The sequence below is a fragment of the Brevibacterium yomogidense genome (assembly GCF_016107685.1).
In the GTDB taxonomy this organism is placed as follows: Bacteria; Actinomycetota; Actinomycetes; order Actinomycetales; family Brevibacteriaceae; genus Brevibacterium; species Brevibacterium yomogidense.
Genome location: NZ_JABASY010000005.1, coordinates 1 through 114872, shown reverse-complemented (window position 1 = coordinate 114872; position 114872 = coordinate 1). Strand labels below are relative to the sequence as shown.

General features: G+C 67.7%; 103 protein-coding genes, 1 other RNA gene and 1 pseudogene (1 of these 105 running past the window's edge). 40 read left to right on the top strand and 65 right to left on the bottom strand.

The window, feature by feature from the left end; genetic code table 11:
* Positions 1-2063, bottom strand: partial view of a type I DNA topoisomerase gene (topA, locus tag JFC09_RS12815; RefSeq protein ID WP_198394427.1) — the 5' portion only. It extends 811 nt beyond the left edge of the window; only the first 2063 of its 2874 coding nucleotides appear in the window; it begins with the start codon at positions 2061-2063; the stop codon falls past the left edge of the window.
* Between the two features lie 152 nt (positions 2064-2215).
* Positions 2216-4006, bottom strand: a complete 1791-nt coding sequence (locus JFC09_RS12810; RefSeq protein WP_198394426.1) for a methyltransferase — start codon at positions 4004-4006, stop codon at positions 2216-2218.
* A 102-nt stretch (positions 4007-4108) separates the two neighbouring features.
* Here JFC09_RS12810 and JFC09_RS12805 point away from each other — a divergent pair, with 102 nt between their 5' ends.
* From JFC09_RS12805 to JFC09_RS12785, 5 genes are all read left to right on the top strand, one after another.
* Positions 4109-4822, top strand: a complete 714-nt coding sequence (locus tag JFC09_RS12805; protein ID WP_198394425.1) for a hypothetical protein — start codon at positions 4109-4111, stop codon at positions 4820-4822.
* Positions 4823-4997: 175 nt separating this feature from the next.
* Positions 4998-5624, top strand: coding sequence for a copper chaperone PCu(A)C (locus JFC09_RS12800; RefSeq protein WP_198394424.1), 627 nt, complete (start codon positions 4998-5000; stop codon positions 5622-5624).
* Positions 5621-6859: a Dyp-type peroxidase gene (locus JFC09_RS12795; RefSeq protein WP_198394423.1), complete on the top strand. Its 1239-nt coding sequence runs from the start codon at positions 5621-5623 to the stop codon at positions 6857-6859. The genes JFC09_RS12800 and JFC09_RS12795 overlap by 4 nt, the downstream gene beginning before the upstream one ends.
* A 173-nt stretch (positions 6860-7032) precedes the next feature.
* Positions 7033-8361, top strand: a complete 1329-nt coding sequence (locus JFC09_RS12790; protein WP_198394422.1) for an MFS transporter — start codon at positions 7033-7035, stop codon at positions 8359-8361.
* A gap of 376 nt (positions 8362-8737) precedes the next feature.
* Positions 8738-11221 carry a DEAD/DEAH box helicase gene (locus JFC09_RS12785; protein ID WP_198394421.1) on the top strand — a complete coding sequence of 828 codons (2484 nt, stop codon included), beginning with the start codon at positions 8738-8740 and terminating at the stop codon, positions 11219-11221.
* Between the two features lie 92 nt (positions 11222-11313).
* Here JFC09_RS12785 and JFC09_RS12780 read toward each other — a convergent pair whose 3' ends face one another.
* The 3 genes from JFC09_RS12780 to JFC09_RS12770 are packed head-to-tail and all read right to left on the bottom strand — an operon-like array spanning position 11314 to position 12399.
* A complete protein-coding gene (locus tag JFC09_RS12780; RefSeq protein WP_198394420.1) occupies positions 11314-11781 on the bottom strand; it encodes an Rv3654c family TadE-like protein in 468 nt (155 codons plus the stop codon).
* Between the two features lie 2 nt (positions 11782-11783).
* Positions 11784-12257, bottom strand: coding sequence for a TadE family protein (locus JFC09_RS16725; protein ID WP_269770523.1), 474 nt, complete (start codon positions 12255-12257; stop codon positions 11784-11786).
* A 1-nt stretch (position 12258) separates the two neighbouring features.
* Positions 12259-12399: a DUF4244 domain-containing protein gene (locus JFC09_RS12770; RefSeq protein ID WP_232483558.1), complete on the bottom strand. Its 141-nt coding sequence runs from the start codon at positions 12397-12399 to the stop codon at positions 12259-12261.
* A gap of 340 nt (positions 12400-12739) precedes the next feature.
* Here JFC09_RS12770 and JFC09_RS12765 point away from each other — a divergent pair, with 340 nt between their 5' ends.
* From JFC09_RS12765 to JFC09_RS12745, 5 genes are all read left to right on the top strand, one after another.
* A complete protein-coding gene (locus JFC09_RS12765) occupies positions 12740-13048 on the top strand; it encodes a DNA-binding protein (protein WP_101601761.1) in 309 nt (102 codons plus the stop codon).
* Between the two features lie 83 nt (positions 13049-13131).
* On the top strand, positions 13132-15189 hold the full coding sequence (locus tag JFC09_RS12760) for a DNA primase family protein (RefSeq protein WP_198394417.1): 2058 nt from the start codon (positions 13132-13134) through the stop codon (positions 15187-15189).
* 48 nt (positions 15190-15237) lie between these two features.
* Entirely contained in the window at positions 15238-15537 is a 300-nt protein-coding gene (locus JFC09_RS12755) for a hypothetical protein (RefSeq protein ID WP_101601758.1), read from the top strand.
* 399 nt (positions 15538-15936) lie between these two features.
* Entirely contained in the window at positions 15937-16440 is a 504-nt protein-coding gene (locus tag JFC09_RS12750) for a hypothetical protein (RefSeq protein WP_198394416.1), read from the top strand.
* 47 nt (positions 16441-16487) lie between these two features.
* Complete coding sequence (locus JFC09_RS12745; protein WP_198394415.1) at positions 16488-17813, top strand: relaxase family protein; 1326 nt, start codon at positions 16488-16490, stop codon at positions 17811-17813.
* Between the two features lie 63 nt (positions 17814-17876).
* Here JFC09_RS12745 and JFC09_RS12740 read toward each other — a convergent pair whose 3' ends face one another.
* Genes JFC09_RS12740 through JFC09_RS12730 form a run of 3 tightly spaced genes read right to left on the bottom strand, consistent with a single transcriptional unit; the run spans position 17877 to position 19774 of the window.
* A complete protein-coding gene (locus JFC09_RS12740) occupies positions 17877-19067 on the bottom strand; it encodes a hypothetical protein (protein WP_198394414.1) in 1191 nt (396 codons plus the stop codon).
* 57 nt (positions 19068-19124) lie between these two features.
* A complete protein-coding gene (locus JFC09_RS12735; RefSeq protein ID WP_101602083.1) occupies positions 19125-19484 on the bottom strand; it encodes a hypothetical protein in 360 nt (119 codons plus the stop codon).
* Positions 19481-19774, bottom strand: coding sequence for a hypothetical protein (locus JFC09_RS12730; RefSeq protein ID WP_198394413.1), 294 nt, complete (start codon positions 19772-19774; stop codon positions 19481-19483). The genes JFC09_RS12735 and JFC09_RS12730 overlap by 4 nt, the downstream gene beginning before the upstream one ends.
* Positions 19775-19925: 151 nt before the next feature.
* On the opposite strand from JFC09_RS12730, the gene JFC09_RS12725 reads away from it, so the two are divergent.
* Positions 19926-20225: a helix-turn-helix domain-containing protein gene (locus JFC09_RS12725; RefSeq protein WP_332839762.1), complete on the top strand. Its 300-nt coding sequence runs from the start codon at positions 19926-19928 to the stop codon at positions 20223-20225.
* Positions 20226-21379: 1154 nt separating this feature from the next.
* On the opposite strand, the gene JFC09_RS12720 is transcribed toward JFC09_RS12725, so the two are convergent.
* From JFC09_RS12720 to JFC09_RS12705, 4 genes are all read right to left on the bottom strand, one after another.
* Complete coding sequence (locus JFC09_RS12720) at positions 21380-21931, bottom strand: antirestriction protein ArdA (protein ID WP_198394412.1); 552 nt, start codon at positions 21929-21931, stop codon at positions 21380-21382.
* Between the two features lie 274 nt (positions 21932-22205).
* Entirely contained in the window at positions 22206-22808 is a 603-nt protein-coding gene (locus JFC09_RS12715) for a cadmium resistance transporter (protein WP_198394411.1), read from the bottom strand.
* Positions 22805-23164, bottom strand: a complete 360-nt coding sequence (gene cmtR, locus JFC09_RS12710; protein ID WP_198394410.1) for a Cd(II)/Pb(II)-sensing metalloregulatory transcriptional regulator CmtR — start codon at positions 23162-23164, stop codon at positions 22805-22807. The genes JFC09_RS12715 and cmtR overlap by 4 nt, the downstream gene beginning before the upstream one ends.
* Positions 23165-23302: 138 nt before the next feature.
* Complete coding sequence (locus JFC09_RS12705) at positions 23303-23737, bottom strand: VOC family protein (RefSeq protein ID WP_101652506.1); 435 nt, start codon at positions 23735-23737, stop codon at positions 23303-23305.
* Positions 23738-23960: 223 nt separating this feature from the next.
* Between JFC09_RS12705 and JFC09_RS12700 the strand changes: the two genes are divergently transcribed.
* The 5 genes from JFC09_RS12700 (at position 23961) to JFC09_RS12680 (ending at position 28928) form a co-directional block, all read left to right on the top strand.
* On the top strand, positions 23961-24557 hold the full coding sequence (locus JFC09_RS12700; protein ID WP_198394409.1) for a recombinase family protein: 597 nt from the start codon (positions 23961-23963) through the stop codon (positions 24555-24557).
* Positions 24558-24564: 7 nt separating this feature from the next.
* A complete protein-coding gene (locus JFC09_RS12695) occupies positions 24565-25935 on the top strand; it encodes a Mu transposase C-terminal domain-containing protein (RefSeq protein WP_332839761.1) in 1371 nt (456 codons plus the stop codon).
* Between the two features lie 22 nt (positions 25936-25957).
* Positions 25958-26776 (top strand): AAA family ATPase, encoded by an 819-nt coding sequence (locus JFC09_RS12690; protein ID WP_198394408.1) that lies wholly within the window; start codon positions 25958-25960, stop codon positions 26774-26776.
* A 146-nt stretch (positions 26777-26922) separates the two neighbouring features.
* On the top strand, positions 26923-27516 hold the full coding sequence (locus JFC09_RS12685; RefSeq protein ID WP_198394407.1) for a recombinase family protein: 594 nt from the start codon (positions 26923-26925) through the stop codon (positions 27514-27516).
* Between the two features lie 275 nt (positions 27517-27791).
* Positions 27792-28928 (top strand): DNA-methyltransferase, encoded by a 1137-nt coding sequence (locus tag JFC09_RS12680; RefSeq protein ID WP_232483557.1) that lies wholly within the window; start codon positions 27792-27794, stop codon positions 28926-28928.
* Here JFC09_RS12680 and JFC09_RS12675 read toward each other — a convergent pair.
* Complete coding sequence (locus JFC09_RS12675; protein WP_198394406.1) at positions 28925-30085, bottom strand: hypothetical protein; 1161 nt, start codon at positions 30083-30085, stop codon at positions 28925-28927. The two genes, JFC09_RS12680 and JFC09_RS12675, sit on opposite strands and share 4 nt — an antisense overlap.
* A 363-nt stretch (positions 30086-30448) precedes the next feature.
* On the opposite strand from JFC09_RS12675, the gene JFC09_RS12670 reads away from it, so the two are divergent.
* A complete protein-coding gene (locus JFC09_RS12670; RefSeq protein WP_198394405.1) occupies positions 30449-30646 on the top strand; it encodes a hypothetical protein in 198 nt (65 codons plus the stop codon).
* Between the two features lie 257 nt (positions 30647-30903).
* Here the strand turns inward: JFC09_RS12670 and JFC09_RS12665 are convergent, their stop codons facing one another.
* From JFC09_RS12665 to JFC09_RS12645, 5 genes and pseudogenes are all read right to left on the bottom strand, one after another.
* Positions 30904-32373, bottom strand: a complete 1470-nt coding sequence (locus JFC09_RS12665; RefSeq protein ID WP_198394404.1) for a recombinase family protein — start codon at positions 32371-32373, stop codon at positions 30904-30906.
* Between the two features lie 31 nt (positions 32374-32404).
* On the bottom strand, positions 32405-32584 hold the full coding sequence (locus tag JFC09_RS12660) for a hypothetical protein (protein WP_198394403.1): 180 nt from the start codon (positions 32582-32584) through the stop codon (positions 32405-32407).
* A gap of 250 nt (positions 32585-32834) precedes the next feature.
* Positions 32835-33548: a type II secretion system F family protein gene (locus JFC09_RS12655; RefSeq protein WP_232483556.1), complete on the bottom strand. Its 714-nt coding sequence runs from the start codon at positions 33546-33548 to the stop codon at positions 32835-32837.
* Complete coding sequence (locus JFC09_RS12650) at positions 33545-34321, bottom strand: type II secretion system F family protein (protein WP_198394402.1); 777 nt, start codon at positions 34319-34321, stop codon at positions 33545-33547. Before JFC09_RS12650 ends, JFC09_RS12655 begins: the two co-directional genes overlap by 4 nt.
* A pseudogene (locus JFC09_RS12645) lies at positions 34318-34737 on the bottom strand (ATPase, T2SS/T4P/T4SS family); the annotation flags it as partial. The pseudogene JFC09_RS12645 and the gene JFC09_RS12650, both read right to left, overlap by 4 nt.
* A 406-nt stretch (positions 34738-35143) precedes the next feature.
* Here JFC09_RS12645 and JFC09_RS12640 point away from each other — a divergent pair.
* Genes JFC09_RS12640 through JFC09_RS12630 form a run of 3 tightly spaced genes read left to right on the top strand, consistent with a single transcriptional unit; the run spans position 35144 to position 36462 of the window.
* Positions 35144-35335 carry a hypothetical protein gene (locus JFC09_RS12640; protein ID WP_198394401.1) on the top strand — a complete coding sequence of 64 codons (192 nt, stop codon included), beginning with the start codon at positions 35144-35146 and terminating at the stop codon, positions 35333-35335.
* Positions 35332-35826, top strand: coding sequence for an ImmA/IrrE family metallo-endopeptidase (locus tag JFC09_RS12635; RefSeq protein WP_198394400.1), 495 nt, complete (start codon positions 35332-35334; stop codon positions 35824-35826). Before JFC09_RS12640 ends, JFC09_RS12635 begins: the two co-directional genes overlap by 4 nt.
* Before the next feature lie 36 nt (positions 35827-35862).
* Positions 35863-36462 carry a hypothetical protein gene (locus tag JFC09_RS12630; protein WP_198394399.1) on the top strand — a complete coding sequence of 200 codons (600 nt, stop codon included), beginning with the start codon at positions 35863-35865 and terminating at the stop codon, positions 36460-36462.
* Positions 36463-37112: 650 nt separating this feature from the next.
* Here JFC09_RS12630 and JFC09_RS12625 read toward each other — a convergent pair.
* From JFC09_RS12625 to JFC09_RS16720, 12 genes are all read right to left on the bottom strand, one after another.
* On the bottom strand, positions 37113-40427 hold the full coding sequence (locus JFC09_RS12625; RefSeq protein WP_198394398.1) for a phage tail protein: 3315 nt from the start codon (positions 40425-40427) through the stop codon (positions 37113-37115).
* A 799-nt stretch (positions 40428-41226) separates the two neighbouring features.
* Positions 41227-42144: a hypothetical protein gene (locus JFC09_RS12620; RefSeq protein ID WP_198394397.1), complete on the bottom strand. Its 918-nt coding sequence runs from the start codon at positions 42142-42144 to the stop codon at positions 41227-41229.
* Positions 42134-42304: a hypothetical protein gene (locus JFC09_RS12615; protein ID WP_198394396.1), complete on the bottom strand. Its 171-nt coding sequence runs from the start codon at positions 42302-42304 to the stop codon at positions 42134-42136. The genes JFC09_RS12620 and JFC09_RS12615 overlap by 11 nt, the downstream gene beginning before the upstream one ends.
* Positions 42305-42938: 634 nt before the next feature.
* Positions 42939-43178 carry a hypothetical protein gene (locus JFC09_RS12610; protein WP_198394395.1) on the bottom strand — a complete coding sequence of 80 codons (240 nt, stop codon included), beginning with the start codon at positions 43176-43178 and terminating at the stop codon, positions 42939-42941.
* On the bottom strand, positions 43178-44182 hold the full coding sequence (locus JFC09_RS12605; RefSeq protein ID WP_198394394.1) for an AAA family ATPase: 1005 nt from the start codon (positions 44180-44182) through the stop codon (positions 43178-43180). Before JFC09_RS12605 ends, JFC09_RS12610 begins: the two co-directional genes overlap by 1 nt.
* Before the next feature lie 88 nt (positions 44183-44270).
* The gene (locus JFC09_RS12600) at positions 44271-44477 is read right to left on the bottom strand and encodes a hypothetical protein (protein WP_198394393.1); all 207 of its coding nucleotides are present in this window, start codon (positions 44475-44477) and stop codon (positions 44271-44273) included.
* 219 nt (positions 44478-44696) lie between these two features.
* The gene (locus tag JFC09_RS12595; RefSeq protein ID WP_198394392.1) at positions 44697-44861 is read right to left on the bottom strand and encodes a helix-turn-helix transcriptional regulator; all 165 of its coding nucleotides are present in this window, start codon (positions 44859-44861) and stop codon (positions 44697-44699) included.
* A gap of 187 nt (positions 44862-45048) precedes the next feature.
* The gene (locus JFC09_RS12590) at positions 45049-45675 is read right to left on the bottom strand and encodes a hypothetical protein (protein WP_198394391.1); all 627 of its coding nucleotides are present in this window, start codon (positions 45673-45675) and stop codon (positions 45049-45051) included.
* Between the two features lie 114 nt (positions 45676-45789).
* Positions 45790-47148 carry a recombinase family protein gene (locus JFC09_RS12585; protein ID WP_198394390.1) on the bottom strand — a complete coding sequence of 453 codons (1359 nt, stop codon included), beginning with the start codon at positions 47146-47148 and terminating at the stop codon, positions 45790-45792.
* A gap of 10 nt (positions 47149-47158) precedes the next feature.
* Positions 47159-48010 (bottom strand): CpaF family protein, encoded by an 852-nt coding sequence (locus JFC09_RS12580; RefSeq protein ID WP_232483555.1) that lies wholly within the window; start codon positions 48008-48010, stop codon positions 47159-47161.
* Positions 48007-49110 carry a septum site-determining protein Ssd gene (ssd, locus tag JFC09_RS12575; RefSeq protein WP_198394389.1) on the bottom strand — a complete coding sequence of 368 codons (1104 nt, stop codon included), beginning with the start codon at positions 49108-49110 and terminating at the stop codon, positions 48007-48009. Before ssd ends, JFC09_RS12580 begins: the two co-directional genes overlap by 4 nt.
* A gap of 231 nt (positions 49111-49341) precedes the next feature.
* On the bottom strand, positions 49342-52146 hold the full coding sequence (locus tag JFC09_RS16720) for a hypothetical protein (RefSeq protein ID WP_198394388.1): 2805 nt from the start codon (positions 52144-52146) through the stop codon (positions 49342-49344).
* A gap of 286 nt (positions 52147-52432) precedes the next feature.
* Here JFC09_RS16720 and acs point away from each other — a divergent pair, with 286 nt between their 5' ends.
* Positions 52433-54364 (top strand): acetate--CoA ligase, encoded by a 1932-nt coding sequence (gene acs / locus JFC09_RS12565; protein ID WP_198394387.1) that lies wholly within the window; start codon positions 52433-52435, stop codon positions 54362-54364.
* Between the two features lie 137 nt (positions 54365-54501).
* Positions 54502-54909: a phage holin family protein gene (locus JFC09_RS12560; RefSeq protein ID WP_198394386.1), complete on the top strand. Its 408-nt coding sequence runs from the start codon at positions 54502-54504 to the stop codon at positions 54907-54909.
* A 100-nt stretch (positions 54910-55009) separates the two neighbouring features.
* Here the strand turns inward: JFC09_RS12560 and JFC09_RS12555 are convergent, their stop codons facing one another.
* Both JFC09_RS12555 and nth read right to left on the bottom strand, forming a co-directional pair.
* Positions 55010-55732, bottom strand: coding sequence for an NUDIX hydrolase (locus JFC09_RS12555; protein ID WP_198394385.1), 723 nt, complete (start codon positions 55730-55732; stop codon positions 55010-55012).
* A complete protein-coding gene (gene nth, locus JFC09_RS12550; RefSeq protein ID WP_198394384.1) occupies positions 55729-56523 on the bottom strand; it encodes an endonuclease III in 795 nt (264 codons plus the stop codon). The genes JFC09_RS12555 and nth overlap by 4 nt, the downstream gene beginning before the upstream one ends.
* A gap of 213 nt (positions 56524-56736) precedes the next feature.
* On the opposite strand from nth, the gene JFC09_RS12545 reads away from it, so the two are divergent.
* The gene (locus JFC09_RS12545) at positions 56737-57414 is read left to right on the top strand and encodes a Crp/Fnr family transcriptional regulator (protein ID WP_198394383.1); all 678 of its coding nucleotides are present in this window, start codon (positions 56737-56739) and stop codon (positions 57412-57414) included.
* Positions 57415-57557: 143 nt separating this feature from the next.
* Positions 57558-58307, top strand: coding sequence for a GH25 family lysozyme (locus JFC09_RS12540; RefSeq protein WP_198394382.1), 750 nt, complete (start codon positions 57558-57560; stop codon positions 58305-58307).
* Positions 58308-58355: 48 nt separating this feature from the next.
* On the opposite strand, the gene JFC09_RS12535 is transcribed toward JFC09_RS12540, so the two are convergent.
* From JFC09_RS12535 to JFC09_RS12470, 14 genes are all read right to left on the bottom strand, one after another.
* Positions 58356-59168: an MBL fold metallo-hydrolase gene (locus JFC09_RS12535; RefSeq protein WP_198394381.1), complete on the bottom strand. Its 813-nt coding sequence runs from the start codon at positions 59166-59168 to the stop codon at positions 58356-58358.
* A complete protein-coding gene (locus JFC09_RS12530; RefSeq protein WP_198394380.1) occupies positions 59165-59635 on the bottom strand; it encodes a RidA family protein in 471 nt (156 codons plus the stop codon). Before JFC09_RS12530 ends, JFC09_RS12535 begins: the two co-directional genes overlap by 4 nt.
* Before the next feature lie 11 nt (positions 59636-59646).
* Positions 59647-59808: a hypothetical protein gene (locus JFC09_RS12525; RefSeq protein ID WP_198394379.1), complete on the bottom strand. Its 162-nt coding sequence runs from the start codon at positions 59806-59808 to the stop codon at positions 59647-59649.
* A 169-nt stretch (positions 59809-59977) separates the two neighbouring features.
* Complete coding sequence (locus JFC09_RS12520) at positions 59978-62248, bottom strand: transglycosylase domain-containing protein (RefSeq protein WP_198394378.1); 2271 nt, start codon at positions 62246-62248, stop codon at positions 59978-59980.
* A gap of 152 nt (positions 62249-62400) precedes the next feature.
* Complete coding sequence (locus JFC09_RS12515; RefSeq protein ID WP_198394377.1) at positions 62401-63315, bottom strand: metallophosphoesterase; 915 nt, start codon at positions 63313-63315, stop codon at positions 62401-62403.
* A gap of 43 nt (positions 63316-63358) precedes the next feature.
* Positions 63359-64258 carry a metal ABC transporter permease gene (locus JFC09_RS12510; protein WP_198394376.1) on the bottom strand — a complete coding sequence of 300 codons (900 nt, stop codon included), beginning with the start codon at positions 64256-64258 and terminating at the stop codon, positions 63359-63361.
* Positions 64258-65091: a metal ABC transporter ATP-binding protein gene (locus JFC09_RS12505; protein WP_198394548.1), complete on the bottom strand. Its 834-nt coding sequence runs from the start codon at positions 65089-65091 to the stop codon at positions 64258-64260. Before JFC09_RS12505 ends, JFC09_RS12510 begins: the two co-directional genes overlap by 1 nt.
* A 143-nt stretch (positions 65092-65234) precedes the next feature.
* Complete coding sequence (locus JFC09_RS12500) at positions 65235-66266, bottom strand: metal ABC transporter solute-binding protein, Zn/Mn family (RefSeq protein WP_198394375.1); 1032 nt, start codon at positions 66264-66266, stop codon at positions 65235-65237.
* A gap of 210 nt (positions 66267-66476) precedes the next feature.
* Complete coding sequence (locus tag JFC09_RS12495) at positions 66477-67520, bottom strand: aspartate-semialdehyde dehydrogenase (RefSeq protein ID WP_198394374.1); 1044 nt, start codon at positions 67518-67520, stop codon at positions 66477-66479.
* Positions 67517-68815 carry an aspartate kinase gene (locus tag JFC09_RS12490; protein ID WP_198394373.1) on the bottom strand — a complete coding sequence of 433 codons (1299 nt, stop codon included), beginning with the start codon at positions 68813-68815 and terminating at the stop codon, positions 67517-67519. The genes JFC09_RS12495 and JFC09_RS12490 overlap by 4 nt, the downstream gene beginning before the upstream one ends.
* Positions 68816-69103: 288 nt before the next feature.
* Positions 69104-69322: a helix-turn-helix domain-containing protein gene (locus JFC09_RS12485; protein ID WP_198394372.1), complete on the bottom strand. Its 219-nt coding sequence runs from the start codon at positions 69320-69322 to the stop codon at positions 69104-69106.
* 1 nt (position 69323) lies between these two features.
* The gene (locus tag JFC09_RS12480) at positions 69324-69995 is read right to left on the bottom strand and encodes a DUF2975 domain-containing protein (RefSeq protein ID WP_198394371.1); all 672 of its coding nucleotides are present in this window, start codon (positions 69993-69995) and stop codon (positions 69324-69326) included.
* A gap of 196 nt (positions 69996-70191) precedes the next feature.
* Positions 70192-70797, bottom strand: a complete 606-nt coding sequence (recR, locus tag JFC09_RS12475; RefSeq protein WP_198394370.1) for a recombination mediator RecR — start codon at positions 70795-70797, stop codon at positions 70192-70194.
* Positions 70794-74516 carry a DNA polymerase III subunit gamma and tau gene (locus JFC09_RS12470; protein ID WP_198394369.1) on the bottom strand — a complete coding sequence of 1241 codons (3723 nt, stop codon included), beginning with the start codon at positions 74514-74516 and terminating at the stop codon, positions 70794-70796. The genes recR and JFC09_RS12470 overlap by 4 nt, the downstream gene beginning before the upstream one ends.
* A gap of 79 nt (positions 74517-74595) precedes the next feature.
* Between JFC09_RS12470 and JFC09_RS12465 the strand changes: the two genes are divergently transcribed.
* The 4 genes from JFC09_RS12465 (at position 74596) to JFC09_RS16920 (ending at position 77517) form a co-directional block, all read left to right on the top strand.
* Positions 74596-75279 carry a DUF1707 SHOCT-like domain-containing protein gene (locus JFC09_RS12465; RefSeq protein ID WP_198394368.1) on the top strand — a complete coding sequence of 228 codons (684 nt, stop codon included), beginning with the start codon at positions 74596-74598 and terminating at the stop codon, positions 75277-75279.
* Positions 75280-75282: 3 nt separating this feature from the next.
* Positions 75283-75573 carry a hypothetical protein gene (locus tag JFC09_RS12460; protein WP_198394367.1) on the top strand — a complete coding sequence of 97 codons (291 nt, stop codon included), beginning with the start codon at positions 75283-75285 and terminating at the stop codon, positions 75571-75573.
* Positions 75566-76663 carry a tartrate dehydrogenase gene (locus JFC09_RS12455; protein WP_198394366.1) on the top strand — a complete coding sequence of 366 codons (1098 nt, stop codon included), beginning with the start codon at positions 75566-75568 and terminating at the stop codon, positions 76661-76663. The genes JFC09_RS12460 and JFC09_RS12455 overlap by 8 nt, the downstream gene beginning before the upstream one ends.
* A 608-nt stretch (positions 76664-77271) precedes the next feature.
* On the top strand, positions 77272-77517 hold the full coding sequence (locus JFC09_RS16920) for a CsbD family protein (protein ID WP_198394365.1): 246 nt from the start codon (positions 77272-77274) through the stop codon (positions 77515-77517).
* A 46-nt stretch (positions 77518-77563) separates the two neighbouring features.
* On the opposite strand, the gene JFC09_RS12445 is transcribed toward JFC09_RS16920, so the two are convergent.
* Together JFC09_RS12445 and JFC09_RS12440 are read right to left on the bottom strand one after the other, a co-directional pair.
* Entirely contained in the window at positions 77564-78202 is a 639-nt protein-coding gene (locus JFC09_RS12445; protein ID WP_198394547.1) for a response regulator, read from the bottom strand.
* Positions 78199-79665, bottom strand: coding sequence for a sensor histidine kinase (locus JFC09_RS12440; protein WP_198394364.1), 1467 nt, complete (start codon positions 79663-79665; stop codon positions 78199-78201). Before JFC09_RS12440 ends, JFC09_RS12445 begins: the two co-directional genes overlap by 4 nt.
* Positions 79666-79964: 299 nt before the next feature.
* Between JFC09_RS12440 and JFC09_RS12435 the strand changes: the two genes are divergently transcribed.
* Positions 79965-81125, top strand: a complete 1161-nt coding sequence (locus JFC09_RS12435) for an ABC transporter permease (RefSeq protein ID WP_198394363.1) — start codon at positions 79965-79967, stop codon at positions 81123-81125.
* 47 nt (positions 81126-81172) lie between these two features.
* Positions 81173-81895: an ABC transporter ATP-binding protein gene (locus tag JFC09_RS12430; protein WP_198394362.1), complete on the top strand. Its 723-nt coding sequence runs from the start codon at positions 81173-81175 to the stop codon at positions 81893-81895.
* Positions 81896-81952: 57 nt separating this feature from the next.
* Here the strand turns inward: JFC09_RS12430 and JFC09_RS12425 are convergent, their stop codons facing one another.
* From JFC09_RS12425 to JFC09_RS12415, 3 genes are all read right to left on the bottom strand, one after another.
* On the bottom strand, positions 81953-82711 hold the full coding sequence (locus JFC09_RS12425; RefSeq protein ID WP_198394361.1) for a TIGR03085 family metal-binding protein: 759 nt from the start codon (positions 82709-82711) through the stop codon (positions 81953-81955).
* A 159-nt stretch (positions 82712-82870) separates the two neighbouring features.
* Positions 82871-83842, bottom strand: a complete 972-nt coding sequence (locus JFC09_RS12420) for a Sir2 family NAD-dependent protein deacetylase (protein ID WP_198394360.1) — start codon at positions 83840-83842, stop codon at positions 82871-82873.
* A gap of 102 nt (positions 83843-83944) precedes the next feature.
* A complete protein-coding gene (locus JFC09_RS12415; RefSeq protein WP_198394359.1) occupies positions 83945-84901 on the bottom strand; it encodes an alpha/beta fold hydrolase in 957 nt (318 codons plus the stop codon).
* A gap of 29 nt (positions 84902-84930) precedes the next feature.
* On the opposite strand from JFC09_RS12415, the gene JFC09_RS12410 reads away from it, so the two are divergent.
* Complete coding sequence (locus tag JFC09_RS12410; RefSeq protein ID WP_198394358.1) at positions 84931-85392, top strand: flavodoxin family protein; 462 nt, start codon at positions 84931-84933, stop codon at positions 85390-85392.
* Positions 85393-85422: 30 nt separating this feature from the next.
* On the opposite strand, the gene purU is transcribed toward JFC09_RS12410, so the two are convergent.
* Entirely contained in the window at positions 85423-86307 is an 885-nt protein-coding gene (gene purU / locus JFC09_RS12405; RefSeq protein ID WP_198394357.1) for a formyltetrahydrofolate deformylase, read from the bottom strand.
* Positions 86308-86364: 57 nt separating this feature from the next.
* Here purU and ffs point away from each other — a divergent pair.
* Both ffs and JFC09_RS12395 read left to right on the top strand, forming a co-directional pair.
* Positions 86365-86460: signal recognition particle sRNA small type (ffs, locus tag JFC09_RS12400), an RNA gene on the top strand.
* Between the two features lie 20 nt (positions 86461-86480).
* Complete coding sequence (locus tag JFC09_RS12395) at positions 86481-86972, top strand: MaoC/PaaZ C-terminal domain-containing protein (RefSeq protein ID WP_198394356.1); 492 nt, start codon at positions 86481-86483, stop codon at positions 86970-86972.
* Between the two features lie 96 nt (positions 86973-87068).
* On the opposite strand, the gene JFC09_RS12390 is transcribed toward JFC09_RS12395, so the two are convergent.
* From JFC09_RS12390 to JFC09_RS12370, 4 genes are all read right to left on the bottom strand, one after another.
* Complete coding sequence (locus JFC09_RS12390) at positions 87069-89672, bottom strand: phosphotransferase (protein WP_198394355.1); 2604 nt, start codon at positions 89670-89672, stop codon at positions 87069-87071.
* Positions 89673-89693: 21 nt separating this feature from the next.
* The gene (locus JFC09_RS12385; RefSeq protein WP_232483554.1) at positions 89694-91772 is read right to left on the bottom strand and encodes an ABC transporter ATP-binding protein; all 2079 of its coding nucleotides are present in this window, start codon (positions 91770-91772) and stop codon (positions 89694-89696) included.
* A 158-nt stretch (positions 91773-91930) separates the two neighbouring features.
* Positions 91931-94696, bottom strand: coding sequence for a glycosyltransferase (locus tag JFC09_RS16490; RefSeq protein ID WP_232483553.1), 2766 nt, complete (start codon positions 94694-94696; stop codon positions 91931-91933).
* Positions 94686-96338: a glycosyltransferase family protein gene (locus JFC09_RS12370; RefSeq protein ID WP_198394354.1), complete on the bottom strand. Its 1653-nt coding sequence runs from the start codon at positions 96336-96338 to the stop codon at positions 94686-94688. The genes JFC09_RS16490 and JFC09_RS12370 overlap by 11 nt, the downstream gene beginning before the upstream one ends.
* 220 nt (positions 96339-96558) lie before the next feature.
* Here JFC09_RS12370 and JFC09_RS12365 point away from each other — a divergent pair, with 220 nt between their 5' ends.
* From JFC09_RS12365 to JFC09_RS12345, 5 genes are all read left to right on the top strand, one after another.
* A complete protein-coding gene (locus JFC09_RS12365) occupies positions 96559-96966 on the top strand; it encodes a DUF808 family protein (protein WP_332839760.1) in 408 nt (135 codons plus the stop codon).
* A gap of 126 nt (positions 96967-97092) precedes the next feature.
* Positions 97093-98007 carry a cation diffusion facilitator family transporter gene (locus tag JFC09_RS12360; RefSeq protein ID WP_332839759.1) on the top strand — a complete coding sequence of 305 codons (915 nt, stop codon included), beginning with the start codon at positions 97093-97095 and terminating at the stop codon, positions 98005-98007.
* 305 nt (positions 98008-98312) lie between these two features.
* Complete coding sequence (locus tag JFC09_RS12355) at positions 98313-98867, top strand: type 1 glutamine amidotransferase domain-containing protein (RefSeq protein WP_198394544.1); 555 nt, start codon at positions 98313-98315, stop codon at positions 98865-98867.
* A gap of 306 nt (positions 98868-99173) precedes the next feature.
* The gene (locus tag JFC09_RS12350) at positions 99174-100610 is read left to right on the top strand and encodes a M20 family metallopeptidase (RefSeq protein WP_198394352.1); all 1437 of its coding nucleotides are present in this window, start codon (positions 99174-99176) and stop codon (positions 100608-100610) included.
* Positions 100611-100912: 302 nt separating this feature from the next.
* Positions 100913-101704: an SDR family oxidoreductase gene (locus tag JFC09_RS12345; RefSeq protein WP_198394351.1), complete on the top strand. Its 792-nt coding sequence runs from the start codon at positions 100913-100915 to the stop codon at positions 101702-101704.
* A 189-nt stretch (positions 101705-101893) separates the two neighbouring features.
* Here the strand turns inward: JFC09_RS12345 and JFC09_RS16715 are convergent, their stop codons facing one another.
* From JFC09_RS16715 to JFC09_RS12310, 7 genes are all read right to left on the bottom strand, one after another.
* Positions 101894-104227, bottom strand: coding sequence for an HNH endonuclease signature motif containing protein (locus JFC09_RS16715; RefSeq protein ID WP_269770522.1), 2334 nt, complete (start codon positions 104225-104227; stop codon positions 101894-101896).
* A gap of 122 nt (positions 104228-104349) precedes the next feature.
* Positions 104350-105060, bottom strand: coding sequence for an MgtC/SapB family protein (locus JFC09_RS12335; RefSeq protein ID WP_198394350.1), 711 nt, complete (start codon positions 105058-105060; stop codon positions 104350-104352).
* Between the two features lie 629 nt (positions 105061-105689).
* Entirely contained in the window at positions 105690-107396 is a 1707-nt protein-coding gene (locus JFC09_RS12330; protein ID WP_198394349.1) for a hypothetical protein, read from the bottom strand.
* 384 nt (positions 107397-107780) lie between these two features.
* On the bottom strand, positions 107781-108506 hold the full coding sequence (locus JFC09_RS12325) for an amino acid ABC transporter ATP-binding protein (RefSeq protein ID WP_232483552.1): 726 nt from the start codon (positions 108504-108506) through the stop codon (positions 107781-107783).
* The gene (locus tag JFC09_RS12320; protein WP_198394348.1) at positions 108503-109174 is read right to left on the bottom strand and encodes an amino acid ABC transporter permease; all 672 of its coding nucleotides are present in this window, start codon (positions 109172-109174) and stop codon (positions 108503-108505) included. The genes JFC09_RS12325 and JFC09_RS12320 overlap by 4 nt, the downstream gene beginning before the upstream one ends.
* A gap of 69 nt (positions 109175-109243) precedes the next feature.
* Positions 109244-110074: a transporter substrate-binding domain-containing protein gene (locus tag JFC09_RS12315; protein ID WP_198394347.1), complete on the bottom strand. Its 831-nt coding sequence runs from the start codon at positions 110072-110074 to the stop codon at positions 109244-109246.
* Between the two features lie 441 nt (positions 110075-110515).
* Entirely contained in the window at positions 110516-111928 is a 1413-nt protein-coding gene (locus tag JFC09_RS12310; protein WP_198394346.1) for a flavin monoamine oxidase family protein, read from the bottom strand.
* A 369-nt stretch (positions 111929-112297) separates the two neighbouring features.
* Between JFC09_RS12310 and JFC09_RS12305 the strand changes: the two genes are divergently transcribed.
* Complete coding sequence (locus tag JFC09_RS12305) at positions 112298-112480, top strand: hypothetical protein (protein ID WP_198394345.1); 183 nt, start codon at positions 112298-112300, stop codon at positions 112478-112480.
* Positions 112481-112622: 142 nt separating this feature from the next.
* Positions 112623-112856 carry a hypothetical protein gene (locus tag JFC09_RS12300; protein WP_198394344.1) on the top strand — a complete coding sequence of 78 codons (234 nt, stop codon included), beginning with the start codon at positions 112623-112625 and terminating at the stop codon, positions 112854-112856.
* A 355-nt stretch (positions 112857-113211) separates the two neighbouring features.
* Here JFC09_RS12300 and JFC09_RS12295 read toward each other — a convergent pair whose 3' ends face one another.
* Together JFC09_RS12295 and JFC09_RS12290 are read right to left on the bottom strand one after the other, a co-directional pair.
* Complete coding sequence (locus JFC09_RS12295) at positions 113212-114054, bottom strand: phage major capsid protein (protein ID WP_198394343.1); 843 nt, start codon at positions 114052-114054, stop codon at positions 113212-113214.
* A 200-nt stretch (positions 114055-114254) separates the two neighbouring features.
* Positions 114255-114686 carry a hypothetical protein gene (locus tag JFC09_RS12290; RefSeq protein WP_198394342.1) on the bottom strand — a complete coding sequence of 144 codons (432 nt, stop codon included), beginning with the start codon at positions 114684-114686 and terminating at the stop codon, positions 114255-114257.
* Between the last annotated feature and the right edge of the window lie 186 nt (positions 114687-114872).

The window sequence follows — 114872 nt, the reverse complement described above, 5'->3', positions numbered from 1 at the left end:
TCGCGCGCCGCTTCTTCGGTGAGCTCGTCGGGGGCGAGGTCGTCCGGCACGGACACGCGGCCCGGGTCGTCCCCCTCCTTCTCCGGCGCGATTTCCAGGTACGGGCCGTAGCGGCCCACGCGCAGGACGATGCCGTCCGCGATGCGCACGGTGTTGATCTCCCGGGCGTCGATGTCGCCCAGGTCTTCGACGACGGCCTTGAGGCCGGGCTTCACACCTTCGCCCTCACCGCCGAAGTAGAAGTCGTGGAGCCACTGTGTGCGGTCCTCACGTCCCCCGGCGATCTGGTCGAGGTCCGCTTCGAGGTCGGCTGTGAACTGGTAGTCGACCAGCCCTTCGAAATGGTCCTCGAGCAGCCGGGTGACGGAGAACGCCACCCAGCTGGGCACCAGCGCGTTGCCGCGGTTCGTCACGTATCCGCGGTCCTGGATCGTGGAGATCGTCGCAGCGTACGTCGACGGGCGGCCGATCCCCAGCTCTTCGAGTCGCTTGACCAGGCTCGCTTCCGTGAAGCGCGGTGGCGGTGCGGTCGTGTGGCCGTCCGCTTCCGCCCGCTCGACGGCGATCGCGTCGCCCTCCTTGACGTTCGGCAGGCGGGATTCGCCGTCCTTGCCGTCCTTGCGGTCGGAGTAGCGGTCGACGTCGCGACCCTCTTCGTAGGCTGCGAGGAAGCCGCGGAACGTGATGACCGTGCCCGAGGTCGTGAATCCGGCCGTCGCAGGCGCCGCCGTCCAGCCCCCGCCGGCCAGCTCCGCCGAGGCCGCAGCGAGGTCCGCTCCGATCCTCATCGTCGCGGTCGAGCCCTTCGCGTCGGCCATCTGCGAGGCGACGGTGCGCTTCCAGATGAGTTCGTAGAGGCGGAACTCGTCGCCGCCGATCGAGGACGACACCTGCGCCGGAGTGCGGAACGAGTCGCCGGACGGGCGGATCGCCTCGTGGGCCTCCTGTGCGGCCTTTGCCTTCGACCCGTACATGCGGGGCTTGCTGGGGACGTACTCCGCTCCGTACAGCTCACCGATCTGACGGCGTGCGGCGGAGATCGCCTGGCCGGACAGCTGGGTGGAGTCCGTACGCATGTACGTGATGTAGCCGTTCTCGTACAGGGACTGTGCGACCCGCATCGCCTGGCGGGCGGACATGCGCAGCTTGCGACCGGCCTCCTGCTGCAGGGTCGACGTGGTGAAGGGTGCGGCGGGGCGCCGGGTGTACGGCTTCGTCTCCAGCGAGCTGACGGAGAGCGCCTGCTGCGCGGGTCCGGTGAGAGCGGCTGCGAGCGACGTGGCCTGCGGCTCGTCCAGCACGACTGCCTTGGACGCCTTCTTCAGCTGTCCGCGGTCGTCGAAGTCGCGGCCGGAGGCGACCTTCGATCCGTCGACGGTGTCGAGGCGGGCCTTGAAGGCGGTGCCGCCGCCGGCCTCGGCCAGTTCGATGTCGAGGTCCCAGTAGTCCGCGGACACGAACGCCATGCGCTCGCGCTCACGCTCGACGACCAGGCGGGTCGCGACGGACTGGACACGGCCGGCGGACAGGCCTGCACGGACCTTGCGCCACAGCACCGGGGAGACCTCGTAGCCGTAGAGGCGGTCGAGGATCCGGCGGGTCTCCTGCGCGTCGACCAGGTCGACGTCCAGTTCGCGGGTGTTCTCCAGGGCGCGTTCGATCGCTTCCCGGGTGATCTCGTGGAACACCATGCGCTTGACGGGGATCTTGGGCTTGAGCACTTCGAGCAGGTGCCACGCGATGGCTTCGCCTTCGCGGTCCTCATCCGTTGCGAGGTAGAGCTCGTCGGCGTCCTTGAGGAGCTTCTTGAGCTCCGTGACCTTCTTCTTCTTGTCCGGGTCGACCCTGTAGTAGGGGGTGAAGTCGGAATCCACGTCGACGGCGAACCGTCCGTATGGGCCCTTCTTCATGTCCGCGGGCAGCTCCGACGGCTGGGGCAGGTCGCGGATGTGACCGACAGAGGCGGTCACGTCATAGCCGTCCCCCAGGTACCCCACAATCGTGCGGGCTTTGGTGGGTGACTCGACGATGACGAGTCGGCGGGGGCTTGTGGTGGCGGCCATGTATTCCTTTCACCTGATGTCATCCGCTCGCTTTCGGGCACGGCGAATCCTGCCGCGGTCGGATGTGTGCACAATGTAGCACCAGCTGACCGCCGGGTATTCCGTGGCGCTCGCTGGGGTGCTCGTTGACGAGCTCATGGTCGGAACCGATCTCAGTCGGCTGCCGGGACGATGACGGCCGCGGGGACGAGTGCGCGCACCTGGTCGGCGAGCTGTGCGGTGAGCGCTGTGTCGTCGACGCCCAGGAGGTGGGCGAGCGCGGCTGCGATCTGCGCGAGGGTGAGGGTGCCGTCGCAGACTCCGAGGAACCCCGCCAGCGCCGGATCGGCCTGGAAGGTCTGCGCGAGTCCGCCGCCCTGTTCGATCGTGATCATGGTGGGGTCTTCAGCACCGGGACGCAGGTGGCGGTGCTCGGTCACGTCCGGTGCCAGCTGGAAGGCGGTGTCCGCGAGTTCCCCGTCGGTGGCCCCTGCGAGCCATTCGAGGAGTGCCATCCGGGTCTCGAGGAACGCGGCGAGCCCGGCCGGGTTCGATCCGGGTCCGGAATCGATCGCGGCGAAGTCCCGCAGGGATGCGGAGGACGTGTCCGTCTGTGCGGCCCCTTCCGCCGTGGCCTCGCCCGACGCACCGTGCCGGTGCAGCAGCACCCAGCCGAATCCGACCTCGTCGACGCCGCGGTCCGCGAAGTCGCTGAGCCACCGGTCGACGTCGGCGTGCCACCGCGCCGAGGCCCGGGCCACTCCCCCGTCCCGGATCCAGGTCCGCGCGTACTCCGCAGGCAGCATCCGCTGCCTCTCGATCACCATCGCCGAGGTCTCCGTCCCCTCCGCGCTCGCGCCCACCCAGTCCGTGGGCGGGGTCCGACCCGTGCCGTACTCCCAGTTGCCCAGCATGACGGCGGTGCCGTCGTCCCGCAGGCGGGCGGGCGCACCGGCGACCATCGTCCGCATGATCGCATCGCCCGCCAGGCCGCCATCCCGATACCCGTAGGCGACCGCACCCGAGCCGGCCACGGCCTCGGCGGCGGTGGTCTTTCCGTCCTCGGTGCGCGGGGTGATGACGAAGGGAGGGTTGGAGACCAGCAGGTCGACGCGTTCGGGGAGGGGTTCGTAGAGGGAGCCTCTGCGGAACTCGACCCGGTCGGCGACCCCGGCGAGCCCGATGGTGAGGCGCGCGATGTCGAGGGCCCGCTGTGACAGGTCGGTGGCGATGACGTGGTCCGCGTGGCGGGCCAGCAGGGCGGCCTGGATGCCGCAGCCGGTGCCGATCTCGGCGGCGAGCGCCACCCGGTCGCGCGGGGTGATGTCGAGCAGGGTGCGGCCGGCGCCGCCGTAGCCCAGCACGTAGTCGCCGTCGAGGACGTCGGGGCGGGTGAGGGTGCCGTGGTCGGCGAAGAGGAGGAGCGTGTCGTCGCCGGGCGCCATGCCGCGGGGCACTCCCACGGGCAGCGGATGCGGGGTGAGGGAGAGGACGGACCGCACGGACGCGGTGCTTTCCGGGGCGTCGTCCTCGGCCGGACGCTCCACCGCCAGCAGTCCCGCGTCGGTGAGTTCGTCCACGAGGGAGGCACCCACCGCCTCGACCACATGCGTCCGATCGACGGGTGCGTCGAGGAGGAAGAGGAGCGCGACCGCAGCAAGGCTCCTGTCGCGGCGGGAGCTGTCGCTGTCGACGGGGGCATTGCCCTCGTCATGGGCGCCAGTGTCACGTGTGGCGCTGTCCCGGGCGAGCACCGCCCGGCAGTGGCGGCGGGCGGGGGCCGGGTCGTTCGCGTCGAGTGCCGCGTCGGCGTCCGTGCCCCACAGCCCTCGCAGACCGGCCGGTGTGCAGCGCGCGGTGTGGAGTGCAGCCGCGAGGGCCTCGAGTGTGCGCGCGGACAGGGTGGGCACGGGCGGGAGCGCGGGGGCGGAGGAATGCGCTGGTGCAGACAGAGGGGAGCTCACCCCGCCATCGTAGAGGCCACGGACTCGTCCAGCCTGTGGTCGGCTCCGTCCGCATCCCGGGCGCGTCCCGAGGAGCGGCCCGGATCTGAGACGATGCGGGCGATGTCGAGGTTCGACGGCCCCACCTTCGACGACGCTCTGCTGGGGTCGCATCACACGCGTCTGATGCGCGGAATCGCCGCCGGTGCTTTCGCGACGTTCGTCGCGCTCTTCTCCCACGTCGCCGCCGGCGGCCACACTCCGACCCTCTTGGGTGTCGGGCTGCCGCTCCTGCTGGCGGTCTTCGTGTGTGTCGCGCTGGGCGGGAGGAAGCCGTCCCTCGTCCGGCTCACGGCGTCCGTGGCGATCAGCCAGTCCGCATTCCACGGGATCTTCGATGCGGCTGCCGCTTCCGCCCCCGGTGCAGGTCGCTCCGTCGCCGAGGCCGCAGCCGCCGCCGACCTCCACGCCCACCACCACGTGGGCGGAGTCCCCGCAGATTTCGCCTCCGCGGTCACCGCGGGGGGTGCCGAGCTGGGCGGTCATGCCGCGCACGGTGGGACGGCGATGCTGTTCGCGCACATCGTGGCGGCGGTCGTGACGATCGCGGTGCTGCACCGGTCAGAGATCGTCATGAGGTCCCTCGCGGGTCTGCTGCGGATGCTCGGCCGCGCGCTCGCGCCGCTGTGCCGCGTGCTGGCTCCTGCCGTCGTCGTCCCCCGCGGCCGCCCGCTGGTGGGCGAGGGCTGCGAAGTCGACACCCCGCCTTCCCTGGGCGTGGTCCGTTCGACCCGTGTGGACCGCGGGCCCCCGGTGCGCCCACTCGCCTTCGCCTGACGGTCAGCCCCTCCCATACCGAGGGACCTCCGGCTTTGAAGGCACACCGGTCCACATTCTTCACCGGGTGTTCGTGCTCATGCCGCGCAGTGCCTCAGCACTGCTGGCCAATCGCGCTCACGCGAGAACAGCACTGCGCGCTCGCACGCACCCGGACACACAGAAAGGCGCACTCATGCGCACTCACAGAACTGCTGTCGTCCTGCCCGCACTCGCCTCCGTCGCGCTCCTCGCTCTCACGGGGTGCAGCGCATCCGGCGCATCGGGTGATCCCGCTGCCGACGCGGCGTCGGTGATCACGGTCGACGACCCGTGGGTCAAGGCGGCCGAGGACGGCATGACGTCGTCGTTCGGGCTGCTGGAGAACACCGGCGAGGAGGACGTCACCCTCGTCGCCGTCGAATCGTCGGTGTCCGAGGACATCGAACTCCACCAGACGTCCGATGACGGCTCCGGCTCCATGTCGATGGAGGAGAAGGAGGGCGGGTTCGACATCGCGGCGGGCGACTCCCTCGAACTGGCCCCCGGAGGCGACCACATCATGTTCATGGACTTCGACGGGCCGCTGAGCGCCGGTGACTCCGTCGACATCACACTGATCTTCTCCGATGACTCGCGGCTGGAGTACGACGCGGCGATCCGCGACTTCGCCGGAGCGGACGAATCGTACAGCGACGACGAGGACCACGACCATGGAGACCACAACGACCATGGGGACCAGGACGACGAGGCAGACCACGACGAGGACGCGCACGCGGGGCGGGAAGGTGACGGCGGCCTCGGCGATGGTGGGCAGTCATGACCGGGCCGAGCAGGCGGCGGATGCTGCTGGGCGGTGCGGCGGCCGGTGCCGGCTTCGCGGCGCTGACGGCATGCACGGCGCGCGGCGATGACCAGGACGCCTCGGCGGAGGCGGCGCTCCTCGCCGTCGGGGCGGACACGGTGCCGTTCCACGGGACGCATCAGGCGGGCGTCACCACCGACCCGCAGGCGTTCGCGACCTTCATCGCGCTGACACTGCGGGACGAGACCGACCGCGAGGCGATCCGCAGGCTGCTGCAGGTGCTCACGGACGACGCCTCCCGACTGACCGCAGGGCGGGGTGCGCTCGCGGACACGGAGCCGGAGCTCGCGGCGACACCCGCCCGCCTCACGGTGACGCTGGGTTTCGGCCCGGAGCTGGTCCGCCGGGTGGCAGGCGAATCGGCCCTGCCGTCGTGGCTGCGTCCACTGCCGGCGTTCGGCATCGACCGGTTGGAGGAGAAGTGGAACGACGGGGACCTGCTGCTGCACATCGCAGCCGACGACCAGGTCACCGTCGCCCACGCCGCCCGGATGCTGCTGAAGACCGCGCGGTCGGCGGCGACGCTCCGGTGGCGGCAGTCGGGCTTCCGCAGATCGCGGGGGTCCGAGAAGTCTGGCACCACGATGCGTAACCTGTTCGGCCAGATCGACGGGACCGTCAACCCGCGGCCCGAGGACGACGACTTCCCCGCACGCGTCTGGGTGGCCGACGGGTGGATGGCCGGCGGCACCTCACTGGTGTTCCGGCGGATCCGGATGGACCTGGACGGGTGGGACCGGCTGGACACACCCGGGCGGGACCAGGCGATGGGCAGGCGCCAGTCGGACGGCGCCCCGCTCACCGGGGAGGGCGAGTTCGACGAACCGGACTTCGAGGCAATCGGACCGCACGGGTTCACCGTCATCCCGGACTTCTCCCACATCGCCCGCGCACGCGGTGACGACGAGCGCCCCACCATGCTGCGTCGCAGCTACAACTACGACGACGACGTGGTGGGGGCGGCGAATGCGGGCGCTGCGGGTGAGGCCGCTGCGGGCGACGCGGAGATATCCGACGCGGGCCTGCTGTTCCTCGCCTATCAGGCGGATGTCGATGAGGGTTTCGTGCCTGTCCAGCGGAGGCTCGACGAACTCGACCTCCTCAATCAGTGGACGACGCCCGTGGGCTCTGCCGTCTTCGCGATCCCACCCGGGTGCGCGGAGGGAGGCTTCATCGGCGAGACGCTGTTCTGACGGTGACTCCGCCGGGACGCTCGCTCTGACCTGATCGCCTACGTCCGCGCACAGGACACTCCACCGCCTACGTCCGCGTACAGGACCGCTCCCGGCAGTGGGCCGGTCCTGTACGCGGACGTAGTTTCCCGCCGGATGCTCGCCTCAGCCTCCTCACCTCCTACGATGCGGACATGAGTCGATTCGACGGGGAGGACCCGAACGGGGCGGGTGTGCGTGTGCCCTTCGTGGCGCTCACGGCGGCCGTCTCCGTCGGGGTCGCCACGTTCTTCACCCTCTATTCACTCATCCCCGTGACCCGGACGGACACTCCCGGCCTGGGCAGCGCGTTCGTGGGCGTCCTCATGACATGCGTCATCGCGGTGCAGGTGGGCACTCCGGCGCTGGTCCGGCGGTTCACATTGCGCGGTGTCGTCACGGGTTCGCTGGTGCTGCTCCTCACCGGCACGCTCGTCGCAGGAATCGCCGGCACGGGGACGGTCCACGGCGCCGGACTGATCGCACTCCTGGCAGGAGGCGCGGTCGCCGGTGCGGGCTTCGGGATCCTCATCGTCGCAGGCTCCCAGGGTGTCGGCCTGTTGGTGACCGGCCCGGGGCTCGGCAGGGCTCTGGGCGTGTACGGCCTGGTCACGGTGCTGGCGACGGCTCTGGGGTCGCCGGCCGGAGTGCAGCTGGGTGTGAGCGCCTCCCCTGCCGTCCTGGGCGTGACCGCTGCGGTCCTGTGCGGGCTGGGCGCTGTCGCCGCCCTGGGGATCCCTTCCAGCGTGGGACGCGCACCCACCCCCAGCACCACTGCCCCTCCCAGTGCGGACGCCTCCCTCGACCCCGCCGCCGAGGCCCCCACCCCTCCCACTGACACCGCGCCCCAGGACACCCCTCCCACCGGCCCCACACCTCATGACCCCACCACTGCACCGCCCGACGAGCCTCCGCACTCGTCGTCACGCGACGGGCAGGCCACCTCGACCGCGGGAGCACTTCGGCTGCTGTCGCTCACACTCGTCTTCCTGCTGCTGGCGGTCCTGTTCCTGTCGCACGGGATCACGAGTCTGCCGGTCCTCGCAACGGACTCCGTGGGCCCCGCAGCGACGATCCTGCTCGTCCAGCTCGGAACCGCGGGCGGCCGCTGGCTGGGCGGATTCGCGGAACCCCGCCTCACACGGTCCGGCACGATCCTCCTCGCAACCGTGCTCATCCTCGCCGGCGGCATCACCGGGGTGCTCGGCAGCGCAATCTCCCTCGTCGCAGTGTCAGCGGTCGTCCTGGGTGTGGGCATCGGCACCGCACAGACGGTCGCCCTGCACACGGCGATGCGCAGAACCGACCCGGGACGCGCCTCGGTCGTGTGGAACCTGTCCGTGGATGCGGGACTGTGGCTGGGTGGCGTCCTGGCGGGCCTCGTCCTCGCCGCCGGCGCCACGACGACCGGTGTCCTCGTCACCGCCGCGGCGCTGGCAGTGACCGGCACTGTTCTCGCCGTGCGCGAACGCGTACGGTTCTGACGCCCGACTTCGAATGGCGCTCCCCCTCGCTCGCTCACGCCCATCACGCGGACGGCGAACGGCTGGCCGCGCGCGTCGCAGACGAGTCGGGCAGCGGATACGAGGTCGAGCACGAGGACGGGCCGTCATGCCGCTTCCGCATCACACGGGAGGGGTCCGGCCTCCCCGCGGCAGCGGCCTTCGACAGGCTGGCGGCGGCCCAACACGCAACGGACGCACTCCTCGCACGGCTCATCGCGGAAGACGGAGGGAAGCCCTCCGGATGGTCGGCTCACGCACCCCTGTCCGGCGACACATTCACTCCGGAGCAGTAAGCCACCCCACGGTGATGCTCGCCCGCGCCTCACCCGGCCCCGCGCCTCTCTACGATGGGCCTATGCCCTCTGAGCTCTTCGACATCCTCACCCGGTTCGGCGATCGTGCCGACCGGGTGACGCACGTCGAGGCGCTGCCCTCCCGTCCCGGCCGCACGGTCGACTGGCCCGGGTGGCTGCTCCCGCCGGTGCGCGACGCGTTCGTCTCCGCCGGGATCGAACTCCCCTACGCCCATCAGGTGGAGACCGCCGATCTCGCCCATGCCGGTGAGAACGTCATCGTCGCGACGGGGACCGCGTCGGGGAAATCGCTGGGCTACCTCATGCCCGTCCTCGACGCGGCGGTCCGCGGGACGTCCGCACCGTCAGGCCGCGGGTCGACGACGCTCTACCTCTCCCCCACGAAGGCCCTGGCCGCGGACCAGCTCACCTCCCTGCACGAGCTGGTCCTCCAGGGGCTGCGCCCCACCACCTACGACGGGGACACACCGCGTGCCGATCGCGATTGGGCCCGCCGTCACGCGAACGTCATCCTCACGAACCCGGACATGCTCCACCGGTCGCTGCTGCCGGGCCACGAGCGGTTCTCCTCCGTCCTCAAGCGGCTGGAGTTCGTCGTCGTCGACGAGGCCCACCGGTATCGCGGTGTGTTCGGCTCCCACGTCTCCCTCATCCTCCGCAGGCTCCTGCGGCTGGCCCGCCACTACGGGGCGTCCCCCGCGGTCATCGGTGCGTCCGCGACGGCGGGTGATCCCGCCGAGGTCTTCTCCCGCCTCATCGGTGCCCCCGCCCGCGCGGTGGTCGACGATGCCTCGCCGCGTGCCGCCGGCGAGTTCCTCCTGTGGGAGCCGCCCCTGCTGCCGGGGCTCGACCCGTTCCGGTCCGGCATATCGCAGGAGACCGCCGCCGAGGCGCCCACCGCTCCCAGCCCCGCTCACGACCCCGGCTCTCCGCTTGCGGTGGCGTCCGTGACCGATGCGTCTCCCGACGACCCGTGGGCGGATTCCGTGCCCGGCACCGCCACCACAGGCACGGCCCCCGTGCCGGAGGTGCCGTCCACCCAGGTGTCGGAGGCCCGCCGGTCGTCCCTCGCCGAGGCCGCGGACCTCCTCACCGACACCACCTGCGCGGGCAGGCGGGCGATCGGTTTCATCGCCTCCCGCCGCGGGGCGGAGGCTCTCGCCTCGATCGTGAAGGACGAGGTGGCCCGCGTGGATGACTCCCTCGTCCGCACGATCGCCGCCTATCGCGGCGGGTACCTCCCGGAGGAGCGCCGGCTGCTGGAGTCGGCGCTGCGCAGCGGCCGTCTGCTCACGGTCGCTTCGACGAACGCCCTGGAACTGGGCATCGACATCTCCGGGCTGGACGCGGTCATCATCGCGGGGTGGCCCGGCACCCTCGCATCGCTGTGGCAGCAGGCCGGGCGTGCGGGACGTGCGGGCCAGGAGTGGATCGCGGTGCTCGTCGCCCGCGACGACCCGCTCGACACGTACCTGGTCCACCACCCGGAGGCGATCTTCGACAAGGCGGTCGACGCGGTCGTCATCGATCCGGGGAACCCGTATGTGCTGGCCGGGCACCTGTGTGCGGCGGCCGCCGAGGTCCCGCTCACCCGCGATGACCTCGCCCTCTTCCCCGACACCGCCCCGCACATCGTCGAACAGCTCACCGCCGCGCGGATGCTGCGCAGCAGGCCGAGCGGGTGGTTCTGGGCGAAGGCGAAGAACCCGGCGGATCTATCGGATATCCGCTCCAGCGGGGGTGGGACGATCCGGCTGGTCGAGGAGGAGACCGGTGCGCTGCTGGGCACGGTCGACGATGCGGGCAGCCACCATCAGAGCCACCCCGGCGCGGTCTACGTCCACCAGGGCCGCACGTTCGTCGTGCTCGACCTGGATCCGGCGGAGCGGGTCGCACTCGTGGAGCAGCGGCACGTCGACTACACGACGGAATCCCAGTCGGTGACGGAGATCGGGATCCTGCACACCCGGGCGACGGTGCCGCTTCCGTCCGGCGCGTCCGTGAGCTGGGGCGATGTCGAGGTGACGTCGCAGGTGACGGGCTATCGCATGCGGCAGTCCGGCAGTGGCACGGTGCTGGGCGAATATCAGCTGGAGCTGCCCTCCCAGGTGCTGCAGACGACGGCTGTGTGGTGGACGGCGCCGGACGCCCTGGTCGAGGACGCGGATGTCACCCCTGCGGATCTTCCGGGTGCCGTCCATGCTGCGGAACACGCCGCGATCGGTCTGCTGCCGCTGTTCGCCGGCTGTGACCGGTGGGACATCGGTGGTGTGTCGACGGCCCGGCACGCCGACACCGGGGTGGCGACGGTCTTCGTCCATGACGGCCAGCCGGGCGGTGCGGGGTTCGCCGAACGCGGCTTCGAGGCGTTCACCGCGTGGCAGATGGCGACCCGTGAGGCCATCGAGGCCTGTGAGTGTGTGACCGGGTGCCCGTCCTGCGTCCAGTCGCCCAAGTGCGGCAACGGCAATGAGCCCTTGGAGAAGGACGCCGCCGCCCGCTTGCTCCGGACGGTCTTGGGCTGACGAGGCTGTCTTGGGCTGACCAGACGGTGTTCGGCTGACACACGCACTCTTCTCTGTCGGATCTCCTCCCCGACCTGTTCGCACCGCACCTGTCACTCGGCACGTCCCGCGACCGCTTTCGCGGACACCTTCAGAGCGTCGGGCTTCCCCGGGACCCGCACTCCTGAAGGCACCTCCACCGTCACCGTCGCCTTGCCCAGATCCGGTCGCGTGATGCACTCCGTGACTGTCGCACCGTTGCGCTTCGCCACCTCCTCTGCGATTCCACACCCGTCGTCTCCTGCCACCTGGGCTGCGGCGAGTGCTGCCAGGTCCGCTGCCGTATCCGCCCGTGACCGGGCACCCAGCCCCTGCCCGATCGTCCCGACCATGAGGGCGAGCGCCACGGCGACGGCGGCGACGCCCACTGCCGGCACCGTGCTGGAGCCTTCATCACGACGACCGACGCCTTCGCTCAATCGACCGGCGCCTGCATTCCATGGACCGACGGCTTCATCCGGTGGGGCGGCACCTTCGCCCCCTGCACCGGAGCCCCCGATGACCGTGCGCTCAGCGTCCACGCTCATCCCTCCTTCCGCGCGGTCGCCTGCGCGGTGACGGATTCCGTGATCGGTGCGAGGACTTCTGGCAGCGGCACTTCGACGGTGACCTCCGCGTACCCGCCGTCCTCGTCGATGAGGACCCGCGCGGATTCTCCTGCCCGCTTCCGCGCCTCTTCGATGACAGTGGTCTGAGGTTCCCCACGGGCTACCTCCCGTGCCGCACCACGCGCTGCATCCATGGCACGCAGCTGGGTCGCACCGATCGCACCGGCCCCCACGACGATCCCGATGACCAGCACCAGGGCAGGCATCACCATCGCGAACTCCGCGGCGGCGGCCCCCTCGTCGTGTCTGGGGAGGGCCCCAGCACGTGAGCGAGCAGACCCAGCACGGGCACGGGTGTCTCCCTCAGGACGGGTTGCCCGCTCACGAGTGGGTACGCCCGCACCATGAGCGCGGGAGCCTTCGCCGCGGGGGCCGGTGCGCGGCACCATGTCAGGCTCCGCCCAGACCCAGCGCGGTGGTGATGACCCCTGTGATCATGTCCTTGAGCGGGTCGCTCTTGAGCACGATGACCAGCAGCGCCGCGAAGCCGCACGCGGCGCTATGTATCGACTTAGAGCATACTTGACTCAACGCGTCATAACGCGCTAAGCTCGATGCAAGCTCGGCCGGCCGGTCGGGCGGACGCAAACAGCGAACCCTTCGACCCGCGGTTCCAGCACGCGGGTCGTCCAAAGCGAACGCGACCTGGATAGGCCCCGACGAGCTCAATCACCCGTGAGTGTCTGAGTCGGAAGCTGAAGCATCAGGCGGGTGGTGGCAGAGAGCGGCCAAATGAGCGCTCTGTGCGGGATGCATGGCAGTAGCGAGCCCCCGCGAGACGGCAAGGTTGGCTAATACCTAGACAGCTCCAGGGATACTGGAGACGTTGCGGTATTAGCGCCGCTGTCAGACCGAAAGGACTGGCAAGCCGATGCCTCGCTACGATCACCCGCAGCTCGACGCCGAGCTGACGCTCCCCGAAGCCGCCGCTACTCGTCGGTACGGCTCGTACTCCACTCTCCGCAATCGCATCCACTGTGGTCAGCTGCCGTACATACGCAAGGATGGCCGCAGCTACCTCGTACGCGTCGCCGATCTCGAAGCCCTCCGCGCACCCGAGTCGAAGGCCGCAGTTGACGCCGCTATCGAGCGGATCGTCGCGGCTGCGCCTCACCTGACCGCGAAGCAGCTCTCTCGCCTGGCGCCCGCCTTCGTCCCCGCGGAGGTGGCGCAGCGATGAACGCAAGGAAAAACCCCGGGCGGGCACCCGGGGTTCCAAAGAACAAGGCAAGCTCTGCCGACAGGTCTACCGCACGCGCCAGTTTGGACGAGATCTCCCAGGGGGTCGACGACTACGTCGATGTGCGCGGCGCGGTGGGCGCGGCGAGGATTACCGATCTGTTGTATCCCGATCTCCTTGACAGGCTGGTCCGCGCGTTCTTCGCTCCCGGCGGTCCTTGGGGAGGTTTGCGGGGTCAGCTCGTCGAGCATCGCTACGCCGTCGCACCGCCTCCGCCTCAGGGCGCGAAGCCTTCGCGTGAACTCATCGAGAAGTCGTATAAGAACACCACGTTCTCGGGCTGCGAGGTCGCCATCGGGCGCGCCCTGTCCCGCTTCGTGAACGCCAACATCGCGCAGTTCCGCAAGCTCTTTATCAAGGAGTTCGACGAGGACGGCACAGAGATGAAGGCCTCAGACGCGCTGCGGCCTTTCAGGCGGCTCACAACCCTGCCGCCCTTGGCAGTGGCGCGCATCATCACCGAGATCCACCACGTGGTCAACATCTACGCCCCCGGCCAGACCGCCGAGCGCGACATGCTCTCGGTCTACTGCACGACCGGGGAGAACGCCGGGCTCTACGAGCTCAACGTCGACCACATCGCCACGCTGGCCCGGGCCTACGCCCCCGACCTCAACGACAGTGCCGTCAAGGAAGTCGAGAACCGCGTGCGCTCCCTGGCCCCGCGCCGTCAGCGCACGATCGACCCCGACCTGCTGCCGCTGGGCAACGGGATCTTCGACTACCGCACCAAGCTGCTCATGCCGTTCTCACCGGAGTACGTCATCACCGGCAAGGCGGCCGTCAACTACAACTCGGACGCCCGCGACGTCGCCATCGACGAACCCCACGTCGACGGCTGCATCCGCGCCGACTGCGTGGAAGGTTCCGTGTGCGGGGGCCAGACCTGGTCGGTCGAGTCCTGGATGCGCTCGCTGTCCGACGACCCCGAGATCGTCGACCTGCTCTGGCAGATCGTCGGCGCGACCCTGCGCCCCTACGTCTCCTGGAACAAGTCGGCGTGGTTCTACTCCACCCGCGGCAACAACGGCAAGGGCACACTCGTGGCGATGATGCGCAACCTCATCGGACTGCGCTCATGTGTATCCCTGCCGCTGGCGAAGATGGGTGAGCAGTTCTCCCTGCAGCAGCTGGCCGGGGCCACAGCCATCCTCACCGACGAGAACGACGTGGGCACCTACGTTGACAAGGCGGCGAATCTCAAGGCGATCACCACCCACGACTACCTCATGGTCGACCGCAAGCACAAGGACCCGATCAGCTTCCAGTTCTGGGGCTTCATGGTCCAGTGTCTCAACGAGAAGCCCCTGGTCTCCGACCGCTCGGAGTCGTTCTACCGCAGGCAGGTGTTCATCCCCTTCGAGAAGTGCTTCACCGGCATCGAGAAGCGCTACATCAAGGACGAGTTCCTCCAGCGCGAGGACGTGCTCCAGTACGTCCTCGTCCGCGTCCTCGGCACGCCGGAGCGGACGTTCATGGACGACTACTACGCACTCGACGTGCCGGCCTCCAGCCAGAAGATGCTCGATGACTACAAGGCTTTCAACGACCCGGTGCGCGCGTTCTGGTTCGAGTTCCGCGAGTCCTTCCAGTGGGACCTGCTGCCGTTCACGTTCCTCTACGACCTGTTCAAGGGCTGGTTCAAGGAGCAGCACCCTTCCGGGCGTCCGATCTCGAACCGACAGTTCATCGAGCACATCGCGAGCGTGATCGAAGCGGATGAGGAGTGGCACGTCGATCCGGATACCAGGCGGCGGTGGCGCACCATGACGAAGTGCCACAGGTGGGAGCCCCTGACGCAGGAGTTCGGCCTCAAAGGTTGGCCCGGGCAGGTGGGACAGCAGCTGCCGCTTGGGGTCCGGTCGAAGCTGGCCGACCAGCCTACAGGAGTCATTCGCATGTCGGCCCTTCATGCGGACGCCGACGACGCAGCTTCGGCCCCGCCGAGCAGCACAGCCGAAGAGTCGGCCGAGGCCCGCGCAGAGCAGTTCGCCGAGGGGCAGGCGACGCTTGCGGCGATCCAGACGCACATCGCCCGGCAGGAGCATCACGTACCTCCGGCGACCGAGCGCGTCTCGTAGTCGTCGGATCACCTAACAGGACCTAATAGCTCTCGGAAGGAGCAGGTTATGGCACAGAACAGCGACGCTCTCGCGAACCAGATCGCGGAGCTGAAGCGTAAGCAGCGCGCGCAGACGAAGCGCGAGTACGAGGCGTTCGGCCGGGAGGTCGCCGACCTCCTCGCCCCGGACGTCACGGGCACCGCGGCGCGTATCGACGCGGCACGGGCCTCACTGCCGAGCAGCGACGCCGCGGGCCACGGAGACACCGAGCTGGTGGCCCACGAGAACGACGAATCCGTGGCCCACAGCCTCGGAGATTCGACGGTCCACGCGGGTCAGGATCATGACGGCGGAGGCCGCCTGTGATCCGCAGGTTGCACGGGCGGCTCAGCCGCCCGTCGGGGCCCCGCTCGCGGGGCGGAGGGTCTCGGGAGGCAGCGCCTCCTGAGCGAGCTGATCGCGTGTGTAACGAGGGGGGACTTTATAAGCCCCCCGCGTTACGCACGTGATCAGCTCGCCGTGAGGCCTTATAAGCCGCCACCGGCCACCAGGCCGGGGGTGGTTTATAAGGCCGAGCCGCGACGGGGTCGATGAGCCGGTGCCCGCACCGGAGTCGGCGGCCGTGGAGCATGCGGAGGAGGGCGGATGGACGACGGAGTAGCAGGGCCGTGCGCGTGAGCGCGCTGGCCCGCACGGAGTGCAGAAACGAGCGCGCCGGAGGGTGCGAGAAGGGAGGGCAGAGCGATGCCGAGGAAGGGGCATTCGATGCCCGATGAGGAGCGCGCGAAGCGGTGCAAGAGCGCGGAAGAGAAGCGCTCGAAAAACGTCATGCTGCGGCTCACGCAGGAGGAGGCGGCCAAGCTCGACGAGCGGCGGGCCGCGAGCGGCCGGCGGCGCACGGAGCAGATCGTCCACGACCTGTTCAGCCGGGCCGATCCTCAGACGACCGACCTCACACCTGAGCAACGCCGGGCGGGCAGCGAGCTGGCCCGGGAGGTCGCTGAGGTGCTGGGCGCGCTCACGCCTGAGGTCGGTCGTGTCGGGGCCAACGTGAACCAGATTTCGAGGCGCACGAACCTTGCGGCGGCGGCTCTCAAAGAAGATCCGCGGACGCGCTCGGACCAGGCACGGGCCGCGCTCGCGAACCTGGCGAAGCACGGCCCCGTCGTGGCCGACGCGGTGCACGAGCTCGGGGCGCTGCGCGACCAGATCGAGAGGCTCGATAAGCAGCTCTCGACGCTCCTCATCCGATTGGGTGCGCGGTGGTAGCGCTCATCCAGTCCACGTCGACGAACGCGAGCAGGCTGTGCACGTACATGCGCGATGAACCGGCCCACGACGACAGCGGTCAGCGCTACCTCTACGACGCCGGGGTCGAGTGCACGCCGGGCGGCTGGCGGCGCGCGGTCAGCCTCGCGCGCTCGGAACACGGCAAGCGGCTCAAGGTCGAAGCGCTGCATACGATCCTGTCGTACAGCCGCGACGAGGCAGACCCCGACGATCCCGACGCAGGACGCATGGTGCTCGACGACGCGCGGGCCTTCGCCGAGCGCGCCTACAGCGGTCATGCCTCGCTCGTCGTCGTGCAGCAGGACGGCCGCGCCGGGCTCTGGCACGCCCACGTCGCCACAGCGAACGTCGGGCATGGCCCCTCGCGGCTGTACGACGGCACGGTGCGGCCCGCCGGCTACGCGCTGCACGAGTCCCAACGGCACGTATTCACGTCGCGCAACATGCTTGACGAGGTGCTGCTCGACCGCCGCGGCTTCGACAACGAAGCGCACATGAAGGCGCACGCCGGCTCGGACCACATGATCCCGAGCGACGAGCGCCGGCGGGACGAGGGTAGGTACGTCTGGCGGGATGACCTCAAGGAGCGGATTGACGAGCACGCGGCGGCGGCCTCAGACTTCGAGGATTTCAAGGAGCGCATGGCCGCCGACGGCGTCGTCGTCACGGAAAAGCACGCCCAGAAGCGCGGGCTCGCCTACGAGTTCGCCGGGCAGGACGGTAAGCCCCACCGTGCCCGTGCGGGCGGCCGTCAGGGCCTCGGCACCGCGTACGGCTACGAGGAGATCGTCGCGCGCCTCGGCCGCCCCGTGGCGGCTCCGCAGAGCGACGAGGAGCAGGATCCGCCGCAGCAGGCGGCTCCCGAGCCCGAGGCAGAGCAGGAGGAGGTGCCCCGGCCCGCTCCGGCGTTTCGCGCACCGGCACCGGAGCCCGAGCCCGTGGTCGAGGAGCCGGCCGCGGTGCCGGAGCCCGACCTCGACGCCGAGGAGCTGGCACGTCGGCAGCGGGTGGTGCGGGGGCACGAGCGTGCGCTGCGCGAGCACAAGGAGCAGCTCGCGCAGTACGATCGCATCGCAACGCGCCGGGAACGCGAGCAGCGCAGGCTGAAGTACCTGCAGCAGCAGCGGCAGTTCATCCTGCACAGGCTGTTCCTCGAATCATTGCGGCCGGCCGCGGCGGACCTGGCTCTGCCGTGGCCGGAGCAGCCGAGCCGGGAGCAGATGAAGGAGGCCGACGACATCGCCGGCCAGCTCGTGCAGAAGTGGGCCGAGTACCTGCTTGAGCCTGCATCGTCGGTCAAGCGCCCCTCTGCCGGGCGCAAGGACTGGCAGGCGCCGAAACCGCCGCAGTGACGGGAAAAGCACAACCCTCGCGCCGTTCTGAGAACAGCGCGAGGGTCGTTGGCGTAGTTCGGGTTACCGCAGCTCGACTCCGACGACGAAGCTGCCCTCTTCGGTGTAGACCTGGAAGACAGCGATCCCGCCGTCCATGACGCCCAGCGGAGCAGCGCCATCGTAGAGAACACCCTCGACACCCGGTGCACCGAAGTCGATCATGATCGCCGACTCCTTGACATCGGGGTCAGCCTCGACTTTCCCGAAGGCGAGACCGGAGTCATCGACGGCACTGAGCTTCGGGGTCCGCTCACCGGAGGATTGGTCGCCGTAGCAATGACCCTCATCGGCCGAGACGACGACGTTGCCGTAGACCGCGTACTCACCGTTGGGACTGCGTGTCCCGAAGCCTCCATCGCCACCACCGGTGAGGTCGTCAACGCACTCGAACGTGTAGCGGACCTCGCCCGTACCCACGTCCGCGGCCGTGATCGGTTCCGGACTGTTGACCGAATGCGACAGGAAGGCGAGATCGAGACCCGGCACACGCATGTGATAGGACAGATCCCTCAGCTTTCCGTCCGGATTCGGCACACCGGCGACGGGAAGCGGATCATCCGGTGTACCGCCAGGGGGCTTGGACATCCCATAGGGGCGCTTCTCACCAGTGTTCTCATCGTAGAAAGCCGACATGTCGTCGTCACCGCCGGAGCCGTCATCGTTTCTCGACATGAGCCAGCCCTTCGAGATGCGCACCTCGTCGAACTCGTCGGCGACGCTGCCGTCGTCGTAGGACAGCAGCTGAACCGTGTCGACCTTCTCGGTCTGGGTGAGCCCCTCGGACTCGGAGCCTCCCTCGTTGAGGACGGCGAAGTGACCACCCAGGAAGTGACCTGAGTCTTCAGCGAAGTCCGTCGTCCAGACCTCCTGGCCGTCCGCGTCGAGGGCCACGAGGACCTTCTCGCCTGCAGCGTCGCCGTTGCGGACCACGAAGGTGCGATCGCCCTGGACCAGACTGACCTCACTGGCCATGAGACCGAGGTCGTGAGCCCAGACGACGTCACCGAAGACGTCGTCGGGCAGGTCACCGAGGTCATCGCGCTCGAACGCGAGCTGTTCCTCGGCGGGCTCCTGCTCCTGGGACTGCTGCTGCTCGTCGGACTCGAGCGCGGGCCCGTCCGCCGCGCCCGAGCATCCGGCGAGGCCGAGTGCGCCGATGGTCAGAAGCGAGGTGAGTGCCAGTGCTCTGCGTGAGGCTCTGTGTGAGGTCAATAGGGTGGTCCTTAATCTTCGATGTGCTATTTCGGTTCGACGGAGTTAGGCTTCCGATTACCAACCTTCGTCGAAGAGGAAATCGCCTGCGCAGCCGTAGTCCGTGCACCAGTAGTACGTGATCACGATGTTGGAATCGGCGTCTGCGGCTTCGCCCGCTTCGAACGTCGACATGCCGTCTAGGGTGATTGCCTCGACGGTGTTCTCGGTGTGGTTGAGGTTGTTGAACCAGAGCTCGGTGCCCTGCTCCAGGTAGATGTTCTCGAACCCGGCCTCCTGTAGCTCTTCGATGACCGCGTTGGCGTCCTGTTCGAGGTAGTCGGACGACGCACGGGGCATCTCGATGGTGCTGCTGCACCCGGCCATCGCCAGCATGAGGGCGGCACCGGAGAGCGCCGCCGCGGCTCGACGGATCATCGGGCGACCTGCTGGGCTGCCCCGCGGCGCTTCGACACCGCGCGGCCGACGAGCCAGGTCAGCACCGCGCCGCCCACGACGGCTCCACCAGCGAGCCAGGGGCCAGCGGGGGCGTTCGGCGTGATCGCCAGGCCGAGGAGGAAGCCGACGAGCAAGCCGCCGATGCCGCCTGCGAGCCCGAGGAGGAGCACGAGACCGACGCCCGGCTTCGGCGCCGGCAGCAGCGTGCGGACGAGGAGTGCGGCGACGAACGGGCCGACGATGGCGATGGCTAGAAGCAGGATCATCATCAGGGGTTATTGCCTCTCATTCGCGGCCGGATGCGCTCCGACCGGGGGTTTGCATGGGTCACAAGTCACAGAACCATATTGGCACATTAACGTGCCACCTAGCACGTCATTGTGCCTGGTACACTGACGTGCCGTTCGCCACGCTTGAATTGTGGGTGATCTCAGGCGGCGGCTAGGCGCGAATCTCAGGCGTCAGCGACGGCACTGGAGCCTCTCCCAGGAGGCGCTCGCCCATCGCGTCGGACTCTCCCCTCGGTACGTTGCGGGCATCGAGCGGGGCGAGCGGAATCTGACTCTCGATACGCTCGACGAAGTCGCGGGGCACCTTGGCCTCGATCCCGTTGAGCTGATCAGCGGCACGTTGCGCGACGAACTGCCGGAGGAGCAGGACGGGCCGGTCATGCGCAAGCCGGTCGGCCGTCGGGTAGTGCCTCGGCCCTACCCCGAGTAGCCACCAGCCGCCGCTTGGACTGGCGACCGTGGTGTAGTCGTAGCCGAGGTCACGAGCGCACGACGCCCAGTTGGAAAGCCAGGGCTTGCCGTCGGCGCTCGTTGAGCAGCAGGCAATCGGGGGCCCTCGCCCGCGGCCCGCTGAGTGCTCCCTGCGGTACGTCGCGGGTATCGAGTAGGGCCTCGACCACGGCCCGCCAGGTACCACGAAGGGGCCAGCAAAGGGCCATGATCTGGGTCTGCGAACGGCCATGAAAGAACGATGATTGCGTACTATCTCCGGGGCATGACTCGATCGCGTGCTGCTCCACGAGGGCCACGACAACCGTGGCACCGCTGTGCAGCGGGCACGGGTCGAGCGCTCAACCGTGGCGTGCGGTCGTGACACCGCCGTGTCGATCAAGGGCCACTCAAGGGCCTCGATCACGGCCCGCCAGGTACCACGAAGGGGCCAGGAAAGGGTCATGATCTGGGTCCGCGAACGGCCATGAAAGAACGATGATTGCGTACTATCTCCGGGGCGTGACTCGATCGCGTGCTGCTCCACGAGGGCCACGACAACCGTGGCACCGCTGTGCAGTGGCACGGGTCGAAGCGCACCGCTGTGGCGTGCGGTCGTGCGCAACGAGTCATTGCACGGTTGCACAGATTTCAGACTCGTTGCACAGGTGGTTGCACAGCGTTTTGCCGTGTGATCTCAACGATCTTGACCTCGAAGAGACAGTACTGTGCAACTGTGCAACGACCCTTCAAGAAAAAATGTAGGGCGATTGAACGTGCTTCACTCTGCGTCTATGTTGATAACTTTCGCGCCTCTGGTTGCACAGTCGCACAAGCCCTCAGCAACACCCCGGAGAACGTTGCAATCACGCGGAAGAGCGCCGTGCAACCACCGGTGCAACGAGCCGATCTGACGTTGCACGGTCGCTGCAGGGTTGCACGACTCGATCGCCTGGGGCTCCACGACGGCCACGACAACGGTGGCACCGCTGTGCAGTGGCACAGGTCGAAGCGCGCAACCGTGGCGCCTCCGGGCGCACGACTCGATCGCGTGGGGCTCCACGACGGCCACGACAACGGTGGCACCGCTGTGCAGTGCCGGCGCAGGTACGTGTCGCCATGTCTGCCCGTTGAAGATCCGCGACTTGTCCGGCATTACTGGTTACGGAAGACGAACACGCCCCCACTGGGGCTGTCGGCGGTGGTGTAGTCGTAGCCGAGGTCACGAGTCCACGAATCCCAGTTGAAGTAGCGCACTACCTCTTCAGGCACGTCGTGCAGTAGTCCGATGCCCTCGGCGAGTTCATGGGCGTAGAACGTGAAGGTCTCGTGCTCGCCGCAGTACCGCTCCTCGAAGTCGGGGATGCTGGGGAGGTCGGAGAAGCCCTCAGCGACGTAGGCGCCGGTCTCGACCCAGGCGCACAGCGCTGGCCGCAGGTGCTCGTCGACGGCGGCCAGGGCTTCAGCCCACTGGGCAGCGTCGTAGGGACTCATCTCGCCGCGGACTGGGATGTTCTCGTGGTCCATGACCCACATCTCCTCGCAGTCGGAGCGGAAGTGCGCAGCGCCTCCGTGCACGTCGGCCAGGGTGATCTCGTCCGCGCCCTCGGCGTCGAACCATTCGCCGACGAGCCGACCGTCGTTGTAGCAGTGCAGGCAGCCGATCCAGGCGCGGGGCGTCGTGTCGATGGTGGTCTCAGCGGTCATGGCAGCTCCTTCTCTCGTGTGACCGGTTCATCGCGGTCCTCGCGAGCGGCTCCGCCGATCGAATGCGTTCCGTTCAATAAACGGTAGGTTGCCGAACGTCGGGACGATCCGCCGACGCAAGAGGTGTGGCTTCGTTCGCTTGGTGGCGGGGTTTTTGTAGCGCTCCGTGGCGGTCTTGTTGCCGCGATCACGCAGGACTGGCTGCAGGTAGGTGTCGCGGTCTGAACCGAAAGGGGTGCGCCCGGTCGGGGCCGTTTGGATCGCTGCCGCTACGTCAGAGTCCGAAGGCTCCGCCGCTGACGAGGATCACGATGCCGAGGCCGATGAGAACAATGGGGAAGAGGATGTGCTCCCAGCGTTCGAGCACTTCGGCGATCGGGGGGCGGGTGGCGACGAACTTTGCCAGGGCCACCAGGACCGCGACGAGCGCGAGGAAGACGATGCAGTAGGCGACTACTGCGAGAGGTTCCACGCTGAGGAAGACAGGGGTGTAGACGCCGATGTTGTCGCCGCCGTTGGCAAGGGTGACGCCTGCGACTGTCCACACGCGGACCTTTTTGCCGGCAACCTTGGCCTCGTCGTCATCGTCGTCATCGTCTCCGCGCCAGGCCTGCCATGCGGCCCAGAGGCCGAGGCCCAGAGGGATGAGACCGAAGTACGGGATGGCTGCCGAGGGCAGGAATGCTCCGGCGCCGATGGTCACCAGGATCGCGGCGCCGAGGATGCCGGCGAATCCGAGGTACTGGCCGGCCAGAATGCGGGCGGTAGTGCCGCGCTGGCCTGCCCCTCGCGCGAAGAAGAGGGAGAGCACGATGATGTCGTCGATGTTGGTCGCTGCGAACAGGCCCATCGCCTGCAAGACCGAGGTGAGGATCATGCGCCCTCCCCAGCTACGTCACATCGGGGAAGCGAGCAGGCGGGATCGATGCACGGGGCGTCTTCGTCCACCGCCAGGGTGGCATCGACCAGTGCCGTCAGCGCCTGCGCCAGGTGCGAATCGGCGATCTCATATCGTGTCCGACGACCCTCGGGCTCGGAGACGACGATCCCGCAATCGCGCAGGCATGCCAGGTGGTTGGACACGTTCGGGCGTGTCAGGTCCAGATCTCGGGCCAGTTCCGCCGGGTAAGCGGGATGGTCGAGCAGGGTCAAGATGATCCGGGATCGAGTGGGGTCGGCCAGTGCACGACCCAGGCGGTTCATCACGTCGAGACGCGAAGCCATAGTCAGCATGCACTGAACTATACAGCGCGTGCTGAACACTCGGTCACAGGCGTCAGCCCAGATCGCATGCCCGTAAGGGGATCCCCTTGCGGCACGAACTGGAGGGTGAAGGAGCCGCGAGTCCACCAACCTTCCGGTCCAAGCGAATCAGCCCCGGATATCGATGGTGCCATCGTCGGCGACCGGAAAGGACGGGGCGAAAGCGGTCTCCCACAGATGTCCGTCGGGGTCGGCAAAGTACCCGGAGTAACCGCCCCAATCGGCACGCTCTGCTGGCTTCACCAATCGTGCACCGGCTTGGACAGCCTCGGCCAGCGCCGTATCGACCTCCTGCTCAGTGCCGAAGTTGAGCGCCAACGTGATTCCGCGATAGGCAGTAGCCGGATCGGCGGGCACACCGACGTCGGCGGCCAGTTCGGCGTAACCGTACAGGCCGATCCATGTGCCCGAGGTGCGGAACCAGGTGATGCCGGCAGACGGGTCCCCTCGTTGCTCCCAGCTGAGTCCGCGGTAGAACGCGATGCTGCGCTCTAAGTCGGCGACGCCGAGGGTGACGATGGTGAAGTTCGGTGAAATGCCCATGCAACCATCTTCGTGGACGCACCGACAGGACGCCAGTATTGGGTGCGCCGCAGTTGCCCACGCGTCCACAGCCACGCCGAAGGCTGGCGTCCCGTAAGCGGAACCCTCACCGGACACCACCGCTGCTGATCGGGAGGAACGACGGCACGCCTGGCGGGCTGTCCCGTAAGACCCGTCCGGTGAACTGTCCGGTGACGGGAGGCTATGTGACACACTGGGGAGCATGTCTCCGTTGAAGGTCGGCTATGCCCGAGTCTCCACCGACGAGCAGGACCTGACCGCGCAGCGTGACGGGCTCGCGGCGTTCGGCGTCGATCCCAAGCGCATCTACGTCGATCACGGGCTCACGGGTCGCAACGCCGACCGTGAGGGCCTGCGGCAGGCGCTGGCAGCGTGTCGGGACGGCGATACGTTCGTGGTCACCAAGCTCGATCGGCTGGCGCGTTCGGTCCGTGATGCCCACCAGATCGCCGACGACCTCGCGGCGCGGGAAGTGAAGCTGAGTATCGCCGGATCGGTGTATGACCCGACCGACCCGATGGGGAAGCTGTTGTTCAACGTGCTGGCGATGGTCGCCGAGTTCGAAGCCGACCTCATCCGTGCCCGCACCCGCGAGGGGATGAAGGTCGCCAAGGCCAAGGGCCGGCTGCGCGGGAAGTCACCGAAGCTGACTGCCCGGCAGGAGGCTCACCTCGTCCAGCTACATGCCGCCGACGAGCACACCGTGGGCGAGCTGGCCGAGCTGTTCAGCGTGGGCCGCTCCACGGTCTACCGCGCCCTTCAGCGCGCCGAGCGCGGGCGCGAGAACGCCTTGCAGTAGGTGCGTGATGGACGCTCGAGCGCGGTGGCGAATCCTCAGGCTCCACGTCGAGGACCAGGTGCCCCTCGCGCGCTTAGCTCGCGAGACCGGGGTTGGGCTGCGCACCCTGGAGCGCTGGCACGCCCGCTACCGCGCCGATGGCTACGCCGGACTGGAGACAGCCTCACGAGCGGACACCGGCTCCCGCCGCCTTCCGCCTGACCTCGTCGACCTGATCGAGGGCCTGGCACTGAGCAAGCCGCGGCCGGCCATCGCCACGATCCATCGCAAAGTTACCGGCATCTGCGCCGCCCGGAGGTGGCCGGTCCCCTCCTACTCGGTGGTGTGGGACATCGTGCGGACCCTGGATCCCGGCATGGTCACCCTCGCCCTGGAGGGCGCAGCGTCCTACCGCGACAAGCACGAGCTGGTGCTACGCCGGCAAGCAGAGCTGCCCAACGCGATGTGGCAATCCGATCACACCATGCTCGACATCCTGGTGGTGGGCACCGACGGCAAGCCCGCACGGCCATGGCTGACAACGATCCTCGACGACTGCTCCCGGGCGGTCTGCGGCTACACAGTCTTCCTGGGCGCACCGTCGGCGATGAACACCGCCCTGGCGCTGCGCCAAGCGATCTGGCACAAGACCGACCCGGCCTGGCCGATGTGCGGCCTGCCCGACGTGCTCTACGTCGACCACGGCAGCGACTTCACCAGTGACCAGCTCGCCCACACCGCCGTCGACCTCCATATCCGACTGATCCACTCCACCGTCGCCCGGCCCCAGGGACGGGGCAAGATCGAGCGGTTCTTCGGCACCATCAACACCGAGCTACTCGCCGCCCTGCCCGGACACATCGCCGAAGGGCAGCCGTGGCCGACACCGAAACTGTCCCTGGCCGCCCTCGATAGCGCCCTGGAGGCGTTCGTGGCCACCTACAACGACCGCACGCACAGCGAGCTCGGAACCTCCCCGCGCAGCGCGTGGATCGCCGATGGCTGGCTGCCCCGAATGCCCGAGAGCCTGGAAGACCTCGACGGACTGCTGTTGACCGTCGCCAAGACCCGCGTCGTGCGCCGCGATGGCATCCGCTTCCAGGGCCTGCGCTACGTCTCGCCAACTTTGGCCGGCTACGTCGGACGCTCGGTCGTGATCCGCTACGACCCCCGCGACATCACCGAGATCCGCGTCTTCGATCACGACGAATTCGTCTGCAAGGCCGTCAACCAAGAGCACCACGATCAAAAGGTCAGCCTCAAGGAGATCCAGGCCGCGCGCAACGCCCGCCGCCGAGCGCTGCGAGCCGGCATCAACGAACGCATCGCCCTCGTGGCCGCACCTACGAGACACCACGGATCACCGAAGTACCGACTCCGGCGCCGAGGTCGGCGTTGAAGATCTACAAGGAGGACCTCAGGTGAGCCAGCGCTTCATCGTCACCAAGGAGCACCGCCGCTTCACCGAGTTCGCCGACGCCGTGCGCCGCGGGCACACCATCGGTTTGTGCTTCGGATCAGCCGGCGTAGGAAAGACGCTCTCCGCGCGCCGCTACGCGCACTACGAGAAGGCTCATGACCTGCTGACCTACTGGGGGCCACGCGCAGAGAGCGACGTCAAGATCTACGCCGCCTTGAATCGGAGCCGCACCGTGCTCTACACCCCCAGCGTGCTGACCACCCCGCGGACCCTGAAGGACGAGCTGACCCAAGCCATCACCCGCACCAACATGTGCATCGAGCAGCACCTCGTACCTCCCGGCACGGTCACTCCCGAGGCCTGGGGATGGCGAGACGGCAGGAACTACGTGGAGCTGATCATCGTCGACGAGGCCGAACGACTGCGTCCTGCCGCGCTGGAACTGCTGCGTGATCGCTACGACCGCGACGACATCGCCCTCATCCTGATCGGCATGCCCGGACTGGAGAAGCAGTTCAGCCACTACCCCCAGTTCTACAGCCGAGTCGGCTTCGCCCACCAGTACCGGCCCCTGGGACAAGACGAACTGCTGTTCGTCCTCGAGCGACACTGGCGATCTCTCGGCAAGACCCTCGACCCCGACGACTTCACCGACGCCCAAGCCATCGCAGCCATCGCACGGATCACCCGCGGCAACTTCCGGCTTCTCGAACGCCTCTTCCCCCAGATCCAGCGGGTCCTGAAGATCAACGAACTCGACACCATCACCAACGACGTCATCGAAGCCGCACAGAGCACCCTGGTCATCGGTGTCACCTGACCCCGCCACGAAGCGACCGAAGAACCCCGCCATTCAGCAGACGAAGTCACACAAGAGGATCCGGACCTCGTGGATGTTCACAAACCCGTTCAACAACCTGTAGTCTCGGAAGTAGCAGTTGAACAGGTTTGATGAACGGAGGGGGCATGGCGCTCGTCGGACTTGTCCGCGTCAGCACCAAGAAGCAGGAAACCGAGCGCCAGCACGACGCGCTCGACCCGATCTGCGTCAAGGTCTTCGAGGAGAAGGTCAGCGGGAAGCTCGCGGTCGACCACCGGCCCGGGCTCCAGGAGGCACTCGACTACATGCGCGATGGGGACATGCTCACCGTGCAGGAGGTCGACCGGCTCGGCAGGAACCTGCTCGAGGGGCTCATTGTCCTCAACGACCTCTTCGAGCGCGGCATCGCGGTGAAGGTGCTCGAGGGCATCGCCGCGGGGGAGCACACCGAACGCAGCTTCGTGCTGGACATGGCACTCGCGCTGGCCGAGGACCGTCGACGCGACATCGTGCGCAAGACGCGGAACGGGCTCGAAGCGGCACGGAAGCGGGGCAGGGTCGGCGGGCGGCCGCGTGTGATCGACGACGACAAGCGCGCGGCGATCCTCTCGAGGCGAGAGCGCGGCGAGTCGATCAGGGTCATCGCAGCAGGGGTCGGCGCCTCCGTGGGTGCCGTACACAAGGCGCTGGCGGAGGTGACAGCCGCCGAGATGGCGGACGACGAGGACCAGGAAGCATGAGCGATGAGTGGATCACAGAGGCGACGAATGCCAAGCCCCGCTCCGGCGTCGCGCTGCCCAGCAACAGTACCTCGCTCGCATCGGGGAGGTCGCCTGGGGTTGTCGGCCACATGGTCCATTCTGTCGAGACCAGTAGCGGCGCTGGCCTGCGCGAATGATAGGTCGCAGAGCCCGTGGCGTAAGATCGAGGAGAGATGGTCGGCGCGACCCTGACCGCCTCTCTTTCGAGATAGTCATCTGACGTCACGACGTCTGTTTCATGCTATATTGACGTCATGACGTCTTTAACTACCTCACGCGAGACTGTGCGATCCGGCGACGTGCGCGATGCGATCATCGCCACGCTCGCTCAGGCTCGGGAGATCGGACTCACCACGGGCGAGATCCAGGAGGGCGTGAACGCGATCCTGGGCCGTGCCATCTCGCCGTCGAGCGTGCGCTCCTCGCTGCGGCTCAACGTGGGTACCACGATCGTTCGTGTCAACCGGGGGATGTATGCACTGGCCTCGCGTGTCGCGAGTCTTGAGGCCCCGGCGTTCACATACGGCAAAGCGACGCTTTTCCACGATGACAGCCTCGAGTGGCTGGCTCGTCGTGAGCCGAACAGCATCCATGCCGTCGTAACCGATCCGCCTTATGGAGCAGCGGAGTACTCGGCTCGTGAGCAGAGCAAGCTTCGCCGCGGCCAGGGTGGCCTCTGGCGGATTCCGCCGACTCTTGACGGCAGCACTCGCTCCCCGCTTCCGCGTTTCACGACGATGACGCCGGAGGACTACCAGACAATCTCGGATTTCTTCACGGAGTGGGCGCAGTTGGTCAATCGTGTACTCGTTCCGGGCGGGAACGTGCTCGTCGCGGCGAATCCTCTGGTCTCTTATGTTGTATCGGCGGCTCTGACGGCGGGTGGGCTCGAGCGCCGAGGGGAGGTCATCAGGCTGGTGCAGACGCTACGGGGCGGTGACCGTCCGAAGGGAGCGCACGAGGAGTTCTCAGACGTGTCGGTGATGCCTCGTTCCCAATGGGAGCCCTGGCTGCTCTACCGCAAACCGATCGAAGGGACGGTCGCCGAGAATCTTCGCAAGTGGGGTACTGGCGGCTTCCGCCGGATCAGCGATGAGCAGCCCTTCGGCGATGTGATCAAGGGTCCCCCCGCACGAGGCAAGGAACGCGCGATCGCGCCTCATCCCTCGCTGAAGCCCCAGGGATTCCTGCGGCGGGTCGTGCGGGCATCCCTGCCGACGGGACAGGGGATCGTGCTGGATCCGTTCGCTGGTTCGGGCTCGACGCTCGCAGCCGCGGAGGCGGTCGGATACTCGTCGATAGGCGTCGAACGCGATCCCGAGTACATCAACATCTCTCGGGAGGCGATCCCGCGGCTTTCCGAGATGACTATCCGACTCGAAGAGGACTAACTCGGGATCGATGCGTCGTCGTCTCTGACCGTCGGCTGGTCAATGACGCCTGTGGAGATGCCCTCCGTCTCGAGGAACTCCGTGAGGCGCTTGACCAGTGCAGTGCTCTTCTGAATGCGACCGAGGTAGTAGAGGGCTCCGCGGAGCGCCTCCTGCTGCTTCGGGAGGTCCCAGGTGATCACCCGAGCACGGAGGTCGTCACGTCCGAGGGCGATGATGTTCGACTCGGAAAGACGGTCACGGCTTTCCTGATCGACCGAGTCGGCCACGACGACAGCGGTCGCGTTCGGCGCATCAGTAAGATCCTCGAGAAAGTCCACGAGGATGTTCTCGACGTCCTCGATCGGGATGCCGTAGTCCTTTACCTCGACAGCCAGTTCCACTTCGCCCCCACGGAAGCCCGCCACGTCGCCTGGCATGTCAGCACGCGAGGAGCCGGTATTGACTGCGTGGGACTCGAGCGTCAGGTTTGGTGAGTCAGCGCGGAAGTAGCCGAATACGAGTCCTTGGAACAGCGCTCCTCCGGGCCTCGCGTTGTGGGTATCGAAATTAGCGAGGACGTACTCGAAGGGTCGCACGATACGCTCTGCCTGCTTTGCCCAGGTGCGCTCTTCGGCGGCGTTCACGCCCGTGTCCCACACATACTCAGCGAAGCGCGCACGAGCAGCAGGAGACATCGCGTAGATCATCTCGATCAACGGTCGATAATCACGCCATGCTTGTGTGGCGTGAGGTGCAGCGGACGGGTGATCACGGCGCATCTCGATGCGAATGGCATCTGCCGCAGGGTTGAAACGGGGCCGAAGGGTAATCTTTGTGCCGTTTACGATGAAGTTCAGCGTGTTGACGGCCCGCCCGGTGCGGCCGGTCCTCTCGATCTCGAATGTGTCGAATACATCGTCGACACTATCTTCGCCCGCTATGCTGAGCGTCTCTTCCGCTTGTGAGAGGAGAGCTAGCGAGAGCGCGGGCCAGAAGTTCTGCTGCTGCGAGCGACCGTTGACGAGCCAGTCCTTGGCCTCTCCGAGCTTCGGATCGTTCTCGCCTGCTACTCGGTCAGAGAAGCCAGCGGGGAAGTTCAGATCCTCTGCAAACGAAGAGAACGGCTGCTTGCCCCCTCGTTTGCGTCGAGGCGTCTGGGGTATGTTCTCGTCCACGTAGATCAGACTACAGGTCGACCGCACCTTAATCAGGTCGGCCGAGGAGACGGGTGCTGTCCATCTCTCGAGTTCGCGCGTGCGTCTTCACTCGTTGACAGTTCAGTCGAGCCGATGGACGACCCGTGTCGCGACCGCAAGGACTGAACCCAAACCCTCCATCTATCCTCCCTTCAGTGACAGGCGGACGAAGGCGCTGAAGGCCAGATGCAAGGCGCTGCTTGGGAAGCGAACAACCCAGCATCCTCCAGGAACCCCCTGATCAGGCGGTACTCTTACACGAAAGCTCCAGTCGGCGCCGACCTCGAACACCTGGCCATCGGGGCCTTCACCTGGGCCTGCTGACCTCATAAGCTTGCGGGTATGGCGCACGATCAGCACGATAACCCGGACGGGCTCGAGGTCCGAGTCTCACAGGACGAGGACTATCGGACGTGCTCTGACTGCGGCGCGGACTGCGAGCCGGAGCCGTTCACGACGGACGCGGGCATCCGGATCGGTTTCGTGTGCCTGGAGCACGGCGTGCACACCGTTGTGGACCCGTTCGAGGGGAGCCGCTGAGAGGTCGCCCCTTGCCGGGGCGATGTGACCCACCTCTGCTTTTAACATAGCCTGGAGCGCCAACTGCGATGGTCACGACGGGTTGTGTTCTAGTGGTGACTTCGAGCGAGGGTTGACCAGTGCCTCGTGGCACGACAGGTTCATCGTCTGGGGTGAATGCACCCCTTATACGGACATTAAACCTGATTGCTATCTTGAACGCCAAAGGGAGCGAAGGATCGAATTCCCTTTTTCGATATGACTAAGCGACCTGCTGGTCAGTCCTGGACCCACTCGATCGCGATGGTGGGAATGACCTTCTCGACGGTCGGGGTACGTTGACCCTTCCGGACCGGTCGGATCACCACGGTCATGAGTTCCTCAACGACGGTACGCCTGCGCCCAAGGCTCGCGGCGTCCCACCATGCCTCCGCGTCGCCGCTGTGGACGGCCTCGGCAAGCGGATCGTGCTGGATGACCTTCTGGAGGCGGGCTTCGAGATCGGCGCGCTCATCGTCGAGGGTCTCGAGAGCGTGCATGGCGTTCCCGGTATTGCCTCGGGTGGCGAGGAGGTTGTAGATGCCCTGCTCGCGCCTGTCGAGGTCTGCCAGCTGCGCGTTGAGCTCACTCGGGCTCTCTCCGTCGTCCGCGGCCTGCGCGAGCAGCGTTGAGGCGTCGGGCTCCTGGAGCCTGCGGATGCAGATCAGCGTGACGGCTTCATCGATGGGGTCGCCTGCGCGGTGGAAGTGATTGTTGCGGCAGCGGTAAGTGTGGTATCGCTTCGAGGCGGCCTTGCCCGATCCGTCGACGCGCTTCGTCGGGTGGCTCTTCCCCGAGGCTGCGTACACGGGCTCTCGGCAGGTCGCGCAGACGGCGAGACCGGAGAGCAGCCAGCGGCGCGCGGTGCCGTTGTGGACGGGTTCGCGCCCGACGAGCTGCGCCCGAGCTGCGCTGACATAGGCGCGGGAAACGATCGGCTCCCACGCGCCGGCCTCGCACTCGTCGAGGTCGATCTTGGCGAGGTCGTAGTGCCCCGCGGCGACCTGCTGCGCGGGCGGCAGGAGCCCAGCGTAGTGAGGGTTCATCAACATCCGACGCACCGTGGTGCGCCTCCACGGCTTCCCCGCTCGTGTGGTCCGTGCGGCACGGTTCAGGTCACGCGCGATCTGGCCGAGAGGCGCGCCCGCGAGAAAGTCTCCGAAGATGCGTCGCACGTCGGCCGCCTCGTCCTCGACGATCTCGAACCGGGTGCCGTTCGCGTCGCGCTGCGAGGCGGGCAGCCAGCGGTACCCGTAGGGCGTGTGGCCGGGGCTTGGGTGGCCCTGCTTGCGCCGTTCGATGGCGTAGCGGCGCGCGCGTCGGGTCTTGACCTGCACCTCGCGCTCAGCGAGGAGGACAAGCTGCTTGAGCATGAAGTCGTCGTCCTGGGTGTCGATAGCGCCGCGTACGGTCACGATCCTGATCTCGCGCTTCTGGCGCAGTTCGAGCACGTCGGCGAGGCGGCGCGTGAGACGGTCCACGTCCACGACGATCAGCACGTCGAACTCGCCCCGGTCATAGGCCGAGAGCATGTCCGCCCAGCCGGTCCCGGCCCCTCGCGCCTTGCTCCCGGAGGTGTCATTGTCCTTGAACTCGTGTAGGATCCGCCAACCACGGCGGCGAGCCTCCTCCCGGCAGTCGGCGAGCTGCTGCGAGATGCCCTGATCCTGGTCGATCGACTGGCGGACGTAGATTGCGGCACAAGTCACGGTTCCATCCTAAGTATGCTCTAGCATAGTATCAACTGGCAAGCGTCGTGATCGCGTATTCTGCCGTGGTCGCTCCTGTGTCATCGGCCAGGCACTCCCGTACCGACCCGGCGCGGACGACCACCCCGTCTGCCGGCGACGCGTCCGGCACCTTCTCGTCGACCGCGGTGGATTCGTGCCCCACGGTGTCGTCGAATGACGTCCTCGTCATGATGTTCCCCTTCCTTCGGACGAGGCACCCCTCGTCCCCCGAACCCGCGGGGCCTTCCCGCGGCGTCGGCTCCCCGAACGGGTGCCGTCCCACGAATGTCGCTGTTCTCCCCTGTTCGGAGAAGAGTGACCCGGGCCCTGTGGAAGACGACCTGCCACTCCACAGCCATCGGTACGCACTCCGCCCTCCTCTGCCATCACCCTGTGACACACAACAGCCGAGCGAAGCATCACCACCACCCGGTGACGCTTCACAGCCCACTGAACGCGGGGGCGAGGTCACCGATCAGCGTGAGCAGGACGGGCACGACCCCCAGCAGGACGAAGGCCGGCAGGACGCACACCCCCAGCGGGAGGACGAGCATGACGCCCAGCCTGGCCGCAGCGATCTGCCGTCGCCGGTGCTCGCTGCGCCGCAACTCGTCCGCGTGCGCCTGCAGCAGCGGTGCGAGAGCCACCCCGGTCCGACCGGAGAAGCGCATCACCGCGACCACGGAGGCGAGGTCCGGCGCCCCGGCTCCCTCACCCCCGTCACGGGTCCCGTCCAGTCGCATGTCGTCCACACCCCACCGCGCCGCACGGGCCAGGTGCCCCAGTCCGGAGCGGTCACCGGACGCACGGACCGTGTGGTCGAGTGCCCGCTCCACCGGCAGTCCCGCCTGGAGGCACACTGCGACCAGGTCCAGATCGAAGGCGAGGTCGTCGACCCGGGACGACCTCGGCGAACGGCTGGCCGCCACTCCCGGCGAAGAGTCCGAGCGGTTGGCCGAATCCGAGCGGTTGGCCGAATCCGAGCGGTTGGCCGAGCCCGGACCGCCGGCCCAAGCCGGACCACCGACCGTGCCCGAGCCGTCGCCCGAAGCCCCACCACGCGTGAGCCGTGCCAGCCTGCCCGTCTGCGGGGATCGCAGGACCAGCATCCACCCGCCCACCACGCACACGACGATGACGAGCGCGGTGATCATGACGCTCCCTCGAGCATCCTCTTCATCCACATGCGTCCGCAGAGCAGGAGGATGATCCCGGAGCCGATCGACGCGAGTCCCACGGGTGAGCCCAGCAGTGCGCGGGGGTCGGCCCCGATGAGCAGCGCGAGCCCCAGCCCGGCGGCGGGCAGCCACGTGAGGACCGTGACGGTGGCCTGCGGTCCGGCGAGCGCGACGGCGCGCTCCCTCTCCGCCTCCGCGATCTCCCGGCGGCTGTGGGCGTAGCGCTCCAGCACGTCCGCGGCCGGTGCGCCGGCGGATTCCGCGACCGCCCAGACGGAGCCCATCCCGATGAGGACGTCCGCCAGCGGGACGGGGAGCTCACCGACGTGGCGTCCGATCGCCGTCTGCGGGTCATCCCCCATGCTCATCGACCGGGAGACTCGTGTGAGGACGGCGGCGAGGTCCGCGTCGCTCACCTCCGCCAGCTGCATCGTCACCGCTGACGGCGGCATCCCGATCCGCAGCAGCGCCGCCGCCCGGTCGATGACCGCGATCGCTCTGTGCGGGTCCTCGGCTGAGTCTCCTCGCGTCGCCGGCAGCTCACCATCCGCCGTGGCCCCCTGCCGGCCGCCCCTCCCGTCACCACCCGCCGAGGTCCCCTGCTGGCCTCTGCCCCCGTCACCACCCGCGGTCCCTCCGATGGCCCGTCCGCTCTGCGCCAGGGTGCGCAGGCGTCTGCCGGCGGGGCTCGCCGTCACGAGCAGCACACCGGCGACGGCGATCCCACACGCCGCGAACAGGACGATCATGAGGGGTCCTTCGTCGCGAAGGTGCGCTGCAGGTGGGAGACACCGTCCGGGTGGAACCCGGCGGCCCGATCCCAGACCAGGCTCGTGCGGACCCGGTCGTCGACGAGCACGGGGACTGCGACCTCGGCGATCCCCCGACTGCCGTGACCGCCGGCGTCACGACGAATGTGCAGCAGCAGGTCGATCGCGGTCGACAGCTGCGCGTGCACAGCGGGCGCGCTCATCCCGGCGAGTGCGCCCAGGGCCTCGAGCCGGCTCGGCACCGCAGCGGTCGTGTTCGCGTGCACGGTCGCGCACCCGCCTTCGTGCCCGGTGTTGAGCGCGGTGAGCATGTCGCGGACCTCCGCGCCGCGGACCTCGCCGACGACGAGGCGGTCGGGGCGCATGCGGAGGGCGTTGCGGACCAGCGTGCGGATAGTGTCATGAGCACACTTAAATATGAAGCCCCCCGCGAGGATTGCAGTCCTCCGGGGGTACGGCAAACGAGTCGGAAGCTCGATTGCAGGCCCAGCATACCAACTGGACCCCTGACGATCTAGGACCGCACTCAATGCCGAGGCGGTCCTTCTTTACGTTCCTACGCCGAAACCAGCGAACGCCGAGTATCCACGTCGAGCACCCGTACTCGGAGGGTGAGCCGCAGCCAGGCCGGGCCGCGACCAGGACGCCTACCAGACACTCGCCTTCACAGCGGGGGTCCGATAGGCGTACCCGATTGTCGGTCGGAGCGTGGTTCGGTCGGCGGGCGCTTGGGGACGGGGCAAAAGCTTCTGCGCCCCTCGGGCGACCGCTTCGCCTACTCACCCACCAACGGAGGACACCATGCAAAACCAACTCACACCCACAGACGCCGCAGACCTCACAGCTCAGCAGCTACGCGACGAGATGAACCACACCGCCTACGTCGTCGCACGACTCCTCGAAACAGGGTCAACCAACGAAGCCCAGGAACGGGTCAAGGCTTTCACGATCCTGCGCGAAGAGATCCGCCTCCGCGAAGGAGCTACCCCGTGACCACCCACTACGACCCCGAGGCGGAACTGCTCGAACGCGGCGTAACCGTCTACGAATGGGAACTCGAATACGCGAACGCCGTCACCGACGTGGAGGCCGCAGTATGGGTAGACCCCCGTCTCCTACAGCGCGAACGCCGCGCCACGCTCGCACACGAACTCGAACACTTCCACATCCACGAAGAGGCTCCCGGGCGACTCGGCCCAGGAGTGGAGTCGTGGTTCAAACCGTCAGTCGAAGCTGAGTGTAACGAGCGTGCCGCTGTGAAACTCATCTCCTTCGAAGCCCTCGTTGATGCGTGCAAGTGGGCCGACAGCATCGAAGAGGCAGCCGAAGAACTCCACGTCAACGATGAGATGGTCCGCGCTCGACTACGCACGTTGACGAAAGCAGAGACACGCACCTTCGACTACCAGGTTGGGCGCGGGTACGCGGCTCGACTCCGAGGCCGACCACTCGAACGTCGCACACCGCTTCGGCGTAAGGCGTAAGCGCACGAACCGGCAGAAGGGGCAACAATGACGAGTATGAAAATCACAGCCGAAGAGATTGAACGCCACAACAAGTGGGTGATGGACGAGTTCAACCGCCTCTCCGAAGAATACGGCGACGACCACATCGGCCTCATGCAGGCAATGAGCGACCTCACCCGCGTCGAGCCGACCGGCGACACATGGGACGAACTCTGCTACATGCAGGGCAGGAACGACCTCCCCCAGATCCTCCACGACAACTGGGACAGGCTCACACCATCCGAGGTCGCCCAAGGACTCTGCGACGCATGGTCCGGCTGCGACTGGCCCGAGGCCCGCGTCGAACCCCGCCACTGGATCGAAATGTTCGAGTCGATCGGATACACCGACAACGGCAAGATGACCGACCCGCCGACACACCCGGTCAGCCTCTACCGAGGCGCACCAGACGATCGGAAACAGGGGATGGCATGGACCACCAGCCTCGCAACCGCGCAGCGGTTCGCGTCCGGCGAGATGCGCGAATCACCCCGCCCAGGAGAAGTGTGGACGACATTTGCGGAACCACACGCAATTCTCGCGAAGATCGATGACCGCAGCGAAGACGAGTACGTCCTGCACCCTGATCGAGTGACGGTAGAGAAGTACGTCTAGAAACGACAAAAGCGCCCCCGCACGGCCTCAGAAAGGCAATGCGGGGGCGCAGTCGATCGACGGAGTCACAGGCGTTTAAAGAGGGGTGCCCTCGGCAGTACAGAGGGCACCGCGAGAAGGGAGTGCGCCAGACGCACACCCCCGTACCCCCCCCCGCTCCGTCGCCCCAAGGCATTGGCGGGAGTTATTCACACGATGCACAGAAAATTGGGCCTCTCACCACCACGCCCCACCCGCCCGTGGCCGATCGACCCGACCAGCCAAATACTCAGCCAACGGCTTCGCACCACGACGCGAATTACACGCACGATGACTCGGTTTCAACACACCAGTCATACTGCCACCCGCACCCACCGCCTCAACATGATCAGCAGTGAACGCACGACGATCCGTATACACCGCCCCATAATCAATCCGCTCACCACACAAATGACACGGAAGATCCTTCTTCATCGCGACCCGCCGCAACGCATCCCGGCGCTGCACGTAACTATGGTCATTCCGATATGTACTCATCGCGTCCTCCTCGACACGCACGGGTAGGCCCAAATGTTCCATGCAGCACGCACACTTAGACGCCAATGCCGCTGGGCGAGGAAGGGCATCCGGGGGAGGGGTACCCTGGTGGGGTACCCCTCCCGGGAGTCTCGTCACACTGTCACACCGCCGTGCAGCATCTCCTTCCGCTTCACCCTCCGCTCCATCTCCCGCATGGCATCCGTCATATCGAACGCCTGCACAGTCATGTGCTCTGCGATCTTGAAGCCGCCCCCGCCGCCGTTCATAAGGTTCTCGGTGACGTGCGCGGGCAAGATGTACTCGGGCTTCCGTGTCTGGTTGGCCACCAGAGACATACCCGGTTGGAGGATGCCGCCTCGGTCGAACAGTGTGGGCTTCACGAGTCCGCCCGTCGCGTAGTAGTTGTTGCGGTCGTGGAAGCGCAGTGCTGCGGCTGGGTTGCCGTACGTGCGCTTGATGTAGTTCAGTCCCCAGATCGCCTGGGTTGCTGCGGTCTTCTCCACTGGCCCATGCAGGCTGGTCATCTTCTGGAACAGGCCGCGTGCGGTGCTATCGGGATTCGCCGCGTCGGTGCGCCACGTTGACTCACGCTGCACAAGCTCCACGATCGCCCTCCACTGCTCACCGAAGCCCCAGCCGTGGGAGTGAGCGATGGTGCGGACCTGTTCCTTCGCGAACCGCGTTGAGACTGTGTCTACAGCGCCGGAGACGAACTCACCCAGTGCCGCTGCCTTGTCGGTGATCCAGTCGATAGGCGCTTGCACCATCTTCTTCGCAGCTCCTGCGGCCATCTTCCCGAACGCACCCGTCGTGTCGATGCCCTCCTTGATCTTGTCGAAGAGACCACTGAACGGTGACAGGAGTCCGGAGAAGTCGAATCCTCCGCCTCCATCGGCTGCGGCTGTTGGCCCGCCGAATGGCTTGTCGTTCGCCCAGTGCACGTGGTTGTAGTGCATCCGCTTCACTGCACCTGTGTAGGTGTAGTTGCGTCCGTTCTTGATCTGCCGGCCACCCGCTGGGGAGTGGATGAGCTCCTTGGACTGCCCGTAGTTCTTCGCGAGGAAGTTGAAGATCTTCATCATCGCTGGCATGTCCATTGATCGTGGTCCTGCGAGGTCCACTGCCATTCCGCGTGAGTGGTAGGAGCTGTTGCCGGAGGCGGTGCGGGATCCGGGGCGGTAGGCGGATGTGAGGCGTGCCCAGGGGAATTCGTCCTTGACGATGCCCCATAGGTTGTTCCACACCATGCCGCCCTTGGCGTACCCCAGGCCGGGGATGCTGCCGAAGCGGTTCATGTGGTCCAGGACGCCGCGACCGTAGGTGCGGCTCAGCTTCTGCTGGGACTCCTTGCGGATCACATACTCGTCGGCGTGGACGACACCGGCAGGCTGATACTTGCGGCCCGCGCCGGTCCAGCCGCCAGTCGCGAAACCCTTGGGGAGAGAAACGCGGTCGATCTTATCGACGTTGAAAGTCGAGGCGATCTTGTTGAAGTTGTCAATGATGCCCTTGTTAATCACCGTGTCGATGACAAACTTAATGGGCTTCTTCGCAACGTCGCGAACCTTGTCCCACGCCTTACCGATAGCGTCCTTGCCCTTTTCGAACGCATTAGGAAGAGTGTTCTTCACAGCGTTCACCATCGGGTCGAACACCTTATCGCGAACGAACTTCCACACCGTGTCAATCGCGGTTTTGATGCCGTCCCACACAGGCTTGACAACGTTATCTCGAAGCCACCGGAACACTGGCCCCAGAACATTATCGATAAACGACTTGATCGCCTGGAACGTGATCTTCATCCCCGCCCAAGCGGTCTTGATGTAGTTCACGATGAAGTTCCACACCGGCTTGATGATGTTGTTCCACAGCCAGTTGAAGATCGGGCCGAGAACGTTCTTAACGAACGCCACAATCGCATCAAAGATGATCTTGATGACAACCCATGCCGCCTTAATGGCGATCTGGATTCCCTTCCACACGAGCTGGATGTACACCCACAGAAGCTGGAAGTACACCATAAGGAGGTCACGAATACCGGTGACGATGAAGTTGAACACCGGCTCGATGTAGCCCCACGCCGTCTGGATCGCACCCCAAATGCCATCCCATGCGGGCTTGATGTAGTTCTGGTACAGGTTGACGAACCAGTCGCCAATCGCGGTGATGATTTCCTTCATCCACGGCCACGCCGTGTTCACAAACCAGTCAACGACGACACTGATCGCATTCTTGATCGCGGCCCACGCCGTATCCACAACGTTTCGGAACCATTCGAAGTTGTTATAGGCGAGGATGACAGCCGCGACCAGTCCGGCAATGATCGTAATCACGATACCGATCGGGTTGGCCTTGAACGCTGCGTTAAGCAGCCGTTGCTGAACGGCCCACCCTGCCGTCGCGATCCGGGCCGCATTGGTGACGACGTTCCATGCTGCGGTGCCAATCGTGATAGCTGCGACCGTCAGCTTGTAAGTCGCGAATGCCGCCGTCGCCGTGGCGACCACGATGCCCAGGTTTTTCAGCACACCCAGGTTTTCTCGAACAGCGTTAGTGACCTTCTCGAAGATCTCCGGAAGTTTCTCGATGCCGTCAACAATCGCGTCACTGATCGGCTTCATCGCTGGTGCGATACTGTCGAGCATTGGCACGAGAGTTTCACCAATGGAAGACGAGATGTTGTCCGTCGCCATCTTCCACTGATTCGCAAACGTAGTGGAAGCGCTGTCGCCAGCCTTGATATACTTCTGCATGACAGTGTTGGACTCGTCGCCCAACACTCTGAGAACGTCCTCGACGCTGATAGCGCCCTCAGACGCCATCTTCTTCACCTTATCGGTGGTCGTGCCCATATCCTCACCAAGAGCGGCAAGAATAGGCGCGCCGGACTCCGAGATCATTGACAGGCTATCCATCATGGCGATACCGCCATTGTTGACGGCCTTGAGAACGCCACCCATCGCCTGATTCAGCTTCTCAGAATCGCCGCCAGCACCAACAATCGTTTTGCCGACGTTCTTGAGCACACCGACCGCTTCAGTGCCCTCAACCCCCGCATACGCGAGCGCCTGTGACGCCTCCAAATAAGATGAGTAGTCCAGAGGAGACGCCTTCGATACGGCACGTAGCTGCTTCATCGTGTCGCCAGCCTTGGCCGCGTCATCGTAGAGTCCCGTCAGGACCGCTTTCGCCTGCTGCTGGTTCACAGCGGACTTGAAGCCGGACACGACCGCCGCGCCAGCAGCGACCCCCGCCGCCACAAGAGCGCCAGCCGCAGCCTTCTTCGCCGCAGCACCAGCCGCCGCCATGAGCCGGCTACCCGCATTCCTGCCAGCCGATGTCGCGTGCTTATCGACCGCACCAAATTCCTTCGCGACCGACTTCCCCAGGCCGCGAGCACTCGCCGTTAGTTGGACATATGCTGTGCCGAGTTCAACAGCAGCCATTTGCATCTCGATTCATTGATAGACCAATACATGTATGTGCTCCTTGTAGTGACACCCCCGGAGGGGCTAATGAAGTGGATTCCGGGCATAAGAACGGCCCCGGCTGTCGTCTTTGCGTAATCGACAACCGAGGCCTAAGTGCCCGCGGATATGCACCTACCTCTAATTATATCTGGCTGGCACTCGCTTCGATCATTGTTCGGCGCTTCCTCCCATAAGAGTCTCGGACCGCTCGTTGATGGTGAAGAATGAATATGATCGATCGCTGCACTCTGTCACCTTCTGGATTAGTGATCGGCTGAGTATCCTCCGGAGGGAGCGTGTTCCACCAGTCGTGCCAAGCAGCCTTCCATTCAGCGAACTCCACACCTTCTTCTGGCCGCCAGATATGCGGAGGTATTTGGAGTGGACGCCTTGACGGCGCATCATCGCGACGCCTCATAGATCGTCCATCGGGATTCGGAGTTGCGCTGCGAGCTTCGCATATAGCAATCGCTGTTGCCGTGTTTCGACCAGCGCTGGATGGACTCGTGGCCCTTGCGCTGATTCTGTCATGAGTCCGTCAGTCGCAACGATTGAGTCGAGTTCGCTGATTCTTGTGCGGACGCGGCATGTCTCTTCGAGTAGCGCCAGTTCTGGTGGCGCGAGGTGGAATTCGTCTGTTATTGATTTCCAGAGGTCGAGGCCCGCGCCTTCGAGGTTGTCGGGTGTTTGTGGTTTCGGCATTCCTTCCCTTCCTTACCGAGGACAGCAAGGGGGGTACTCAAATTCTGAGTACCCCCCGATGTGGCTGCCCGTGCTAGATCCCGAGCGTCCGCCCCACTGACCGCCTGCCGCTATACATGAGCGATTCTGCGTCACGGCGTTCGGGTGGCGCTGCGGAAGTGAGCGCGTCCTTCCATTCGCGGTGCGTTCTGCGAGCCTGTTCGGGACCGATCACCCACGGCTGACACTCGTTCGCCAGCCACCGCAGATACGCCACCCGATTGACCCCCTTCGGGAACGGCCCCGGCCCCTGGTTAATTGAGTCGAACTTGACTTCTGGCAGCTTGAGGATGAAGTCGCTCACCGCCTGCCGCCTGCTGACCCGCGCGGTGCGGACTGACTGCCATCGATGAAGCCACACGCGATCGCGTTCGATCGCGTCAGCCGTCAGCGTCTCGCGGAATACCGGCATGTGCCCTGCACTCCACTCGCCTTCCGACCGCCACGCGTCAATCTGCGTGGTGCGGATAGCCTCATACACAGCGACCAGTCTCTGCCCTCGTGCGTAAGCGTCAGCCGACGCCCGGTCGCTCACTGCTTCTTCGGCTGTCGCGGGGACATGCCCAAGCTGCCGGACTTCCTGCACGAGCGCCGCGAGCTGTTCGTTGAGGAAGTCATAGACTGCGCTGATCGGGCCGGACCCACGACGTTCCCTGCGTTCGGCGCGGAGGTCGAGAGCAAGCTGCCCGAGCCGCTCGATCTCCTCCTGGAACGGCTGCCGCTCACGGATACGCGCGAGTGCCGCCGTGAACGTCTTTGCGTCGAACGGTTCATCGCCGCGAAGGATCCTGTCCGAGCTGACGGGGACCAGTTCTTCAGGGCATTCCGATTGGATTTGGGAAATTCGCTTACTGATGGCGGCGAGTGCCTTATCCGCCCGTTCCTTCTGCGGGTGAAGCAGCTGGTCGGCCTTCGCCTTGAGTTCTTCGGCGGCGAGAAGTTCATGCGTCATATCGGTTCTCCTTGTGGTCCATCTTTGCTTTGTAGTTAGCGACAAATCGCAGGTATTCTGCGGCTGATTCGCGTAGTTCCTGTTCTGTATTTCCGAGGATGTACTTCTCTCGGATGCCGTGTTGTTCTGCCAGTTCGGTGCGGTATTGTTCGATACTCATTTTCGGACGTAATTCCTTAACCACTTGATTGTCATCTTGTGTGCTTCAACGTCGGAGAAAAGCAGACTCGCATAGTTAGATATGCGGATCAGCTCGTCACGTAGTTCTTCTTCATTGAGTTCGTCCGGGTGGTCGAGGAGTCGGACTCCGCGTGACCATTGGAATTTGAGACTCATATCGTGTTCACCTCCTTTCGTTATTTGCGGGTGAGCATGTAGGTTCCGAAGACGGCGAGTGCCGCGAGTTCGCAGATCGTGGATACCGCGTCGACCGTCACTGCCCGCCCCTGCGAAGGACGAGAGCGCGAGGGTGTCGCCACGCATCGTGGTCTTTGTCGCACGTCGGGGCGGCGAGGCTGTGCACGTCTACAGGCGCGTGGAAGGCGCATAGAGCGCAGACCCTGAGGTCGGCCGGCAGGTCGTAGTGCGGTCGTCCCGGTGGGATCTTCCGCGAGCAGTTTGAGCAGTTCATCGTTGGCTCCGTTCGGGCAAAGAAAAAGCCCCTTCGCGGGGCTGAGGGTCGCAGTTCGGGTGAGCACCGTCGTCACGCAATATCGCGTCGAGCGGCCACCTGCATATCGAGCATGTGAAGCCGGTGACGGGCCACGCTGCTCCCTGGTGGTCCTTCACCCGGTTCATGCGTCCTCGATTACGTCGGTGATCGCGTTGGCCAGTCCGATCGCTTCAGCTTCAGTCATCACGAGAATGTTGTCTCCGTACCAAACGACAACGCCGGGTGAGCCGTCCGCCATGACTGCGGGCTCCACCCTTGTGGATCGGGCAAGCTCGCGATTGAACCTGTGTCTTCTTGGCTGTTCGTTGAACAGGCGCTTCCCAACGCGTGTTGCGTGTGTTGCGTGTGTTGCGTTCACCATCAGACCTCCATCCCTTCCGAGTCCTCGGACGCAACAGTCGCAACAGTCGCAACACAGGTATATAGACCCCTGCCGGACTTTGAGAGCTTCCCCGAATCGTTCAGTCTGGAAAGGTAGGTGCGAGCCTTGTTCTGCTCCCACCCCATGCGTGTCGCAACGTCCGCAGCGCGCACACCTTCGGGGCGTTCCGCGGCGAACGCGAGGACTTCCGCACTGTCGTCGCCCAGACCCTTCTGCTCCTGCTGCTGCCCGTACGCCTGCGCAGCCTGCGTGAGGTCGGCTCCTGTGAGAGTCCACTTGCCGTCATCGAACCGGGCGGCGTACGCGCCCTCTGACGCGTCGCGCGACGTAACATGCAGCTCCGCATCCCGGGAGTTCCTTGAGCGGCGGATGACGATGATCGTGTCCGCTGCCCCCGCGATTCCCTGAGTACCGCTCACGTCTTCGAGGAAGTCATCAGACCCGGCTTTCCTGTTGTGATGAACGACGACCACAGACCCGTCAGCTCGGTCGGCCACGTCTTTCAGTGAGGCGCTCACGGCATAGTCGTGTTCGTATGCGCCAGCGCCGGGGGCCTTCTGCGGTTTGATCTTGCCCAGCGTGTCGAGGATGATCAGCGGGCGTTGGCCGGCGTAGTAGTCGGCAAACTCTGTCATCAGTGCCGTGGCGTCCTCGGACTTCACTCGATGCACGAACACGATGTTGTCGGGCAGTGTGTAACAGTCGAGGCCCTGCGCGCGGCGCTGTATTCGCCTGGGGCCGTCTTCCAACGCCAGGTAGAGCGTCGGCCTGGTCTTCACGGGGATCGCTCCGAGGAACGGTGTTCCCTGGGATACTGCGATCGCGAGGTCCAGGACCATCCAGGATTTGCCGATTTTTGGGGCGGCGATGATGTAGGTGAGCCCTTCCGGGATCAGCCCGTCAACAACGTATTCGGTTGGTGGGAAGTCTTGGGCCATGAGCCAAGTCCCGTTGTAAGCCCCGTATTCTGTCATCAGAGACATGTGTGTCCTCACCGCGCACCACTGTGCGCCATCAGATGTTGCTTGCGTGCGCGTTCCACCGAAGGTCTCCGCCCTCGGATCCGCCGCACTAGTTCCGTCGTCGGTATGAGATCGCTCTGAGGTCTTCGACCGTCGCGCGCATCACCGCACCGACGTCCCTACCCAGCGCTTCGCGGTCCATCACCCACTGACCGATCGCCTCAGTCAGATCCTCGTCATCGAGAGCCTGCGCCCGCCTGCCGTCGTCGTACCCCCGCGCATAAGCGAGCGCGGTCGCGGCCCGGTAGATCCTCAAGTGAACGTCTTGAGGGACGCTCATCGGACCAGTCCGCGTAGCTTCGCCTGCTGTGCTGCTGTCAGCGGGGGTGCCTTCGCAATCAGGTGTGCGATATGATCCTTGTACGGCGACACACCACGATTCGCCGGAGATGCTTTCAAAATCCCTCCACGGATTTGGGCATAAGAAAACCCCCGAGAGGTAGCCGCCTCCGGGGGTTTTCGCGTACATGTCTGATTACTTCTGCACGTCCTGAAGACGAGTCCACGCTTCAAGATCGCTCCTGCGGTAGCGCGCGTGCTTTCCGACCTTGAAGAACTTGGGACTGCCTGGCGCATACGCCTTGTTCGCCAGCCACTTCTCGCCGACGCGGAGGAAGTCAGCGGCTTCCGCGCGTGTCATAACTTCTCGCATGTTCACCCCCATCCGTTCCCGTTGATCTGACTTTCGGGCATCAAAAAAGCCCCCGGTGAAGATCCGGAGGCTTCGATGTGGGGGTCCTTGTTCCCCCTACACTCTCTCTGTCTGCGCCACCCCCTGGTTCAAACGGGGAGAAACGAGACCGATCGAGTGTGATCTTGCTCACATGTCAGTCTGAGGGGACCCACGGAATGTCCACGCCCGCGTCAGTGAGCGCATCGATGCTCACCGCAATATCCGCGCGAGAGTTGACGAGGTCCACGAACTCCGACAGCGCACGGTTAGCGTTCCGGCGCTCCGGGGAAGACTTCGGGTGCACGACACCCTCAACGACCTTCTCGTAAATCCGGCGTCGCCGAACCTCATCCAGTTCCATCCACGAGTCCATCACCAGCGGGTCGTCGCAACGCAGCATGTCATGCCCGTCGAACGTTGCACCTTCAACCACGTCATCGATGAACTCGACAGGGGACATACTGTGAACCACGTCGGCCCCGGAGGCCAGCAGCTTCGTGTCGTTGTAGCCGGCGATGCGATCCGGGCGGCGCGTGTACTTGTTCGCCGATCGAGCCTCGCGGTCGGTCTTGGTCATCTTCGCCACCTCGCGATTCACGACCTCCTTGACGCGGTTGACAATCAACGCGGGACTCATCGTTTCGAGGCGCTTGTCTGCATTCACGATCATGAATGTCTCGGTGGCGAGGTCTTCCCAGTCGTGCATTCCGATGTATTCCGCCCGTCGGCGAGCGTACTTCTGGGACTCGCTCCACGCCTTCTGCTGCGCTTCCGTCATCATGTCCACTCCCCTTTGTTCCGGTTAATTCCAGTATAAATCGAGGGGTGCGAGTTTCTCTAGCGTTCTATGCCCGCTACCGGCGTGTCGCATTTACGTCGATACAATAATGCTCGCTCATTCCTTCCACTCGACGTGGATCGTCCGGTAGTCGAACCCGAAGCCGCCGCGACCACGCCCGACCGGAAGCAGAGTCACTTCCATCAGCGCATCCATCACCGCTCTACGACGTACAGCGTCCAGCCCATCCCACACGGCGCGGACATCATCTGCCGACGCGACATCCTCCAGGATGCTCGAAGGCCCCTCCGTCAGCGTGGAGTCAATCTCATTGAGGCGCTTCCGGAGCGCAGCTGAGGTCGATCGCACCGAGTCGCCATCCAGCACACCGTCTGCGTACAGTCCCGCCAGCCCGTCCATGCGGGCCTGGACCGTCACTCGCTCATCCCGCAGCGCCTCACGGTCGATGTCGTCACCGTCGGGCGCGAACAGCTCCACAGCGTCCGGCTCCGACAACCGCGCGATGACCAGCTCCGAGATGTACTCATCCGTAGGCTCCGCCAATCGGGACAGGTGCGAGCCGCAACGGTACTTGCGGACACCGTTGTCCGTCGCCCCGATCTTTATCTTCCGCTCCCCGCACCGCCCGCACCAAGCCTGGCCCGAAAGCAGCCAGCGCGGTTGCGTCCCCGAATGCGAGATGCGCGCCGGGTCACGCAGCTTGTCAGCCGCCGCCCTCCACGTATCCTCGGAAACGATCGCGGGGAAGCTGCCTGGGTACACGTTGCCGCTCTCGTGGTGAAGGATCATCCCAGCGTTGCGGGGACTCGACAGCACGTAGCGCACGCTCGCCACCCTGAAAGGATTTCCTCTGCTGGTGGCGAACCCTTGTGCGTTCCAGTCCCGCGCGATCTGCCCCAACGACACCCCGGCGAGGAAGTCGGTGTACGCCCTTCGGATCGCGTCCGCTTCATCTTCGACCAGATCGGACCCGTCCGCCGAATAGCCCAGCACCTTGCGTGGATTGACCAGCATCCCCTGTTCCCGGCGCTGCTGGTATGCGCGCATCTGTCGTTCACGTTTCCGTGATGCTTCGAACCGAGCGATTGCTGCGAGCATGGACCCTCGGAACTCACCATCAGCTGTGCTCAAATCGAGCTCGCCGTCGGCGGTGGCGATCTTCACGCCAGCTTCAATCAGCGTCACGAGGTCCTGTGTGCGTCGCAACAGGCGGTCCATGTCCACAGCAACAACCACGTCGAATTTGCCGGCCTTCGCGTCGTTCAGCATCCGTGCCCACGCAGTCCCCGGCCCGCGCTCTTTAGACGCGCTGGTGTCGTTGTCCGAGTACTCTTCCACCAGCTGCCACCCGCGCGCCTCTACGAGTGCCGTGGTGTGCTTGCGCTGGGTGCCGATGCCGAACTGCTGGCCGGTCGGGTCCGAGCTGATCCGCAGATACGTCGCCGCCTTTGTCATACTCACCATTCTAGTGTGTTGACAGATGTATGGGGGTGGTCATCGGCACGTCGCCCACGCCTTCGACGTTCGCCTGCCGCGCGGACAGCTGGACGACGTGCGGGTGGGCGACGACGAGCTCGCGGGAGTCCTCGACGATGAGCAGCCGGTGGGCTGAGGGCGCGGCGGACAGCATCGCCCCCAGCAGCACCGTCTTGCCCGACCCGGTCCCGCCGGAGACCAGGAAGTTCGCGCGGCGCTCCACGGTCTCCTCCACGAGGGTGACGAGCGCGGGCGGGACGAACCCGTCGGCGGTGAGGTCCTCGAGGGAGAAGGCCCGGGGTCGCGGGATGCGGAAGCTCAGCACAGTGACCTCACCGGACAGCGGCGGGATGACGGCGTTGACGCGGATCCCGTCAGGAAGGCGCACGTCGACCAGCGGCGACGAGTCGTCCAGCCGTCGCCCTCCCGACGCCGCCAGCCGCACCGCGAGCGCGCGGACGTCCGATTCCGCACCCAGGCTCATCGGCACCTGCACGAGGCCGTCACCGAAGTCCGCCCACACGTCACGCGGCCCGTTGACGAACACGTCGGTGACTCCGGGCCTGTCGAGCAGCGGCTGCAGGGGGCCGGCCCCGGACAGCTGCGCGGTGAGTCGGGCCACGAGTTCCAGCATCGCCGCCGAACCGAGCACCCTCCCGGACCGCCGCACCGCCAGAGCGACCGCGGACTCCGTGAGTGGGCCCGGATGGTCGAGGAGGTCGTCGCGGATCTCTGCGACGAGAGCGGGGTCGAGCCACGCACCGTCGCGCCGGTCGAGGCCGTCGCCTCTGCCGATATCGTCAGCCCTGCCGAGTGCGTCGCCCACGCCGAGGCCTATCATCGGTCTCTCCTCCCCCGTCGTGATCCGCTCGGGCTCGGGGCCCCGACAGGTGACGACCACGTGTCGAGGTCCGGGAACCACATCTCCACGAGGTCCGCGGCCGCCGCGGCGAGGGACGACCGGCGGACCGGCAGCGATTCGCCGCGGTCCACCCGCGCGGCGAGCCCCTTGTCCGTGTGCAGCTGGGCGGTGAGCGGCAGTCCCACCGCGTCCGCGACCTGCCGTGCGGGGATACCTCCCCGGTCGTCCTGCCGCACCACGAGGCCCACGTTGTGGTGTCCCGTCCGCAGCCGCCCGGCCACGCGTGCTGCCCCCACGGCGGCCCGGACGCGGGCGGGCACGACGATCTGCACGTGGTGGCACGCGCGCACCGCCCCACCCACCGCATGGCGCGGCAGGTCGATGACGACGAAGTCGAAGGCCTGCTGAGCGGCACCCACGACGGTGTCGAACACCTGCTGCGGGGCCTCGGCGGCGTCGGTGCGGTCCCACGACAGGAGTGCCAGCCCGTCGACCCGCGGGAGGACGTCGAGCAGCGTCGACGGCCGGAGGCTGCCCTTGGACGCCGCCAGCGCCGGCCAGCGCAGACCGTCCGTCGCCTCCGCCCCGAGCACGAGGTCGATGCCACCACCCAGCGGATCCCCGTCGACCAGCACGGTCCGCAGACCGGCTCGCTGTCCTTCGACGGCCAGTGCCGCGGCGAGCACCGTCGCCCCCGCACCGCCGCAGCCGGGCACGATCCCGACTGTCGTCGCCGGGGTGACCGGGGGTTCGACGGCGGCGATCATCCGCTGCACCAGCCATTCCGCGGCGGCGGGCAGGATCGCCACCTGGTCCGCTCCCAGCCGCGTGGCCGCCGCGTACGCGTCCACCGAGGTGCGGGACGCCGAGGACACGTCGTCCACGGCGATGAGGACGGTCGGCGCGGGGATCCCGCTGGGAGGGTCGACGACGTCCTCCCCCAGCAGGACGAGTGCCGCGTCCTGCCAGCCACCGGTCGTCGGGGAGGCGACGGACAGTGTGACTCCGATGCCGTCGGCCAGCGCGGAGCACTGGTCGATGAGGCTGGGCAGCTGGGTGAGCAGAGCGATCCGGGTCATGCGCCCACTCTGTGCCACTCCCGCAGCACTCGGAACAGCGTCGTCGAAGCTGTGGATAACTCGCGTGCTGAGCCCCGGCCTGTGACCTCGAGTGGGAGGGCCGGAGTCGGAGTGGTGGCGCAGTCGGAGTGGTGGCGCAGGGAGCTGCGGAGCTGGAGCGGTGTCCTCACACGCACGCACCCGCCCGGCAGAGTGCCGGACGGGTGCGTTCGCTGTGTCGGAGTGGTGGGATCAGCCGCGGATGATGCCCTCCACGTTGTTGAGGTAGCCCTCCTGGCCGTGCGCGTCACGGACTTTGAAGAACGTCCCGTGGTCCTCCAGCGCGAGGAACCACTCGTTCGGGGTGACGGTGAAGATCTCCTGCCCCGTCACCGGATCCACCGCCGGACGCGGCTCCGTCACGGCGAACCAGAACATCTGCGACACGACCGGGTTGAACGCCTGCGTGGGCTCACCCTGGGTCGCGTCGTACGACGCCGCGGATTCCTCCTGCTCCGTGGACGCGTTGCCGTCGGCACCCATGCGGAACCACTGTGTGGGCTCGTTCTCCGAACCGCTCTGCTCGTCGCCGCGCAAGTGGCTTCCCGCCCCTGCAGCCGGCTCCCCGGTGGTGCCGGGTTCCCCTTCGGTGCGGGCGTGGGTGTCGGACGCAGGCTGGTCGGTGACCTCCGCGTCGGTACCGGCATCGCCGGGCCGATCGGTCTCGCCCTGTTCCTGCGGCTCTGCGACAGCGGAGGCGGGTTCACTCGCGGACGCCGCCTCGTCTGCGCCGGTGGGTGCCGAACCGTCGAACAGCGAACCGCCACTCGATGGGCCGGACTCGTTCGCGGGTGCGGCCGCACCCGCGAAGGTCCCCGCGGATGCCGCAGCACCGCCGGCAGTCGCACCGAACAGTGGTCCGGAGGGTCCTGCTGCGTCCCCACCGCGTGTGGAGTCGGCGGGGTCGGCTGCTGTCGCGACCTCCGAATCAGAGGCCGCGCCGGCCGCGTCCGGATCCGTCACGACAGGCTCCGCACCGACGGTGTCCTCGATGATGTACGGTCCGGTCGCGGCAGGGGCTGCCGCTCCCTCGCCGGTGTTCGCGTCCGTCGGGGCGGTGCCGTCGCCGGGCTGGGTGCCGGCTGCGGCCTCGGGCGTCGAATCGTGGGCGTCCGCAGACGAGGTCTGGGGCGCGACGAACGGACCGCCTGCGCGGGGGGCGTCCGTCTGCGGTGAGGCCTCGTCGACATCGCCGGACGCGGTCTCCTGCGGCAGGGGCTGCGGGTCCCCGAAGGCGCCCGCGTCGAAGGCACCGGCAGCGAAGGACTGTGTGGGCTCAGACTGCGCGTAGGCCGGGGCGGAGGCACTCTCGCGCCCCAGGTAGGCCTGGCCGTCTGCAGTGCTCTGCTCGTCTTCGGTGTCCGGTTCCTGCACGGGAGGCATCACGGCCGTCTCGTCCTGGTCGGCTTCCGTGTGTCCGCCCAGCGCCTCGGCCTGCGCCGCGCCCTGTTCCGTGTGGGTGTAGGCGGGGCTCTGGAAGCTCTGCGGCTCCGCGCCGGACTGATCCGCTGGGGCATCCTGCTGATCAGGAGCGGCGAACTGGGACGCGGTGACACCCACGCTCTGCTCCGGCGAGCCGTATGCCTGGCCCTGCGAGCCGTACGCCTGGCCCTCCGCACCATACGGCTGGCCCTGTGATCCGAACTGCGGCGGCTGCGACCCGTACTGCTGCGAGGGGTCGCCGTACTGCTGGGCCGGGTCGCCATACTGCTGACCCTGTGACCCGTAGACCTGACCCTGCGACCCGTACGGCTGCGGCTGAGAGCCGTAAGCCTGACCCTGCGAGCCGAACTGCTGCGGGTGGGAACCGTGCTGCTGTCCCGGCTGTGCCGCAGCGGCACCGTACATCCCGGCACCTGCTGCGGCACCCGCCCCTGCTGCCGCCCCGTACCCGGCAGCACCTGCCGCGTGCGAGGCCGCCGGCTGCCCGCCGGCTGCGCTGCGAGCCTTCGGGTGGGTATGTGTCTCAGGCAGGGACGTGTATTCGACTGCTAGGAACGGCAGGAACGTGAACACTCCGAAGAAGAACGCGATGAGAGAGGCGACGAACGCGAGCCACCCGCCCACGTGCAGCATCGACGCACTCGTGAAGACGCTGATGATGTTCGCCGCGAAGGCGACCGAGGCGAGCACCGATGTCGCCTGGGCGATGCTCAGCGACCCGATCCTCGGGGGGAAGCCTGCAACGGTCTTGTGCAGGAGTGTGAGGAGCGCCGCCACGATGATCGGGAGCATCCCCAGGAACACCATGCCCATGCCCCAGAACGACCAGGTGAAGACACTGGCCTCCAGATAGGACATCGGGAACCCGAAACGGTAGAAGGGCGTCACGAGACCGAGGAAGGCAAGGAGCGCAGCGCCGAGCAGCATGAGATCCCGGAGGCTGAGCGGCCCCAGCATGCTCCCGGGCCGCGCGGGTGCCTTCGGGCGGGTCTGCGCCGCCTGCATCGGGTGGGCTCCCTGCGGACCGGCGCCGTACCCGGCTTGCGGGCCGAACCCGTACGCACCCTGATGCTGCCCCTGCGGCTCCACCCCTGCGCCGTACCCCTGCGGGGCGTAGCTCTGGCCCTGCGCGCCGAACGACTGGCCCTGAGACCCGTACGGCTGACCCTGCGACCCGTAGGCCTGTCCCTGGGACCCGTACTGCGGTGGCTGCGCACCGAACTGCTGGTCCGGCGAACCGAAAGGCTGACCCTGCGAACCATATGCCTGACCCTGCGACCCGTACTGCTGGGGCGGTGCGTACTGCTGAGCCGGATCACCGTACTGCTGGCCCTGCGAGCCGTACGCCTGCCCCTGGGATCCGTACTGCTGGCCCTGCGAGCCGTAAGCGGGAGCCCCGTACGGCTGCTGTCCGTACTGCTGGGCATCACCCGACTGCTGGGCGTCACCCGGGGCCGGGACTCCTGCGGAACCGTGCTGCGCGGCCGGATCGGCGCCGGGCTGGCCCCATTCCTGGTGGCCCGAGCCCTGTGAGGGCTGATAGGGCGTGCTCATCTCGTCTCCTTCCGAACTCCGCGCAGCCAGCACAGAGTCGGCGCTGTCGTGTGTGCTTTCGTCCCCATCATCGCATTGCACCGGTGTCATGCCTCAAGAGCGGCGCGACCATCAGCCGGTTCTCAGGGTCAGTGGGCACGCGTGGTCGGCTCGTGGTCCCCCGAGGAGGTAACGGCGATGCAACTCCTGCCGTTCGGATCGTCCGCACGAGGTATAAGCTCGTTTCCGAAGTCGGCGATGAATGTTTCGCGGCTTGCCATCGAAGATGCTGGGAAGGACGACAACGATGACCGAAAGCAGGAACTCGAACACGTACCCGCCCACGGCGGAGTTCGCTGCTCAGGCGAATGTCACTGCCGCGGACTATGAGGCTGCGGCGGAGGACCGTCTGGGGTTCTGGGCGGACAAGGCCCGCTCACTGGTCGACTGGAAGACCCCGTTCACGGAGACTCTCGACTGGTCGAATCCCCCGTTCGCCCGCTGGTTCGGCGACGGCCAGCTCAATGTCGCCGCCAACTGCCTGGACCGGCACGTGGAGGCCGGCAACGGCGATCGTGTGGCCATCCACTTCGAGGGTGAGCCGGGAGACTCCCGTTCGATCACGTACGCGGAGCTCACGACGGAGGTGAAGAAGGCCGCGAACGCGCTCGCGTCGCTGGGTGTCTCGCAGGGCGACCGCGTCGCGATCTACATGCCGATGATCCCGGAGACCGTCATCGCGATGCTCGCGTGCGCCCGTCTGGGCGCGGCCCACTCCGTGGTGTTCGGCGGGTTCTCCGCCGATGCGCTCCATTCCCGCATCCTGGACGCCGAGGCCCGGGTCGTCATCACCGCCGACGGCGGCTACCGGCGAGGCAAGCCGTCGAGTCTCAAGCCGGCCGTCGACGCCGCGCTCGCCAAGGGCGACACCCCCGTCGATCACGTGGTCGTCGTCGAACGCACCGGTGAGGACGTCGCCTGGGTCGAGGGCCGCGACAAGAAGTGGGCTGACGTGGTCGGCCAGCAGTCCGAGGAGCACGAGGCCGAGGCCTTCGACGCGGAGAACCCCCTCTTCGTCCTCTACACGTCCGGGACGACGGGCAAGCCCAAGGGCATCCTCCACACGTCCGGCGGCTATCTCACCCAGTCGACGTACTCCGTCTTCGCGACGTTCGACCTCAAGCCGGAGACGGACGTCTTCTGGTGCACCGCGGACGTCGGGTGGGTCACCGGGCACACGTACATCGTCTACGGGCCGCTGTCGGCGGGTGCCACGCAGGTGATCTACGAGGGCACCCCGGATACGCCGGACAAGGGCCGCTGGTGGAGCATCGTCGAGAAGTACGGTGTGTCGATCCTCTACACGGCCCCCACGGCGATCCGGACCTGCATGAAGTGGGGCGACGACATCCCCGCGCAGTACGACCTCTCCTCGCTGCGACTGCTGGGAAGCGTGGGCGAGCCGATCAACCCGGAGGCCTGGACCTGGTACCGCCGTGTCATCGGCGGGGATCGCTGCCCTGTCATCGACACGTGGTGGCAGACGGAGACCGGCGCGCATATGATCGCCCCCATGCCGGGCCTCGTCCCCACGAAGCCGGGGTCGTCGCAAAGAGCGCTCCCCGGGATCTCGGTCAAGATCTTCGATGACGAAGGTCAGTCGCTGGGGAACGATCAGCCGGGTCTGCTCGTCATCGACGAGCCGTGGCCGGCGATGCTGCGGGGCGTGTACGGCGACCCGGAGCGCTACAAGGACACCTACTGGTCGCGGTTCGACGGCATCTACTTCGCCGGCGACGGCGCCCGCTTCGACGAGGACGGGGACATCTGGTTCCTCGGGCGTGTCGACGACGTCATGAACGTCTCCGGCCACCGCCTGTCGACGGCGGAGATCGAATCCTCGCTGGTCGCCCACGACGCGGTCGCCGAGGCCGCGGTCGTCGGTGCTGCCGACGAGACGTCGGGACAGGCCGTGTACGCCTTCGTGATCCTCCGCGCCGAGGTGGAGGAGACGGACGACATGGAGGAGAAGCTGCGGGCCCACGTGGGATCGGACATCGGTCCCATTGCGAAGCCCAAGCGCATCCACATCGTCGACGAGCTGCCGAAGACACGATCAGGCAAGATCGTGCGTCGTCTGCTCAAGGACCTCGCGGAGAACAAGGGAGTCGGGGACTCGTCGACGCTCGCGGATGCGTCCGTCATGGATCTCATCTCCCAGCAGGTGTCCAGCTCGTAGGAACCGGGCGTCCCGACCACGTGTGCCCTCCCGTTCCTACGCGCCGGTAGGGCACACTGTGGTCAGCCGGACTCAGCAGGCATTAAAGTGGGGATCAGCTGCATTCCCTCGACAGCCGCGAACACTGAAGGAGCCCCATGTCGGAACGGTCCATCTCCAAGCTGGTCAAGGACATCGGCGCTGATGCGCAGGCCCTTGCTCAGGAGGAAGCGGCGCTCGCGAAGTCCGAGGCCCTCGACGGTGCGAAGAATCTGGGCATCGGTGCGGGGCTGGCGATCGGAGCCCTGTTCCTCCTGTTCCTGTCGTCGTTCATGGCGATGTTCACGGTGTCCTCGGCTCTGCACGAAGGACTGGGCTGGTCGTGGTGGCTGAGCTTCCTCGTCGTCTTCGCAGCCCTGGTGATCGTCGCCCTGATACTCGTCGCCGTGGCCCTGCCGCTGCTGAAGAAGGGCAATCCGACCCCCACGGCTGCGATCGCGTCGGGCAAGTCCGCCGTCGCCGCGATCAAGCGCGCCCTGTCCAACCCGGGCGGCCCCCGCTACTGAGCGGCTGACCGCACGGACCGCGTGCCCAGTGGCCAGCGCAGGTCACAGAGATGCCCGGCAGGGTGAACCTGCCGGGCATCTCTGCGTCCAGGGCCGGAACTCAGAAGTCGATCGGGATCGTCCGGGTGCGGTCCCATGCGCGCGACCACCCCAGCGAGTCGAGCGCCCATTCGAGGATCCCGGCGGTGAACCCCCAGGGCTTCATGACGCCCACGTCGAAGACGGGGGTGGTGAAGGGCCGGTCCCGCGGTGCGAACACGCCCCGGTTCGCAGGAGCCACGAGGTCGGCGATCGCGACGCGCGCCACGAGGGCGGATTCCGCCTGATCCATCGCCTGCACCTCCATCGGCTCCCGCCACCACGCCAGCACAGGGGTGACGTCGAAGCGGCTGTGGGGGACGTAGAGGGGCGGCAGCGTGCCGACGACCTCGACACCGCCGGGGTCCAGCCCCGTCTCCTCCTCCGCCTCCCGCAGCGCGGTGAACGCTGTGGACTCGTCTCCCTCGTCGCGAGCGCCCCCGGGGAAGGCCGGCTGTCCGGCATGATGCCGCAGGGTCGCCGCACGCTGGAGGAGCACCACGTCGACGTCGGAGACTCCCAGGTCCGCCAGGCGCGCCATCTCGTCACGGCCGGCGGGGGTGCGGGGCTCCTGGCCGTGTCCGAACAGCATGAGGACGGACGCGTCGCGGATGTTCATCCCGTCCGGTGCGTCCTCCCTGCGCAGCCACGACGCCGGCGGTTCGGCCGACAGCAGACCTGTGAGTGCCTCCTGCAGGTCGACTCCCCCGGTTGTGGTCTGTTCCACCGCGTCTTCGCGGGTCATCGTGTCTCTCCCCCGTCGTCCTTCATCCTGGAGTCCTTCTCGCCGCCGCCCGGTCGATCCTCCGCGAGTTCGAACCGCAGCAGCTTCCGCGCCCGCTCTTCGTCGAGCTCGCCCTCGCCGAACGACGGGCACAGCGCGCTGATCGGGCATGCCCCGCACGCGGGTGTGCGGGCGTGGCAGATCCTCCGACCGTGCCAGATCACCCGGTGGGACAGCATCGTCCAGTCCTTGCGCGGGAACAGTGCGGCGACGTCCTTCTCGACCCGGTCGGCATTGTCCGACTCCGTCCACAGGAAGCGTCGCGCCAGCCGTGCGAAGTGGGTGTCGATCGTGAGGCCCGGGACGTCGAACACGTTGCCCAGCACGACGTTCGCAGTCTTGCGTCCCACACCCGGCAGCGTGACGAGCTTCTCCAGCGACGCGGGCACCTCGCCGTCGAACTCGTCGATGAGCGCCTGTCCGAGGCCCACGATGCTCTTCGCCTTCGCCCGGTAGAAGCCGGTGGGCCGGATGATCTCCTCGACGTCCTCCCTGCGCGCGGCCGCGAGGCTCGCGGCGTCCGGGTACGTCCCGAACAGTGCGGGAGTCACCGCATTCACCCGGATGTCCGTCGTCTGTGCGGACAGCACCGTGGCCACCAGGAGCTCAAACGCGTTGCGGTGGTCCAGCTCTGCGTGGGCATCCGGGTAGGTGTCCGCAAGGATGCGGTGGATCTTCCTGGCTCTGCGCGTGCGCCCCAGTGGAGTCTCCTCGAGGAAGCGCCGCCGGCTCTTCTCAGCGACTGACAGCACCGGCCCATCCTATCGGTGGGCTGCGTCTGCTCGTCCGCCGCGCCCCGAATCGTGCGTCTCTCCGACCCTCTCGACACACCCGGACGGCCCTGCCTCATGGCGCCGGAGCACGGTTCCGTCCAGGTTCTGCGGTTTGCACCCTCCAACTGTGGGCAGGACCACGGACCAACGGGTAGATTGTGACGCAGAAGTGTAACGATCAGGAGGAACCAAGTGGACATCGAAGTCGTACGCAGGGCCGCGCTCTTCGCCGGGCTCGACGACGAAGCGACCAGTGCGCTGCTCAAATTCATGAAGCCGCGCAGCGTCCGACGGGGGACGGTGCTGTTCCGGGAGGGCGATGCCGGCGATGAGCTGTACATCGTCGCGACCGGCAAGCTCAAGGTGGGGCGTGAATCGTCCGATGGGCGGGAGAACCTGCTGTCGGTCGTGGGCCCCAGCGAGATCATCGGCGAGCTGTCGCTGTTCGATCCGGGCCCACGGTCCTCCACTGTCTCCGCGGTGTCCCAGACGGAGCTGCTGAGCCTCCGCCACGAAGACCTCACCGCGTGGCTCGAAGAGCGGCCCAAGGCCGGGATGAACCTCCTGCGTGCTCTGGCGATCCGTCTGCGCCGCACGAACGACACCGTGGGCGACCTCGTCTTCCAGGACGTCCCGGGGCGTGTCGCTAAGGCTCTGCTGGACCTCGCCGACCGCTTCGGCCAGCCCACGCAGGACGGCACCCATGTCGCCCACGACCTCACGCAGGAAGAGCTCGCCCAGCTGGTGGGCGCCTCCCGTGAGACGGTCAACAAGGCGCTGGCCGATTTCGCGCAGCGCGGCTGGCTCCGTCTGGAGGCCCGCGCGGTGGTCCTGCTGGACGTCGACCGGCTGCGTCACCGCGCCGCCTGATCGTCGGTAGGGGGCTTCTCACGCACGGCCCCTCCTCAGGATCCCTCCGGCAGCACTCCGGTCATGGGAATCCTGCACAGACGCCGAGGCCGTGGTCACCGACAGGGTGACCACGGCCTCGGCGTGTCCGCTACGGTTCCGTTATGACGCCTTCCGTACGAGCACGGACACCTTCCGCCGGGTCACCGGGCGTCCGCCCGTCCCGGCTGCACCGCCGCAGGTGGGCTGCTCTCACCGCCGGTGTCCTCGTGGTCGTCCTGCTCGCCGCCGCGGCGTGGTGGTTCCTGTGGGTGCCGCACGTGCGGCCCTCGCTGCAGGCCGGTGAGGTGCACGGCATCGACGTGTCGAACCACCAGGGCGACATCGACTGGCAGCGCGTGCGCGCGGACGGCATCGACGCGGCGATGATCAAGGCGACGGAAGGCAACGACTACACGGACCCGCAGTTCGCGGAGAATTGGTCCCAGTCGGCAGACGCGGGCGTGCAGCGGGGTGCGTACCACTTCTTCACCCTCTGCTCGCCCGGTGCGGAGCAGGCGGAGAGCTTCCTCACTGCGGCACCGCCGGAGGACGGCGCGCTTCCACCCGCGATCGACCTCGAGCTCATCGGTGCCTGCCAGCAGCGGCCGTCGCAGGCAGAGGTGAGCGCAGAGCTCGAGGACTTCCGGCGCGCGGTGGAGGGGGCGTGGGGCGGTCCGCTGCTCGTGTACGCGCGGGGCGACTTCCGGTCTGCGTACGACATCGGGGTGCTCGCGGACAATCCGCAGTGGGTCACGCACTTCTTCGTCCGCCCGCGGGACGACGCGTGGACCGTGTGGCAGGTCCACTACGTCGCCCGCGTCGACGGGATCGACGGCGGCGTCGACCTGGATGTGCTGAGACTCGACGGCTGACTTCCCGCACCGGGGCGGCTGACGCCCCTCACCAGGTTTCGCGGTCGGTCAGTCCCCCAGGGACTCGATGTACGCGAGCTGCGCGCGGACGATCTGCAGGGCGGCGGGCTTCACGGAGTCCGGGACGTCCGCGTAGACGACGTCCGCGACCTCCTCCGCCGTCGACCTTCCGGAAGCCAGCACGTCCTGCACCTGCCGGATCCGCTCCTGGCGGTGGGAGAGGTAGTGCGCCAGCAGGTCGGCCACGTCCTCCCTCTGCTCGCCGTGCGCGGGTGCGATGGTCCGGACGTCTCCCGCAGCCTCGAGCGCGATGAGGCGCTCGAGGCTTGCGAGGTAGTCCCCCAGCGATCCGTCGGGGAACGACACCATCGTCGTGCCGCGCCCCAGGACGGTGTCCCCGGAGAACAGCCGGTCCCCGTGGACGACGGACACGGAGTCGTCGGTGTGCCCCGGTGTGGCGATGATCGTCGCGACGTCCGCGTCCGCGGTGCCGAACGCGATCGTCTGCCCGTCGACCAGCGGCTGCGTGCCGGAGGCGAACGTGGGGTCGACCGCGTGGACGGGGACGCCCGGCGCCCAGTCGGCAGCGGTCTCCAGCAGCCCGGAGTGGTCCGCGTGGCGGTGGGTCAGGATGATCGCCGTCAGCTCTGCGGACCCCACGGTGCGCACCAGCGCGTCGCGGTGCTCCGTCAGCCGGGGCCCCGGATCCAGGAGGAGCGCGGAGTCTCCGTCCTGGGACCGCAGCACGTAGCTGTTGGTGCCGTCCAGCGTCATGGGTGACGGGTTGTCCGCCAGCACCAGGTCGACGCCGTCGTCCGCGAGCGCACGGCGCAGGTGGTCATCCGCTCCTGGCACCGTCATTCTCCTGCGCGGACCTGGACGGTCAGTTCCAGTTCCACGGGGGTGCCCATGGGGAGCGTGTTGACCCCCACTGCGGAACGGACGTGCTGACCTGCTTCTCCGAACAGTTCGCCCAGCAGCTCCGAGGCGCCGTTGACGACACCTGGCTGTCCCGTGAAATCGGAGGCCGAGTGCACGAACCCCGTCACCTTGACGATGCGCTCGATGCGGTCCAGGTCGCCGATGACGCTCTTGACGGCAGCCAGCGCGTTGAGTGCGCAGACACCGGCGAGCTCGTACGCCTCCTCGGCCGTCACCGCGTCACCCACGGCACCCACCTTGGGGAGGGCGCCGTCGACGAACGGCAGCTGGCCGGACGTGAGGACCTGGTCGCCCACCCGCAGCGCGGGCACGTACGCCCCTGCGGGGACGGCGACGGGCGGGAGGGAGAGACCGCGGCCGGCGAGATCGGATTCGATGCGACTCATGATGGAACCCTTCAGCCCTCGAGCGGGCGCTTCATGTAGGCGACGAGGTTGCTGCTGCCTTCGGGGCCGGGGATGACCTGCACGAGCTCATATCCCTCCGCTCCCCACTGATCCAGGATCTGCTTCGTCGCGTGGATGAGGAGGGGGACGGTCACGTACTCCCACTTCGTCATGAGGTGCTCCTTCGTCGTGAGTGCGGGTACGGTCCCGCATGCCCTCCCCATGCTATGTGGTCGCAGGCAGGAGTGACACTGCGGGCGAAGTGACACAGCGGGTGGAGACGACGGAACCGCGCGGACACCGACTCATCGGTGTCTGCGCGGTTCCGTTCACGTCTGCGGGTCAGTTGCCGCCGAGGCCTGCGCCGCCGCCGTCGTCGCCGCCACCGTCTCCGCCGCCGTCGCCACCACCTCCGTTACCGCCGCCGCGGTTGCCACCGCCGCTGCTTCCGCTGTCGCTGCGGCTGCCGGAGTGGTCGCTGCCCTGCGATCCCGAGGCGCTGCCAGAGGGCCGGGGGAAGCCGCTGTTGCCGGACGTCTCCTTGACGGCCTCGCGCATGTACGCCTGCCAGGTGCGACCGGAGATCGTCGCACCGTAGACGGTTCCACGGACCACGCCTTCGTAATTGCGCCGCCAGTCGCGGTTCCCGTTCGGGTCACCGGTCCACACCATGGTGGACAGCGTGCGGGTGAAGCCGATGAGCGAGGTGGCACCGACCTCGAAGTTCGTCGTACCGGTCTTCGCCGCGGCCGGCACACCGATGCCCAGGCTGCTCGTGGTGCCTCCGTTGAACGTCTGGCTCATCGCGTAGGCGACACCCTGCGCGACCTCCTTGTCGATCGCCTGGTGGCAGTCGGACGATGGGACCTCGATCTCCTCGCCGTCCGAATCCACGATCGATTCGATCGGAGTGGGCTTGCAGTACTTCCCGTCGGCCGCGAACGTCGCGAAGGCGGATGCCATGTCGATCGGGGCGACCTGGACGGTGCCGAGGATCGACGCGGGGCTGAGCGCCGGGATGAAGCCCGTGTCGTCCGCCGTGTCGAGCGGTTCACCGCTGCCGTACTTGATGCCCAGCTTCTCTGCAGTCTCGAGGATGCCGCACATGTTGAGCTGGTTGCCCATTGCCGCGTACGCGGTGTTGAGCGATTGCTTCGTGGCCTGCAGCGCTGTCATCGACGAGCTGCCGTTGCCGTCGCCCGCGTTCCTGGGATGCCAGGGCCCTCCCATTGCGGGACAGCCGCTGTACTTCCACGACCCGGCGGGGTAGTTCCGCCGCGTGGCGTTCACGACGGTTCCCAGGCCCTTGCCCTCGTCCAGCCATTCGGCCAGCACGATGGGCTTCCATGTCGAACCGACCTGGAAGCCGTTCGCCCCGTTGTGCGCATTGTCGACGTTGTAGTTGATCTGCGTGTCGACGTTCTTCTCACCGTCGCCGGATGTGTAGTTCCGGTTCTGCGCCATCGCGATGACCTTGCCGGTCCCGGGCTCCACGGTCACAGCCGAGTGCCCTGCGCCCGACGGATCGCCGACGGGCACTCGGTCCTTCACCGCTTCGTCCGCCTTCGCCTGGATCTTCGGATCGATCGTCGTCTTGATCGTGAGGCCGCCGCGGTTGAGGAAGTTCTTGCGTTCGCCCTTCTCCTCGCCGTACGTCGGATCATTCTCGATGACGCGCTGGACGTAGTCGCAGAAATACCCCATGTTGCCGGCGGTACCGCAGCCGTTGGGGGTCTTGTGGATGTCCAGGTCCAGCTCGGACTCCTTGGCCTCGTCGTACTCGTCGTCGTCGATGTACCCGTGAGTGTGCATGAGCCCCAGCACGACGTTGCGGCGCTCGAGGGTCTGATCGGGGAACCGCTCCGGGTTGTTCGCGGACGGGTTCTTCACGATCCCCGCCAGCGTCGCGGACTGTGCGACGTTCAACTCCGATGCGGGGATCCCCCAGTACCGCTGCGCCGCGGCTTCGACGCCGTAGACGTTCGGGGAGCCGGAGTAGTTGTTGATGTTGAGGTACCGGTGGAGGATCTCGTCCTTGCCGTACTTGTTCTCCACGGCGAGCGCCAGCTTCGCCTCACGCAGCTTGCGTGCGTAGCCGGAGGCTCCGTCGGACTCCTTCGCCGCAGCGACCCCCTCGGAATCCTCTTCCGCGTGGGCGTTCTCCGCGAGCACGTTCTTCACGTACTGCTGGGTGAGGGTCGATCCGCCCTGCGTCGAATCGGACAGGAGGTTGTGCACCACCGCGCGGGCGATGCCCTGGATGTCCACACCCGAATGTTCGTAGAAGCGGTAGTCCTCGACCGCGACCGTCGCGTCCTTCATATCCTGGGAGATGTCGTCGAACTCGACCTCCTTGCGGTTCTGCCAGTAGAAGCTCGCGATGAGGGATCCATCTGCCGCGAGGATGCGCGACTGCTGCGCCAGTGGCCGTTCGTCGAGCTCCGCGGGAAGCGCCTTGAAGACTTCGACTGCACCGTCACCCGCCGCGGCCGCCATGCCGACCGACGGGATCGCGAGTCCAGCAGACACGATTCCGGCGATGCAGCTGACGGCGATGAACTGGATGAGCGCGCCGACCTTGGTCGGCTTCTTCACGGGAGCAGAGGACACCATGGACTCGATTTTAACCGCACGGTCAATCGGAAAGTCTCAGTCTCCGCGAAGAGTCCTCTCAGGAGACCTGCGCCATCGCGCCACCACTCCGGCGACGGTTCATTGTGATCGAGGATGTTCCCTGCCCTCTCGCGACTGCCCGGATCCCCTTCTCACTGGGCGACGACGGTGAGCAGCGTGACCTCCGGGGGGCAGGAGAACCGCACGGGTGAGTACGGCGAGTAGCCCAGCCCGGCGGAGACGTTGATGCGCATGCGCCGGTAGGGGAACATCCCGCGGGCGCGTGTCCGGTCCAGGTCGCAGTTCGTCACGGGGGCACCCCAGAACGGCACTCGGATCTGGCCGCCGTGCGTGTGACCGGCGAAGACCAGCTGGGCACCTGCCCGGTCGAACGCCTCCAGCGTCCGGGAGTACGGAGCGTGCGTGACTCCGATCCGCACGTCGGCCTCGGCGAACGAGGGGTGCGTCTCCGTGATCCGGTCCGCATCCATGTGTGCGTCGCCCAGGCCTGCGAAGGCGAGCGTCGTCCCTCCGACGGTGAGGGTCGCGGAACGGTTGTCGAGGTAGGTCCAGCCGCGCGCTTCGAATGCCTGCTTGAGGTCCTTCGTCGGCAGGGTCGGGTGCTTCGACTTGTCCTCGCCGTGGGTCGTGCGCCGGGTGAGGTAGCGGGCGGGGTTCTTCCGCGTGGGCCCCCACACGTCGTTCGATCCGAAGACGAACACCCCGGGCACGTCCAGCAGCGGGGCGAAGGCGTCGAGGACCAGCGGGAGCGTGTCCCCACCGAAGTTGTCGCCCGTGTTTACGACGAGGTCCGGCTCGAGATCGATGAGCGACCGCACGAACCGCGACCGGAACTCCTGGTTCTCTGCCAGGTGCAGGTCCGACACGTGGAGGATCCGCAGCGGGGCGGACCCCGGCGGCAGCAGCGCGAGCCGCTGGCGGCGGATCCGGAACAGCCGCGGTTCGACGATCGCGGAGTACGCGAGGCCCGCAGCTCCCACAAGGCCGATTCCTGCGAGGATGCCCGCCGTGCGGCCGGTTGTGCGGAGTGTGCGTGCTGAGACCATGCGCCCGATTATGTCAGCGGATGGGCCTCGGCGGCGGTCGTGCTCAGCCCTGCAGGGACGGATGTCGATCGAGGTCCGATTCGCGCTGGGCCCGCGCACGGACGTGACGGCGCATCCGGCGGCGGCCCACCAGCCTGCACACGGCGTAGATGACGAAGCTGATCGTCGTGACGAACGGGCTGATGGGGACCACGGGGGAACCCAGGGCTATCAGCACACCGCCCACGGAGGACACGACCGCGAAGAGCACCGACAGGATCGGGGTGAGGACCGGGGAGGCGGTCAGCTGGGTGGCGGCGGCGGCCGGGGTGATGAGCAGCGCAAGCACCAGCAGCACGCCCACCACCTGCACGGATAGCGCGACCGCCAGGCCCAGCGTGAGCATGAACACGATGTGGAGCATGCCGACCGGCACGCCGCGGGCGCGGGCCACCTGCGGGTCGAGGCTCGAGAACATGAGCGGCCGCCAGATGACGATGAGTGCGACGAGCACGAGGATCGCGCACCACACGAGCAACCGCAGCTGGTCATTGCTGATCGCCACGATCTGGCCGGTGAGCAGGCCGAACTTGCTGGCGGCCCGCCCGTCGTACAGGGCGAGGAACAGGATGCCCAGGCCCAGCCCGAACGGCATGAGCACGCCGATGATCGCGTTCTTCTCCGAATCGCGCACCCCGCCGACCGCGATGATGACGGCGGCGAGGATCGACCCGACGAAGCTGCCGTGGACCACGTCGAACCCGACGAGCAGGAAGAAGGCGGCCCCCGCGAACGACAGCTCCGCGATCCCGTGGACGGCGAACGCGATGTCGCGGGTCATGACGAACACGGACACGAGCCCGCCCACCACACCCAGGAGGGCGGCGGCGAGAATCGAGTTCATGAGCAGGGAGACGAGCGCCCCGTAGTCCTCGAACGTGAAGAGCCCGGTGAGCGCGTCCATCAGGCGTCCCCTCGTCCCGGCAGGAATCCGTGGCCGCTGTGGTCGTCGTGCGGGTCCTCGGCGGAGGGGTGGTGCGGCTGATCGTCGCTGCCGACGATGACCAGCCTGCCGCCCACCTCGACGACCTCGATGTGGGTGCCGAACAGGCGGCTGAGCGATTCCGTCGTCATGACCTCCCGCGGCGGGCCCATGAGGTGGTGCCCGCCGGCCAGATACAGCACCCGGTCGACGTAGGGCAGGATCGGGTTGATCTCGTGGGTGACGAACACGACCGCGGTGTCCCGCGTCCGCCGCATCTCGTCGATGAGGGCAGCGACGCGCCGCTGGTGGTGCATGTCGAGGGACAGGAGCGGTTCGTCGCACAGGAGGATTCGCGGCTCACCGACGAGCGCCTGGGCGACCCGCAGTCGCTGCTGCTCACCGCCCGACAGCAGCCCGACGGGCGAGTCCGCGTATTCGCGGGCGCCCACCGCGTCGATGAGCTCCTCGACCCGCTCGCGTTCTGCACGGCTCATGCCCCACCAGCCCCACCGGTGCCCGTCGAGCCCCATGCGGACGAGGTCGCGGCCCCGGAACGGGGTGTCCCGGTCCATGCCCCGCTGCTGCGGGATGTAGCCGAGGTCCCCGTCACCCGTTCGCGGTTCGTGTCCGTTCACCCGGATGGTCCCGGCCCGCAGCCGGTGCTGTCCCAGCAGCGTGCGCAGGAGCGAGGTCTTGCCGGTGCCGTTCGGACCCAGCACCGCGACGAACTCGCCCGGCTGCACGTCGAGTGTGAGGTGGTGCCAGACGACCCGCTCACCGAACCGCAGCTCCGCGTCGCGCAGCTCGAGGATCGGGTCGCGGTCGGTCGCCGCACCCGCGGGCGTCGGCGCAGCCGTGCTGGACGAGGGCGCCCGGCCGGAGGATCGTGCCGTTCCGGTTCCTTGTGTCGCGCTGGCCGGTTGTGTCGTGCCGGCTGTCGTGGGGACGGGGCCGCTCACAGGAGTGCCTGCTCCACTGCGTCGACGGTGTCCGTCATCCACGTGACGTAGTCGGTGTCCGCGGGCATCGTCTCCGCGACCTCGACGACGGCGATCCCCTGCTCTTCCGCTGAACTGCGCAGTGCCTCCGCCTCCGGACCCGAGGTCTGGACGTTGTAGGCGAAGACCCTCACCTCGTCGTCCACAGCCTCCGTCGCTTCCGCGACGATCAGCGGGGAGACGTCGGAGCCCGCCTCGACAGCGGACACGAAGTCGTCGGGCACGACGTTCTCGAGCTCCAGGTCCTCGAAGAGCCGCAGTGCGACCGGTTCGGTCACCGCCGCACGCTCGCCGGAGTGCTCGTCCGCGATCCCGTCGATGCGCGTCTGCAGCGACCCCAGCTCGTCCCGGAGACCCTCCGCGTTCGTCTCGAACTGCTGGGCGCTGTCCGGCACCGCCTCTGCGAGATGGGTCTCGACCTCGTCGACCAGTGCGAGCATCGTCGGCACCGAATACCAGACGTGCTCGTTGAACGTCCCGTGCTCATGGGAGTGCCCGTCGTCGGAGGAACCGTCCTTGTCGTCCTCGTCGTCGCGGCCAGCGCCGTCCTCGTCCCCGCCGTCGCTCTCGCCCTCGTGGCCATGGGAGTGATCGTGGGAGCCGCCGTCCGCGGCGGCCTCGGCGGCTCCGGGCAGACCGGAGATCGCCACGGTGTCGATGACGTCCGGTTCCGTGTCGATCGCATCGAGCATGGTCGTGACGAAGGAGTCGTACCCGCCGCCGTTCATGACGACGAGGTCCGCCCGGGACAGTTCCAGCTGGTCCCTGGCGGTCGCCTCGTACTCGTGGGGGTCCTGCGCGGGATCGTCGATGATCGGGCGGACATCGACCGCGTCACCGGCGACCGCCTCGACGATCGACGCGTACACGTTCGTCGACGTGACGACCGTCGTGCCGTCGCCGTCAGCCGACTGTCCCCCGCCCCCGCAGCCGGCCAGCATCAGCCCGGGAACGGCCACAGCGGCGAGGAGCGTGGGAGGACGGCGCATGGGAGGAAGCCTTTCGGTGTGGCTGGACGTGATCCGAAGAGTGCGGACTCCGCGCGCTTCCGCAGAAGGTCGCGTGTCCTGCCGTCAGACTACGCCGCGGTCCGGGACGGGACTAATGCAGATATGACGATGTTTCCATGCGGACGGCGCCCCTCCCCCACGCAGGGAGAGGGGCGCCGTACCGGGTGTCGGACGTGTGCCGAAGCTGTGTCAGCCGAGTCGCTCTGCAACCAGCCGCGCGATCTGCACCGTGTTGAGTGCGGCGCCCTTGCGCAGGTTGTCGTTCGAGACGAACAGGACGAGACCGCGGCCTTCCGGCACCGACTGGTCCTGGCGGATCCGTCCGACGAGACTGGGGTCGGCACCGGCCGCCTTGAGCGGGGTCGGCACGTCCTCGAGCTCCACGCCCGGAGCCTTGCCCAGCACCTCGTGCGCTTCGTCCGCGGTGATCGAGCGGGAGAATTCCGCGTGGATCGACAGCGAGTGCCCGGTGACGACGGGCACGCGCACGCACGTCCCGGCGACCAGCAGATCCGGGAGGTCGAGGATCTTGCGGGACTCGTCGCGGAGCTTCTTCTCCTCGTCCGTCTCCCCCTCCCCGTCGTCCACGAGCGAACCGGCGAGCGGCAGCACGTTGAACGCGATGGGGTCCGTGTAGACCTCAGGCGCCGGGAATTCGACAGCGGACCCGGAGTTCACGAGCGCACCCGCGTGCGGCGCGACGGCCTGGGCCTGGCCTGTGAGCTCGTCGACGCCCGCCAGGCCGGAACCGGACACCGCCTGGTAGGTCGCGACCTTGAGACGTTCGAGCCCTGCGGCCTCGTGCAGCGCCTTGAGCGGCGGCATCGCGGCCATCGTCGTGCAGTTCGGGTTGGCGATGATGCCCTTGGGGAGGGCATCGAGCGCCTCAGGATTCACCTCGCTCACGACCAGCGGGACCTCGCTGTCGCCGCGCCACGCGGACGAGTTGTCGATGACGACCGCGCCCGCCTTCGCGAACCGCTCCGCCTGTGCGCGCGACGTGGCGCCACCCGCGGAGAACAGGGCGATGTCCACACCGGTCGGGTCCGCCGTCGACGCGTCCTCCACGACGATGTCCTCGCCGCGGAACGGAAGCGTGGTGCCTGCTGAACGGGCGGACGCGAAGTAGCGCACCGCCCCGATGTCGAAGCCGGGGTCCTCTTCGATCAGAGCGCGGATGACGGCCCCCACCTGCCCGGTGGCGCCGACCACTCCCAGGGTCACTGCTGTCATCGTCCGGTCCCTCCATACACGACTGCTTCGGTCTCTTCGCTGTCCAGCCCGAACGCGCGGTGCGCGGCTGCGACAGCGCGGTCTAGGTCTTCTGCCCGCGTGACGACGCTGATGCGGATCTCCGACGTGGAGATGAGGTCGATGTTGACGTGCTCGCCGCTGAGAGCGCGGAAGAGTGCAGCGGTCACACCGGGGTTCGAGCGCATGCCGTCGCCCACGACCGACAGCTTGCCGATCTGGTCGTCGTAGCGGATGTGGTCGAACCCGATGGAGTCCTTGCGTGTCTCCAGCGACTCGATCGCCTTCGCCCCGTCGGTCATGGGAAGCGTGAACGAGATGTCAGTGCGGCCCGGGTCACGCGTGGAGATGTTCTGCACGATCATGTCGATGTTGATCTCCTGGTCTGCGATGAGACTGAAGATCTCTGCGGCCTTGCCGGGGACGTCGGGAACGCCCACGATGGTGAGCTTGGCTTCGGAGCGGTCGTGGGCGACTCCGGAGATGATGGGCTGTTCCACAGTGGCTTCCTCCGTGGTTGCGGTCCTGAAAGGTGCGGGGATCTCCCCGTCGGTGACCCACGTGCCGGTGTTCTTCGAGAACGACGAGCGGACGTGGATGGGAACACCGGATCGGCGAGCGTACTCGACGCAGCGGAGCATGAGGATCTTGGCGCCGGAGGCTGCCATCTCCATCATCTCCTCGTACCCGATCTTGTGGATCTTGCGTGCGCTCGGGACGATCCGCGGATCCGCTGTGAACACGCCGTCCACGTCGGAGTAGATCTCGCACACGTCGGCATTCAGCGCTGCCGCGAGAGCGACGGCGGTGGTGTCGGAACCGCCGCGGCCCAGCGTCGTGATGTTCTTCGCGGTCTGGCTGACACCCTGGAATCCGGCGACGATCGCGACGTGGCCGTCGTCCAGCGCGGACTGGATCCGGCCGGGGGTGACGTCGATGATGCGGGCGCGTCCGTGGGTCTCATCCGTGATGACTCCTGCCTGCGACCCGGTGAACGACTGTGCGCTCTCCCCCAGGTTGGCGATCGCCATGGCGAGGACGGCCATGGAGATGCGCTCCCCTGCTGTCAGCAGCATGTCGAGTTCGCGGGGCGGTGGGACGGGCGAGACCTCTTGTGCGAGGTCGATCAGTTCATCGGTCTGGTCCCCCATGGCGGATACGACGACGACCACGTCATGGCCGGCCTTGCGATACGACACGATTCGCTTGGCGACCCGCTTGACGGATGCGGCGTCCGCGACGGAGGAACCTCCGAACTTCTGTACGACGAGGCTCATGTGCTCAATTCTCTCGCGGGATGTTCGGTCCGCTCGGCGGTACGCGAGTCTCCCCGACGCGGCCGAGCCGGGGACCAGTCTACGGCCACTTCCCGCCCGCCCCCGGGTCGCCCCCCGCAGTTCTGAGACGCTCGCACCACGAGCCGGGGCGGCACCGGCCGTCCTCGACCGGTGCCGCCCCGTGGGCCTTCGAACGTCTGGAGTGCAGATCTGCCAGCTGGCTGCTCGCCCGTCGCGACGCCGCTCGCCTGCGGCAGCGCCGACTGTGCCCTCATACTGCGCCGCTGTTCAGCGGATGACGGTGAAGAGGTCGCCGGGCTGGCATTCCAGCACGTCGCAGAGCGCGACGAGGGTGGTGAAGCGCACTGCCTTCGCACGGTTGTTCTTCAGCACGGACAGGTTCGCCAGGCTCACCCCCACACGTTCTGACAGCTGGGTGAGCGTCATGCCCCGCTGTGCGAGGAGGCCGTCGATGTGGCAGGCGACCCGGAGTTCGCCGGCATCCATCTCAGATCACTCCTTCGAGCTCGTCCTGGACCTCACGTCCGCGGCGGACCGCCCGGCGGAGCAGCTCCGAGAGGATCACCGCGCCGATCCACAGGTAGGTCATGTCCAGCGTGACGCTGTTGCTGATGGCCGCGTCCCGGAGGCCGAGGTCGCGGATGACGAGGTTGTCCGCCGGCACCTGGGCAATGACGTAGACAATGCCTGTGACGACGAGCGCCCACGACACCCCTGCGAGCCCGCGTGCGACGCTGTCGGAGAACGGGCGGCCCCGGACGACCTCGGACACGGCGCGGGATGCGAACCACGTGACGATCAAGAGTCCGATGGTCCAGATCGCCTTCGCGGCGATGAACTGGCCGATCGCCCAGGAGCTGAGGTCCGCGACGGGGATCGCGAGCGTCGAGGAGCCCTCCACCGCGAGGTCGACCCCCGCGAGGGTGATGGTTGTGGGCTCATCGAACTCGAGGACGGCGGGGAGCCGGTCGGACAGTGCCGCGCTGAAGAGCGGGGAGGCCGCCGCGTTGAGGAGCGCGATGAGGGGAAAGACGAGGAGGATCTCGTAGCCCCAGCTCGGCTTCTTCTTCGCGGACCCCCTGGCGCTGCGACCAACCGGCGTCTGACCGGGCGTCGGCTCGGGAGTCTGGTCAGGCATCTGCGGATCGGTGGTGCTCATGGCTTGCGCCCCTTACGCTGTGAGACTTCCTCTTATCGATGATCGATATATCGATAAACAATATGTTTGCCGTTTATCGATAAGAAGTCAAGAGGAGGATCGTGACGTCTCGAGGCACCGCGAGGTCGTGAGACTCCGAGCCTGTGAGACTCCGGGCCTGTGAGACGCACCACGTCAGCGGAGGCGCTGAGACGTCTCAGCTGACGGTGCGCCGGCCTTCGAACGCGCGCCCCAGTGTCACTTCGTCCGCGTACTCGAGGTCGCCGCCCACGGGCAGGCCCGATGCAAGGCGGGACACGGTGATGCCGAGGCTGCTGAGGAGACGGATGAGATAGGTGGCCGTCGCTTCGCCTTCGAGGTTGGGATCCGTCGCGATGACGACTTCCGTGACAGCGCCGGACTGCAGTCGTGGCAGGAGGCTCTTGATGCGGAGGTCATCGGGGCCGATGCCCGACATGGGGTCGATCGAGCCTCCGAGCACGTGGTAGAGGCCCCGGAACTCGCGGGTGCGTTCGACGGCGACGACGTCCTTGGGCTCCTCGACCACGCAGATCATCGTCTGGTCGCGGCGCTCGTCCTTGCAGATGACGCATTTCTCGTCTTCCGCCACGTTTCCGCAGATGTCGCAGAAGCGGACGCGTCGCTTGACCTCTTTCAGCGCGTCCGCGAGCGCGTCGACGTCCACGGAGTCCGACTGCAGGATGTAGAAGGCCATGCGCTGCGCGGACTTGGGGCCGATACCCGGAAGTCTGCCGAATTCTTCGACCAGGTCCTGCAGGGCGCCCTCGTAGAGCAGGCTCACTCGTCAATCTCCTCGATGATCACGCCACCCAGTATGCGCTCCACGACCGCGGGACCGAACTCGTTGTTGTGCTCGATGTCCGCGTCGCCTTCGGTGTCGTAATCCGTGTAGTTCTCGACCGGGTCGGGCACAGGCTCTTGAGCCGGGGCGGGTACGTGGTTCCCCGAACCCTTCACATCACCGCTGTGACGTCGTACGAGGTGGGCGTACCGGCCGAGGGGGCCCGCCGGGTCCTCGGCCGCGTCCGCCGTGGGCGTGCCGCTCTGGGTGGCTCCGGGGTTCTCCGTGAACGTGATGTCGACGTCCGCGTATGCGCCGAGGAAGTCGAGGTCTCCGCCGCCGGCCGCACTCGCCGCAACTCCCGGTGGGGGTGATGGCGGGGCGCCCATCGGTGCAGGCCCGGCCATCTGTGCAGAGGGGTCCTGCTGGGACGGGGGACCGTCCTCCACGCGCGGCGAGAAGCTCTCTTCCGCCGGGGACGGGAAACTGTGCTCTGCGGAACCGGCGTACGGGTCGTCGCCCGCGTAGCCCCCGCCGTAGTCGTCTTCCGGGTAGGGCTCGATGTCGACGGGCGGCGGCACGAAGACAGCGCCGAAGTCGACGGCGTTCTCTCCCGCTGATGTCGCGAACCCGTCGTTTCCGCTGTCAGCCTGCTGCTGGACGTCCTCCGACCATCGAGCATCGCCTGCCGACCCTGGAGCGGCACCGTCCGGCCCTTGTGGCACATGTTCTGAAGCTGGCGCGGCATCGTCCGATGCTGGTGGAGCATGCTCCGAAACCGGCGTGACATTGTCTGACTGCAGCGGCGCTGGTTCTGAGCTCGACAGGACGTGGCCCGAGTACTCCGGTGACGAACCGGGTTCCGGCGAAACCGCGTCGGAACGCGACGGCCGGTCCGAACCGACGGAACCGGCACCTGCGGACCAATGATCGAGTTCGGGGCTGGGCGTCCAGGGGTCTTCGGCCACAGGTTCACCGGACGCGACATCGGAGACCTCAGAGTTCGCGAATGAGCCTGCTGAGTCCTCGGTGTCCGTCAGGTGCGACCGACTGTCGTCCTCCGCGTCGTCGTGGTGCTCGCGTCCTCGCGGGGACGGCGGCTGACGGTGGTCCGAAGACGGTGAGGAAGCCGGTCCCGGTTCCGGTGAGTCGGTCTGCCAGAACCGGTCGTGGTCGACGGGCTCGCGGTCCGCTTCACGCGGGCCCACGACGGAGTCGAGCTCCTCACGAGTCACATCTCGTGGACCGCCTGCCGGTGCAGACCCACCCGAGGCAGGACCACCTGACGGAGCTTGGCCGCCGGATGCAGAGCCACCGGATGGGGCAGGGCCGCCCGAGGCAGGGCCGCCCGATGACGGTCCTCCGGGGTGTGGTGGTGGGGGTCCCGCGTTCTCGTCGCCCACACGGACTTCCGCTCGGATGCCCAAGGAGTCTTCCACCGCGGTGCTCACGAACTGTGCGTGTGGTCCGCGACGGAACGCCTGGACGGAACCGGGATTGCTGAAGCCGAGGTAGAGCACCCCGCCTTCGAAGCGCTGAGGGAACGAGTTCCCACTCACGATCGCGTATGACAGCTTCCGCAGCTGCTGGAGACGGACGAGCACGTCCGGCCAGCCGCGTCGGATGGCGTCGATCTCCGCACCCACACCCGGCGCCTGGCGGATCTCCGGGGAGGCGTGCGCTTCCCCGTGCGCCTCCGGCTGCACGTCAGGCGACGGACGCGAGGCCGGCTCAGGCTGGCGAGGGGACGCCGGCTGGGGGGCCTGTGCAGACCCCTGCGACGCGGTGCTGGCGGCGCCGGGAAAATCCCGAGTCGGAGCAGGCTGCTGAGCGGCGTCGGATCGCTGCTGAGCAGTGTCGGGGCCCTGGCCCGGACCTGGCTGCCAGCCGGAGTGAGGCCGCTGGTCGGCAGGCGGATGCTGACCGACGGGGGTTTGCTGACCGGCCGGAGTCGACTGACCGGCAGAAGCCGGCCGACCGGTGGGAGGCTGCTGGTCCATCTGCCCCTGTGGAGCCGTGCGCCTCTGCGGAGCGGAAGGAGCCTGTGGAGTGGAAGGTGCCTGCCCGTCCGGTCCACGGTGCTGCTGTGCTGCGGCGGGCCCGGCTGCGGCATCAGGCTGCTGATCCGGGGTCGGCTGACCCGGGGCCGGCTGCCGCGAAGCGGCCTGGCCCGGTCCTGCCTGACCTGCACCCGCTTGCCCAGCAGGCTCCGGAGCGCGCGCAGTGCCCTCATTCGTGGGCGACTTCGCTCCCGGGCCTCCGTCCAGGACGGAGCGGGCGGAGGCCATCGCATCCGCGACACCCGCGAACGGGTCCGCATCCTGTGCTGCCGCCGCTGCACCACCAGCCGCCTCTGCACCACCAGCCGCCGGCGCACCACCGCCTGCGGGCGCTGCAGACGGGCCGCCAGTACCCCTGCCCGCTGGCTGCCCCTCGGACGAACCGCCGTCAGTCCGTGCTGGCTCGCCACCGACCGGAGCCGCCGGGCCGCCCGCAGCCTGTGTGACCGCCCCGCCATCGGCGTGCACCGCACCGGCGGGCATCCGCCCGCCCGCTGCCATCCCGACGCGTCGTTCGAGCCGATCGACGCGGGAGACGACCGACCGACGTGAGTCCTCAGCACCCGGCAGGAGGATCCGCGCACAGATGAGTTCGAGCTGGAGTCGTGGTGACGTCGCCCCCGTCATCTCCGTGAGACCGGCGTTCAGCAGATCCGCCGCCCGTGACAGCTCCGCAGGTCCGAAGGCCCGCGCCTGCACCTTGAGCCTCTCCAGCCGATCCGCGGGGACTTCCGGCAGGAACGAGGCCGCGGAGTCCTCCGCCGCAGAGATGACGAAGAGGTCCCGGAAGCGCTCCAGCAGGTCCTCGACGAACCGACGGGGGTCGTGCCCCGATTCGACGACACGGTCGATGACACGGAACACGCCCGCTCCGTCACCTGCGGAGAACGAGTCGACGATGTCGCCCAGCAGCGAATCATCCGTGTATCCCAGCAGGGCGACAGCAGTCTTGTAGTCGATTCCGTCGTCCGACGAGCCGGCCATGAGCTGGTCGAGCACCGACAGGGTGTCACGCACGGATCCCCCACCGGCACGCACGACCAGCGGCAGCACTCCCTTGCCCACGGGCACCCCTTCCCGCGTGGCGAGGTCCTCCAGGTAGCGGCCCAGCGTCTCCGGTGGGACGAGGCGGAAGGGGTAGTGGTGGGTCCGCGACCGGATCGTGCCGATCACCTTGTCCGGCTCCGTCGTCGCGAACACGAACTTCACGTGCGCGGGAGGCTCCTCCACCAGTTTGAGCAGAGCGTTGAAGCCCTGCGTCGTCACCATGTGGGCCTCATCGAGGATGAACACCTTGTAGCGGTCCCGCGCTGGTGCGTAGACCGCACGCTCCCGCAGGTCACGCGCATCGTCGACGCCGTTGTGGCTGGCCGCGTCGATCTCCACGACATCCAGCGACCCCGGTCCCCCGTTCGCGAGGTCCCGGCAGCTGGGGCACTCCCCGCACGGGTTCGCGGTGGGCCCCTCCGCGCAGTTGAGGCAGCGGGCGAGGATCCGGGCGGACGTCGTCTTCCCACACCCGCGGGGACCGGAGAACAGGAAGGCATGATTGATGCGCCCGGCGTCGATCGCGGCGGACAGCGGGCGGGTCACATGCTCCTGCCCGATCACTTCGTCGAAGGCTTCGGGGCGGTAGCGCCTATACAGTGCGGTGGACACGCCCCCACCCTATAGTCAGTCACGGACACAGAACATCGACTCAGCACGCCCCCTGCTGCGGGGCGGAGAGGACCAGTACATGGACGGCGATTCCGCGTCCCGGAAGATCCGGATCGGGCACGCTGAGCGCGAGGACGTCATCGAGAAGCTGCGCGTCGCCGCCGGCGAAGGTCGGCTCTCCGTCGACGAACTCACGGAACGCATCGAGAAGGCGTCCGCCGCGAAGACCTTCGCGGACCTCGATCCGCTCGTGGAGGACCTCCCCGTCGTCCCGCCCTCGGCGGCGCTGGGAGGCCAGACGGCGCCGCTCGGAGGGCCCGCGGGCGCGGTGGCGCGGACCGCCTCGGGCGCGGTGATCCCGACCGGGAACGCACCGGGCTGGAACATCGCCGACCCGCTGATCGTCCGCGCCGGCTGGGAGGACGACCGCCGCCGAGGCCGCTGGCAGGTCCCGCCCTTCATCCGCGTCGAATCGACCGGGGCGACGGTCGAACTCAGCTTCCTCGAGGTCGACCGGGCACCCGACCACATCCACATCGACCTCGCCGGGACGATGGGGGCCTGCCTCCTCGTCGTCCCCGACGGCTGGGGCGCCGACATCAACGCCGTCACCGGCGGCTGGGGCACGAAGAGGACTGCCGTCGACCAGATCCCCCGCCCCGGCCTCCCCCTCATCACCGTGCGAGGGTCACTGGGCATGAGCAGTCTCACCGTCCGCTACGCCAACTGGTTCGACAGGCGCCGACTGGAGAAGAGGATCTGAACCATGGTCGCCGAACCCTCCACCCTCGGAATCGTCATCATCACCGCCGCCTTCTTCATCACCGTCGTGGGCGCCGGGCTGCTGATCCTCCGGACGATCCGCAACCCGGACGCCGCGATCGGCGCACGCACGCGCAAGCGGTGGGAAGAACGCGAAGACGCCAGGCGCCTCGAGCAGGAGCGCCGTAGGCTGGAGGAGGAACGCAGGCTCGACGACGAGCAGCGACCGGACAGCGACCAGCGGTTCGACGAAGAGCCCGGGAGCGACGAAGGGAAGGACGGGACCGATGAGTGACAGGACCTACAGGATCGCGGTCATCCCCGGCGACGGGATCGGCACGGAAGTCATGCCGGAAGGAGTGCGCGCCCTCCACGCGACGGCGGACGCCTACGGCTTCGAGCTCGACCTCGTCGAACTCGACTGGGCGAGCGCGGACTATTGGAAGGCGCACGGCACGATGATGCCGGACGACTGGGCGAGCAGACTGGACAGCGTCGACGCGATCTTCTTCGGCGCTGTGGGCTGGCCCGACGTCGTACCGGACCACGTGAGCCTGTGGGGCTCCATCCTCCAGTTCCGGCGCGTGTTCGACCAGTACGTGAACCTGCGCCCCGTCAAGCTCCTCAAGGGCGTGCCCAGTCCGCTGGCCGGGCGCGAACCCGGCGAAGTCGACTTCTACGTCGTGCGGGAGAACACGGAGGGCGAGTACTCGTCCGTGGGCGGCCGCATGTTCGAAGGGACAGAGCGGGAGACCGTCATCCAGGAGACGGTCATGACCCGCACCGGCATCGACCGGGTGCTGAAGTACGCGTTCGACCTCGCGGAGCGGCGCCCCGCGAAGAAGCTCACGTCCGCGACGAAGTCCAACGGCATCGCGATCACCATGCCCTACTGGGACGAGCGCGTCGCCGCGATGTCCGAGTCGTACCCGTCGATCGACGTCGACCAGTTCCACATCGACATCCTCGCCGCGAACTTCGTCCTGCACCCCGACTGGTTCGACGTCGTGGTCGCCTCCAACCTGTTCGGCGACATCCTGTCCGACCTGGGGCCCGCGTGCGCCGGCACGATCGGCATCGCTCCCAGCGCGAACATCAACCCCGACGGCACCCACCCCTCCCTCTTCGAACCCGTCCACGGGTCCGCCCCCGACATCGCGGGGAAGGGCATCGCGAACCCCATCGGGCAGATCTGGTCCGCCGCCCTCATGCTCGACCACCTGGGCGAAGCGGAGGCGTCCGCCGCGATCGAAGCGGCGTTCGAGGCCGTCGTCGCCGCGGGAGACACCTCCGTCCTCACACCCGACATGGGAGGCGAAGGCACCACTGCCGGGCTGGGCACGGCGATCGCCGACGCGATCACCCACGGAGGGTCAGCAGGCTGAACCGCGGGTGATGGTTCAGCCTGCGGCCATCCATGAGCACGTTGCTGGTTGACTGCGCACTTTCATCGTTCAGTGCCCAGTGCACTGACCAGTACGGTGCTGAAAACGATGCGCTCAAAAACGAAAACGAGCACTGAACGTGTTCAGTGCTCTGAGGCGAAGGGGTGCACGTCGATGACCGCCCCTAGATGTCATGGGCCAGCCTCACGTGTCGGCGTCAGGGGCCAGCCTCACGTGTCGGCGTCAGGGGTCGGCGTCAGGGGTCGGCGTCAGGGGTCGGCGTCAGGGGTCGGTGTCAGGGGTCGGCTTCAGCTTCGGCGCTCAGCTCTCAGGGTTCGCCCTCCAAAGACTCAGGCAGCACAATCGACCTTGCCGGTAGGGTCAAGAGTGTCCGGTAACCGCGCGGGTGGAGCATCCGCATACCGACACCGCTGGAGCCGGCCCCCTTCCACCGGGAGCACCTCCGAGGAGCAGCCCACGTGGAGCCTCTTGCGGTTCCAGGGGAACCTGTTGCGGGTTCCAGTGGGGAAGAGGTTCAGGTTCCACAGGGACCTGGTCCGCTTCCCACGGGGGTCTGTTCCGGCGGGACGCGACGAGAGGAGTCGACCATGGGCATCGGAGACAAGGCGAAGGATCTGAGTGGCAAGGTCAAGGAAGGCATCGGCGACGCGACGAACAACCCTGACCTGCAGCGCAGCGGCGCGAAGGACCGCGCCGAGGCTGCCGTGGGCGAGGCCGCGGACAAGGCGCGCAAGCGAGTCGACGACCTCAAGGACGGCTCCGAAGGCTTCGGCCAGAAGGCCGCCGGCGCCGCCGATGGCGTGAAGGACCGCCTCCGCGACGACGACCGCTGACGGTCACGCCGCCCTCACCCAGGCCGCATCAGTCGGGAGGTTGGGCTCATCCTCGGATGAGTCCGGCCTCCCGCGCTTTGGCCACCGCGTCGGTGCGCGAGCGCGCCCCCAGCTTCTCGAACACGTGGACGAGGTGCGTCTTCACCGTCGATTCGGACACGAACAGCCGTGAGGCGATCTGCGAGTTCGACAGGCCCACCGCCACCGCTTCGACGACCTCGAGTTCCCGTGCGCTGAGGCTCACGGTGGGGGTCCGCATCCGCTTCATGAGCATCGCCGTGACGTCCGGTGACAGCGCGGTCTCCCCTGCGGCCGCCCGGCGGATCCCGTCGAGCAGCTGGTCCGGCGGAGTGTCCTTGAGGAGGTAGCCGGACGCACCGGCCTCGATCGCGGTCACCACGTCCGCATCGCTGTCGTAGTTCGTGAGGACGAGCACGTGAGGGGCCCCGGTGCCGCCAGCACGGATCCGCCGGGTCGCATCCGCGCCGTGGACGATCCCGTCGCCGCTGCCCAGCTGCAGGTCCATGAGGACGAGGTCCGCCGGCACCTGCGCGGCCAGCCGGATGATCTCCTCACCCGTCGCGGCCTCGCCCACCACCTCGATCCCGTCGTCCGTCGCGAGCAGGGCCGTGATCCCCGCCCGCACGACGGGATGGTCGTCGCACACCAGCACCCGCACCGTCATCGTCCGTCCCACTCTCCGTCCACTCCCGAATCCGACCCGCTGCGCTCAACCGTCCGTGAGCTGATCTCCCCGTCGGGTGTCTCTCCGCCCACACCATCCAGATCTTCGCCGCTGTGCTCCTCCGTCGCCGAGGTCCCGGCCACCTCGAACCCCGCACTCACCACCGTGCCCGCCCCGGGTGCGGAATCGACGGTGAGGGTGCCGCCCACGGCTGCGGCCCGCGCCCGCATGACGTCGAGCCCGAACGAGTCCGATTCGGCCGACGGCCGCACCTTCGCCGGGTCGAAGCCGCGGCCGTCGTCCGCGATGTCGACCGCGATGCCCGCGGCGCCCTCTTCACCTGCCGCACCCCCTTCGGCCGCGTCACTGTATGTGAGCGTGACGACCACGCGATCCGCGTGGGCATGGGAGACGGCGTTGCCGAGTGCGCCCTGGACGATCCGCAGCACCGTCGTCTCCACCGACCGGGGCAGGGGGCGGGCGGTGCCGTCGGTGCGGAAGGTGAGGGTGGCCTCGGCGGCGGAATCGGCTTCTCCCACCACGCGGGCGAGCGCGTCCGGCAGGGTCGCGGCGGCGAGCTTCGGGGAGGTGAGAGCGCGGATGAACGCGCGGGTCTCCGCCAGCGCGGCGCCGGCAGACGACTTCGCGAGCGCGATCTCGTGGAGACCCGGCGCGTCCGCACCCATCCGCCGCTCCGCCGCGCTCAGCAGCAGCTGGATGCTCGAGAGGCTCTGGGCGACGGTGTCGTGGAGTTCCGCGGCCATGCGGGTGCGTTCGGCGTCCACCCCGGCAGCGCGCTCGGTCTCCGCCAGCTGCGTCTGTGCGGCCAGCAGGCGTGCGACGAGCTGCTCACGCGCCCGTACCTCGCGCACGAGGGTGCTCACTCCCATGCCGATCGCCACCGCGACGCCCGCACCGACCAGCGGCCCCGTCACGCCGCCCACTGTCGCACCGCGGTGCGCGGCGAGACCCGCGATCGCCGCCAGAGCCACTGCGAACACCGCGACCGGGCCCCACCACCCCCGCAGCAGGTGGAGGCACAGGAAGAAGAGGGGGAACGCGAGGAAGGCCGCATCCGGGGCGAGGACGAGCGTGCCCAGCCAGAGGACCGCGAGGACCGCGACCCAGACCAGTCGGAGGCGGAGGACCCTTCTGCCGAGCACCGCACCGACCGCGTAGACCGCCTCGAAGGCGACGACCAGGCCGATCGCAGCACCGGGGTGGAGCGCATCGCCGGACAGCGCGCGGACGACGACGAGCGCCCCCAGCCCCACGATGAGCGCGTGCAGACCCCACTGCAGGGCCGTCGACACGGTCGAGGCCGTCAGCGACCGCTCGACGCGCAGCAGCCGGTCCTCGGGCAGGGGCTCCTTCCCGTGCAGACGACGATCCTCGTGCGCGGACTCGTCCTCACGCAGGGGCCGGCGGCCGCGCACGGGCTCACCGTCGGATGCAGTGGTCATCCCTCCACGCTACTGTGCGGCGCCGCGCAGCGGTGCGCGTTCCCGCCCGCGGGGCTGCGGATCCATCGAAAGGACGAGGCGGGGGTCGTCCTTCCGGGCTCCCAGGACCGTTCCCTCGTCCGATGTGCCGGGTGTGCTTCTCGACGAGGCTTGTAGACGCCGGGCGGAAGTCGCCCGGCAGCGGCAGCCTTCAGGCAGTGGACACCTCCACACAGAGGAAACTTCCACTCGCAGTGGAAGCCTCCACGCGCCGTCGGCCGCCGCACGCCCCGCACCTCAGACCCCTTCGGAGGCCCTCGATGTTCCTCGCCTGGCGCGACATGCTGTTCGCCCGTGGTCGCTTCGCCCTCATCACCGCCGTCGTCCTGCTCATGACCCTGCTGATCGGCCTGCTGTCCGGGCTCACCGGCGGTCTGGCGCAGCAGAACATCTCCGCGGTGCAGGCCCTCGAGGGCGATCGGACGGTCATCGCCGGCGAGACCTTCGACGAATCGGAGCTCTCGCAGTCGCAGGTCGACGCGTGGGAGGACGCCGAGGCCGTCACCGGTGTCCGTGAGGTCGGCATCCTCCGCTTCCAGATCGATCCCGCGGACGGCGACTCGTCCGGTGACGCGGCCGATGCTGACGCGGACGACGAGAGCGCGGACGAGGTCCCCACGAACGACGGCGACGCGTCGGAGGAGGACGCCGAGGCCTCGGGCTCCGGGCTGTCCGCCTCCCTGTTCGGGGGGACGGAGGACTCCCCCTCCCGCGACGGCCGCGTGCGGCTGAGCCCCAGCGCCGCCGACGACCTCGCAGTCACCGACGGCGACCACGTGACGGTGCTCGGCATCGATCTGACGGTCGAGGTGCTCGACGAGGACCGCTGGTACTCGCACACGCCCGTCGCCTACGTGACGATGGACGACTGGCGGGAGATGGAGCTGCGGCTGGGCCGCGAGGACGTCGCCGCCACCGCGCTCATGGTCGATCTCGCCGATTCCGCGGACGCAGAAGCGATCGACGGGCTGGCCGACGAGACGTCGACGACCGCGAGCGGCAGTCTCAGCTCGCTCATGGCGATCGGATCGTTCCGGTCGGAGATCGGCTCCCTCCTCATGATGGTCGGCATGCTGTTCGGCATCTCCGCGCTGGTGGTGGGCGCGTTCTTCACGGTGTGGACGATGCAGCGCACCGGCGACATCGCGGTCCTCAAGGCGCTGGGTGCCTCCACCCCCGCCCTGCTGCGGGACGCCCTGGGTCAGTCGCTCATGGTGCTCATCGCCGGTGTGGGCGGCGGGATCGCGCTCACGACCGCACTGGGCCTGGGGGTGAGCGGCGTCGTCCCGTTCGTCGTCACCTGGTACACGACGCTCCTGCCGGCAGCGCTGCTCATCGTGCTGGGACTCGCGGGTGCAGGGTTCGCGCTGCGCTCCGTCACCCGAGCAGACCCCCTCACTGCGCTCGGCTCCGCACGCTGAGAAGCTCACCGACCCGCCCACTCCGCTTCCATCCGAAAGGACCCCTCATGCTCTCCCTCACCGACATCACCCTCACGTTCCCGGACGGCGACGGTCGCGTCACCGCGGTCGACCGGGCGAACCTCGAGGTCGCCCGCGGCACCGTCGCAGGCCTCACCGGTCCGTCCGGGTCGGGGAAGTCCAGCCTCCTGGCGGTCGCTGCAACCCTCGTCCAGCCGGATTCCGGCCGGGTCGAGATCGCAGGCGTCGACGCGACGTCCGTCTCCCAGAAGGAGGCGGCACAGCTGCGCCGTGAGCGCATCGGCATCGTCTTCCAGCAGTCCAACCTGCTCCCCTCCCTCACCGCGCGCGAACAGCTGCTCGTGATGGGGGAACTGGACGGGAGCGCGAAGGACAAGGCTGCGCGCACGCGGGCCGCGGATGAACTGCTGGGGATCGTGGGACTGGGCGACCACCGCGAGTCACGTCCGGCCGCGCTGTCCGGCGGCCAGCGGCAGCGGGTGAACATCGCCCGCGCGCTCATGGGAGACCCCGCCGTCCTCATCGTCGACGAGCCCACGTCCGCACTCGACCGTGCGCGCAGTGAGGAGATCATCGGCCTCGTCGTCGACCTCACCCGCGACCTGGGGACGGCCACGCTGCTCGTCACCCACGACCTGGCGCTCATGCCTCGCTTCGACACGACTCACCAGATGCTCGACGGTGCGCTCACCCCGCTCACGGAGAGCGAGACCCCGGCAGGAGTTCCCGGCGTGCCGGTCTCCGGCTGAGGACTCTCGGGAGAGCCCGCCCACGGCAGGATGGCTCCCAAGAGCCCACCAGGACTCTCAGATCTCGGAGCCCTCCGGCTTCTCGACGATCGGGCCGCGCTTCTTCTTCTCGATCCGCACCGAGGACGGCCACTCACCGGTCGTGACGTCCGATTCCGCGGCGGCGACCTCGTCCGGGGTGCCGCCCACCACCTCGGCGTCCTCGTCAGCGGACACCGGCGCGGACTCGCGGACGTCGACGACCGCGTGGCTCTCCCGACCGAACAGGTAGAGCAGCAGTTCGACGGGGAGGCCCGACACGGTCACCGTGGTCTTGTTGGTGCGGCCCGCGCGGACGTCGTCGAAGCCCCGCGGCTTCAGGACCAGGTGAATCCCCTTGCGGAGCGCGTACGGAAGTGCGAGCGGGCGAGTGAGGGCGAGCATGTCCTTCTGCACCTGCGTCCCGAGCTCACGGACCCGCCATCCCGGCTGCGCGCGCCGCACGTCTTCGTGATGGATGAGGAACTCCGCCGTGTTCATGAGCGAGTCGACGCCGGCACCCCACGAACTGGGGTTCCATGCCGTGGGCCCCTGGGCGAGCTTGCCGACCAGTTCGATCCACGGGGTCTCCCGCAGCAGTTCGTCGACCCGCTCGTGTCGCTTGGCGAACAGCTTAAGATGCTCACCGACGAGGGCCGGCAGATCACGGTCGCGCATGACGAGGTGAATGGCGAGATCGCGGGTCTTCCACCCCTCGCACAGCGTGGGAGCATCCGGCCCCACCTTCCGCAGGAGGGATGCGAGCCTGAGTCGTTCTTCCCGTGCGAGCGATGTCATACCTCAAGCGTGCCCCAGGAGGACCCCACTGTCGAGCATGGCCACACCCCAATCGTCAACGAACAGCGCGCGGACATCGGACGCTCAGCCGGGAGCCCGCACCTCCGAGTCCCCTCCACATGCGAGCACCGCGGAGGCAGTTCCGGCACAGTGACTTGCCTACTGCAAACCAACGCCCCCTGACGCCTCACCAACAGCTTCCCTTGAGGCGTCATCAGCAGGCTTCCCCGCTGCTCCCTCGGCAGGGTCTTCCACAGTCTTCCCTGCCGCCTCCGCCCACGCTGCGAGGAAGTCCGAGGTGCGTGACAGCGACCGCATGTCCGCCAGTTCGTCGCCCCGCGTGGGGCCGTCCGTGTCGATGACCACGAGCGCCCCCTTCTTCCGGGCCGCCCGCACGAACCGCAGGCCGCTCATGACCGCGAGCGACGACCCCAGGACGACCAGTGCCTCCGCCTCGTCCACCATCGCCATTGCACGGTCGACGATGTGGCGTTCGACCGTCTCGCCGAAGAAGACCAGGTCAGGTTTCAGGAGGCCGCCGCACTGGGGGCAGTCGCGGACGTGGAACCCGCGGGTCTGCGCGAGTTCGGCGTCCCCGTCCGGCGCGACTTCGATCTCGCGCGGGTCCACGTCGATCCGGTCGAGGAATCCGGGGTTCAGCCGCGTGAGCTCGTCCTGCACCCACTGCCGGGAGAACCGCCGGGCACACGTGAGACACACGACCTGGTCCAGCCTGCCGTGCAGTTCGACGACGTCCCGCACTCCCGCCAAGCGGTCCAGCCCGTCGACGTTCTGCGTGATCGTCCCGGCGAGCCCCAGTGCGGCGAGCGCGCGGTGCGACGCGTTCGGCCGTGCCCAGTCGACGCGGTCCCACCCCACCCAGCTGCGCGCCCAGTAGCGCGACCGCTGGAGGGGTCCGGCGAGGAACGCCTGGAACGTCATCGGCGAACGGGGTGAGGCGTCGGGGCCCCGGTAGTCGGGGATGCCCGAGTCCGTGCTCATCCCTGCTCCGGCGAGCGCCACCGTCCGCGAGGCGCCGACGCTCAGCAGCCGGTCGATGATCTCCGCGTCCGTGTGGGACGGCGCGTCAGGTCTGCCCCGCCCGCGCAGCGGATCCTTGATGACTGCCATCAGCCCGCCCCTCCGTCACGGCCGAAACCACCGGCCGCGCGCTGCGCGAAGTGCGCGTGCTTCTCGGGGCTCGCGCACTTCTCGAGGTTCCCGGGGTGCTCGTCAGTGTTCACGGATCCAATCTATGACAGCTCCTGACACGACGCGCGGCTCCTCCTCGGGCAGCCAGTGCGTGGCGCCGGGGATCTCGACGAACCGGTAGTCGGCGTCGACGTGGTCGCCCGTGAGTTCGGCCGCGCCTCGGGAGAACGCGAGGTCTTCACTGCCCCACACATACAGCGTGGGGACGGTGATCCCGGTGAGTGCCGAGCTGTCCTCTCCGCCCAGCGCGCGGTAGTACTTGAGCGCCGCCTCCATCGTGCCCGGCTCCGAGAACCGGCCCACGTAGGACCGGACCCGGTCGTCGTCGATCGCGCCTTCGTACATCGCGGCAAGGCGCGCCCCGTCGTCGGCCAGCAGCCGCTCTTCCACCCCTGCGGGGTCCTGCCGGATGCGGCGCAGGTAGTGCATGCGCTCGTACTGGTCCGGGTCCTCTGCGATGCGCTGACCGTGCGCGATCGGGTGCGCTGTCGACACGGAGGTGAATGTCTGCAGTTCGTCCGGGTGCATCGCGGCGTACGACCATCCGACGATGCCGCCCCAGTCGTGGCCCACCAGGTGGAACCGGCCCAGCCCCCATTCCTCGACGAGGCCGCGCAGGTCGCTCACGAGCTTCGCGACGTCGTAGTCCGCAACGTCGTCCGGCCGCGCCCCCGGCGAGTATCCGCGCTGGTCGTAGGCGATCACGTCGATGCCCGCGTCTGCGAGCGCCCGCGCCGTCTCCTCCCAGCAGGCCGCGAACTGCGGCCATCCGTGCACCAGCACCGCCACGGGCCGGTCCTCCTCAGACGCACCCATCGCCGAGGCCGTGGTCCGTCCCGCGACACGGAACCCGTCGAAGACGAGCCCGTCCCGCTCGACGGAGAACGCCTCACCTCCCAGCCGCTGTGCGACGGACGCGTTGTCGTAGGGGTGGCCGCTCGGGGTGCTCGCCCCTTCTGTGTGATCCTCGTCTCCCATGTCTCCACCCTAGGCGGTAGCGTGGAGACATGGCCCGCATCCTTCTCATCCACCACTCCCCCACGGAATCCACTCGGAAGATCGCCGATGCGGCGCTGAGCGCCGCCCAGATCCCGGACCTCGCCGAACTGGGCGACCTGGAGCTCGTCGAGGTCGCGGCACTGCAGCCGGACATCGACCAGGTCCTCGCAGCGGACGCCTACGTCCTGGGCACCACCGCGAACTTCGGGTACATCTCCGGCGCCCTCAAGCACTTCTTCGACACCGTCTACGACCACGTGCGCGAACCGACTGCCGGCAGGCCGTTCTCCTACTGGATCCACGGCGGCTACGACACGACCGGCGCGGAGAAGGCGATGGAGGCGATCACGACCGGGCTGGGCTGGAAGCTGTCCCACGACCCCGTCGTGTGGACCGGTGCCGTCGAGGACTCCCACCTCGAGCAGGTGCAGGAGATGACGGCGACCGTCATGGCCTCGGCCCTCGACTGAGCCCCGACGCAGCTCGACTGCAGTGAGCCCTCAGCGGAGGACGACGGTGCGTCCGCCCTGCAGGATGATGCGGTGCTCCGCGTGCATCTTCACCGCATCGGTGAGTGCGGCGACCTCCGCGTCCTGCCCGTGGCGCTGCAGGTCCGCGGGGCTGTACGAGTGGTCGACGGAGGCGACGCGCTGCGTGATGATCGGCCCCTCGTCCAGGTCGCTGTTGACGTAGTGGGCTGTCGCCCCCACCATCTTCACGCCGCGCTCGAACGCCTGGTGGTAGGGCTTGGCACCCTTGAAGCTCGGCAGGAACGAGTGGTGGATGTTGATGCAGCGGCCCTCCAGCCTCTCCGTGAGCCCTTCGGACAGCACCTGCATGTAGCGCGCGAGCACGACGAGCTCCGCCCCCGTCTCCTCGACGATCTCCAGCAGGCGCGCTTCCGCCGCGGGCTTCGTGTCCGGGGTGATCGGCACGTGGTGGAACGGGACGCCGTGCCATTCGACGAGCGACCGGTGGTCCTCGTGGTTCGACACGACCGCGACGACGTCGATCGGAAGATGCCCCGACTGTGCGCGGTAGAGCAGGTCCCGCAGGCAGTGCACCCACTTCGACACCATGAGGACGACCGGCATGCGGCGCGACAGGGGCCACAGCCCCAGCGTCATCCCGAACTCAGCGGCAGCCGCGTCGAGATCGGTGCGGAGGGCGGCCTCGGCGTCGGCAGTGGTGCCGTCAGCGGCAGGGACTGTGAACGCGAAGCGTGCGAAGAAGGTGCCGTGCACTGCGTCCTCGAACGTCTTCGATTCCGTCACGTTGCACCCGTGGTCGCTCAGCACACGGCTGATGCCCGCGACGATACCGGGGCGGTCGTCGCAGTGGAGCGTGAGGACATAGGAGCCGGAGGCGGCATCAGCGGAAGTCATGGGAACATTCAAGCACCCCCGGTTGGCTCGAACGAACGGGGCTGGACTAGGATGGATCCCGGCTTCCCACGCGGCGTCATCTTGCGAACTCCCCCAGGGCCGAAAGGCAGCAAGGGTAAGTGAGCTCTGGCGGGTGCGTGGGAAGTCCTTCACGTTCCAGCGAGGAGTCGACGATGACAGTCCCGGATCACGGACTCACAGCCCGCACCACAGCCCGCACCGCAAGTCGTCGCCTGCCGGCGGAGGAGATCCCCGTGGGTGTCGAGCAGCAGCTGGGTTCGCACACCGTGACGGAGGACGAGGTCCTCGCGTTCGGCCGCGACTGGGACCCCCAGTACTTCCACATCGACGCCGAAGCCGCGACGGACTCCGATTTCGGCGGGCTCATCGCCAGTGGCATCCACACGCTCGCCGTGTTCCAGCGTCTGAGCGTCGAGGGTGCCCTCGACAGCTACGACATCGTCGCAGGCCGCCAGCTGCGGTCGGTGCGGTTCCTGCGACCGGTGCGCCCCGGGGACACCCTCACCGGCACGATGCGGGTGGAGCGAGTCGACCCACCGGTGAACGGCCGCGCGATGGGCGTGTCCACCGGCCAGCTCACGAATCAGCACGGCAAGCAGGTCCTCGACGTGTGTGTGGACTTCGTCGCACGCGCCGCGCGGTGAATACGCTCGTTCCTCTGCGTCTCCCCTAGGGCGTGTCTCCCTCGCCTCTCCCCTAGGCGACTGCCTCCCTCACCTCTCCCTGGGCGTCTGTCTCCCTCACCTCACGAGGCTCTCGCACAGCTCCCGCGCCAGGTCGCGCCACTGCGGTCGGAACGCGTAGACGCCCACCAGGCGCAGCGCCGAGGCCCGCGTGTACACCCGCAGACGGTTCTCGTCGAGCTCCATGGTGTCCGCCGCCCGGTCGATCGCGGCGAGCGCGATGTTCCGCGCCCTCAGCCCCAGCGCGCCCTGCCGGTGGCGCAGCCGCATGTGAGAGATGAGGTTGCCGAGGTCCAGTTCCGGCTCCGCGTACGCAAGTGTGTCGAAGTCCAGCAGTCCCAGTGCTCCGGTCGCGGGGTCGACGAGCATCTGCCCGTCGTGCAGGTCTCGGTGGGCGATCCCCCTGCCCGCGGTCGGCCCTCTGCCGGCCCGCTTCGAGGTGTGCCGCGCGCCTTCGCGCAGTGCGATCTCCACGTCCTCCGTCGCCGCGAGGTAGGCCCGTTTGAGGGCGCGCCCTGACCGGTCGTCGTCCCACCCCAGCGGGTCGAAGTCGAGGAGGTGGCGCGTCCACGTCGCGACGACCTCGGCTTCGCTGTCACCGTCGTGCACGCCGAGCATGCCGGCTCGCGGCCTGGCTCCCGGCCCGTCGGTCGGCACCTCGCCCGGCCCGTCGCCTGGCCCGTCGACCGGCCCGCCGTCCGGCAGCTGGTCCGGCCCCGACTGCACCGAGGGCGCCGACCGCACCAGGCGCGGCCACTGGTCCCGCCACGTCTCCCACGCCGCCCGCCATGCGCCAAGGTCCTTCTCCTGCGCGACGTCCAGGAGGGGGACCCCCGGGACGGCGGTGACGGTGAGGGAGTGCGCATCGGCGGTGACGACCTCGGGCGCGGAGAACCCGACGGCTCGGGCCAGCCGCCCGGCGATCTTCGTCGCCTCGACCACCGGGACGACCTTCGCGGACCGCACGTGCTTCACGAAGGCCGCGCCCTCGTGCGCACCGTCCGTCGCCGTGTCTCCCTGCATCCCATCGGCCGCTGCCCTACGGACCACGGCGCGACGCCCAACGCGGTGGACGAGCAGCTCACCGCACTGCAGTCCAGCAGTGCTCAGGCCGAGTCCAGCAGCACTCAGGCCGGGGAGCCGGTCGTCCGTGGCGAAGGGCAGCACGGCCACGTCGCCGTCGGCGGAGAGGGTCCCGGCCCGCAGCCGACCATCCGCATCCCGGCCTTCGAACCGCTGGGTGCCGTCGGCTGCCGGCCATGCCCGGGCAACGTCCAGCTCGCCTGCGGGGGTCACGAGCGTCGGCGGGAGCAGCGGCCGGGAGGACATCCGCCTCGCCGTTCCGCGGGCGCTGCGTCGTCCTGCTGCGCGGGGCGATCCCGCGCCGTCCACCAGGTCCTCCGCGAGTTCGATGCGCCGGGCCACCTCGTCGATGTGCCCCGGCATCAGGTCGCGGACCGGGTCGGTGCAGCGCAGCAGCACGTGGAGCGCCGTCCACCCGTACACGCCCACTGGCGACTGGCCGCTCACCTGCGCGTACGCGGTGATGAAGGGGTCGATGGTGTGGGCGCGGTCCGCGAGCAGCTCGACAGCGGCGAAGGAGCCGAGGTCGAATCCGGCCGCCCCGACGCACACGCGGTCGAGGTCGTTGAGGAGGATCCGGTCCCCCACCAGCACCTGGTCGGTGGAGAAATCGCCGTGGAGCAGAACGGGGCCCGTGTCCTCCCACGCGTCCGCGACCGCGTCGGCCACCCGGTCGAACGCGTTCCGCAGGTGCGGCGCGGCGGTGGCGACCGCGTTGCGTGCCCCCGCGAGCCGTGCGGCCGCGTCAACCGTCCGCAGGGGACCTGAGTCGCCCAGTGCCCGCTCCACGCGGGCCCGGCCAGCGCCGTGCAGGAGCGCGAGCGCCTCACCGGTCTCCGCCAGGAGCGCGGTCCGATCGCGGGCCCCGTCCATAGACACCCCGCCCACAGACGTCCCGTCCGTCAAAACCTCCGCTGCCGGTGCCCCCGCCGCCGAGGCCCCCTCGAGCAGCCGTGCGAGGTCCCCTCCGCGGACGTAGGGCAGCAGTTGGGTCCCGGGGGTCGGCACGGCGACCGGTTCGAGCACCGGCACCCCCTGCACGGCGAGGTCCGCGAGCACCCGCGCCACGGCGTCGTCGGCCTCTGCGGCCCAGCCCGCACTCACCTTCGCGATGACCTCCCCGTCCGCTGCGACGTCACCGTCGACGCGGGGGGAGTCGACGACCTGGACGATGCGCTTCCACGGGTTGTAGGCGAGCACCTGCCCTTTCGGGGTTCCGGCACGGTCGACGAGTCCGCGGACGGCGCGCAGTCTGCGTCGCAGCCGCAGGTCGGCGCCGATCGGGCCGGACAGGAGTGTGACCTCGGGGTGGCGCGGCATGGGGATGTCGATGAGGGGGATCCCGGACTTCTTCGCGCCCCGGCGCAGTTTGGAGACCTTGTCGCGGGCTTCCGGTGCGAACAGTGCGAACCAGGACGGCGGGCCGTTGTCTGTGGGGACGACGCGTGCCAGCAGCGAGTATCCGGGCTTGTAGCGCAGGTGCTCCAGCCGGGCCTCGGCCCCGAGGATCTGTGCGAGTTCTCCCCCGGTCCCGTCGGCGGACCCCGTGGCCCTCACCCATGCGAGCGGTGCGCTCATGTGATTCCCCTTCATCGTTCGTCAGGCACGCACGTGGATGCGGTCCACCGAGGTGCGGACCTGCCGCAGTGCGCCGGGCCGGTGGGCGGGCAGAGCAGGGATCCGTGCGCCCGGGTCCCAGGTGGGGACGGGTGGGACGTAGGGCACCATCGCCGTCGGCTCGCTCTCGACGAAGTGGTCGACGGTGCGCTGCCCGTCGCCCGTGGTCTGCCCGTCGTCTGCGTCGCGCTGGGATTCGACCCACGCGGTGAAGTGCTCCTCCCCGCGTCCCAGCAGGTCGAACGGCGGACCGTCCGCGAGGATCCGCCCGTCCTCGATCCACACCACCCGGTCCGCGGCGAGCGCCGTCGCCGCATCGTGAGTGATGGACAGGGTGGTCCGTCCGCGGGTGAGCCTTTCGAGGGCGTTCCGGACTGCGCGCGCCGACGCCGGGTCCAGTCCGGTGGTCGCTTCGTCGAGCACCACGACCGAGGCGTCGCGCAGGATCGCGCGGGCCACAGCGATCCGCTGGCGCTGGCCTCCGGAGAGGGTGCCCCCGCGCTCCCCGACGACGGTGTCGTACCCGTCGGGCTGGCGGAGGATGAAGTCCTCCGCGTAGGCGGCGCGGGCGGCCGCGACGACCTCGGCGTCCGTCGCGTCGAGCCGGCCGAAGCGGATGTTGTCCCGGATCGTGCCGGAGAACAGGACGGTGTCCTGCGGGACGTAGGCAGTGTGGGAGCGCAGGGACTCGAGGGTGACCGACCTGAGGTCCGCGCCGTCGATCTCGACGCGGCCGGCCACGGGGTCCAGCAGCCGCAGCGCGAGCATCGCAAGCGTCGACTTCCCTGCGCCCGAGGGACCCACGACCGCAATCGACTGGCCCGCGGGGATCTCGAGGTCGAGGCCGTGCAGCACAGTGCCGACCGCAGCGGAGTCACCTGACTGCCCGGGGTCACCCGGGGTGCTGTGGGCGCCCGAGATGCTGTAGTCACCCGGGGTGCCGTGATCCTGCGCGGCCCTGTCATCCACCGGCACTCCGTACTCCTCCGGTGTCCCGTACCCGGCGTGGACGTCCACGAAGCGCAGGTGCCCTGAGGGGCGGGTGAGTGCGCGTGCGCCGGGGTCGGAGTCGATCTCTATCGGCACGTCGAGGAGGTCGGCGACCCGTTCGCCGGAGGCGGTCGCCCGTGCGATCCGTCCGGTGTACTTCGCGAGGTCGCGCAGAGGCTTCATCGCGGTCTTGAGGTAGGTGAGGAAGATGACGAGGTCGCCGGGTGTCATCGCCCCCTGCGTCACCCGCCACCCGCCTCCGGCGAGCACGAGTGCCGTCGCCACTCCCACGATCACGTCGGTGCGGCGCTCCAGCCCCGCTGCCAGGCGCTTCGCCTGCACGCCCTCCTTGAGCGTCTTCGCGTTGGAGCCCGCGAAGCGGCCGGAGACCTCGTCCTCCAGCCCGTAGGCGTGGACGACGTCCGTCGCGCCGAGGGACTCCTGCGCGATGTCCGCGAGTTTGCCCTCCCCGCGGCGGGTCTTCCGTGCGGCCTGGGTGATGCGGCCGGTCGAGCCCTGGGACAGCAGCGCGTATGCGAGGCAGGCGAGCACGACGACGCTCGCCAGCAGCGGGTCGAGCACCGCCATGACGACGGCCATGACGAGGAGGGTGATGACGTTCGCGAGCAGCGGCAGGCCCGCCGTCACGGCGACGTCCTGGAGCTTGCCGACGTCTCCCACCAGGCGCTGGACGACGTCCCCGCGGCGTGCCCTCCGCTGGCGGACGACCGACAGCCGCTGCACGTGGGCGAAGACGCGGGCACGCAGGTGCGTGGCGATCCGCGACCCGGCGAGTGCGAAGGCGACGGTCGCCAGATAGTTGGTGAGTGCGCGCATCCCGACGATGAGGACGACTGCGGCCCCGCACGCCAGGAACAGGCCCGAGGTGGCCTGCGCCGCCCCTTCGAGGTCCGCTCCCAGGCGGGCTGAGACCGCGTCGACGACGAACTTCACCGGCCACGGCTCGAGCACCCGGAAGACGACTTCGAAGAGGAGCGCGAGCACTCCGCCGGCCATGAGCGTCCGGTGCCCGCGGACGTGCGGTGCGACGATGCCGAGCGTCCTGCGCATCGCAACCCGGTCGACACGGCCGGCCCCCTTCCGGGACGACCGGCGGCTCACCGGCCGGGGCGCACCCGCGGGCCCGGTCCCGCCCGTCTGTGTGGTTCTCTCTGGGGCGGTTCTCGCTGGGTCGGTTCTCTCTGGGTTGGTTCTCTCTGGGTCGACCGTCATGCCGTCACCTGTTCGTAGAGCTCCTTCGCCTTCCGGTCGTGGAGTTCCCTCGCCGTCGTCTCGGCCGACTGCGCCTGCAGCTGATCCTGTGCAGAACCCGCACCGACCGTGACCCCTGCGAGGACGAGGTCGACGACCCGGTTCCAGTCGTGGCGTTCGACGGCGAGACGACGCGCACGCTGCGACATGTCGCTCCGTCGTGGGCTGTCGACGGCGAGCGCATCGAGTGCCGCGGCCAGGGCCTCGGCGTCCGACGGTGTCACCAGCACGCCTGCCCCCGTCGCGTCGAGCACCTGCGGGATCTGGCCCACTGCGGATGCGATGACGGGGAGCCCCGCGGCGAGGTACTCGTACACCTTGAGCGGTGAGAAGTAGGAGTCCGCCGCCGCGCTGCGCGGGTACGGTGCGACGGCGAGGTCGCAGTCCGCCAGCAGTGCGGGGACCTCGTCGGGTGTGACGGCGCCGGTGAACTCCACGCGCGCCGCCGTGTGTGCGGGCATCGCCGCCACGCGGGCGCGCAGCTCGTCGCCCTGCGGTCCGTCCCCCACGATGCGCAGCGTCCAGTCACCGCGCGATGAGGCGAGCGCCTCGAGCAGGATCTCCGTCCCGTGCCACGGCTTGAGCGTGCCGACGAACACGACGCGAGCGACCACCGCACCCCTGTCCGCGACTCGGCCCTCCCGGGGCCTCAGGCGGCGCGTGTTCACACCGTTGGGAGCGACCACGAGGTTGCCCGACTCCGCCGACCCGCTGTCCGGCACAGCACCGACCGTCGCCCGCACCCAGTCCGCGACGGGCTGTGAGACGCACGCGACGCGGCGGGCCGCAGCCACCTGTGTCGTGAATGCGGCGAGCGCCGCCTCGCCGTCGACGAGTTCGCGGTGCTCCCGCTGCTCGTCGATGAGCGGCGCGTTCACCTCGAGCACGCCAGGGACGCTTTCGGCGGCGACGCGGGCGAGCGCGTCGGAGAACAGCGAGTACCTCTCGTAGACGAGGTCCGTCCCGTCCGCCAGCACCCGGCGGGCGATGTCCGCTGCCGCATCCGCCTGCGCGCGTTCACGGGCGGCCGTGTCCCCGGAGGGCACCGGCACGTGGACGACACGCAGGTCCGCGAGGTCCTTCGGGGGTTCCGCGTCACCGCGGCGAACCGCATAGACGGTGACGTCCGCCCCGCGGTCGCGCAGCACGCGCACGACTTCCTGGATGTGGACGCTCGCGCCCTTCGTCCCGAACACGGGGATCCCCGGGTCGACGCACACGTACGCCACCCGCTTCCCCCGCAGGTCGGGGACGGGAACGGACACCGCCAGGGCGCCCTGGTCGAGGGACCGCGACTCCGCGATCCCCCTCCCGGGGCGGACCGCCGCCGAGGCCCCGGTCGGGGAAGCGGCACCCGCCGCCTCGCCTCCCCCGGGTTCTCCGTCGCGCGCGATCGTCGCTCCCCCGTCCGCGGGCCGTTCGGTCACCGTCCCTGCCGGGAGCGCGCGCCGTGCTTCCGCACGTGCGCGGTGCCCCGCGGTGTCGGCAGCCGTCCGGACTGCGGTGGCCTCGCCGTCCTCGAGGCTCATGAGGGTGCGGCCCTGGCGGGCCGAGTCGAAACGCGCCTCGATGAGGGCGCGGGCTCGCCGGGCCAGACCGGCCCGGTCGAAGCGGGGGTCCGCGAGCCGTGTGAGGGCGCGGACGAGACCGTCGACGTCACCGGGCGCATGCAGCAGGCCGGTGTCCTCGTCGCGCACCGCCTCCGGGATGCCGGTGACGGTGGATGCCACACAGGGCACGCCGATCGCCATCGCCTCGAGCAGCACGGTCGGCAGGCCGTCGGCGTTGCCGTCCGGGCCGACGACGCACGGGGATGCGAAGACGTCCGCGTCGCGCAGCAGGTCGACGACCTCGGCCTGGGTCATCGCCCCGAGGAGGTCGACGACGTCACCGGCACCGGCCTCGGCGATGAGGGTCTCCAGGGTCTCCCGCTGGTCGCCGTCGCCTGCGATGCGCACGTGGACGGGGACGCCGGCGTCGCGCAGGCGCACCGCTGCTCGCACGAGGTCCGCGAAGCCCTTCTTCTCGACGAGCCGCCCGACGCCGACCACCCGCAGGCGCGTGCCGGGGGCGAGGGGGAGTGGGACCCGGTAGGGGAAGCGCGGCAGCTCGATCCCGTTGTAGACGAGGCGGACCGCATCCGCGGATTCCGGGGCGAGGCGGGCCAGGTGCTCGAGGTTGTACGCGGAGATCGCCACGGTGTGCCGTGCACGCGACAGCAGCAGGCGGAGCCGGTCGGTGTCCACCGATGTGTGGAAGAGGTCCTTCGCGTGGGTCGTGACGGAGAACGTCACACCGGCCAGCAGCGCGGCGAGCTCCGCCGTCTGCCCCGCGAGCGACGCGAAGTGTCCGTGCAGGTGGGTGATCCCGCGACGGTGGAGTTCGAGGGCGATCCACACCGCCTGGTGCACGTCGTCGGCGGGGTAGCGGGTGAGTTCCGGCAGCAGACGGGCGTACCGCTGGGCGAAGCCGGGCAAGTGCTGTGTCGCCTCCCGGAGGATCTCCCAGCCCTCGGTCATCCTCCGCGGGCGGGGGACGAAGTGGACGGGCGCCTTCACACGGGCCAGTTCCGGGTGGAAGCGCGTGTCGGTCGTGGGACGCAGCGCGAAGATGTCCAGTTCGTCCCCGGCGGCCTCGCGGGCCAGGATCTCCGTGACGATGAACGTCTCGGAGAACCGCGGGTAGACCTTGACGACGTACGCCGTCCGACGCTCAGCTGACATGGGCGGCCTCCAGGCCGAATCCGTCCTGCTCAGTCGGCGAAGCGTGCCCGGCTGGCGCAGCCTGCTCGTTCGACTTGGCGTGGTTCGAGGACCCCGACGCGGTCGAGGCCGACGACGCAGCCGTCGGACGCGAGGCCGTGGGTTCCGGCGCGCGCTCCAGGCCCCGGGGCCGCAGCGGGTGCACGCGGGCGGTGTCAGGGGTGGCGAGGCCCGCGGCGAATTCCACGACCCGGGACAGCCCGTCGAGGTCCAGGCCGTCACGCGCCGCGGTCTGACGCGCGCGGACCGCGCTGTCGTCTGCGACGGCGGCGGCGATCCACCGGCCCACCGTCTGCGGTGTGAGCCGGCAGGGCAGGAGCCAGTCGAGGGCGCCGCACAGTCCGAGTGCGCGTGCGCGAATGAGCTGTTCTGTGCGCGGTTCGACGCGGGGGAAGACGAGCGCGGGGGTGTCCGTCGACAGGGCTTCCGACACGGTGTTGTACCCGCCCATCGCGATGACGGCACGTGCTGCGCGGATGCAGTCGAGGCCGTCCGGGATCCGGGAGACGACGCGTGCTCCGCTGCCGGAGACGACCGCGGCCGCGTGCACCGCCATCCGGTCCGGCGCCGGCATCTGCGGTCCGGTGACGACGAGGTGCTGGACGCCGTCCGGCAGAGGTGCGGTCGCCGCGGCGCGGGCGAGCACGACGCCGTCTCCTCCGCCGCCCACCATCGTCACGACGAAGGGGTCGTCCGGCAGGTCAGCGGTGGCACGCACCTGTCGGTCGGACGCGAGGAGACCGGTGAAGCGGGTCTTCGGCACCAGCGGGGCGGGGATCTCTCCCGTCGCGACGGTGTCGTGGACGGCCCGGTCCCCGTAGACCCACAGTTCGTCGTAGAGCTCCGCGACGCGGTCCGCACCCACCGCGTCCCATTCCGCCGAGGCCGTGTGCGGATCGTCGAGCACCTCCCGCAGTCCCAGCACGATCCGGCCGTCCGGTTCGGCCCGCCGGTAGGCGGCCAGCGGTTCGTCCAGCTCACCGTCCGCTCCGAAGGGGTGGCGGTCGACGATCACCAGGTGGGGCCGGAACGACAGGAGCGCCCCCGTGATGACGGAGGACCGCACACCGAGGACCCGCTGCGGGGCGACGTCCAACCGACGCGCCACATACGTGCAGTCGGCAGCGCCCTCGGGCGCCGAGGCCAGGGCCGAGGCTGAGTCTGAGTCTGGGGCCGAAGCTGAGTCTGGGACCGAAGCTGAGTCTGGGGCCGAAGCCGGGGTCGGGGCCGCGGCCGAAGCCAGGGAGCCTCCCGCTTCGGAGTCCGCGGGGGTCGGCTCCGGGACCGGGGCCTCGGCGACGGGGTGGTGTGAGCCTTGCGCGTCGGAGTGTGAGCCCTGCGCCTCGGTGGCGTGCTCTTCCTTCTTCGCGGCCTTCGCGATGCCGGGGACCAGCAGCCAGTCCCACCCGTCGGGCAGGGGGAACTGCGCGGCATCGCTCGCACCGGATACGAGCAGCCCCGACACCGGTCGGCCGGTGTGCGCGGGCAGGCCGGCGGCCAGGGCCTCGGCGATCGCGAGGTTGCGTCGGATGTGCCCCAGTCCGACGGAGTCGTGCGAGTAGAGCACGACTCTCAGTGCGTCTGCGGCCGTGTGATCGCGCATCGTTCCTCCCGAGGGTCAGCCGGGCAGACGAGGTACGTGCTGCCGGTACGTTCACAGATCACGCTAGGGAGCGGGTGTGAGACCCGCGTTAGACGACCATGAGCGTTCTCTCATGCACGGGCCACCACCGCTCCCACCTCCACAAACGCGTCGGTGTCCCGTGCAGATCGTCGGGAGGTCTCACAGGTGGAACACCGGCACATCGGGGGTCGGCGGCCCCGTGGCGATCGGCATCACCGTGCTGGTGTACGGAGCGGTGGGGGTGATCGTGAAGATGGACGACGTCGGACTCGCGATGGCCCAGCGGCCCCGCGACCTCTCCCGGAGGGTGGGCCGCGGCCTGGTCGCCGGGATGCCCCACGTGCTGGACGCCCTCGCGATCATCGGCACGTTCGCGATGTTCTGGGTGGGCGGCCACATCGTGCTGGTCGGGATGGCCGACCTGGGGCTCTCCCTCCCCTACGACCTCGTCCACGCACTCGAAGCACCCGTCTCCGGCATCAGCGCGGTGGGAGGACTGCTGGGCTGGCTCGTCAACACCCTGTGCTCGATGGTGCTGGGATTCGTCGTCGGCTCCGCCGTGCTGGGAGTCGTGAGCCTCACACCGCTGAGCACGAAGGGGCACTGAGTCCTGTACCCGGTCTCACACCCATTCGCCCTTCACACCCCCAACACATGCACATATACTAATATGTGGATATGGCAGGAGGTTGCGACTCCACTCGGAGCGCTCACCCCTGCGGAGAGGACGCATGTGGCACACGATCACGGTCACGGTGCGACGCAGAGCAGCCGCACCCGCCTGGCGCTCGCGCTCGGGATCACGGCGGCGATCTTCGTCGCGCAGGCGATCGGCGCGGCACTCACGGGGTCGCTCGCGCTGCTCGTCGACACCGCCCATATGCTCACGGACGCGGGCGGGCTGCTCATGGCGCTCATCGCCGCCTCCCTCATGCTCCGCCCCACGACGGAACGCCACACGTGGGGGATGCGCCGGGCAGAAGTTCTCGCCGCCGCCTTCCAGTCACTCATCCTGATGGCGGTGGGCACGTACGCCCTGATCGTGGCGTGGCAGAGACTGTTCGATCCGCCCGAGGTCCCGGCAGGCAGCCTGCTCGTCTTCGGCATCGTGGGCCTGGCCGGCAACGTCGCTTCCCTCGTGATCCTCATGGGCGACCGCAACACGAACCTCAACCTGCGCGCCGCGTTCCTCGAAGTCCTCAACGACGCTCTGGGATCCGCCGCCGTCATCGTGAGCGCGATCATCCTCGCGACGACCGGGTGGGCGCAGATCGACACGCTCGCCGGACTGCTCATCGCAGCGCTCATCGTTCCGCGCGCGATCGTGATCCTCCGCAGCTCTGTCCGCATCCTCATGGAGGCGGTGCCCCCGTGGCTGGACCTGGACGACGTCCGGCAGCACCTGCTGGAGAACACGCACGTCCGGGGCGTGCACGACCTGCACGTGTCGAAGATCGGCACGGGGCTCCCCGTCCTCACCGCGCACGTCGAGGTCGACCCCGAATGCTTCACCGCGGGCCACACCCAGGAGGTCCTCGCGGACCTGCGCGCCTGCGTGCGCGACCACTTCGAGGAGAGCATCGAGCACACCACCTTCCAGCTCGAGCCCGCCGACTGCAGCAAGGAACAGCCGCTCCCCCACATGTGAGGGGCACTCGCCCCGGTGAGGAGGACCCAGCCCGGTAAGGAGCGCTCACCCCGGTGAGGGAGGACCCTCCCCCGTGAGAAGGCCCCACCACCGTCAAGCGGGCCCACTTCCTCAGCCCATGACGCGCCGGGCCCTCGCAATCCGACAACCTTCCTTGGAATAGTGGCGGGCGCGGCCCGGTTGTGCGTGGTAGCGCTCCGCGCACAGGGCACGCTCTGCGCACTGGACACCCCGCGCGTCGGGCACCGCCCCGCCGCGGAGCGACAGCCGATCGGAAGGAGACGCTCACGACTGACACGCATTCGATCCCGTCCACAGCTTCGGAAGGGCCGCTCACCGGCAAGAGGATCGCTTTCCTCCTCACCCGCGGAGTCGAGCAGGTGGAACTCACCAGCCCGCGCGAGGCGCTCGATGAGGCAGGGGCCACGACCGTCCTCGTGTCGCCGTCCGACGGAACGCTTCAGGCGATGGAAGGCGACTGGGAGCACGCGGACACGTTCACGGTGGACGTCCCGGTGTCCCAGGCCTCCGTCGCGGATTACGACGCTCTCGTGCTCCCCGGCGGCACCCTCAACGCGGACGCGCTGCGGACGAACGAGGACGCAGTCTCACTCGTGAAGGCGTTCTTCGACGCGAAGAAGACGGTTGCGGCGATCTGCCACGCTCCGTGGATCCTCGCCGAGGCGGGCGTCGCCCAGGGCCGCCGTCTCACCTCGTACACATCGACGCAGGTCGACCTCAAGAACGCCGGCGCCGACTGGGTCGACGAGGAGGTCGTCATCGACGGCAACCTCATCACCTCGCGCAACCCCGGCGACCTCGAGGCCTTCAACACCACGATCATCAAAGCGCTCTCCTGAAGAAGAGCGGCCTGTAGGTCATACGACCTTGTGGTGAGCGCTGACGAAGCATCTGAGTGACCCCGTGAGGATCACTGCCCAGAAGCCGCCACGGTCAGAAATCCGTGAGGGCACCCGCGCAACGCGTCCGGGTGCCCTCACGCATGTCATGCGGCAGCGACTCATGCAGCAATGACTCATGCGGGTGAGACCCCCGCAGCGAGCCTCACGCACGTGCGACCCACGTTGGTCGAGACTGCATCGCGTGACGTCGATTCACGACGCGCTTTCGGCTGTGACGTCCGTCTCGCGTTGTACTGTGTCCGCATGACTGCCGACTCGACCTCGTCACCGCGGAACTACTCCGCACCGGTCCCGCCGTCGACTCCCGTTCCACCGTCGACGCATTTCATCGACCGTCTGCAAGCCGCGACCGACGCCGCGCTCAGCACCGCCCATCACCCGGGCTCGTCCTTCGACGGCGCAAGCGCTGACCTGCACTCTCGGCTCGAAGCCCACGTCGACGCCCTGCGTGACGAGCTCGTCGACCTGATGCTCGATCTCGCCGCGCACCCGGAGACCGCGTTCCAGGAGCACCGCTCAGCGCAGGCGATCGTGGATCTGCTCGCCCGTCACGGAGTCGACGCGCAGCTGGGTGTCCACGGTTTGGAAACGGCCGTCCGGGCGGAGATCAACCCGACCCCGGCCTCGGCGGACGACCCGGACTCACCGACAAACGCACCGACGGAGACACCGACTGGAGCACCGGTCGTCGCAGTCCTGTCGGAGTACGACGCGCTGCCGGTGATCGGGCACGGCTGCGGCCACAACGTCATCGCCGTCATGGGGCTGGGCGCGTTCCTAGGGCTGAAGAAGCTCGCGGACGAGGACCCGGCCGCGGTGCCGGGGCGCGTCGTCTTCCTCGGCACGCCCGCGGAGGAAGGCCACACCGGCAAGGAGTACATGGCTCGCGAGGGCGCGTTCGACGGCCTCGACGTCGCTGTCATGGCGCACGGCTACGGTTACGACCTGGCGGACCAGCTGTGGTTGGGCCGGCGCACGCTCACGGTGGAGTTCCACGGGCACACGGCCCACGCCTCGGCGCAGCCGTTCATGGGGCGCAATGCGCTGGACGCCGCGTCGCTCATGTACCAGGGGCTGGGAGTCCTGCGCCAGCAGACCCCGCCGTCGGACCGCATCCACGCGGTCATCACGTCCGGCGGCGACCGCGCCAGCGTCATCCCCGACTACGCCCGCGTCGAGATGTACGTCCGCTCCCCGGCCCCGGAGACGCTGCGCGACCTCTCCTCCCGCGTCGAGGACGTGGCCCGCGGTGCCGCCCTCATGACCGGCTGCGGAGTGACGGTCGGTTGGGACCAGCACCCGCCGTCCCTGCCCGTCCGCACGAACGAGGCGCTCACCGGCCGCTGGGTGGAGGCACAGCGCCGCCGAGGCCGCAACCCCCTGCCGCGTGGCGTCGTCTCCGAAACCCTCGCCGCATCCACGGACTTCGGGAACGTGAGCTACCGGATCCCCGGCATCCACCCCCTCATCAGGGTCAGCGACTCCGACGTCGCGCTCCATACGCGCGAGTTCGCGGAGGCGGCGACCTCCGACCTCGCGAAGTCCGGGGCGACCGACGGGGCGTACGGGCTGGCCGCATCATTGCTCGACGTGCTGCACGATCCTGCACTCGCCCAGGCGGTGAAGGACGAATTCGAGTCCGCCGGCGGGGCCATCGACGTGCCCGGCTACTTCGACTGAACGCCGGGCACGGGGACGTTCACCGACACTCAGCCGTCCACCGGCACTCGGCCGTCCACCCAACCTGCCGCTGGGCCGGGGAACAACCTCTTCAACGCACAGTAGGGCAAGTCCAAACCCTGCGATTATCGGCCCTGCGGCTCCCTTACGATTGTGGTGTGCGCCGCGTAGGCGCGCCGGAACCGCAGCGTCGCCCGTGAGCTTCACCCAGATCTCCATACAGGGCTTCACGCGTGGCTTCGCTTGCGGTTTCACTCCCGGGGGATCGCTCAAGGCTTCCTCCACTGTCAGGAAGGCACAGAATGGCACGCACCATCGTCGTCACAGGATCCGCTTCCGGAATCGGCGAGGCCACCGCCCAGGCCCTCGAAGCCGGCGGCGACACCGTCATCCGCATCGATCTCACGGAGGGTGACATCGCCACTGATCTCACCGACCCCGAGGCCGCGGCGACTGTCGCGCAGAAGGTGGCCGACGCCTCGGGCGGGGTCCTCGACGGGCTCGTCGCCAATGCGGGAGTGTCGGCCCCCAGCCCGCTGTCGCTCGCGATCAACTACTTCGGAACCGTCCGCCTCATCGAGGCGCTGCGGCCGCTGCTCGCCGCATCGGAGGCGCCGCGCGTGAGTGTCACGAGCTCCGCGGCGACGCTGCAGGGCAACGACCCTGAACTCGTCGACCTGCTGCTGGCGGGCGACGAGGAAGCGGCAATGGCGCGGGGAGCGGCGCTGGCGGATCAGGGTCCGGAGGTCGGGTACGCGAACTACTCGAGCTCGAAGCGGGCCATCTCGCGGTGGATCCGACGTGTGGCACCGACAGACCAGTATGCCGGTGCCGGCATCGGCATCAACGGGGTGGGGCCGGGCCAGGTCTTCACCGGCATGACGAAGGAGCTCTTCAGCAGCGAGGAGGGCCGGAAGCTCGCCGGGGACGCCATGCCCGCCCCGTACAACGGGGTCGCTGAAGCGAAGCACATCGCCGCCGTGCACGCGTTCCTCGTCTCCGCGGAGAACGCCCGTATGACCGGGCAGATCCTGTTCGTCGACGGCGGTTTCGACGCACTCAGCCGAGGCGACGACATCTGGCCGTCAGCCTGAGGGATCTTCGCTGGGGTTCGTTCGCGCACCCATTCGGGCCGAGCGCCGGCTGGGTGCACGTTCCCGCCGAGTGGGCACCGGCGGATGCACGTTCTCTTGACGGGCACGCGGCGGGTGCACAGCCCTTCGTGTGCGACAGCAAGCGCGATATCGGGGTGAACCACTGATTCGGTGGTTCACCCCGATTCGTCAGAAGGGCGGCGGCACGTCGGAGTCCGAGCCCGTGGTGTCGCGGCAGTCCGGATCGTCGGGGCCCTGGGATGGCCTGCCTTCCTCCACCGTGATTCCCTCGTCCACCGTGGCTGCATCCTCCGTCCTGACTCCATCCACCACCGTGAAGAGGTCAGGGTCGTTCGCCTCACCACCCGCGAAGCAGGCATCGAGGTCATTCGCCCGTGCGAGCAGATGCTGTGGATCTGGCGGATCGATGCCTGTGCCCAGTGGGGGCGCTGACGAGAACGCCTCCACCCCTACGGGGAGCGCCCATACCACCTCGGTCCGGCTCAGTCGTGTGAGTCGGATGATGCCTCGTGTCTTCAGCTCATGGTGGTGCTTGCACATCACATGGAGGTTCTCCATGATGGTCAGCCCGCCGGAGGCAGGGTCCCGCTTCGAGAATCTGCAGCAGTGCTCGATCTCGCATTCGACCGCCGGTCGGCTGCATCCCGGCGCGGTGCAGGTTCGCCATTTCTGCCGGATCGTTCGTCTCATCGCCGCGGTGGGTTCGTAGGTGTGGGCGACGTGATCCGTCACGATGCTCGTCGCGGGATCGGTGAGAACCCTCGTCCAGGACGTTGCGTGCGCCGCAGCGGCCCTGCAGTGTTCTGCGCCCAGCGGGATGTCACCGTTGATTCGTCCGGGCGCGTCATCGAGAGACAGCACCGTGGAGACAGGAACGGTGATCGTCACGGCGGCCTGCCTCCGCAGCCAGTCCCCATCGGTCGGGCAGAGAACGTCGATGAGTGTCCCTTCGGGGAGATCAGCGCCATCAGCCGCCGCGCAGCCCGAAGGCGAACCATCGCCCTCTGCCCCAACGCGCTCACTGCAGGCCCGATCCTGCTCGCTGTCTACGCAACCTGGTTTGCTGCCCACCTGACCTGGTACACCGCTGGCTCGCTCGCTGCCGGCCTGACGTCGCTCGCTCCCCACCTGACCCGACTCACCGCCGGCCTGACGGTCGGGCCGCCCGACGCGCAACTGGGTCTGGGGACGTGCACCGGCGAGCAGATCGAAGATCAGCTCTGCCATGCGCCGGTCATCCGACACCCTGCTGACGACATCGTTCGCATCCAGCGTGTGGCCGTCCACTGTGAGTCCGAGGGCGCCGATCTCGTGGCGCCGGATCGCGCGGGCCATTGCCCGCAATCGTTGGTAGAGCGCTTCGATCACTGTGATCGGTCCGACCATCTCCAGGACCGCGGTGTCGTCGTCGCGTCGTTCGATCCGCACGCAGCGGTTCTTCCGGGCGGCTTCGGGGTCTCTCTCGACAGGAGCCAGAGTGCGTATCCGCATCCGCGCCTGCTTCTCGAACTGGTCCATCGACAGCTTCGCGTCGAGGCCGTCCAGGTAACCGTCGAGCGTCTGCACGTGTGAGAGCGGCAGGAGTGCGTCATCCAGGCGGAAGTGGAGCCGATCGACCCTTTCGAACGGCAGCCGCCCTGAGGCCGCCGATTTCAGCAGGTTGTGGAGTCCCAGGAACGCGACGACTGCACGCGCGGCCGTCCTTCGTGCGGTCTCCAGTCGGGTTCGGAGCTTCGCAGCGAGGATGAGCGCGTCTTCCGGGGCGAGGAGTTCGCGCGCACGAGTGCTGATGCGGGGATCATCGAAGATCCCGGCCCCGAAGGACGCATTCGTCGCCTGCCCCTCAGAGCCGGCCTCCTGCCCGGCGTCCCCCGCACCCCCGGCGCCCCCGGTGGCCCCGGCGGCCCCACCGCCATCGGATCCACCGGGCGCTTCCGGTCGCTCCGATCTGCCGACCTGCCACTTCCCTTCAGAGTCGATCGAGTTCCGCGCTGCCAGGAAGTCGTCGAGTTCCTCCTCCCCGTCAGGGCGATTGAGAACACGGGTGAGGACGAACGCGGCGAGCTGGGCCGACTGCAGGGCCTTGAGACGATCGCCATCGACCGCCGTACGAGTCCAGTCGTCGAGGAGTGTCGCCGAGGTGTACTCATCGCCACTCGGCACTGAAGAGCCACCACCCAGCGCCCCAGCTCGGCCGCCCGACACCGCAGCGCCGTCCCCAAGCGCCGCAGCACTGCCTTCAGGCACCACAGCGCCATCACCAGGCACCACAGCGCCATCATCAGACGGCACCTCACTGTCATCAGACACTGCAACGCTGCCGTCGACCGGCACCGTCGACCCGTCACTGACTTCCACGACGCCCTCCGGCGCCCTGCCGAACTCTCCCCGGGCCACGCACGCGAGCGCGGCGCGCACGTCGTCGACGGTGAGCAGACGGACCGTGCCGCGTGCGGCTCCCCCGTCGCCTGCAACCGCATCGCGGGACAGTCGCTCCGTCATGATCTCACCTCCGATCACTGTCAGTCCATCTCTGCGGCAAGCGCCACGTGCTGATGTTCTATACAGTATTCGAAGGCACGGACATAGCTCCGAAAGTCGTTCCATGGTCCGGCAGAAGCTACCTACGCGCGCGACTCGTCCTCGTCATCATCGGAGTCCCGCTGCACGTGGATGGTGCGCACTCCATCGACGGCATGCAGGTGAGGGACAAGACTGCGCAAGGGGACACGCCCCTTGAAGCGGACGTCCAGCTGAACGAGGTCGGAGCCGTCGACCCGGTGCGTGGACAGGATGAAGGCGGAGAACCCCACGTCGGTGGCCACCGCAAGAAGGCGCCTCAGCACGCCCTCGCCGTCGATGTAGACGATCCGCAGGACTCTGTTGGTGTCGCGCGTGGGGATGCGCGCGACGACGGGAGCCATGACCACGAGCGCGAAGAGGTGAGCGCACGTTAACCCGACCGCAAGCGACACCATTCCCGCGCCGGCCGCCATACCGACCGCGGCAGACACCCAGATCGTCGCGGCGGTCGTCAGACCGCGCACCGCATCCCGGCGGGTGAAGATGACACCTGCGCCCAAGAAGCCGATCCCGGACACGATCTGAGCAGCGATGCGGGAGGGGTCCAACACCACCTCGTCGCCCAGGACGTGAGCGAAGCCGAAGCTGGAGACCAGCGTGAATCCGGCGGCCCCGGTCCCCACGAGCACATGCGTGCGGAACCCCGCCGCCTTCTGCCGCACCTGCCGTTCGATGCCGATGAACGCACACAGCACGAAGGCGAGCGCGAGGTACCCCAGCTCCATGAGGGAAGAGTCTGTCCAGAAGTCCATTCCCCCATTCTCCGCCGCCCCTTCACGAAGTGCCAGGTCACCCCCACCGCCGGAGCGCCAGGCCACCCCGCCACCACCGTCACCGCCGCCGCACGCCACCGCCAATCCACCCCACTCGCTGATCGGACGTTCAATCGTTATGCCGGCGTGTCCCAGTTCACACTTTCCGGCACTACGATGAGGAGCAGTCTTCGTCGGCGTCAACGGCGACCCGACGAAGACCGTTCACGGCAGGCACTCTCCGCCCCATCTGCCACACCAGGACTTCTCAGGACCCACCAGTGGACCGCCACGATCAGGGAACTGGGGTATGAGATCGACACCGTCGCCGAGGCCCCGGCCGGCACCCAGCCGACCCGGACCCGGCAGGCCCCCTGCCACCGCCGAGGCCCCGGCTGGCACCCAGCCGAATCGAGACGCCGACCGGCACCCTGCCGACCGTCGCCTTGATCGGCACCCCGAGCCATCGCAGAGGCCCCGGTCGGCAGACAGCCGACCGGGGCCTCGGGCCCGGGCTCGCGAGTTCAGGGAGCTGTGGGGACCGCAGTCAGTTCCCGTGGGCGGCCACGACCCCGCGCTCCCCGGTCGCCAGACCTCATCTGAACGACGTGAGACTCAGTCTTCGTCGCTCACTCCTCGTCTGCGCCGCGGTAGCGGTGGTAGGGCGTCTGGTTCCAGGCTCGCGCGTCCAGCGCTTCCTGGTCGAGGTTGTGCGGGATCTCGTCCAGCAGCCGCTTCGCCGCTTCCAGTTCCCGTTCCACCTCAGCGCGGTCCTGGTACATGAACTCATCCGAGGCGGACTCCGGCGCACTCTTCAGCTTCACCTCGAGGTCCTCGATGAGACGCTGCTGCCGCTCGCGGAAGGCATCGCGCGCTTCGTCGCGCCACCCCTTCTGCAGCGACCGATTCCGGTCCAGGACGTTCGTGTACTCGTTGTACACGTCCTCGTAGATCAGCCCCGCATTCTCACGGACATCCCGGACGGCGGCCTCGAGGTCGTCGAGCGTCAGGTCCTCGACCTTGAGCGGCACCGCACGCGGAGACCCACCCAGCCCGGTGTAGTCCAGGTAGTAGGGGAACATGCTCTTGATGATCTTGCCGACCGGCTGCGTGACCGCCTCGTGGTTCTCGTCCACACCCTTGGGCTGCACGCCCTGGACACCACCCAGCGCGGATTCCGGCCGGACGATCTCCTTGGGCGGCATGATGCCGTACCGCAGCAGCTCCCGCACCCCCGTGCCGGAGATGTTGAGGCGGTAGCGCACGTCGTCGTTGTTCGACGTCCGCTCCGTGGCGTGCGTCGCGGCGCGCACGTCGTAGAACACCTCGTGGAACAGCCGCACATCGATGCCCAGCTCTTCCTTCGTGTAATCACTGAACACGTTGTGGCCCGCGTACTTGTCGTAGAAGTCGCCCACACCCGCGTGGTCACGACCGATGAGCGCGTGGGTGCACCCGTAGTTCTTCATGATGAGTGCGTGGAGGATTGCTTCCCGCGGTCCCGCGAAGATGTACGTCACGCGCAGGGGCGACAGCAGTGAGCGGTCGGCGGGGTAGTACGTATCGAGCACGTTCTGATAGGCGCGCATGCGGTACTCGTGGCGGATGTACTCACGCTTCGCCAGCTCGACCAGCGGCTGCAGGAACAGGCCGTCGACCTCTTCGAGCGCATTGCGGTGAATGTATTCGTGACCGCGGTGCAGCGGGTTGGCGCCCGTGATGAAGCCGGCGACGGAACCGTACTTCTTCTCCTCGTAGAAGGTCTTCCACGTATCCTTGGGCGTGCGACGGAGCTTCTCGAACGGACCCCAGTCGACCCTGTTGAGCAGGTTCAGCGTGCCACCCAGGGACTTCTCCCCCATGCGGCGGTAGATCGAATCCACGCCCGGATGGTTGCGGTCTGTCGTCCCGAAGAGGTTCTGCGCACGATGGTCGCGGTCGTACGAGAAGATGTCTTCGATGTTGAGGATCGCGACCGGCTCGTTCTGGTCGTCGATGAGGCTCACGTCGTCGCCCACGGACAGCCCGGCGATGATCTCTTCGTTCGTCTTGCCCGTCGGCGCGAAGCTCAGGGGAACGGGCCACACCAGGCCGTCCGTCAGCCGCCCGGCCTCCAGCACCGACAGGTACTCCGCCTCATTCATGAACCCCTTGTGGGGTGAGAGGACACCGGTCGTGATCATCTCGATGGTGATGACCGCTTCGAGATCCACGCGGATGCTCGGCAGGGAACGTGCTCTCTGGATCTCCGCTTCGCGGCGATCATCGGGCACGACCTGATCCACGAGGATGCCGCCGTGTGGGCTCTGTGGGTACTCATCGAAGTTCAGCGTCACCGCTCGTCCACCTCTCGTCCGGGCCTGCAGCGTCCTCGCTGTCCAGGCCGAAAATGAAGCAAGACGGCACTCCACCGTGCCGCACTCCCGCCACCATAGCCCGGAAAAGAGACGATCTCCGGTTCACTCGTGAGTAGGTTCGGCACGGCCGCGCACGACTTCTCCGGGCCCGAGGTGCTCTTCACCTGTGCGTGAAACCTGCGGTTGCGGAGACCCCAGCTCTGCCACAGGGTTTGCACGGTGAACAGAGCTCACGCACCGCGGACTGTGATGAGAACTCGCGCATCGCGGACAGCGCCCGCGGACGCGAATGCGGGGCTGCACCGATCGGTGCAGCCCCGCGCGTCGGCTCACACGAGCTTGTTCGTCACAGGATCGTGTTCCTCAGAGGATCTTGTTGAGGAAGTTCTTCGTCCGGGACTCCTGCGGATTGTCGAAGATCTCCGTCGGTGTTCCCTGCTCCACCAGCACTCCCCCGTCGAGGAACAGGACACGATCACCCACTTCTCGGGCGAACCCCATCTCGTGAGTGACGACCACCATCGTCATCCCCTCCTGCGCGAGGTCCTTCATCACCGCGAGAACCTCACCGACGAGCTCCGGGTCCAAAGCCGAGGTCGGCTCATCGAACAGCATGATCTTCGGTTCCATCGCAAGCGCTCTGGCAATGGCGACACGCTGCTGCTGGCCGCCCGACAGGCTGCCGGGGTAGGCGTTCTCCTTCTCGGCCAGACCGACCTTCTTCAGCAGGGCGCGCCCACGTTCGCGCGCCTGTTCCTGGCTGAGGCTCCGCACCTTCATCGGAGCGAGCATGATGTTCTCGATGACGGATTTGTGCGGGAAGAGGTTGAACTGCTGGAACACCATGCCGATCTCGGCACGGACACCATCGATCTTGAGGCGACGATCCGTCAGGCTGTTGCCGTCGATGACGACCTCGCCGGACGTGATCTCTTCGAGCAGGTTCAGGCACCGGAGGAAGGTGCTCTTGCCCGATCCGGACGGCCCGATCACACAGACCACTTCCGATTCGGCGATGCTGCAGTCGATGCCTGTCAGGACCTCGTTGCTGCCGAACGACTTCCGCAGGTCCTTCACTTCGATGATCATGAGCGGCTCTCCAAACGCTTCTCGACGAGCCGCAGGACACCGGACAGCGTCAGGGTGATCGCCAAGTAGAACAGTGCCACGGTGGTGTAGATCTCCACCGCGTTGAAGTGGTTGGCGGCGACCAGGCGGCCCTGGAAGATGAGTTCAGGAACGAGGATCACCGACAGCAGCGAGGTGTCCTTGATACTGATGATGAACTGGTTGCCCAGCGGCGGGATCATGCGCCTGAACGCTTGGGGCCAGACGACGTGCCTCATCGTCATGTGCCTGCTCATGCCCAGCGAACGACCGGCCTCCGTCTGCCCCTTCTCGATCGACTGGACAGCTCCACGCACGATCTCCGCGATGTACGCACCCGAGTTCAGAGCGATCACGATGACACCCGCCAGCACTGAGGGGAGCGTGTACTGGATGATCAGCGGGAGTGCGAAGTAGATCCAGATGGCCTGGACCAGAACCGGTGTACCCCGGATGATCTCGATGTAGACCGTGGCCAGGGCGTAGACCACCTTGAAGCGGCTGATCCGGCCCAGACCCACAAAAGCGCCGAGCACGAAGCCGATCGCCAGTCCCACCACTGAAATGAACAGCGTGTAGTACAGCCCGGCCGTCAGTGCCGGCAGGAATTCGATGACTCCGGCCCAGTTGAAGCCCAGCAGTCTCTCCATAGTCAGAATGCCTTCCGCCATAAGGCGGGCGCCCTGTGAGCGCCCGCCCTACGGAAAGTTGGTGTTACGTCAGTCCGCCGAAGCAGCCAGGTCGTCCAGCCACTCGGGCTCGCTGCCGAACCACTCTGAATGGATCTCCGCGTACGTACCGTCGTCGATGATCTCGGCGAGGGCGTCGTCCAGTGCCTCGACCAGGTCCTCGTTGCCCTTCGAGACTGCGATGCCGTAGTTCTCCGCCTCGAACAGGTCACCGGTCACCTTCAGGCTGTCGGCACCCGCCGTCTCGACGTAGTACTCGACGTTGGGCGCGTCGTAGAGGATCGCGTCGGAGCCGCCGCCCTCGACCGACAGGTATGCCTGATCGAGCTGCTCGTACGTGTTGGCCGTCGCGCCCTCGATGTTCTCTTCGATGAAGGCCGCGCTGGTCGAGCCCAGACGCGTGGCGATCGTGCGTCCCTCGAGGTCTTCGACGTTCTCGATCTCATCGTTGTCGATCGGGACCGCCATGCGCAGTCCGGACATGTAATAGGGGCTCGTGTAGTCGATGACTTCTGCACGTTCGTCGGTGATGCCGATACCGGCGATGGCGATGTCGAACGAACCGGTCTGCAGTCCGGGGATGATCCCGTCGAAGTTCGTCGTCTCGAGGTCGATCTCGAAGCCCACCCGGTCGGCGAGGGTGTTGATGATGTCCATATCGAAGCCGACGTATTCCCCGTCCTCCTCGAATGCGAACGGGACGAATGACGTGTCGGAAGCGACGACGTAGCTGTCCTGCAGCGCGCTGTCGTCTCCCCCGTCAGCAGAGTCGGAGCCGCCGCCGCAGGCAGCGAGCCCCAGAGCCAGGATCGCGGCTCCGCTGGTCGCGGCGATCCTCCAATTCCAATTGCTGTTAATCACATGTGACCCTTCTTCAGTTCATCTACAGAGCGCAGATGGTGATGGCTGGCACACTTGCGAAGCTATAGAAGGCCCCCACCCGTGTCAAAGCGAATTTTCAGGCTTTTCTTGACGAATACGCAGGTTGGTCTCCGACGGGGTCGAGCCCCGCCGTTGCGCACGGTGAGCGCGATCGAGACGCTTCAAGGCCGCTGTTTCTCAACCCTCGCGATCACGAGATTCTCGTTTCTCGACACGGCCTTCAATGATTCCAAAACGTGACCTTGGGGCGCAGCACGTCGCCCTCTCAGTGGAGCCGGCCGACACCCACCCTTGCTGCCGACTCGGCGCCCCACCCTCCCTTGCTGCCGCTCCCTGGCCTCTCCCGCACCGCCCCGACAACCCTGACGTCAGCCGCGTCGTCCCGACAGCCCCAGGCTCGCTCGTGCCGTGGCAACAGTCCTAGCCTCGCCCATGCCGCGGCGGCTCGTTCTCGTTCGGGTGCTGAACAGGGTGGTGACGACGGGTCTGCCGCGCGGTCGCGAGGATGTTCGCGACCTCCTGCGCGGCAGTGAAGCCGGAGCTGATCGCCGTCTCCGTGTAGAGCGTGCCCAAGTAGTCACCCGCGAGGAACACCCGCCCCGACAGCGCGGTCAGAGCCGGCTGCAGCTTGCCCCTGCCCGGAAAGCAGTACGGGGCACCAGTCCTCCAGCGCTGCACGTGGGCCTCTTCGATGATCCCTGCGAAGCCCGGCAGCACGTCGTCGAGGTCGCTCACGTAGGTCTCGAGGATGTCCTCGTCGTCGAGGTCCAGCAGTCTGCGCGCCAGACTCCCGGGAGAGAACGTCATGATGCTGCCTCCGGGCTGCCGCTCCGCCTCGGCACCGCGCACGATGTTCCCCTGGTTCATGACGACGTTGAATGACCGCTTCGGTGTCGCGATCCCATACGCGCGGTCCCACGGCTTGGGCCCCGTCTCGTTCGTGAGGAACGCCGCAGACACATACGGGCCGTAGACGATCTGCGCGAGCGCTTCGCGCTTCTCGGGCTGCAGGTCGACCGCCAGCTTGTGTGCAACGGTGGCCGGTGTGGCCAGGATGACAGTGCGCGCCCCGATCTCGTGGTCGATGTCGTCCTGCCGGTATCGGACGACGACGTGGTCCTTCTTGTGCACGATCTCTTGCACCTTGGCATCGAGCTGGATGTCGTCCTGCAGCGGTGCGGCGATCGACTCGACGAGGTTGGACGCGCCACCGCTGATGTTCCGGTTGAGGCCCTGTCCGATGTTCCACACGAGGCTGAAATATCCGATGCCGGCACCGGCGGCCAGTTCGTCCGGGTCGGCAGCCGACCGGGTGATCGTGGGACGGAACATCGCTTCCGCGTCCTCGGAGAGCTCACCGACGTAGTCGGCGAATGTGCGGTCGTTCTCGAAGTCGTAGATGCGCTGCTGGCGCATCTCGGCGCTCTCGTTGGGCCGCAGCCTCACGGCGTTGGCGTAGCGGAGGACGTCCGCACTGACCTTCGCGCCGGCCCTGACCATCGAGACCCGGTCTTTCATCGCCATAGGGATCCGGAACGGGTAGCTCTGGACGGGCCCGTCGATGAGGAGCTTCCCGTTCATGGAGATCGCGGAGAGAGACCCCGGGATCTCACCCGAACGGGTCTGCGTCTCATTGATCAGGTCGGTGGTCGCGGTCTTCCCTCCGGCGAACATGTGCCCGCCCCAGTTGAGGAAGTAGCGACCGCGGTTCTCCGAACGGATCCGCCCACCCACCCTGTGGTTCGATTCCAGCAGTGTGACGCCCCAGTTGCGCAGCCGCCACGCAGCCGACAATCCTGCGAGCCCACCACCGACGATGACAGCGTCTTTCATGGGGAGCACCCCCTTTCAACGGCGGCCGGCGCCTCGTCGCACCGGTGTCTCCTCGCACAGTAGGATGTGATCACATCTGAGCGCAAGAGCCCCGGACCGCGAATCAGTCCTGCGCCAACCTGTCGCCAAGGGCGCTCGGACAGCAAAAGGCCCCTGACCTGTTTCAGCAGGTCAGGGGCCTTGCCACTGCGGAGGATAGGGGATTTGAACTCCCAATACCGATTCCGCACACAGACCCACCTGAGGCCGTCATTCCGCGCTACATGACGGTCTTCTGCCACCCTCTCACCGTCGCTACAACATCCCGATACACGCGGATACCCGCTCGGGAGCACAACAACGAGCACAACACTTTCGACGGAGAACATCATGCAGAACACGCTCACCTTCACCGCAGTCGCATCCCTCACCGACGCGGAACTACGCGACGAGCTCAACCACGCTGCCTACGTCGTCGCGCGGCTCCTCGAAGCCGGGTCCACCGATGAGGCTGGCGAACGGCTCAAGACGTTCACAGTGCTACGCCTCGAAACGCAGCATCGCCACAGCTGAAGCACACTCCCCTGAATCGACAGAATCGCCCCACACAGCCCATAAGCGGGTCATGTGGGGCGATTAGTCGCTCAAGCCATACGAGGCTGCCCGCGAGGAGCACGGGCTATGGTGAGCGCACCACTACGAACGGAGTAAGGCAATGACGCCCAACCTGCGCACCGAATACCTCGGACACGACCCCTCCAAAACTGAATGGGTCACCGTGCCCGACCGCGACGAGCCCGGCAAGATCATCAATCCAGGGAAGAACTTCGGCAACCCCCCTCACCACGTCCGCTGCTATCTCTTGCACTTCCCGAATACCGGCGAGGTCTGCGCATACGACGTCAACAAGTGCACGCCACACAACCCCGAACCCCCTTCCGACAGCTGAAGCGCACGTCGCCGCGGATTCCCCCATCCCGTACAAAACAAGATACGGCTCCCCGACGGTCAAAATTCGGAAGGCTCTAGCCCCCCGCCCGTGCCCATTCCGGAACTTTCCAGCCCTCTGGACAGCGAGGCTTCTCCCCGGCGGTCGATTGCGGGGAAGGCTGCCGGTCCCCTCCCGTGCCGTCTCAGAGTGTGACGAAAGTGCGGCTCCGGTCACACCCAGAAAAACTTTGGTTTATCCGCACCTCCGACGGCTCTCTCCGGCGGTCATTTTTCGGAGGGCTTAGGCCCGGCCCGGTGGACGTGAGTAGCGGCCCCGCTCCTGGTTTGGTGCGGGGCCGCTGTTGGTTGGGGTGTCAGTCCTCCGTGGTGATGCTCAGGTGGGCGATGCGGTCAGGGCGGACTGTCTGCTGCCCGAACCGCCATGTGCAGCGGAGGGCGATGCTATCGCTGGCGAAGTAGGTGTGCTCCGACGTTGCGACCTGCACCTGTCCGACGGCACTGAGGATGGCGGTGGAGTCCACGACCACGATCTCCCCGGACGGCACTGCGGGCGACGTGAGCACGGGGAGTCCGAAGACCCGCTTCTCTGCGTCGTTGTTGCCTGCTCCGAGGATCATCGTGTGTGCGTCGGTTGCGGTCTTCAGCTTGCGCAGTGCGGACCATGCCGTCGGTGAGGCGATGATGTGCGTCGGCGCTCCGTTGGCCGCTTCGATTGCTGCGAGGGCGTCTGCGAGCGGGTCGAGGTTGTCGCCGATCGGGTCGCCTTCGATCACACCGTCAGTGTTAAGGATTCCTGCTGGCGGTGTCGTTCCCTCGGTCGGTGCGACCTGCGCGATGTAGGCGAGGTTCGCCCGGTTGGTGACGGCTCGCTCGACGCTGGTGGAAAGCAGAGTTGCTGCGTTCGTCTGGTTCCACTGCTCGCGCGAGATGCGGATGAGCTGCGAGACTTTGCCGGTGTAAACGGTCGTTTCGGCGAGGACTGGATCCGCTTCGGGAATCTCGTCGCCCTCTGCCACGAAGTCAGCTTCGGCGTCGTCAACGTGTGGGACTCGGACTGCGGGTTCGTCGCCTTCGACGCTGCCTGCGACAGTAGAGGTCTGAAGGATCAGCGCGTCGGGAATGACGTCCTGCGGGTCGAAACTGATGAGGTCCGGACTCCAGCTCGTTGCGCTGGTCGGCGTTGTGTGTGTTGCCATGATTGGCTCCTACTTGGAAGGACGGCAGGTGCGCCGTCGAGACTGTGTTGTCATCGTCGGCGGCTGCCTGCCGTCCTCCGTCCCGCTGCTGCGGGGAAGCTGTGGGCCGGGGCTGTCGTGGTCGTTGCCCCGGCACCGTGTCAATGTCGCCGCTAGTACGTTGACTTGACTATTCTATTATAGCACCCTATGGCTACTGGTTACTGTTTGGGGCCGAATGCTGCCGCGAACTCTTCCTTCGGGTCGATAGGGTCATCTGCCCCTCCACCCTGCGAACGGTCGGGTTTGGGTGCGGTAGCGATCCCCAGCTCATCCACAACCGCCTGTGATGCTTCCTGCACCCGCGCGGGGTCGAGGTCGCCGTCATCGTCTAGGAGGTCGTCAACGCTCGTGCCGGTGGCCCACAGGGCGGAGGGTTTGCGGAGACCCGACATGCCCTCTGCGATGCTCTTGTGGGCGGCGGTGAGGCGTTCGCGTAGCCGGTCCCGTTCGGCCTCAGCTTCCTGTGCCCTCTTGCGGTATTTCGCGGACTCGCGGATCGCCTTGGTGTCCGTCTCCGGGGTCTGCGTCTCGGGGGTCGTCTCGGGGGTCTGCTCGGTCGAGGTCGCCTCGGCCTGATTCTGCTCAGTCATTGCTATTATCCATCCGTTCGATCAGGAATGCCATTCGATTAAGCACAAGATTGTGTGCTTCGATTACGTCAATGAGCGCACTCACCTGCTTCTCCAATACCTTGATTCTTTCCGACTGCCTGCGGGTAACAGGCTCATCGTAAAAGAGAGTGTAGAAGTGGTCTGAAGCCGCCGGTGTCTAGCAGT

Excerpts from the sequence above, each read along its gene's own strand:
- JFC09_RS12805 (WP_198394425.1), top strand. The coding sequence starts at position 4,109 with ATGTCGAGGTTCGACGGCCCCACCTTCGACGACGCTCTGCTGGGGTCG.
- JFC09_RS12800 (WP_198394424.1), top strand. The coding sequence starts at position 4,998 with ATGCGCACTCACAGAACTGCTGTCGTCCTGCCCGCACTCGCCTCCGTC.
- JFC09_RS12795 (WP_198394423.1), top strand. The coding sequence starts at position 5,621 with ATGACCGGGCCGAGCAGGCGGCGGATGCTGCTGGGCGGTGCGGCGGCC.
- JFC09_RS12790 (WP_198394422.1), top strand. The coding sequence starts at position 7,033 with ATGAGTCGATTCGACGGGGAGGACCCGAACGGGGCGGGTGTGCGTGTG.
- JFC09_RS12785 (WP_198394421.1), top strand. The coding sequence starts at position 8,738 with ATGCCCTCTGAGCTCTTCGACATCCTCACCCGGTTCGGCGATCGTGCC.
- JFC09_RS16725 (WP_269770523.1), bottom strand. The coding sequence starts at position 12,257 with ATGGTGCCGCGCACCGGCCCCCGCGGCGAAGGCTCCCGCGCTCATGGT.
- JFC09_RS12765 (WP_101601761.1), top strand. The coding sequence starts at position 12,740 with ATGCCTCGCTACGATCACCCGCAGCTCGACGCCGAGCTGACGCTCCCC.
- JFC09_RS12755 (WP_101601758.1), top strand. The coding sequence starts at position 15,238 with ATGGCACAGAACAGCGACGCTCTCGCGAACCAGATCGCGGAGCTGAAG.
- JFC09_RS12750 (WP_198394416.1), top strand. The coding sequence starts at position 15,937 with ATGCCCGATGAGGAGCGCGCGAAGCGGTGCAAGAGCGCGGAAGAGAAG.
- JFC09_RS12745 (WP_198394415.1), top strand. The coding sequence starts at position 16,488 with ATGCGCGATGAACCGGCCCACGACGACAGCGGTCAGCGCTACCTCTAC.
- JFC09_RS12735 (WP_101602083.1), bottom strand. The coding sequence starts at position 19,484 with ATGATCCGTCGAGCCGCGGCGGCGCTCTCCGGTGCCGCCCTCATGCTG.
- JFC09_RS12730 (WP_198394413.1), bottom strand. The coding sequence starts at position 19,774 with ATGATGATCCTGCTTCTAGCCATCGCCATCGTCGGCCCGTTCGTCGCC.
- JFC09_RS12720 (WP_198394412.1), bottom strand. The coding sequence starts at position 21,931 with ATGACCGCTGAGACCACCATCGACACGACGCCCCGCGCCTGGATCGGC.
- JFC09_RS12715 (WP_198394411.1), bottom strand. The coding sequence starts at position 22,808 with ATGATCCTCACCTCGGTCTTGCAGGCGATGGGCCTGTTCGCAGCGACC.
- cmtR (WP_198394410.1), bottom strand. The coding sequence starts at position 23,164 with ATGCTGACTATGGCTTCGCGTCTCGACGTGATGAACCGCCTGGGTCGT.
- JFC09_RS12705 (WP_101652506.1), bottom strand. The coding sequence starts at position 23,737 with ATGGGCATTTCACCGAACTTCACCATCGTCACCCTCGGCGTCGCCGAC.
- JFC09_RS12700 (WP_198394409.1), top strand. The coding sequence starts at position 23,961 with ATGTCTCCGTTGAAGGTCGGCTATGCCCGAGTCTCCACCGACGAGCAG.
- JFC09_RS12695 (WP_332839761.1), top strand. The coding sequence starts at position 24,565 with ATGGACGCTCGAGCGCGGTGGCGAATCCTCAGGCTCCACGTCGAGGAC.
- JFC09_RS12685 (WP_198394407.1), top strand. The coding sequence starts at position 26,923 with ATGGCGCTCGTCGGACTTGTCCGCGTCAGCACCAAGAAGCAGGAAACC.
- JFC09_RS12680 (WP_232483557.1), top strand. The coding sequence starts at position 27,792 with ATGACGTCTTTAACTACCTCACGCGAGACTGTGCGATCCGGCGACGTG.
- JFC09_RS12670 (WP_198394405.1), top strand. The coding sequence starts at position 30,449 with ATGGCGCACGATCAGCACGATAACCCGGACGGGCTCGAGGTCCGAGTC.
- JFC09_RS12660 (WP_198394403.1), bottom strand. The coding sequence starts at position 32,584 with ATGACGAGGACGTCATTCGACGACACCGTGGGGCACGAATCCACCGCG.
- JFC09_RS12655 (WP_232483556.1), bottom strand. The coding sequence starts at position 33,548 with ATGATCACCGCGCTCGTCATCGTCGTGTGCGTGGTGGGCGGGTGGATG.
- JFC09_RS12650 (WP_198394402.1), bottom strand. The coding sequence starts at position 34,321 with ATGATCGTCCTGTTCGCGGCGTGTGGGATCGCCGTCGCCGGTGTGCTG.
- JFC09_RS12640 (WP_198394401.1), top strand. The coding sequence starts at position 35,144 with ATGCAAAACCAACTCACACCCACAGACGCCGCAGACCTCACAGCTCAG.
- JFC09_RS12630 (WP_198394399.1), top strand. The coding sequence starts at position 35,863 with ATGAAAATCACAGCCGAAGAGATTGAACGCCACAACAAGTGGGTGATG.
- JFC09_RS12625 (WP_198394398.1), bottom strand. The coding sequence starts at position 40,427 with ATGGCTGCTGTTGAACTCGGCACAGCATATGTCCAACTAACGGCGAGT.
- JFC09_RS12620 (WP_198394397.1), bottom strand. The coding sequence starts at position 42,144 with ATGACGCATGAACTTCTCGCCGCCGAAGAACTCAAGGCGAAGGCCGAC.
- JFC09_RS12615 (WP_198394396.1), bottom strand. The coding sequence starts at position 42,304 with ATGAGTATCGAACAATACCGCACCGAACTGGCAGAACAACACGGCATC.
- JFC09_RS12610 (WP_198394395.1), bottom strand. The coding sequence starts at position 43,178 with ATGGTGAACGCAACACACGCAACACACGCAACACGCGTTGGGAAGCGC.
- JFC09_RS12605 (WP_198394394.1), bottom strand. The coding sequence starts at position 44,182 with ATGTCTCTGATGACAGAATACGGGGCTTACAACGGGACTTGGCTCATG.
- JFC09_RS12595 (WP_198394392.1), bottom strand. The coding sequence starts at position 44,861 with ATGACACGCGCGGAAGCCGCTGACTTCCTCCGCGTCGGCGAGAAGTGG.
- JFC09_RS12590 (WP_198394391.1), bottom strand. The coding sequence starts at position 45,675 with ATGATGACGGAAGCGCAGCAGAAGGCGTGGAGCGAGTCCCAGAAGTAC.
- JFC09_RS12585 (WP_198394390.1), bottom strand. The coding sequence starts at position 47,148 with ATGACAAAGGCGGCGACGTATCTGCGGATCAGCTCGGACCCGACCGGC.
- JFC09_RS12580 (WP_232483555.1), bottom strand. The coding sequence starts at position 48,010 with ATGATAGGCCTCGGCGTGGGCGACGCACTCGGCAGGGCTGACGATATC.
- ssd (WP_198394389.1), bottom strand. The coding sequence starts at position 49,110 with ATGACCCGGATCGCTCTGCTCACCCAGCTGCCCAGCCTCATCGACCAG.
- JFC09_RS16720 (WP_198394388.1), bottom strand. The coding sequence starts at position 52,146 with ATGAGCACGCCCTATCAGCCCTCACAGGGCTCGGGCCACCAGGAATGG.
- acs (WP_198394387.1), top strand. The coding sequence starts at position 52,433 with ATGACCGAAAGCAGGAACTCGAACACGTACCCGCCCACGGCGGAGTTC.
- JFC09_RS12560 (WP_198394386.1), top strand. The coding sequence starts at position 54,502 with ATGTCGGAACGGTCCATCTCCAAGCTGGTCAAGGACATCGGCGCTGAT.
- JFC09_RS12555 (WP_198394385.1), bottom strand. The coding sequence starts at position 55,732 with ATGACCCGCGAAGACGCGGTGGAACAGACCACAACCGGGGGAGTCGAC.
- JFC09_RS12540 (WP_198394382.1), top strand. The coding sequence starts at position 57,558 with ATGACGCCTTCCGTACGAGCACGGACACCTTCCGCCGGGTCACCGGGC.
- JFC09_RS12535 (WP_198394381.1), bottom strand. The coding sequence starts at position 59,168 with ATGACGGTGCCAGGAGCGGATGACCACCTGCGCCGTGCGCTCGCGGAC.
- JFC09_RS12530 (WP_198394380.1), bottom strand. The coding sequence starts at position 59,635 with ATGAGTCGCATCGAATCCGATCTCGCCGGCCGCGGTCTCTCCCTCCCG.
- JFC09_RS12525 (WP_198394379.1), bottom strand. The coding sequence starts at position 59,808 with ATGACGAAGTGGGAGTACGTGACCGTCCCCCTCCTCATCCACGCGACG.
- JFC09_RS12520 (WP_198394378.1), bottom strand. The coding sequence starts at position 62,248 with ATGGTGTCCTCTGCTCCCGTGAAGAAGCCGACCAAGGTCGGCGCGCTC.
- JFC09_RS12515 (WP_198394377.1), bottom strand. The coding sequence starts at position 63,315 with ATGGTCTCAGCACGCACACTCCGCACAACCGGCCGCACGGCGGGCATC.
- JFC09_RS12510 (WP_198394376.1), bottom strand. The coding sequence starts at position 64,258 with ATGGACGCGCTCACCGGGCTCTTCACGTTCGAGGACTACGGGGCGCTC.
- JFC09_RS12500 (WP_198394375.1), bottom strand. The coding sequence starts at position 66,266 with ATGCGCCGTCCTCCCACGCTCCTCGCCGCTGTGGCCGTTCCCGGGCTG.
- JFC09_RS12495 (WP_198394374.1), bottom strand. The coding sequence starts at position 67,520 with ATGACAGCAGTGACCCTGGGAGTGGTCGGCGCCACCGGGCAGGTGGGG.
- JFC09_RS12490 (WP_198394373.1), bottom strand. The coding sequence starts at position 68,815 with ATGAGCCTCGTCGTACAGAAGTTCGGAGGTTCCTCCGTCGCGGACGCC.
- JFC09_RS12485 (WP_198394372.1), bottom strand. The coding sequence starts at position 69,322 with ATGGATGCCGGCGAACTCCGGGTCGCCTGCCACATCGACGGCCTCCTC.
- JFC09_RS12480 (WP_198394371.1), bottom strand. The coding sequence starts at position 69,995 with ATGAGCACCACCGATCCGCAGATGCCTGACCAGACTCCCGAGCCGACG.
- JFC09_RS12465 (WP_198394368.1), top strand. The coding sequence starts at position 74,596 with ATGGACGGCGATTCCGCGTCCCGGAAGATCCGGATCGGGCACGCTGAG.
- JFC09_RS12460 (WP_198394367.1), top strand. The coding sequence starts at position 75,283 with ATGGTCGCCGAACCCTCCACCCTCGGAATCGTCATCATCACCGCCGCC.
- JFC09_RS12455 (WP_198394366.1), top strand. The coding sequence starts at position 75,566 with ATGAGTGACAGGACCTACAGGATCGCGGTCATCCCCGGCGACGGGATC.
- JFC09_RS16920 (WP_198394365.1), top strand. The coding sequence starts at position 77,272 with ATGGGCATCGGAGACAAGGCGAAGGATCTGAGTGGCAAGGTCAAGGAA.
- JFC09_RS12445 (WP_198394547.1), bottom strand. The coding sequence starts at position 78,202 with ATGACGGTGCGGGTGCTGGTGTGCGACGACCATCCCGTCGTGCGGGCG.
- JFC09_RS12440 (WP_198394364.1), bottom strand. The coding sequence starts at position 79,665 with ATGACCACTGCATCCGACGGTGAGCCCGTGCGCGGCCGCCGGCCCCTG.
- JFC09_RS12435 (WP_198394363.1), top strand. The coding sequence starts at position 79,965 with ATGTTCCTCGCCTGGCGCGACATGCTGTTCGCCCGTGGTCGCTTCGCC.
- JFC09_RS12430 (WP_198394362.1), top strand. The coding sequence starts at position 81,173 with ATGCTCTCCCTCACCGACATCACCCTCACGTTCCCGGACGGCGACGGT.
- JFC09_RS12425 (WP_198394361.1), bottom strand. The coding sequence starts at position 82,711 with ATGACATCGCTCGCACGGGAAGAACGACTCAGGCTCGCATCCCTCCTG.
- JFC09_RS12420 (WP_198394360.1), bottom strand. The coding sequence starts at position 83,842 with ATGGCAGTCATCAAGGATCCGCTGCGCGGGCGGGGCAGACCTGACGCG.
- JFC09_RS12415 (WP_198394359.1), bottom strand. The coding sequence starts at position 84,901 with ATGGGAGACGAGGATCACACAGAAGGGGCGAGCACCCCGAGCGGCCAC.
- JFC09_RS12410 (WP_198394358.1), top strand. The coding sequence starts at position 84,931 with ATGGCCCGCATCCTTCTCATCCACCACTCCCCCACGGAATCCACTCGG.
- purU (WP_198394357.1), bottom strand. The coding sequence starts at position 86,307 with ATGACTTCCGCTGATGCCGCCTCCGGCTCCTATGTCCTCACGCTCCAC.
- JFC09_RS12395 (WP_198394356.1), top strand. The coding sequence starts at position 86,481 with ATGACAGTCCCGGATCACGGACTCACAGCCCGCACCACAGCCCGCACC.
- JFC09_RS12390 (WP_198394355.1), bottom strand. The coding sequence starts at position 89,672 with ATGAGCGCACCGCTCGCATGGGTGAGGGCCACGGGGTCCGCCGACGGG.
- JFC09_RS12385 (WP_232483554.1), bottom strand. The coding sequence starts at position 91,772 with ATGCGCAGGACGCTCGGCATCGTCGCACCGCACGTCCGCGGGCACCGG.
- JFC09_RS16490 (WP_232483553.1), bottom strand. The coding sequence starts at position 94,696 with ATGTCAGCTGAGCGTCGGACGGCGTACGTCGTCAAGGTCTACCCGCGG.
- JFC09_RS12370 (WP_198394354.1), bottom strand. The coding sequence starts at position 96,338 with ATGCGCGATCACACGGCCGCAGACGCACTGAGAGTCGTGCTCTACTCG.
- JFC09_RS12350 (WP_198394352.1), top strand. The coding sequence starts at position 99,174 with ATGACTGCCGACTCGACCTCGTCACCGCGGAACTACTCCGCACCGGTC.
- JFC09_RS12345 (WP_198394351.1), top strand. The coding sequence starts at position 100,913 with ATGGCACGCACCATCGTCGTCACAGGATCCGCTTCCGGAATCGGCGAG.
- JFC09_RS16715 (WP_269770522.1), bottom strand. The coding sequence starts at position 104,227 with ATGACGGAGCGACTGTCCCGCGATGCGGTTGCAGGCGACGGGGGAGCC.
- JFC09_RS12335 (WP_198394350.1), bottom strand. The coding sequence starts at position 105,060 with ATGGACTTCTGGACAGACTCTTCCCTCATGGAGCTGGGGTACCTCGCG.
- JFC09_RS12325 (WP_232483552.1), bottom strand. The coding sequence starts at position 108,506 with ATGATCATCGAAGTGAAGGACCTGCGGAAGTCGTTCGGCAGCAACGAG.
- JFC09_RS12320 (WP_198394348.1), bottom strand. The coding sequence starts at position 109,174 with ATGGAGAGACTGCTGGGCTTCAACTGGGCCGGAGTCATCGAATTCCTG.
- JFC09_RS12310 (WP_198394346.1), bottom strand. The coding sequence starts at position 111,928 with ATGAAAGACGCTGTCATCGTCGGTGGTGGGCTCGCAGGATTGTCGGCT.
- JFC09_RS12305 (WP_198394345.1), top strand. The coding sequence starts at position 112,298 with ATGCAGAACACGCTCACCTTCACCGCAGTCGCATCCCTCACCGACGCG.
- JFC09_RS12300 (WP_198394344.1), top strand. The coding sequence starts at position 112,623 with ATGACGCCCAACCTGCGCACCGAATACCTCGGACACGACCCCTCCAAA.
- JFC09_RS12295 (WP_198394343.1), bottom strand. The coding sequence starts at position 114,054 with ATGGCAACACACACAACGCCGACCAGCGCAACGAGCTGGAGTCCGGAC.
- JFC09_RS12290 (WP_198394342.1), bottom strand. The coding sequence starts at position 114,686 with ATGACTGAGCAGAATCAGGCCGAGGCGACCTCGACCGAGCAGACCCCC.